This is a genomic window from Streptomyces sp. NPDC050617, from assembly GCF_040654795.1.
Taxonomy (GTDB): domain Bacteria; phylum Actinomycetota; class Actinomycetes; order Streptomycetales; family Streptomycetaceae; genus Streptomyces.
In genome coordinates this window covers 57672-173014 of record NZ_JBFAIS010000013.1, presented here as the reverse complement: position 1 = coordinate 173014, position 115343 = coordinate 57672, and the positions used below count along the sequence as shown (strand labels likewise).

Here is a 115343-nt window from a genome sequence, read left to right as displayed (position 1 = left end):
GGCGATCGAGGTGACCCGGCGCCGCTGGTAGACGTACTGGCCCGGCAGGGAGCTGGGGACGGCGACCATCCCGGCGTAGAGGCAGCCGAGGAAGGCGGCGGTGAAGTGCAGCCCTTCCGGGTAGAGCAGCAGGACGCGGTCCCCGGCGGCGCAGTGGGTCTGGAGCCAGGCGGCGACCTTGCGGGTCTCGGCGTCCAGTGCGGCGTACGACCAGGTGTCGTCCTCGGGGGCGCTGCCGTCCAGGCTCTTCACAAAGGTGAGGGCCGTCCGCCGTCCGTCGGCCGCCACGTTTTCCCGTACGAGTCCGGTCACGCTCGAAGCCTGTTCCAGCGCAGTACTCATAACGCCCCCTCAGAAATTCACGGCGCCCGAAAGGCCGTTGCCGAAAATAAGGTCGCGCGAAATCGCGACCCGACACCATCGTGAACCAAGACAAATGAGCAGAAAAAGACTTTCAGTTGCGGCCGCGAAATGAACAGCGACCCGCAATCCTCCCCGTGGCGCGTGGCACGCGCGGTCCCCCGTCCGTCAAAACTCAAGGCTGCCGCGTTCGCCGTGCGAACCGTGCGGCCGCCTACCCCGTTGTCGCCGCCCGTCGACGCCTCGACGGACGAGCATGGAATCGACAGTAGACAAGTGATCGATTTGGAGTCAATGGCCGCTATAAACGGAGGAGGAAAGTCCGCCCGAACGGCAGAAGACGCGCAACCGACCGAATCGTGATTCACCGAGGTCGATTACGGTATGCCGAACCCGGCCCGCGTACGAATGCGTACACGGGCCGGGTTCGGCCGTGCCTGAACGGGCCCTCAGTCGCCCGGAAGCGGAACCACGTCCTTGGCCGCCAGCCGGCCGTGCGCGAAACACACCCGGTAGGCGTGCGTCGGGTCCGGCTCCCGCGACATCCGGTAGTAGCGGCACGTGGAGTCGTGCGGCATCGGCTTCACGTCGCGGCGCGGGGGCACGTCGGTCTGGAGCGACGGCAGCAGATCCTCCGCCTCCGACCGCCGCTGCCCGACGCGCAGCCGCTCGTAGCTCGCCGAGTCCAGCACGGACTGCTCCGTCTGGATGTAGGAGAAGGCCCCCATCAGGGCGGCCAGCACCGCGGCGACCACCAGCGGCACGAAGATCACCTGCTTCAGGCCGCGGCGGGCCCGGCGCTGCGCGTGCCGGCGCTGGAACGCGGACTCCGACGCGGCCTCGCCCCCGCTCTCCTCCCCCTGCGGCTGCGCCGCGCCCGCCGCGTGCGGCAGCCGCGCCGTCACCTCGAAGCCGCCCTCGTACGGCCCGGTGCGCAGCGTCCCGCCCGCGAGCCGGACCCGCTCGCGCAGCCCCACCAGCCCGTTCTTCCCCGAGGGGAGCCCGGTGTGCCGCGCCGAGGAGGCGTCCGGCCGCGCCGGGGGCGGGTCGTTGACGACCCGTACCTCGGTGGCGTCCGCCAGATGCGCGATCCGCACCGAGACGGCCGCGCCCGGCGCGTGCTTGGCGGCGTTGGTCAGCGACTCCTGGACCACCCGGTACAGGGCGCGGTCCACCATGAACGCGAGCTGCACCTGCTCGCCCTCCTCGGTGAGGGCGACGGTCAGGCCGGAGGCGGTCGCGCGCTCCACCAGATCCGTGACGGACTCGCGCGCCGGGGCCTTGGGCGCCGTCTCGGCGTCCTCGCGCAGCACCCCGATGACGTCGTGCAGGCTCTCGGTGACGCTCGCGGCGGCGGCCCGCAGCTCCCCGGCCGCCTTGCGGTGGCGCTCGTCGAGGTCGGGGGCCATCTCCAGGGCCCCGGCGCGCAGCGCCAGCAGGCTCAGTTCGTGCCCGAGGGAGTCGTGCATGTCGCCGGCGATCCGCGAGCGCTCCCGCAGCCGGGTGCGGTCCGCGACGATCTGCTGCTCGCGCTCCATGCGCTCGGCCAGCTCCCAGCCGGCGCGCGTGAGATCGGCGTACTGGCGGCGGTAGCGGCCGGCCATCCAGGGCAGCAGCACGTTGAGCCCGAGGGTGACGGCCATCGTGAACCAGGTCCACAGGTTCTCGCCGCTCGCCGCCACGGCCGCCAGCCCGGCCGCCGCGATCACCGCGATGCCGACGAGCGCGGGCCGCTCCTGGCGCATCCTGCGGCCCACGAGATAGCCCATGACGAGCATGGCCACGCAGAAGGAGGAGTTGAAGAGGTTCAGCGTCACGCAGAGGCTGAGCGCGACGGTGATGTAGAGGGAGAGCAGCGGCAGCACGCGGGAGAGCAGCATGGCGAGGGCCAGGGCGGGCATCCCCGCGTACACGGCCAGCGCCGGCGCGGGCAGCCGGATCAGGTCGTAGGCCACGGGCACGCACAGGCAGACCCACAGCACGAGGTCCGCGAGGCGCTCGCGGCGGCTCAGCCCGGCAAGGGCCGAGGAGACCTCGTGGCGCCGGCGGTTCACCTGATCAACGAGCTGCCCCATCACCCTGCCCAAACTACAAGCCCGCCCGCCGCACCGGCACTGACGAAAGACATGATCAAGGGCGCCGCCCGGCGGCTCGGCACCGTGCCGCCGGGCCTGGTCCGGGGACCGCCTCAGCCCTGGGACGCCACCAGTTTCCGCAGCCGCCCGAGGTGCTCCAGGCTCGCGAGGACGTCCTTGGTCTGCACGCCGAAGTCGATGAGGCAGGCGATCTCGTCCACGCCGATCTCCCCGATGCGCGCGGCGACCTCGGCGGCGTGCTCGACGGAGCCGAACAGCCCGCCCTGGTGGAAGTACCGCTCGAAGGACTGCGCCGCGAGGAAGTCCACGTCCTCCGGCGGCAGCGTGCTCAGATCCACCGAGTCGCCGACGACGGAACGGGCGCTCAGGTGCAGCGAGCTCTTGAGGTACTCGGTCAGGGGCTGCCGGGCCTGTTCCTTGACGGCGGCGACGTCCTCGCCGACGAGGGTGTGCACCATCAGCGCCACATGGCCCGGCCAGCCGTCGTGCTCGGCGGCGGCGACCCGGCGGTACTCCCGGATCTTCTCCGCGAGGATGTCCAGGTCCTGCACCAGCAGATGGGTGAGCACGCCGGCCTTGAGCCGCCCGGCCTCCTGGAAGGTCTCGACGCTGCCGCCGCTGGTCAGCCAGACCGGCAGCTCCCGCTGCACGGGCGGCGGGAAGGCCCGTACGTCCACCGGCCGCCCGAGCCCGTCGACGCCCGGCACGCTGCCGCCCTGCCAGAGCGTGCGCACCTCCCCCACCCGGTCGGAGACGATCCGCTTGCGCTCGTCGTAGACGTCCGGGCGCAGCGCGAAGTCCACGGAGTTCCAGCCGGAGGCGAAGGCCACGCCCACCCGGCCGCCGGAGAGGTTGTCGACGACGGACCACTCCTCGGCGATCCGGGCGGGGTGGTGCAGCGGCGCCACCACGCTGCCCGCCCGGATGGCGACCCGCTCGGTCACCGAGGCGACGGCCGCGCCCAGCACGGAGGGGTTGGGGTACATCCCGCCGAAGGGATGGAAGTGCCGCTCCGGGGTCCAGACCGCCGAGAAACCGTGCTCGTCGGCGAACTTGGCCCCTTCGAGAAGAAGTTCGTAACGCCCCTTGTCGCCGGGCTCGGTGCTGTCGTTGGCGAAATAGAACAGGCTGAGATCCACCGTACGTTCCCCGCTTTCGCGTGCCCCCGTCAGGGCACAGTGAATTCCTTCGAATGCGCCGCCCGGTCCTGCCGGACGGCGCCGCTCCACACGGCGCGTTTCGGTGCGCTCCGGGCTGCGCGCGCGGCACGCGGCACGCGGCTCCGCCGGGCATTCAACTGACCGATCCGATCGGTTGAACACTCATTCTTCGTACGGGCCGCCCCGGGCGGTGCCCACCGTACGCGCGGCGCGGTTCAGCTCGCCAGCACGGCCTTCATCACCGATCCGTCCGCGACCGCCGACAGCGCCGCGGCGTGCTCCTCCAGCGGATAGGAGGTGACCAGGGACCGGAGGTCGAAGCGCGCGGTGAGCGCCGGCAGCAGCTTCACGTACTCGACGAGATGCGCCCCGGTGAACGCCCAGGAGCCGATGACGTCGAGCTGCCGATGCACGATCTGATGCGGGTTGATCAAGGTGTCCCCCGCGTCCGTGTACTGGCCGATGACGAGGTACGAGCCGCCCCTGCGCGCCAGGCGCAGCCCCTGGCCGACGGCGGCGGGCACGCCCGCGCACTCGATGACGAGGTCCGCGCCGTCGCCGCCGGCCGCCTCGCGCACCCGCGCCAGCACCTGTTCGGGGTCGGCCGCGCCCGCGATGTCGAGGTGGATGTCGCCGATGCCCGCAGCGGCCGCCGCCCGGAGCCGGCCGGCCGGGCCGCCGACGATGACGACCTTCGCCGCGCCGGACAGCTGGGCGAGCGCCGCGGCGGCGAGGCCGACCGGGCCGCTGCCCTGCACGACGACGACCTCGCCGACCCGCACGGGGCGCCGCTCGTACAGGGCGTGCACGACGGTGGGGCCCGCGCAGGCCAGCGACATCGCGGCGAGCGGGTCCACCCCTTCGGCCGGTTTCACGACCGTGGTGCCCTGCTGGAGCACGATGTGGTCGGCCCAGGCGCCGGAGAGGGCCGGGCCCTGCTCGACGGAGCGGTTGACCCCGTACGTACGGCGGTTCTCGCAGAGCGTGGGCTCGCGGTGCAGCCGGCAGGGCACGCAGCTGCCGCAGGCGATCGAGGACGCCCACATCACAGTGTCGCCGGGGCGCAGTTCGGCGCCCGTGGCGTCCCGCGCGGCGCCCGCTCCCAGCTCCCGCACGACGCCGATGCCCTCGTGGCCGAGGACCAGCGGGGTGGGGATCGCCAGGTGGCCTTGTTGCAGGTGCAGGTCGGTGCCGCAGATCCCGCCGTACGTGCACGCGACGACCATGCCGCCGTCCGGGGCGGCCGGGAGGTCGAACGTGCGCAGGGCCAGGGGGCTGCCGAAGCTCTCCAGGACGACCGCGCGGCCGGTGCGGGCGCTCATGCCGCCACCGCCTCAAGGCCGTCGAGGAAGGGGGTCTCCCGGGTGCGCAGCGGCTCCGTGTCCCGGCACACCACGTACTCGGGGCGCGGTTCGCCGGTCCAACTCGGGAGGTTCGCCACGTCGTTGTAGGTGGTGATGAGGAGCCGGCGGGGGAACGGGGACATGTTGGGGGCGGAGCCGTGCACGATCTCCGGCGAGAAGAAGACGAGCGTTCCCGCGGGGCCCTTGGGGCTGACCATGCCGCGCTCGGCGACGAGGCCGGCCAACTGCTCCTTGGTGAGGGCGATGTCGTCCGGGTCGAGGTGCTGGTCGGACCTGACGGCGGTGTCCCGGCTGTCGCGTACGAGGCCGGAGCGGTGCGAGCCGGGCAGGTAGATGACCGGGCCGTTGAACTCGTCGACGTCGTCGAGGAATATCCCGACGTTGACCTGGCGGGGCGCGGGCAGATTGTCGGCGACGCGCCAGGCGACGTAGTCCTGGTGCCAGGACCATTTCTCGCCGCCGAACGCGGGCTTGGCGTTTATCTTGAACTGGTAGATGTAGACCTGCTCCGTGAGCAGTTGCTTGACCGGCGCCAGGAGGCGGGGGTCGCGGACGAGCGAGGCGAACTCGGGCTGGCGGTGGTGGGAGGCGTAGACGGCGCGTACGTCGTCGCCGTTGTCCTCGGCGATCCGCTGGGGTCCCGGAATCCCGCAGTCTCGGGTGAACGCGGCGCGCAGGCGCTCGATCTCGCCGTGGTCCAGCGCGGATTCGACGGTGAGGAAACCGTCCTCGTGGTAGCGGTCGACTTGTTCCTGGTTCAGGCGCATTCTTTCTTCTCCAGATGTCCGGTCCAGATGGCCAGGGGGAGACTGCCGGCGGCTATACGGCCGGCGCGTCGCCGCGCAGCAGGCCGGAGCCCGCGGGTACGTCCGCGGGGTCGCTGCCGAGGTGCACGGCCTTGTTCTCGGCGTCCACGAAGACCACGCGCGGCTCCATCTTCCGGGCCTCTTCGTCCGTCACCCCCGCGTACGCGATGATGATGACGAGGTCGCCGGGGCTGATAAGTCTGGCGGCGGCTCCGTTGATGCCGATGATCCCGGAATTCCGCGGCCCTTCGATGACATAGGTGGAGAGCCGGGCGCCATTGTCGATGTCGACGATGTCCACTTTTTCGCCGGGCAGCAGATCGGCGGCTTCCATCAGGTCGGCGCTTATGGTGAGCGAGCCGACGTAGTGCAGGTCCGCCTGGGTGACGGTCGCCCGATGGATCTTGGACTTCATCATGGTCCGATACATGAGTAATTCACTCCGTAGAATCTGGGATGAAATGCCATCGCGAAGTATCGGCCACACCTGGAGATGGCGTGCACCGGCACTGCCGGATACGCGGGGCTACGGCGGATCTTATTCCGGCCGTGCGCGGATTCGCCAACACGGGCCGCACGCACGGCCGCCGCCGACTCCGGGCCCCACCGCCCCGCGGACCGATGGGAATGGGCGCGTCCAATCCCGGAAGCCGCCGGTGGGACCGGTGGCACGGAGATGATTCCTTCATTCCGCTTGTTCGGGGGCGACGGACCGGGGCGGCCGGTGTGGCGCGGATCTCGCGAACCGGACGCCGGACGTGATCCGCTCCCGGCCGGTGTTCATCGGCGGACGCACGGCGGCGGTGTTCATCTTCCGGGCGGGAATCTTTGACACTGCATAAATGGTCGCCGTAGCGTGCCGTGCGCGCCGATATGACAACTCGTCATCGGCCACGCGTTGCACATGGGGGTAATAGATGCATGGACCGATGATCGAGGCAATCGGAATCGGAAAGAGCTTCGGACAGGTCGCCGCACTCTCATCCGTGGATATTTCGGTGCACGCGGGCACGGTGCACGGACTGCTGGGGCACAATGGCGCCGGAAAGACCACGCTGATCAATATTCTCTGCACGGTGCTGCCGCCGGACCGCGGCACGGCGCGCGTCGCCGGATTCGACGTGGTCGGCCGGAGCCACGAGGTCCGCGGTCGCATCGGGCTCACCGGGCAGTACGCCGCGGTCGACGAGAACCTGTCCGGCACCGACAACCTGATCCTCATCGCCCGGCTGCTCGGCGCGAGCCGCCGCCAGGCACGGGCCCGCGCGCACGAGCTGCTGGAGGTCTTCGACCTCACCAAGGCCGCGCACCGCCCGTCGCGTACGTACTCCGGCGGCATGCGCAGACGGCTGGACCTGGCCACCAGCCTGGTCGGCCGGCCGGACGTGGTCTTCCTGGACGAGCCGACCACCGGGCTCGACCCGAGCAGCCGGCTGGCGCTGTGGGAGGTGGTCGAGGGCATCGTCCGCGAGGGCGCGGCCGTACTGCTGACGACCCAGTACCTCGACGAGGCGGACCGGCTGGCCGGGACGATCACGGTGCTGGCCGACGGCACGGTGGTGGCGTCCGGAACGAGCGCGCGGCTCAAGTCCCAGGTCGGCAGCCGCGCGGTGCACATCGTGCCGGCCGACCCGGCGGACTCCGGCGCCATCATGCTCGCGCTCGGCCGGGCCGGGCTGACGCCCGCTCAGGACGCGGTCACCGGCTCGATCAGCACTCCGGCCGAGACCTCGGCGGAGCTGGCCACCGTCGTCCGCGCCCTGGACCAGGGGCGGTTGGACGTCACGGAGTTCTCCCTGACCGAGCCGACGCTGGACGACGTGTATCTCGCCTTGACCAGTCAGGCCGGCCAGGCCGGTCGGTCCCACCACACCGGCCGGGCCAACCAGCCGACCGCCCTTGCCAACTGACCCCGTACCAGGAGTTGTGATGACTACCCCGGCCATCAGCCCCGCAGCGCCACCGGTGCGGGTGTCCTCCGCGCCCGGCTGGCCGGCCAGCGGCCGCCTCACCCAGATCGGCGTGCTGGCCGGCCGCTCCATACGCGCCTTCGTGAACAACCGGCGGCTGCTGCTGTTCGAGCTGGTCCAGCCGCTGATCCTGCTCCTCATCATGAGCCAGGTGTTCGGCAGCATGTCGAACCCGAAGAACTTCCCGCCGGGCGTCGCGTACATCGACTACCTCCTCCCCGGCATCCTCATCACGACCGCCACCGGCACGGCGACGGGGGCCGGCTACAGCCTGCTGTTCGACATGGAGAACGGCGTGCTGTCCCGGTTCCGCTCGATGCCGATCCGGATGTCCTCGGTGCTGGTGGCCCGCAGCCTGGACTATCTGGTGCGGGTCGCCGCGCAGCTCACGGTGTTGCTGGCGACGGCCCTGCTGCTGCTCGACGCGCACCCGCGCGGCGGTGTGCCGGGGCTCGCGGTGGCGGTGCTGCTGACGCTGTTCGTCACCTGGGCGGTGGTCTGGGGGTTCCTGGCGCTGGGGTCGTGGCTGCGCAACAAGGAGGTCGTCGCGGGGATCGGTCCGCTGGCGATGTTCCCCCTGACCTTCGCGTCGAGCGCGTTCGTGCCGACCCATGTGCTGCCCGGCTGGCTCCAGTTCGTGGCCAAGGCGAACCCGCTGACGTACGTGGTGAACGCGGCCCGACGGGTGGCGCTGGGCTGGCCGATCGGCGACTCCGTGTACGCGGCCGTGGGCGCGACGCTCGCGCTGCTGGTCGTCATGGTGTTCCTGGCGGTGCGCGGCTTCAACCGCACGCCGTCCGACGGCTGACCCGTCCCGTCGCGAGCCGACCCCCGGCACGCGTGGATCAGGCCCACCGGCGCACGTCCTGCCGGTGGGCCGAAGCCGGCAGCCGCGCCCCTATTGCCGCGCGGGCCGGCGGAAGAACTCCACCATGGCCTTGTTGACGGCCGCGGGGTCCTCCAGGTAGCCGTAGTGGCCGCAGTCGGCGATCTCGTCGAAGGTCGCGCCCGGAATGGCGTCGGCGACCTCCCGGCCCAGCTTCGCGGGCGTGATCACATCGTCGGCGAACGCGATGACGTGGCTGGGCACGGTGATCCGCCGGTAGGCGCGCAGCCGGTCCGCGGGCGGCGCGATGTCCATCTGGACGCGCGTGCCCGGCCCGTCCTGGACCACCATCTCGAAGAGGTCGAGCCAGTCCCGCGCCTGCTCGTCGTGTTCCAGGGTGCGCGGGGAGAGGTTCTGCTGGGCCCGTACGACCGCGGCGTAGCGGGGCGGCAGCTCCAGCCCCGAGTCGTACAGCTCGGCCTCCGCGGTGGCGAGCGCGCGGCCCATGGCGTCCACCCGGCCGCGGGTGGCCATCAGCACCGCCTGCCGCACCAAGTCCGGCCGCGAGAGGGCGAGTTCCTGGGCGATGTAGCCGCCCAGCGACGTCCCGACGACGCGGGAGGGTCCGAGGCCGAGGGCTTCGATGAGCCCCGCCGTGTCGGCCACCATGTCGTCGATGGTGAATCCGCCGGCGCATTCGTCGGTCGGCGGGATGCCCCGGTTGTCGAAGGTGATGACCCGGTAGCCGGCGGCGGTCAGCGCGGGCACCTGGTGCAGCCGCCACGCGCGGCCGCCGCCTCCGGTACCCATGATCATCACCACGGGTTCGCCCGCACCGTGGTCCTCGTAATTGATGCGAATTCCGTTGACGGATATCAGTGCCATCGCGACGGATTCCCCCTCACCCCGCGTCAAGCGCCTTGCTGTACGGCGCGAAACTATCAGCTGGGCTCAGGTGTGCCAATGGCGGCGGGGCGCGGTACGGAACGGGGCAGGGCGAACCGGGCCCGGCAGTCGAACAGCCGGGCCCGGCCGGTTGAACGCGGGGCGGTCGGGGTCAGCCCTTCGACCCCGAGTCGCCGAAGATGAATCCGGCGAGATACTGGTGGAGCTCGTCCTTCGACAGGTCACCGCTGTGGTCCGTGTCGAGCTTGTCGAAAGTTCCCTCGATCTGGTCGGCGGGAACTCCCCAGGCGCGGTGGTACCGCTCGAACTCGCTCCGCGACACCTTTCCGTCGCCGTCGGTGTCGAACAGGTTGAAGAGCAGGCCGGCGAAAGGCTCCAGGGCCCGGCGGACCACGGTCGGGTCGGCTTCGGCGTAGAAGTCGACGTATTCCTTCCGGCTGATCTTCTGGTCGCCGCTCTGGTCGAGCTGGTGCTGCAGATCGCGCCAGAGATCGACGCCCGCCTGCCGGAATTCCTCGTGCTGCTTCGAGTTGGCCGTGAGCCCGAAACGACTGGTCAACCGCTGCGTCAGGGCCTCGATTTCCTCGACGCCCACTTCGCCGTTGCCGTCCACGTCAATCAGGTCGAACGCCTTGCTCACCCTGCTGCGCTGGCTCTCTACGTGCTCGCTTGTCATTTCTTTCCGCACCCCGCCTTCTCGTTCCGCGTGCGCCATCCTTGTCGCCGGATACTAGACGCGTTCGGATGGGGTGTTCAACGGCCGGGATTGCCAAGAAACACATTGGCCGATTCTGTCGGCGGACCATTTTCGGAACGGCGTTCCGGCAAATATTGAATGCAATTCCCAGAACGCTTTCGCTGTCCCACCGGTCACACGCGGGGCGGGTCGTCAGTACAGCCCTTCGGGGGCTGAGCTCGTGGTCTGCAGCGGGCTGATATTGGCGACGCCGTCGCAGGGCCATTCCTCGGTGCGGTGCCGCAGCGCCTGGTCGCGCTCCAGGATGTTGGGCAGGAAGAGGTCCTCGTGCAGCACGGTGAGCCGCACCTGGCCGACCGCACCGGGGTCGACGACGGCCGACCAGTCGTCCTTGCGCACGACCGCCATCGTGACCTGCGGGAAGTTCGGCACGTACGAGATCAGTTCACCCTCTCGCTCCACCTCCCAACAGGCCGCGTTGCCAAAGGTGTTGCCGTATGTCATGCCGCAAATCCCGCCATCCAGCGCGGACTTGAAGGCGCGGTACATGTCGGCGCTGATCTGGGTACCGCTCAGCCGGACGCCTTCGAGGGCGGACACCAGGTCGGGGTGGCGCTGACGGAGCGTCTGGAAGAGCGCGGGCGTGGTGTTGAGGTAGTGCACCGGCGCCTGCCGCAGCACGTCGGTGATCTGCTCCAGGAGGTGGGCGGTGTAGTCCCCGACGTCCTGGAGGCGGCCCGAGCGGATGAGCCGCTTGACCCACCGGGGGTCCATGTCGATCGCGTACGCCTGGCCCGCGTGCAGTTCGGAGACCTCCCACACGCCGTGGCCGATCAGATGCGGGCCGGTGGGGGTGGCCTGGAGCCAGGTGCGGCCGGGGGCGAAGCCCTCCCGCACGAACGACCAGCGGCGCCAGACCGCCCGGTGCCGCAGCATGTCCGGGGTGTAGAAGACCCGGCAGGGGGTACCGGTGGTGCCGCCGGTGTCCCAGGCGCGGCCGGTCAGCGGGCGCGGCACGGACCGCGGGACCAGGTCGCCGGGGTCCTGCTCGCGCAGGTTCTCGAGCCGGAACGGGCCGAAGGCCGCGAGCTGGTCGTAGCGGGTGATGTCGCGGGGGTCGAAGTCGAACTGCTGGGCGCGCCGCAGCCAGTACGGGCTGCCGGTCTCCGGGTGGAAGTGGCGCCGGACGACCCGGCGGCACCACTGGTCGAGGTCGGTGTCGAGCCACCCGGCGACCAGGGCGTCGGGATCGTCCGTCAGCTGGGTGGGGGCGGTCACCGAGGTGGCGGTCATGTGCGCACCTGCCCGCCGGTGAGGTCGATGCCCAGGTCGTACGCGGTGGTCAGGGCCTGCTGGATGTGCTCGGGCTGCTCGATGTGGACGACGGGGAAGGGGAAGGCCAGGATGCCCTCCGGGATCGACGGCCCCATCACGAGTCCGAGCTCCACGCCCGCGCTCTTCATCCCGGTGTAGACGTCCACCAGGCTGATCGGGTCGGTGGAGTTGCGCTGGAAGAGGTCGCGGACCTCTTCGGCGCTCGTCAGCGTCTTGGGCTCCAGGCAGGAGAGCAGGGGGAGTTGAGGTGCCGAGAAGGCCATCGCGTCGATGCGCGGGGCCATGAAGTCGCGGAAGTGCCGGCGCAGCGGCGAGTGGACCGCGATGGTGCGGCCCGGCAGCGGCACGACGGTGCCGGGCGGGGCCTCGGCGGCGAGGGCGTTCAGCGCCTCGGCGTGGCCGGCGAGCATGAGGATGCGCTGCTTGCCGTCGGCCGTGGGGCCGAAGTCGCCGGCGAGGTGGATCCCTGCGCGCCCCTCGCCGGGGTGGGCGGGCTGGCCGTCGGCGGTCTCCGCGAAGGCGAGGGCGATGCCCTGGGCGGGTGCGTCGGCGGGGAGTTCGGGGGTGTCCCGGGCGCCCGCCAGCATCTCGAACAGCTCCTGTCTGCTGAGGGCCCCCGCCAGCGCGCTGGCCGTCATCGCGCCGAGGCTGAGGCCGCCGATGGCGGTGGGGCGCAGGCCGAACTGGGCGAGCACGTCGTGCACGCCGATCGCGAGCGCGGCCTCCCGTACCGTGCCGACGCTCTGGCGCTCCTCCTGCGCGGCCGGCAGATCGTCCTCCAGGACCTGACCTACCGTCAACCCCGTCCACTGTGCGACCTGTTCGTACCAGCTGCGTACGACCGGGTACTCGTGGTACAGCTCCAGACCGTGCGGCTCGGTGCCGACGCCGCCGCCGAACAGATAGCCCAAAGTCATTCTCGCCCCCAGCGGGAAGGTAATCAGGAGAAAGACGCGGTACGGCGTCCGTGACAGGCACGGCTCCCCGGCGGGGAATTCCGACCACGACGCGATCGCACCGTAACATCGATTCACTTGCCACCGAAAGGTGCAATTCTCCGCATCGGGAATGTCGCAGCTCGCGCTATCGAGACGATATTGCAGGCTGAAATAATCCGAGGGCGTCTCTTCCTATTACCCGGGCGAGCCGGGCGGGCGAATCCCGTAAAGCGCGGTGCGGGCCCCGGTTCGGCCCGCACCGCTCAGTCGGACTGCACCACAAAGCTCTTCGGGACCCGGGGCGGCCAGGCGCCCACGGTGAGCATACCGATCGAATGGGCGCGGGAGACCAGGGCCACCCGATTCGGCACCTGAAACTGACGCAACATCAGACCGATGCGGTATTCGACGCCCTTGCGGCTGAGGTAGAGGGACGCAGCCAGCTCCACGGTGGAGGTGCCGACGGCGATGCCCTCCAGGATGCACGCGTCGAGCGCGGTGAGCCGCTCGGTGTCGGGCGGGGCCGCCGCGCTCCCGGCCCCGCGCGGCGGCCCCGCCGTGTCCCCGCGCTCCGGCGCCCGTTCGGCCGCGGGGCGACAGGAGCCCCTGCGGTCGCCGGCCTTGGGGAGCGCCGCGGTGGAGCCGACCGCCGTGGAACCGCGTAACGGCGTCAATCCGTACACCCGCCTTCCTCAATGGTGCGTCAGGTGCGTCGATATATCAGCCGGCCGCCGGCCGTATCGCCGGCCGCCGACGCGTTGGGCCGCGCCGGGCCTTTCGCCCGAAGCCGGCGCGTCACCGGTCGAAATGGTCCCTGAGTACGTCGATCACGTCGGCGGGCCGGCTGGTCAGATAGAAGTGACCGCCGGGGAACATCTTGAAGTCGAAGGCCGCGGAGGTGTGCGCCTTCCACTCGCGCACCTCGTCGAGGGGCGCCCTCGGGTCCCGGTCCCCCGCCAGGGCGGTGATCGGGCACTGGAGCAGGGCGTCGGCCTCGCCGCGATAGGTCTCCACGGCGCGGAAGTCGCCGCGGAGCGCGGGCAGCATCATGCGGACCAGTTCCTCGTCCTCGAGCAGGCTCTCGTCCGTGCCGCTCATCTCCCGGACCGCGGCCACGATGCCGTCGTCGCTCCGCAGGTGCAGACGCTCCTCGTGGGGCACGGCGGGTCCGCGCCGGCCGGAGACGAAGAGGTGCTCGATCCCCTGCCCCGCGCCCTCGAACCGCCGGGCCACCTCGAAGGCGACGAGGGCGCCCATGCTGTGGCCGAAGAAGGTCAGCGGCAGCCCGGTCCAGCCGCGGAGCGCCGCGAACACCTCGTCGGCCAGCGTCCGGAGGTCGTCGACGGTCGGCTCCGCCCGGCGGTCCTGCCGTCCCGGATACTGCACGGCCAGCACATCCGTCCGGCCCTGCAATTCTCCCGAGACCGGGAAGTAGAAGGACGCCGAGCCACCCGCGTGCGGGAAGCACACAAGGCGGCTCGTCGCCGCCGGGGAGGGGTGGAAGCGCCTGCACCAAAGGCCGCTGTCCGAGGGTAAGGAAGTCATGTCGCCTGGGTTTTCCCTTCACGGTTCCACAGATCCGAAGGATCTGGGTACGGTGATTCCCACCCTGCCACGCCCCGCTGAATCTCAGCAAGGGCGCAAATCAATTCGAACACTTGCACTTCGAATACCGCTCGGCCATGTGAATTCGCGTGAACCCGCAGGGAAAGGCCGTGATGCGGGCCGGAGAGCGGCGCCTTGAATTTGATTCAGAAACGATCTCCAGCGCGCCGCGACGGATGGCACACAAGCTATCCAAACGGACAAAACAGGCTACGGAGATGTCAAACATGACATGGCCCCCCGGTAAGGGCTCTAGGAATATGCCTAAACATCTCGGCATATCGTTGACCGGTTCAGAGCGCTCCCAAGATGCTGGTGGTCTCGCTCGACGTCGTTGGCCGACGGGCCCGCGAACCGCCAGACGGCCCGCTCCGTCACGACTCCTGCGTGACGAACAGGACGAATGGGGAGTTCGTTGGAATTCTTGCTGCTCGGTCCGCTTTCCGTCCGGCTGAACGCGCGGGAGGTGTACGTATCGGCCCCCAGACAACGCGTCGTCCTGGCGACGTTGCTGCTCAATGTCAACCACGTGGTCTCGGTGGACCGGATCGCGGGCTACGTCTGGGACGGATCCCCACCGCCCAGCGCCGCCGCGACCATACGCACCTACGTCATGCGGCTGCGCCAGGTCCTCGGCGAGCAGGCGTCCGCGCGCATCATCACCCGCGCGCCCGGCTACCTGATCGCACTCGGCGAGGACGAGAGCGACCTCGGCCGCTTCACCGCGCACCGCCACCGCGCGGCCGCCCACGCCGACGTCGGGAACATGGAGGACTCCTGCGCCGAGCTCACCAGGGCGCTGGCCGGCTGGCGCGACGAACCCCTGGTCAACGTGCCGTCCCAGACCTTGCGCGACGTCGAGGGGCGCTACCTCCAGGAGCTGCGGCTCCAGACGACGGAGCTGCGCTTCGACGCCGAGCTGGCGCTCGGCCGGCACGCCGAACTCATCCCGGAACTCTGGCGGTTGGTCAGGGAGAACCCGCTGCGCGAGGCGCTCGTCGGCAAGCTGATGCTCGCCCTCTTCCGCTCCGGACGGCAGTCCGAGTCGCTCGCCCTCTACCAGCGCACCCGGGACCTGCTCGTGGAACAGCTCGGCGCCGAACCCGGCGCCGACCTCCGCGAGGTCCAGCGCCGCATCCTCTCCGCCGACGACCTCCCCGACGAACGGGCCGTCAGGGGGCGGCCCGCCCGGCAGACCGCCTTGGTGACGCGCTCGGCGCCGCCGCCTTCGGCCCGGCCCTGGCACAGCGCGTCACGCCCGAAGCCCGCGGAACTTCCCGCCGTACCGCCCGAACTGACCGCGCGCGACGAACCGCTGGAGCAACTGCGCCGGGCGCTGACGGCCGCCGGCCTCCCGACCGGCTCCGTCGGCACGGCCGTCGTCACCGGCCGCGGCGGCACCGGGAAGAGCGCGCTGGCCCTGCACGCGGCCCACGCGCTGCGGGAGTCCTTCCCCGACGGCCAGCTCTACGCCGAACTCGGCTCCCGCAAAAGGCCGCTGGCCTCCGGAGAGGTGCTGAACCGCTTCCTGGCCGCCCTCGGCGTCCCACGGGCCGACATCCCCGCCGACGAGAACGAGCGGGAGGTGCTCTACCGCTCCCTCACCGCCGGCAGCCGCCTGCTGGTCCTCCTCGACGACGCCGACAGCACGGCGCAGATCCGGCCGCTGGTACCGGGCAGCGGAGGCAGCGGACTGCTGGTGACCAGCCGCCGGCGCCTCGCCGACCTGGAGGGCGCGCACACCGTCACGCTGCCGCCGCTGGACGAGCGCGAGTCGCTGGAGCTGCTGGGCAGGCTCGTCGGGCCCGCCCGGGTCGAGGCCGAGCCGCAGGCCGCGCGTACGGTCGTGGCGATGTGCGCGGGGCTGCCGCTGGCGCTGCGCATCGCGGGCGCCCGCCAGCTGGAGCGCCCGCACTGGAGCCTCGGCGACCTCGCCCAACGGCTCACCGACGCACCGCAGTTGCTCGATGCACTGCGGATCGGCGACCTCGACGTGCGGCCCAGCCTCGACGCGGGCCACACGGAGCTGCCGCGCCGCTCCGCGAACGGCGTCGATCCGGTGGCCGTGTTCACCGCCCTGGGCGCGGTCAACGCCGCGCACACCTCGCGCGGCAGGGTCGCGGCCATGCTGAACTGCTCCGAGGAGAGCGCCGAGGACGCCCTCGACACGCTGGTCGAGGCGCATCTCCTGCACCCTCCCGTCGCCGGGCGCTACCGCCTCGACGCGCTGCTCCAGGCGTACGCGCGGGAACGGGCCCAGGAGTACGAGTCCTTCCGGCATCAGAACGTGTTCCAGGCGACCGGCACGACAGGGCCCCGGGCCGTGTAAGCCGTGTAAGCCGTGTAAGAGGGGCCGCGAGAGGGCGCGGGCCCCGTTCCTCGCGGCTTCCTCGCGACGCGCACATCGACTACTCCGACGACTTCGCACACAGCGACGTCGCATACAGCAGAGGGGAAGGCCGTTTCCATGGCCCACCAGACAGCAGCCACCGGTGAACTGCTCGACTACGTCAGGGAGGTGTCCCTGCGGGACGACACGATCCTGCGGGAGCTGCGCGAGGCCACCGCGGTGCTGCCCGCCGGGCGGGCCATGCAGGTGATGGCCGAGGAGGGGCAGCTGCTGGCCCTCCTCGCCGGGCTGACCGGGGCCCGGTCCGTACTGGAGATCGGGACCTTCACCGGCTACAGCACGCTGTGCCTGGCCCGCGCCCTGCCGGCCGGCGGACGGCTGGTGACCTGCGACATCGACGACCGGTGGCCGGCGTTCGGCGCCGACTACTGGCGGCGCGCCGGCGTCGAGTCGCGGATCGACCTGCGGATCGGCGACGCGAACGACACGCTGGCCAAGCTGCTGGCCGACGAGGGGCCCGGCTCCTTCGACTTCGTCTTCATCGACGCGGACAAGACCAATTACCTTCGCTACTACGAGAGTTCACTGGACCTCGTCCGCAAGGGCGGCCTCATCGTCATCGACAACACGCTCTTCTTCGGGCGCGTCGCCGACCCCGACGCGCAGGACCCGGACACCGAGGGGGTGCGCGACCTGAACCGGCTGCTGCACCACGACGACCGGGTGGAGCTGTCCCTGCTGCCCATGGCCGACGGTATCTCCCTCGCCCGCAAGCTCTGAACGGGCCCCGGCCGTACGGGCGTCGGCGGCGCGCGCACGGCCGGGGCCCCGTATCAGACGAAGAGCGCCGGCGCCTCCAGCCGCAGGGTGGTGGACGCCGGACGGGCCTCGGGCACCAGGTGCAGCCGCTGGAGCCCGTCGGCCCCTGATCCGGCCGCCGCCCCGGCCGCCGCCCCGGACGTCTCCGCGTCGTCGGACAGCCCGGCGGCGCAGGGGCAGGGCTGGTCGTCGAAGCCGGCGAAGCGGTAGGCAATCTCCATCATCCGGTTCCGCTCGGTGGCCCGGAAGTCGGCGACCAGATGCGCTCCGGCCCCGGCCGCCGCGTCGGCCAGCCAGTTCAGCAGCGTCGCCCCGGCCCCGTACGAGACGACCCGGCAGGAGGTGGCGAGCAGCTTGAGGTGCCACATCTCCGGGTGACGCTCCAGCAGGAGCACCCCCACCGCGCCGTGCGGGCCGAACCGGTCGGTGAGGGTGACGACGAGCACTTCGTGGTCCGGGTCGGCGAGCAGGCTCCGCAGCCGGGCGTCCGAGTAGTGCACCCCGGTGGCGTTCATCTGGCTGGTGCGCAGGGTGAGTTCCTCGACCCGCGACAGCTCCTCGCCCGTGGCCCGGCCGATACGCATCACCATGTCGAGGGAGCGCAGAAACTCCTCGTCGGGGCCGGCCGCCTCGGCGCGCTCCGCCTCCCGGCGGAACCCGGCCTGGTACATCGCCCGGCGCCGCCGCGAGTCCACGGTGCTCGTCGCGGGCGTGAACTCGGGCAGGCCCGGCAGGTCGAGCGCCTGCTCGGCCGGGTAGCCGCGGACCTCGGGGAGGTGGAAGGCGACCTCGGCGCGCTCGGCGGGCTGGTCGTCGATGAAGGCGATGGCGGAGTGCGCGAAGTTCAGCCGGTCAGCGATGCGGCGCACCGCGTCAGACTTGGCACCCCAGCCGATCTGCGGCAGCACGAAGTACTCGGCGACGCCGAGGGCCTCCAGCCGGGCCCAGGCGTGGTCGTGGTCGTTCTTGCTGGACACGGACTGGAGGATGCCGCGGGAGTCCAGCTCGATGACGACCTTGCGCACCTCGTCGGCCAGCGCCACCTGCTCGTCCTCCAGCAGGGTGCCCTGCCAGAGGGTGTTGTCCAGGTCCCAGACCAGGCATTTGACGGTCGCGGGCCGGTCGTCGCCGGCGGTGTCGCTCATGGGCTCCCCCTGCGGTTCACGGATGTCGGGCGCGCTCACCGCGGCCTCCCCGACGCGGATACGGGCGGTGCGGGTGCGGGTGCGGTGGGCACGGCGGGCACGGGTGCGGCTGGTGCCGATACGGCCGGTGCCGGTGCCGGCGCGGCCTGTGGGGTGCGGCCCCGCGCGGAGACGGCGTGGTCGGCGAGCAGCACCTGGCACAGCTCGGTGCTGCCCTCGATGATCTCCATCAGCTTCGCGTCCCGGTAGGCGCGGGCCACCGGGTGGCCGTCCCGCGAACCGGCCGAGGCCAGCACCTGGACGGCCGACGAAGCCCCGGCGGCGGCCTGGGCGGAGCTGACGCGCTTGGCCAGGACGGTGGCCACCACCTGGTCCGGGGACCCCTCGTCCCAGCAGCGGCTGGCGTGCTCGCAGACCCTGGTGGCCACCTGTTCCGCCGTGTACAGCTCGGCGAGGTGCCGGGCCACCAACTGGTGCCGGGCTATCGGCTTGCCGAACTGCTCGCGGACGGCGGCGTGCCCGGCGGCGGCGGCCAGGCAGCCGCGCAGGATGCCCACGCACCCCCACGCCACGGACATCCGCCCGTACGCCAGGGCGGTGGTCACCAGGAGCGGCAGCGGCAGCCCGTACCCGCCGAGGACGCTCTCGGCAGGCAGCCGGACCGCGTCGAGCGCGATGTCGGCGTGGCCGGCCGCGCGGCAGCCGAGCGGATCGGCGATCCGCCGCACCTCGACACCGGGCGTGTCGGCGGGTACGAGCACGGCGGCGGCGACATCCCCGTCAGAGCCGTCAGAGCCGTCGGAGCCGTCGGCGTAGCGGCCGAATATCACCAGCACGTCCGCGTAGGAGGCAGCGGTCACCCACTTCTTCCGGCCGTCGATGACAACCGAGTCGCCGTCGCGGCGGATGACGGTGGTCATCGCCGCGAGGTCGCTGCCCGCGTCCGGTTCGCTGAACCCGACCGCCGCGAGCCGGCCGCCGGTCAGCCCCGGGAGCCAGTCGGCCCGCTGCCGCGGCGTGCCGAAGCGCTGGACGGTCCAGGCGGCCATGCCCTGCGAGGTCAGCACGCTCCGCAGGGAGCTGCACAGGCTCCCCACGTGCGCGGTGTACTCGCCGCTGAGCCAGCTGCTCAGGCCCCACCCGCCGTACTCGGCGGGCACTTCGGCGCACAGCCGGCCGGCCGCGCCGAGTTCCCGGAGCAGGTCCACGGGGAGCAGGCCCGAGCGGTCCCATTCACCGGCCCGGTCGCCGACCGCCGCGGTGACCCGGGCCGCCGCCTCGGAGACCACGTCACCCATCGAGGCCCCCGGAGCGCGGCTCCCGCAGCCGGCAGACCAGCGCCGCCATCACGCGCGCGGTACGGAAGTTGTCCATCCGGAGGTCGGCCCCGCGGATCGCCACCCCGTAGGTCTTCTCCAGGTGCACGACCAGTTGCATCGCGAAGAGGGAGGAGAGGCCGCCCGTCCTGAACAGGTCGGTCTCGGGCTGCCATGGCGTGCCGGTATGTCCCTGGAGGAAGTCGAGCAGCTCCTTCTCCACGGCTTCCGGCGTACGGGCCCCGGTGCCGGTGTCCGCGGCCTCGCCGGTCTGGTTGGTCATCGGTTCTCCTCCATGGGGTAAGCGGTGCGAGTGATATAAGCGGCGCGGGTCGCGATGGTGCTGGTCATGGGTACGTGTAGAAGCCCTGCCCCGACTTGCGGCCGTGGCGGCCCTCCGCGACGAGCTTCAGCAGCAGGTCGCAGGGGCGGCAGCCGTCGTCGCCGGTGCGTTCGTACAGGACTTTCAGCGAGTCGACGAGGTTGTCGATGCCGATGAGGTCGGCGGTGCGGAGGGGCCCGGTGGGGTGTCCCAGGCAGCCCTGCATCAGCGCGTCGACGGCTTCGGCGGTGGCGGTGCCCTCCTGTACGACGCGGGCCGCGTCGTTGATCATCGGGTGCAGGACCCTGCTGGTCACGAAGCCGGGGGCGTCCTTGACCACGACGCCGTCGCGGCGCACCGCGGCGAGCAGCGAGGTCACGGCGGCCATCGCCGCGTCGCCGGTCCGGGGGCCGCGGACGACCTCGGCCGTCTTGATCAGGTAGGGCGGGTTCATGAAGTGGGTGCCGACGAGCTCCGCCGGGCGGTCGACGGCGTCGGCGAGCTCGTCGACGGGGATGGACGAGGTGTTGGTGATCAGCAGCGTGCCGGGGCGCACCGCGGCCGAGATCTCGGCCAGGACCTTGGCCTTGAGGTCGGCGCTCTCGGTGATCGCCTCGATGACGGCGGTGGCCCGGCCGGCGGCGTCGGACGTGGCGGCGGTGGTCAGTTCGCCGGGCGCGATGTCCGGCGGCAGGGCGCTCATCAGCTGCGCCAGCCGCAGCTCGTCGCCGATCTTCTCCGGCGCCCGGTCGAGCCGGTCGGGGTCGGTGTCGACGAGGTGGACGGGCAGCCCGTGGCCGAGGGCCAGCGCGGTGATGCCGACCCCCATCACCCCGGCCCCCAGCACGGTCAGCGCGTGGGCCGGCGGGTTCTGGCTCTCCTCGTGCGGCGTGGTGGTCACGCGTCCCTCCTCAGCGGGTGGTTGGTGCGGGCGGCCGGGGCGGCGCCCGAGGTATCCGAGATATCCGCCGTGTCCGTACGAGCCTCCGCGCGAGCCTCTGTACGGGCCTCTGTACGGGCCTCTGTACGGGCCTCTGTACGGGCCTCTGTACGGGCCTCTGTACGGGCCTCTGTACGGGCTGCCTCCGGTTCGTCGGCCGTCGTGCCCGTACGCGTGGCCGGGGCGGCGCCCGCGACCGGTGGAACGACGGTTCGGAGCCAGTCGGCGACGGCCTCGCCGGTGGTCGCGATGTGCTCTTCCATGATCGAGAAGTGGTCGCCTGGCACGTCCACGACCGTGTGCGCGGACGACCAGGAGGAGCGCCAGTCCCCGGCGTCCGGGGACGGTTCGCCGAGCGGGGTGGAGGCGCGTACGAGCAGGACGGGCGCTTCGACGGCCGGGGGCCGCCAGTCGTCGAGGATGCGGAAGTACCCGCCCATCGCGGTGAGCCGGGTTCCGTCCATCGGGGCCGCCCGGTCCTCGCGCGCGAACATCCCGCCCAGCAGGACGTCGTTGAACTGCGTGATGCCCGCGTTGTCGGACAGATAGGTGTCGAGCAGCACCACGGCGGCGGGCCCGGCGCCGAGCCGTTCCAGCGCCGCGGCCGCACCGTGCGCGAGGGTGCCGCCGGAGGACGAGCCGACGAGCACCAGGGGGCTGTCCGGGTGCTCTTGACGGATCGTCAGCGCCTGAAAGTCCAGCAGCGCGGACATGTCCGCGGGCAGCGCCTCGCCCGGTACGAAGCCGGGGGCGTCCAGCGCGCTGACGCCGAACCGGTCCCCCAGCCGCGCGGCGAGGCGCGCGTACTGGTGGGCGCCGCCCAGGGCGACGACCGAGCCGAAGCAGACGACGACGGGGGCGTCGGCGCGCTCGCGCAGGCGGAGCAGCCGGGGGCAGGCCCCGGAGGCGAGGAAGCCGGCCGCGCTGTCGAACTGCGGCCGCAGGGCGGAGGCGTGTTTCAGCAGCGCGAGACCCTCGTCGGTCTTCCCCAGTTCGCACGCCTGCCGGAACAGCAGGCTCACCGGGTCGGCGTCCGGCTCGGGCCCGGCGTCCGGCACGGGTTCGCCGGAGGCCCTTACCGCCGGTGGAGCGTCGGCCCCCACCTCGGGTTCGGCCGCGGCTGCCGCTTCGGACGCGGCGGCCAGCGCCGCCCCGAGCTGCGCCGCCAGCTTGACCGGCGTGCCGCTGTCGAGCACCGCCGAGGGCCGCAGCCGCAGCCCGGTGGCCTCGCCGAGCCGGTTGCGGAGTTCGACGGCGGTCAGCGAGTCGAATCCGAGGGAGAGGAAGGCGGCCGTCTCCGGCACGGCCTCGGCGTCCGCGTGGCCGAGGACGCCGGCCGCGAGGGTGCGTACGACGTCGAGCAGGACGCGCTCGCGCTCTTCGGCCCCGGCTCCGGCGAGCCGCGCGCGGACCGAGTCGGCGGCCGCCTTCCGGGGCCGGGCCCGTACCAGCGAACGCAGCAGCGGCGGCGGGCCGTCGCGGTACGCGGCGAGGTCCAGGTGCACCGGCACGGCCAGCGCGTCGCCGGCGCTCAAGGCGGCGTCGAAGAGCGCCATGCCGTCCTCGTCGGACAGCGCGCGCACCCCGCCGCGAGCCATCCGGTGCAGGTCTGTGCCGGCCAGCTCGGCCGTCAGCCCGCTCTGCCGCTCCCACAGCCCCCAGGCCAGGGAGACGCCCGGCAGTCCGAGCCGCCGCCGCGCCGCCATCAGCGCGTCGAGGGTGGCGTTGGCGGCCGAGTACGCGGACTGGCCGGGGCTGCCCATGACGCCCGCGGCGGAGGAGAACACGGCGAACGCCGACAGCTCGTACCCGCGCGTCAGCTCGTGCAGGTGGTGGACGGCGTCGGTCTTGGGCCGCAGCACGGCGCGCAGCCGCCCCGGTGTCAGGGCTTCGAGGAGCCCGTCGTCGAGGGCTCCCGCGGTGTGCACGACCGCGCGCAGCGGGTGTTCGTCGGGGATCGTCGCCAGCGCGTCGGCCAGTTGCCGACGGTCCGACACATCACAGGCCAGCGCGGTCATTTCGGCCCCCTGCTCGGCCAGTTCGGCGGCGAGCGGGGCCAGGCCGGGGCCTTCCGGGCCGCGTCGGCTGAGTACGAGCAGGCGGCGCACTCCGTGCTCGGCGACGAGATGGCGGGCCAGCACGCCCGCGAGGGCGCCGCCGCCGCTGAGCAGCACGGTCCCGTCGGGCCCGAAGGAGGGCGCGGCCGGTACGGGCGCGGGGGCGTCCTGACGGGCCAGCCGGGGCGCGAGGAGCCGCCCCTCGCGGACGGCCGTCTGCGGTTCGCCGGCCGCGAGCACGGTGGTCAGCTGGGCGGTGGTCCCCTGCGGCCCGTCGGTGTCGAGCAGCAGGAACCGTCCGGGGTGTTCGAGCTGGGCGGAGCGGAGCAGGCCCCAGACGGCGGCGGCGCCGAGGTCCACCGGCTCCTCGCCCGTGTCGGCCGCGCCTCGGGTGAGCACCACGAGGGGCGTGTCCGCGAAGCGGTCGTCGGCCAGCCAGCTCTGGACTCGGGCGAGCACGTCGGCCGCGACCGCGTGCACGGCTTCCGGGCCCGTCACGGCGTCGGCATCGGCGTCCGCGTCGGCGCGGGGCGGGCAGAGCAGCAGCACGGCATCCGGCACGGCGCCCCCGCCGCCCTCTTCCTCCGTGGGCAGCGGCTCGGTGGCGAACTCCGGTGGGAGGAGCCGTTCGTCGCGCGGGCCGAGGATCCCCCAGCGGGCGGGCGGGGGCTCCGCGTCGGGGGCGGCGACCGGGGTCCAGTCGAGGCGGAACAGCGAGTCGGCAGGCGTGCGCAGGGCGGCGGCGGAGGCGGCGCGCAGGGTCAGCGAACCGACCGTGGCGACCGCGTGTCCGGCCGGGTCGGTGATCCGTACCGTCACGGCGTCCGGCCCGTCGGGGCGGAGCGTCACGCGCAGCACCGGTTCGGCGGACGGTTCGATCGCCGCCTGGCTCCAGGAGAACGGCAACGGCACGCCGTCAGTGGGTTGTTGACCGTCCGTCGGCCGGAGTCCGGTCGTCTGGAGGGCGGCGTCGAGCAGCGCCGGGTGTACGCCGAATCCGCCGTTCCCGGCGCCCGTCAGCGTCTCGGGCAGCGCGACCTCGGCGTGGATCTCGTCGCCGTCGCGCCAGGCGGCGCGCAGGCCGCGGAACGCCGGTCCGTACTCGATGCCTTGGGCTTCCAGCAGCTCGTACAGATCGTCCACGTCCAGCGGCGTCGCCCCGGACGGCGGCCATTCGGCCCGTACGGGCAGGGCCGGAGCCGGTCGGGCGCCGAGGGTTCCGTCCGCGTGGCGCGTCCAGGGCTGGTCGGCTCCGGCGTCTTCGGGGCGGGAGTGGAGCGTCACGGGGCGGCGTCCGTCCGCGTCCTCGGGCCCTACCAGCAGCCGGAGCTGTACGGCCCGCTCCGACGCCGGGTCGCCGGGCAGCAGCAGCGGCGCGGCGAGGGTCAGTTCCTCGACCGCGGCGCTGCCGAGCCGCCGTCCGGCGTGCGCGGCCATCTCCAGATAGGCCACGCCGGGCAGCAGGACCGTACCGGCGACGGCGTGGTCGGCGAGCCAGGGGTGGGCGGCGAGGGAGAGCCGGCCGGTGAAGAGGGTGCCCGCCTCGTCCGGGAGGGCGACGGCCGCGCCGAGCAGGGGGTGGCCGCCGTCGGCCTGGCCCGCCGTGGCGGGGTCGCCGCCCGCGGGGGCCGCGTCGAGCCAGTAGCGCCGGCGCTGGAAGGCGTACGTGGGGAGGTCGGCGCGGCCCGCCCCGACCCCGTCGAACAGCGGTTCCCAGGACACCGGCAGGCCGTTCGCCTGCGCCGCGCCCAGGGACAGCAGCAGCCGCCGGAGGCCGCCCTCGGAGCGGCGCAGGGTGTCGAGCACGAGGGCGTCCCGCGCGCCGGCGTCGGCCGCGGTGTCCTCGATGCCGAAGGTCAGCGTGGGGTGCGGGCTGATCTCCAGGAAGGTCCGGTGCCCGGCGTCGAGCAGCGCCCGTACGGCCTCCTGGAAGCGGACGGTGTGCCGCAGGTTGCGGTACCAGTAGTCGGGGCCGAAGGCGTCGGGGCCCGGCGGGGCCGCGTCGACGGTGGAGAGCATCGGGACGGCGGCGGGCCGGGGCGCGATGTCGGCCAGCGCCGTGCGCAGCATGTCCTGTATGGCCTCGACGTCGCCGCAGTGGGAGGCGTGCCCTATGGGCATCCGCCAGGCCATCGCGCCCTCGGCCTCGAGGTCGTCGACGAGTGTGCCGACGGCGTCCTCGGAGCCGGCCACCACCACGACGCGCGGGCCGTTGACGGCCGCGATGGAGACGTCCAGTTGACGTCGCGTCAGGGCTTCGGAGACCTCTTCCGGCGACATCATCACGGTGGCCATCGCGCCGCCCGGCAGGGTGCCGAGCGCCTTGCTGCGCTCCACGGCGACGCGGGCCGCGTCGTCGAGGGACAGCGCGCCCGCCACGCAGGCGGCGGCCGCCTCGCCCTGGCTGTGGCCGATCACGGCGGCGGGCTCGACGCCGTGGGCGCGCCACACGGCGGCCAGCGACACCATCACCGCGAACAGGACCGGCTGGAGCACCTCCACCCGCTCGGGGTCGGGCCCGCCCGGCGCGCCGCGCAGCACCGCGGTGGGCGACCAGTCGAGATGCGGGGCCAGGGCCCGTTCGCAGTCGGCCATCCGGGCGGCGAACACCGGGCTGCTGTCGAGGAGTTCAGCGCCCATGCCGGTCCACTGCGCGCCCGTTCCGGGGAAGACGAAGACCGCTTTGCGGCCGCCCTGCGGCACGGTGCCGCGTACGCCCGCCGCGGGCTCCTCGCCCTGGGAGAGGGCGGCGAGTCCGGCGAGCAGTTCGGCGCGGTCCTCGCCGACCAGGACGGCGCGCTCCGCGAACCGCGACCGGCCGAGGGCCAGCGAGCGGCCGACGTCGAGGAGACGCGGGTCGGGCTCGGCGAGCAGGTGGGCGTGGAGGGCGGCGGCCTGGGCCCGCAGCGCCGGGCCGCTCTTCGCCGACAGCGGCCAGAGCACCGGGCCGGGCGCGGGAGCCGCCGCGCGGGCCGGCGCGGGTTCGGGCACGGATTCCAGGATCAGGTGGGCGTTGGTGCCGCTGGCGCCGAAGGAGGAGACCCCGGCCCGGCGGGGCTCGCCGGTGGCGGGCCAGGGGCGGGCCTCGGTGAGGAGCTCCACGGCACCCTCGGTCCAGTCGACCTGGTCGGTGGGCCGGTCGATGTGCAGGGTCTTGGGCAGCAGGCCGTGCCGCATCGCCAGGACGGTCTTGATGACGCCGCCCACCCCGGCGGCGGCCTGGGTGTGGGTCAGGTTGGACTTCAGCGAGCCGAGCCACAGCGGCCGGTCCGCGGGCCGGCCCCGGCCGTAGACGGCGAGCAGGGCCTGCGCCTCGATGGGGTCGCCCAGCACCGTGCCGGTGCCGTGCGCCTCCACCGCGTCCACCTGGCCGGGGGCGAGCCCGGCGCGGTCCAGCGCCTGCCGGATGACGCGCTCCTGGGCGGGCCCGTTGGGGGCGGTCATGCCGTTGCTGGCGCCGTCCTGGTTGACGGCGGAGCCGCGCACCACGGCCAGTACGGGGTGGCCGTTGCGGCGCGCGTCGGAGAGCCGTTCCAGGAGCAGCAGGCCGACGCCCTCGCCGAAGCCCGCGCCGTCGGCCGCCGCCGAGAACGACTTGCTGCGCCCGTCGGGGGCGAGCCCGCGCTGGCGGCTGAAGCCGATGTACAGGCCGGGGGTGGACATCACGGTCACCCCGCCGGCCAGGGCGAGGGTCGCGTCGCCGGCCCGTAGCGCCTGGCAGGCGAGGTGGACGGCCACGAGGGAGGAGGAGCAGGCGGTGTCGAGGGTCACCGCCGGTCCCTGGAGCCCCAGCGTGTAGGCGACGCGGCCGGAGGCGACGCTGGGGATGCTGCCGGTGCCGAGGAACCCCTCCACCTCGTCGGGGACCGCGCCGAGCCGGGAGCCGTACTCGCTGTAGATGACCCCGGCGTAGACGCCGGTCCGGCTGCCGCGCAGGGTGAGCGGGTCGATCCCGGCGCGTTCCACGGCCTCCCAGGCCGTCTCCAGCAGCAGCCGCTGCTGGGGGTCCATCGCCAGGGCCTCGCGCGGCGAGATGCCGAAGAAGGCGGGGTCGAAGTCGCAGGCGTCGCGGAGGAAGCCGCCCTCCCGGACGTAGAAGGTGCCGGGCGCGTCGGGGTCCGTGTCGTACCGGCCCTCGACGTCCCAGCCGCGGTCCTCGGGGAACGCGGAGACCGCGTCCCGCTCCTTGACCAGCAGCTCCCACAGCTCCTCGGGGGTGCGTACGCCGCCGGGGAAGCGGCAGCCCATCGCCACGACGGCGATGGGCTCGCGGGCCTCGTCACCGAGCCGCCGGCTCGTCTCGCGCAGTCGCTGGTTCTCCTGGAGCGAGGCGCGCAGCGCCTCCACCACCCGGTCCGTGGACATCGTCTTCCCTTCCTGCCCGCGTGGTTCAGTCACGGTCGCCGCCCAGCGCCATCCGTACGAGGTCGTCGACGCCCATGTCCTCGATGGTCCCGGCGCCGTCATCCGGCGGCCGGGGTTCGCCGTCGGCCGGCGCCGGGCCGGAGAGCCCGTCGGCGAGGTTCAGCAGCGCGTCGAGGAGCCCGGCGCGGCGCAGCTCCGACGGCGGGATCGCGGCGAGCCGGTCGCGGATCTCGGCGTCGGTGCGGTCCCCGTCGGCCCGGCCCGCCGGCGCGTCGTCGGGCAGCAGCCGTTCGGCGACGTACGCGGCGACCTCGGCGGGGCTCGGCCGGTCGAAGACCAGGGTCGCCGGGAGCCGGAGTCCGGTGGCCGCGCCCAGCCGGTTGCGCAGTTCGACGGAGGTCAGCGAGTCGAAGCCGAGGTCCTTGAAGGCGCGTTCGGGGTCGACGGCCTCGGCTTCGTGGTGGCCCAGCACGTCCGCGACGCGGCTCCGTACGAGGTCGAGCACCGCCGCGCGCCGCTCCTCGGCGCCGAGCGCTGTGAGCCGCCGGCGCAGGGAGCCCGCGTCGGCGTCGTCCGTACCGGCCGCGCGCCTGCGGACGCCGCCGGGGACGAGCCCGGACAGCAGCGGGGGCACGGGGGCGGTACGGGCGGCGGCGCGCAGCCGGGCGAGGTCGAGCTTGACGGGGACGAGCAGCGGCTCGTCCGAGGCGAGCGCCGCGTCGAAGAGGGCCAGCCCTTCGCCGGTGGAGAGCGCGGCGGTGCCGCCGCGGGCCATCCGCCGCAGGGCGTCGTCGCCGAGGGCGCCGGTCAGGGCGCTGCGTTCGGCCCACAGGCCCCAGGCCAGGGACTGCGCGGGGCGACCGTGGGCCCGGCGCTGCTGGGCGAGGGCGTCGAGGAACGCGTTGGCCGCCGCGTAGTTGCCCTGTCCGGCGTTGCCGACGGTGGCGGACGCGGAGGAGAACAGGACGAACGCCGCGAGGTCCATGCCCTCCGTCAGCTCGTGCAGGTTGAGGGCCGCGTCGACCTTGGGGCGCAGCACGTGGTCCATGCGCTCCGGCGTCAGCGACTCGATGAGCGCGTCGTCGAGGACGCCCGCGGCGTGGACGACGGCGGTGAGCGGATGTTCCTCCGGTACGCCCTTGAGCAGCGCGGCCACCGCGGCGCGGTCCGCCGCGTCGCACGCGGCGACGGCCACCTGAGCGCCCGCTTCCCGGAGTTCGGCCGCCAGGGCGAGCGTCTCGGGGGCGTCCGGGCCGCGCCGCCCCGCCAGCAGCAGGTGCCGTACGCCGCGTTCGGCGACGAGGTGACGGGCCACCAGGGCGCCGAGCACTCCCCCGGCTCCGGTGATGAGGACGGTCTTGTCGCTGTCCCACGCGCCGGGCGTCTTGTCCTCTACGGCCTCCCGTACGAGCCGCGCGGCGAGCAATGTTCCTTCTCGTACGGCGAGTTGGGGTTCATTGGCAGCCAGCGCGGCGGGCAGCCGGGTGGCGACGGCCGCCGGGTCGTCGGTGTCGAGGAGCAGCAGGCGGTCGGGGTGTTCGGACTGCGCGGACCGCAGGAGTCCGCGTACGGCCGCGGCGGCGAGGTCGGTGAGCTGTGCGCCGCGGGCCGTGGCGACCGCGCCCCGGGTGAGCAGGACCAGGCGCGCGCCGTCCCAGCGGGGGTCGGCCAGCCACTCCTGGGTGAGCGGCAGAACGCGGTTGAGGGCGACTCGTACTGACGCCGCGTCGGCCGTGGTCTCCAGGCAGGGGACGACGACCACGGCGGGCGCCGGCATGCCCGCGTTCACCGCCGCGGCGAGCGCCGCGAGGTCGGGGTGGCTGTCCGGGAAGAGGTCCTCGCCGCCGATGACCGCCCAGTGTCCGAGGTGTTCGGCCGGTCCGGCGGCGGGCAGCGGGGTCCACTCGGTGCGGAAGAGGGAGTCGGAGGCGCCCGCGCCCGCTCCGGCGGCGCGGAGCGCGTCGAGGTCGACGGGGCGTACCGCCAGTTCCTCGACGGTGGCGACCGGGCGGCCCTCGGGGTCGGTGGCGTCGATGGACACCGTGCCGTCGGGCCCGTAGCCGAGTCGGACGCGCAGCGTGGTGGCCCCTCCGGCGTGCAGCCGGACGCCGCCCCAGGAGAACGGCAGCCCGACGGCGCCCGCCGATCCGGCCTGCGAGGTCGGCGAGGTCGGTGAGGTCCGCGAACCGTCCGGGGTGGGGCCGTCCGAGGTGGAGCCGTCCGGGACGGAGCCGTCCGGGACAGATCCGTGCGGAGTGGAGCCTTCGCGCGAGCCGAGCCAGAGCCCTTGCAGGGCCGCGTCGAGCAGGGCGGGGTGGAGCCCGTACGAGGGGGCCTGCGGCTGCTGCTCCTCGGGCAGCCGGACCTCGGTGAAGACCTCGGTGCCGCGCCGCCAGGCGGCCCGGAGCCCCTGGAAGGCGGGCCCGTAGCCGTATCCGGAAGCGCCGAAGCGCGTATAGAGGTCGTCCACGGCGATCGGCTCGGCTCCGGCCGGGGGCCAGGCCGCGTCGGCGGCGGCCGGAACGGCGGGCGGTTCGCCGGGCGCGCTGCCGGGCCCCAGGATTCCGGTGGCGTGCGGGGTCCAGTCGCCGGCGGCGGCGTCCTCGCGGCGGGAGAACAGGTCGATGGCGCGGCGGCCCTCGGCGTCGGCGGCGCCCACCCGCAGTTGCAGCCTGAGGATCGCGTCGGGCGGCAGGAACAGCGGTGCCTGGAGGGTGAGTTCCTCGACGACGGGGCAGCCGGCCTCGTCGGCGGCGCGTACGGCCAGTTCCACGAAGGCCGCGCCGGGCAGCAGGATGGTGTCGGAGACGCGGTGGTCGGCGAGCCAGGGGTGGGTGCGCTGCGACAGTCGGCCGCTCAGCACCAGCTCCCCGGAGTCCGCGACCTCGATGGCGGCGCCCAGCAGCGGGTGGCCGGCGCTGTCGAGGCCCGCGGCGGCGATGTCCGCGCGCGCCCCGGCCCCCGGCTGCGGCCAGAAGCGTTCGCGCTGGAAGGGGTAGGTGGGCAGGTCGACGCGGCGGGCCCCGCGGCAGGCGGCGGAGAAGTCGACCGGCAGGCCGCCTTCCCATGCCTCGCCGAGGGCGCGCAGCATGCGGGCGGGGCCGCCGTCGTCGCGGCGCAGGGTGCCGATGGCGCGGGCGTCGCGCCCGGCGGCGTCGGCGGTCTCCTGTACGGCGGCGGTCAGGACGGGGTGCGCGCTGGGTTCCACGAAGAGCCGGAACCCGTCGCCGAGGAGGGCCCGCGTGGTCTTCTCGAACTCGACGGTCCGGCGCAGGTTGCGGTACCAGTACCCGGCGTCCAGCCCGGTCCCGTCCAGCGGCTCTCCGGTCACGGTGGAGTAGAAGGGAACCTCTGCCCGACGCGGCGTCAACCCGTCGAGCTGATCGAGGAGTTCACCCTCCAGGCTTTCGACGTGCGCGGAGTGGGAGGCGTAGTCGACCGGTACGTAGCGGGCGCGCACCTCGCGCTTCGCGGCCTGGGCCATCAGCTCGTCGAGCGCGGCGACGTCGCCGGAGACGACGGTGGAGACGGGCCCGTTCACGGCCGCCACCGACAGCCGGCCGCCCCAGCGCGCGATCCATTCGCGCACCTGGTCGGCGGGGAGCGCCACGGAGGCCATGCCGCCGCCGTCCGACAGGGCGCGCAGGGCCTTGCTCCGCAGCGCCACGACGCGCGCCGCGTCGTCGAGGGACAGCGCCCCGGCGACGCAGGCCGCCGCGATCTCGCCCTGGGAGTGGCCGACGACGGCCCCCGGCTCCACGCCGTACGAGCGCCACAGGCCGGACAGCGACACCATCACCGCGAAGAGCACGGGCTGGACGACGTCGACCCGCTCGAAGGCGGGCGCGTCGCCCTCGGCGCGCAGCACGGCCTTCAGCGACCAGTCCACGTACGGCGCGAGCGCCTGCTCGCACTCGGCGACGAGGTCCGCGAACACCGGCTGGGTTTCGAGCAGTTCGGCGCCCATGCCGACCCATTGGGAGCCCTGTCCGGGGAAGACGAACACGGCGCGGGTGTCGGCGTCCTGGGCCGCGTATCCGGCCGCTGACGCGTCGTCGGCCAGCGCGCGCAGTCCGTGGAGCAGTTCCTCGCGGTCACCGACGAGCGCGGCGCGGTGCTCGAAGGCGGTGCGGCCGTGGAGGGTGAGTCCGATGTCGGCGGGGTCCGTACCGGGGTGCTCGGCGAGGTGCCGGTTCAGCCGCCGGGCCTGCGCCCGCAGCGCTTCGGGGGTACGGGCCGACAGCGGCCAGGCCACCACGGCGCCGCCGCGCGGTTCGGGGCCGTGGGCGGTGGCGGGGCTCGGGTCGGGGCCGTCGGCGGCGGCTCCGTCCCGTGCGGGGCGGCCCGCCGTGGTGGTGCCGGGCTCGGGGCTGTCGGCGGTGGCGGGGCTCGGGTCGGGGCTGTCGACCGTCGCGGGGGCCGGATCCGGGGCCTGTTCCAGGATGGCGTGCACATTGGTGCCGCTCAGCCCGAAGGACGACACTCCGGCGCGCGCCGGGCGGCCGTTCTCGGGCCAGGGGCGGGGTTCGGTGGCGAGGGTCAGGGCGCCGCGCTCCCAGTCGACCTGGGTGGAGGGCCGGTCGATGTGCAGGGTCGGCGGTACCGTGCCGTGCCGCATGGCCAGGACGGTCTTGATGACTCCGGCGACGCCGGAGGCGGCTTGGGTGTGGCCGATGTTGGACTTCAGCGAGCCGACGAGCAACGGCCGGTCGGCGGGCCGGTCCTGACCGTATGTCGCCAGCAGGGCCTGCGCCTCGATGGGGTCGCCCAGCGTGGTGCCGGTGCCGTGCGCCTCGACCACGTCCACGTCGCCGGGCGCGAGCCCGGCGTTGGCGAGGGCGGCCCGGATGACGCGCTGCTGGGAGGGGCCGTTGGGCGCGGACAGGCCGTTGCTCGCGCCGTCCTGGTTGATGGCGCTGCCCCGTACGACGGCCAGCACCGGGTGGCCGTGCCGGCGCGCTTCGGAGAGCCGTTCCAGCAGCAGTACGCCCGCGCCCTCGCCCATGCCCATGCCGTCGGCGGCGTCGGAGAACGCCTTGCACCGGCCGTCGGCGGCGAGTCCGCGCTGGCGGGAGAAGGTGACGATGGCGCCGGGGGTGGCCATCACCGCGACGCCGCCGACGAGCGCGAGGGAGCAGTCCCCGGCGCGCAGGGCCTGGCCCGCGAGGTGGAGGGCGACGAGGGAGGAGGAGCAGGCGGTGTCGACGGTCACCGCGGGCCCTTCGAGGCCGAGGGTGTAGGCGACGCGGCCGGAGACGACGCTGGGCGCGCTGCCGGTGAGGAGGTGCCCTTCGCCTTCCGCGGATCGCGCGACGACGTTCGCGTAGTCGGCGTAGTTGACGCCGGTGAACACGCCGGTGCGGCTGCCGCGCAGCGCTGTCGGGTCGAGTCCGGCGCGTTCGAACGCCTCCCACGTGGTCTCCAGCAGGAGCCGCTGCTGCGGGTCCATGGCGAGGGCTTCGCGCGGTGAGATCCCGAAGAAGGGGGCGTCGAACTCGGCGGCGTCGTGCAGGAATCCGCCGTGCCGGGTGGTTGAGGTGCCGGGCCGGTCGGGGTCGGGGTCGTACAGCTCGTCGAGCGGCCAGCCCCGGTCGGCGGGGAACTCGGAGACGGCGTCGCCGCCTTCGGCGAGGAGCCGCCACAGCTCCTCGGGGGACGCGATGGAGCCGGGAAAGCGGCAGGCCATGGAGACGATGGCGATGGGGTCCTCGTCGGGCGCGACCGGGGGCGCCGGGCTCGGCGAACCCTCCTCCGACGCGCCTCCCTCTCCCAGGAGTTCGGTGCGGATGTGCCGGGCCAGCACGGCGGCTGACGGGTAGTCGAAGATGAGGGAGGAGGGCAGCCGCAGGCCGGTCGCGGCGGTGAGGCGGTTGCGCAGTTCCACGGCGGTGAGCGAGGCGAAGCCCAGTTCCTGGAACGCCTTGCCCGGCCTGATGTCGTCGGGCGAGCCGTGCCCGAGTACGGCGGCGGCGTGCGTGCGTACGAGGTCCAGGAGCGTACGGTCGCGGCCCGCAGCGTCGAGGGCGGCGAGGCGTTCGCGCAGCGCCTGCGCGGCGGGGGCCTCGGCGGGCGCGTCCTCCCGCTGGCGGGCCAGGATGCGGCGGACGTCGGGGACGCCGGTGAGCAGCGGGCTGGGGCGGGCGGAGGTGAAGACGGCGGTGAACCGCTCCCAGTCGACGTCGGCGACGGCGACGGCGGTCTCGTCGTCGTCGAGGGCCTGCTGGAGGGCGGTGACGGCGCGGCCGGGGTCGATTCGCGGCAGGCCGTGCTCCTCCAGGTTGAACAGGTCGGCGTCGGCTCCGGCGACCCGGTCCTGCCAGGGGTTCTCGGCCTGCCAGACGCCCCAGTCCACGGTGGTGGCCCGCAGGCCGCGGGCGCGGCGGTGCTGGGCGAGGGCGCCGAGGTAGGCGTTGCCCGCGGCGTACGCGCCGTGGTCGCCGCTGCCCCAGACGCCGGCGATGGAGGAGAACAGTACGAAGGCGTCCAGCTCCCGGTCGAGGAGCGCGTCGAGGTGGGCGGCGCCGGCGGCCTTGGCGGCGACGATCTGTTCGAAGGCGGACAGCGGCGTGGATCGCAGCGGGGCGAGCGCGATGAACGCCGCGGCGTGCACGACGGCGGTGACCGGGTCGCCCTGGGCGTCGAGCGCGGTCAGCATCGCCTCGACGGCCCCACGGTCCGTCAGGTCACAGCTGGGCAGGGACACGCGGGTGCCGAACTCGGCTAGTTCCGCGGCGAGTTCGGCGGCTCCTGGCGCGTCGGGGCCGCGGCGTCCCGGCAGCACGACGTGTTCGGCGCCGCCGCGGGCCAGCCAGCGGGCGAGGTGCGGGCCGACCGCGCCGGTGCCGCCGGTGAGCAGGACCGTGCCGCGGGGCCGCCACGGCCGTCCCCCGCCCGCGGCCCTGGGGGCGCGGACGAGGCGGCGGGCGAGGAGGCCGGTGGCGCGCAGCGCGAGCTGGTCCTCGCCCGAAGCCGAGCCCGAACCCGAGCCCGAACCCGGACCCGGGCCCGCGGCCCCGGCGAGCACGGCGCCGAGCCGGGCCCGGCCGCGGTCGTCGAGGCGGGGCGGCAGGTCGATGAGGCCGCCCCAGCGCGCGGGGGCCTCCAAGGCGGCCACGAGGCCGGTGCCCCAGACGAGGGCCTGGTCCGGGTCGGTGACGGGGTCGTGCGGGCCGGTCGACACCGCGCCGTGGGTGGCGCACCACAGGGGCGCGGTGAGCTGGAGGTCGCCGAGGGCCTGTACGAGCGCGACGGTCAGGGCCGCGCCGCCGGGCAGCGAGGGGTGTTCGGGATGCGGCCGCCCGTCGGCGGCGAGCAGCGACAGCACCCCCGCCGGGGCGCGTCCGGCGAGGGCCGCCGTCACCTTGGCGGCGAGCGCGTCGCGCCGCACGTCGTCGGCGGTCAGCACGACGGGCAGCACGTCGACGCCGAGCCCGGCCAGGGCCTGGAGGGGGCCCCGCACGCGTTCGTCCTCGTCGTGGCCGGCGGGGAGGACCACGAGCCAGCTGCCCTCGGATGTCCGCACAGGAGGTGAGGGCGGTTCGGGCAGGGGCTGCCATTCGGTGCGGTAGCGCCAGGAGTCGATGGCGGCAGCATCGGTCCGCCGCTGCCGCCAGGCGCGCAGGGCAGGCAGCACCCGGTCGAGGGGTTCGGGATCGACGGCGAGGCGGTCGGCCGTGGCGGCGAGGTCGCCGTCCTCGACCATCCGCCAGAAGTCGGTGTCGGCCGGGTCGCTGCTGCCGGTGCCCCGGCGCGGTTCGGCGCCGTCCTCCGGTTCGAGCCAGTAGCGGCGCGTCTGGAAGGGGTAGCCGGGCAGGCCGACCGTACGCGCGCCGGTGCGGGCGTAGACGGCGGACCAGTCGACGGCGACGCCGGCGACCCACAGTTCGGCGGCCGAGGCGAGCGCCCGGCGCGGTCCGCCCTCGCCGCGCCGCAGGGTCCCGGCGACCACCGCGCCTGCGGCGATGCCCTCTGCGCCTCCCGCGCTCTCGACGGTCTCCTGGATCGCCATGGTCAGCACGGGGTGCGGGGACGATTCGAGGAAGACGTCGAAGCCCTGCCCGGCGAGGGCGCGCACGGCGGTCTCGAAGCGTACGGTCCGCCGCAGGTTGCGGTACCAGTAGCCGGCGTCCATGGCGGTGGTGTCCAGCCAGTCGCCGGTGACGGTGGAGAACAGCGGGATACGGCCGGGCAGCGGCCGCACGGCGGCCAGCTCGGCCAGCAGCCGGTCCTCGATCCGCGCCACCTGCGCCGAGTGCGAGGCGTAGTCCACGGGGACGGCCCTGGCCCGTACGCCCCGCTCCTCGCAGTGGGCGAGGAGTTCGGCCAGCGCCCCGGCCTCTCCGGAGACGACGACGGCGGCGGGTCCGTTGACGGCGGCGACGGACAGCCGCTCGCCCCACGGCTCGATCTCGGCGCGGGCCCGGTCCTGGGGCAGGGAGACGGAGGCCATGCCGCCCTGGCCGGCGAGGGCGCGCAGGGCCCGGCTGCGCAGGGCGACCACTTTCGCGCCGTCGTCGAGGGTGAGGGCGCCGCAGACGACGGCGGCGGCGATCTCGCCCTGGCTGTGGCCGACCACGGCGTCGGGCCGTACGCCCCAGGAGTCCCAGAGGGCGGCCAGCGACACCATCACCGCGAACAGCGCGGGCTGCACCACGTCGACGCGGTCCAGGGACGGTGCGCCGGGCTCCTCGCGCAGGACGGGGAGGAGCCGCCAGTCGGTGTGCGGGGCGAGGGCGGCGGCGCAGGCGTGAACGCGGTCGCGGAACACCTCGTTGGAGTCGAGGAGTTCGCGGGCCATGCCCGGCCACTGGGAGCCCTGGCCCGGGAAAACCAGGGCCGTGCGCCCTTCGACGGTCGGGCCGCCGCCGAGTACGAGGCCGGGCGCGGCGGCGGTGTCGGGGCGGGCGAGGGCGTCGAGCCCGTCGCGGAGCGCGGGGAGGCCGTCGCCGAGCAGCACGGCGCGGTGGTCGAAGGCTGCGCGGGTGGTGGCGAGGGACAGCCCGATGTCGGCGGGTTCCGGGTCGTCAGCGGCGTCGAGGTGGCCGGCGAGCGCGGCGGCCTGGTCGCGGAGGGCGGCGGGGGTGCGGCCGGACAGGATCCAGGGCGTCGTCGGCAGCGGCGCGGCGGGCGTCTCGGAGCCGGGCTCGGGCTCCGCGTCGGCGGCGGGCGCGGGCGCGGGGGCCTCTTCGAGTACGAGGTGGGCGTTGGTGCCGCTCATGCCGAAGGAGGAGACCCCGGCGCGGCGCGGGCGGCCGGTGTCGGGCCACGGCCTGGCGTCGGTGAGCAGTTCCACCGCGCCCGCGGACCAGTCGGCGTGCGGCGTGGGCGTATCGACGTGCAGGGTGCGCGGCAGTACGCCGTGGCGCAGCGCGAGCACCGTCTTGATGACGCTCGCGACGCCCGCCGCGGCCTGGGTGTGCCCGATGTTGGACTTCAGCGATCCGAGCCACAACGGCCGTTCCACCGCCCGGTCCTGACCGTACGTCGCCAGCAGCGCGTCGACTTCGATCGGGTCGCCGAGGGTGGTGCCGGTGCCGTGCGCCTCGACGGCGTCGACGTCGGCGGCGGCGAGCCGGGCGTCGGCGAGCGCGGCCCGGATGACGCGCTGCTGGGAGGGGCCGTTGGGCGCGGTGAGGCCGTTGCTCGCGCCGTCCTGGTTGATGGCGGAGCCACGAAGGACGGCGAGTACGGGATGGCCGTTGGTACGGGCGTCCGCCAGCCGTTCCAGCATCAGCATCCCGACGCCCTCGCCCCAGCCCGTGCCGTCGGCGGCGGCCGCGAAGGGCTTGCAGCGGCCGTCGGGGGCCATGGCGCCCTGCCGGTTGAACTCCACGAACACGGCGGGCAGCGACATCACGCTGACGCCGCCGGCCAGCGCGAGGGAGCACTCCCCTGCGCGCAGGGCGCGGGCGGCGAGGTGCAGGGCGACCAGCGACGCCGAGCAGGCGGTGTCGACCGTGACGGCCGGGCCCTCCAGGCCCAGCGCGTAGGAGACGCGGCCGGACATCACGCTCATCGAGTTGCCGGTCATCAGGAAGCCCTGGACGGCTTCGGACGCGTCGGCGCCGAGGGTCGCGTACCCCTGGTCGATGGCGGCGGCGAACACCCCGGTCCGGCTGCCGCGCAGCGAGAGCGGGTCGATGCCGGCCTGTTCGACGGCTTCCCAGGCGGTCGTCAGCAGCAGCCGCTGCTGGGGGTCCATCGCCACGGCCTCGCGGGGCGAGATCCCGAAGAACTCCGCGTCGAAGTCGGCGGCGCCGTCCAGGAACGCGCCCTGGGCGGGCACGCCGCCCGCCGCGAGGTCGGCGGTCGACCAGCCGCGGTCGGCGGGGAGCCCGGTCACGGTGTCGCGCCCGGCGGCGAGGAGGTCCCACAGGTCGTCGGGGGTGCGGACGCCGCCGGGGAAGCGGCAGCTCATCGAGACGACCGCGATCGGCTCGTGGGCCGCGGACTCGGCGTCCTGGAGCCGCTGCCGCGTGTTCTGGAGGTCGATCGTCACACGGTTGAGGTAGTCGCGGAGCCTCTGATCGCTCACCGGGAACCGCCGCTTTCGTCGTTGATGTCGTCTCTCGGAGCAGGGCAAGCAAGGGGCATAGGGGGAGCGAGGGCCCTGGGGCGCGTACGGGGCCGACGCGTGCGCGCGGGACTCACGAGGGGCTCAGCCGCCGGTCTCATGAGGCGCCCAGGCGCCGGGCTCGCAGCGCCGCTGGTCGCCGGGCTCACGAAGGACCCAGCCGCCAGGCTCATAGCGCCGCCGATCGCCGGGCCCACGAGGGACCCAGCCCCCGGGCTCATAGCGCTGCCGGTCGCCGGGCTCATGACGCGCCCAGCTGCCGGTCGATGTACGCGAAGATCTCGTCGTCCGTCGCCGACTCGATCCGGTCGGCGAGCACCTCGGCGACCGGTTCCGCGCCGGTTTCGGCGTCCGGCGCCAGCCGGGACAGTGTCTGGCGGAGCCGCCGCGCCAGCTCGTCCCGTACGTCCTCGTCCGGCGGCAGGCCGGTCATCAGCGCCTCCAGGCGGTCGAGTTCGGCGAGGACGGCCGCCGCCGGGGACGGCCGCTCGGCGGCCGTCCGCTCGGTCAGGTGGCGGGCCAGCGCCTCCGGCGTGGGGTGGTCGAAGACCAGGGCGGCCGGGAGCCGCAGTCCGGTGGACGACGCCAGCCGGTTGCGGAGCTCGACTCCGGTGAGGGAGTCGAAGCCGATCTCCTTGAAGGGGCGGGCGGGGCGTACCAGGTCCGGCGAGGTGTGGCCGAGCACGGCGGCCGCGCTGCCGCGCACCAGGTCGAGCAGGACGCGGTGCGCCTCGGCCGCGGAGAGCGCGGCGAGCTGCTCCGCCATGGACGCGACGGCGGGCCGGGCCGCCGGGACGGCGGCCGTCGCCCCGCGCGGCGTGCGGACCAGGCCGCGCAGCACGGCGGGGACGGGCTGGGCGCCGCGCAGGGCGGCGGGGTCGATCCTGGCGGCCAGGAGATACGGGTGCGGCGAGCCGAGGGCGGCGTCGAACAGGGCCAGGCCCTCGGCCGTGGTGAGCGCGCCCGCGCCGCCGCCGGCCACGCGCTGGAGCCCGGCGGAGTTCAGCCCGGCCGTCAGCGCGCTGCGCTGTTCCCACAGGCCCCAGCCGATGGACACGCCGGGCAGCCCTGCCGCGCGGCGTTCGGCGGCGAGGGCGTCTAGCGCGGCGTTGGCGGCGGCGTAGTTGCCCTGCCCGGCTCCGCCGAAGAGCGCGGCGCCGGAGGAGAACAGGACGAAGGCGGCGAGGTCCATGTCGCGCGTCAACTCGTGCAGGGTGAGCGCCGCGTCCACCTTCGGCCTTAGTACGGCCGCTAGTTGATGCCCCGTCAGGTTGGCGCTGAGTGCGTCGTCGAGGGTTCCGGCGGCGTGGACGACCCCGGTCAGCGGGTGCGCCTCGGGGATCTCCGCGAGCAGCGCGGCGAGGGCTTCGCGGTCGGCGGCGTCGCAGGCGACGGCCCGCGCGTCGGCCCCCAGGCCGGTCAGCTCCGCCAGCAGCTCGGGCGCCCCCTCGGCGTCCGGGCCCCGGCGGCCGGCCAGCAGCAGACGGCGCACGCCGTGCTCGGTGACCAGGTGCCTGGCCAGGAGCCGGCCCAGGGTCCCGGTGCCGCCGGTGATCAGTACGGTGCCGTCCGGGTCCAGCGGCGCGGGCAGCGTCAGTACGTTCTTGCCGACGCCCCTCGCCTGGCTGAGGAACCGTACGGCCTCGGGGACGCGCCGCATGTCCCAGCCCCGGACCGGGAGCGGGGCCAGCGCCCCCCGCTCGAAGAGGCCGAGGACCTCGGCGAGCATGTCGCCGATGCGCCGCGGCCCGGCCTCCATCAGGTCGAACGCCCGGTAGTGAACGCCTGGATGACGCGCGGCGACCTCGTCGGCGTCGCGGATATCCGTCTTGCCCATCTCCACGAACCGGCCGCCGCGCGGCAGCAGCCGCAGTGACGCGTCCACGAACTCGCGGGCCAGGCTGTCGAGTACGAGGTCCACGCCGCGGCCGTCGGTGGCGGCGAGGAACCGGTCGGCGAACTCGACGGTCCTGGACGACGCGATGTGCTCGTCGTCCAGCCCGCCGGCCCGCAGGACGTCCCACTTGCCGGGACTGGCCGTGCCGTACACCGTCGCCCCGGCGTGCCGGGCGAGCTGCGCCGCCGCCATGCCGACGCCTCCGGCGGCGGCATGGATCAGCACGGACTGTCCGGCCTCCAGACCGCCGAGGTCGAACAGCCCGTAGTAGGCGGTGAGGTACACCACGGGTACGGACGCGGCGCGGGCGAAGGACCAGCCCGCCGGAATCCGGGCGACGGTCCGCCGGTCGGCGACGGCGACGGGCCCGAAGGAACCGCCGAAGATCCCCATCACCCGGTCGCCGGGGGCCAGGTCCCGCACGCCGGGGCCGACCTCCAAGACCGTGCCCGCGCCCTCGCTGCCCAGCGTCTGCTGGTCCGGGTCGAGCCCGAGGGTGACCACGACGTCGTGGAAGTTCAGCCCGGCGGCGCGCACGGCGACACGGACCTCGCCGTCGCCCAGCGGGGCCGCGACCTCGGGGGCGGGGACGGGTGCGAGGTCTTCCAGAGTGCCGGTGCCGGCGGTGCCGATCCGCCAGGCGGGCTCGCCCGGCGGAGGGCTCAGCACCCCGTCGGCACGGTCGGCACGCCCCAGCTGAGGAACCATCAGCTCGTCGCCCCGTACGGCGATTTGCGGCTCTTCTCCGGCGAGAGCGGCAAGGAGCGCGGAGTCGTCCGGTGCGGTGACCGGCCGGTCGAGGTCGATCAGCGCGAAGCGGTCCGGGTGCTCGGTCTGCACGGTGCGCAGCAGCCCCCACAGGGCCGCCTGCGCGAGGTCGGCGGGCCCGTCGCCGCTGCCGGTGCGCACGGCGCACCGGGTGAGCAGCGCCAGCCGCGCCTCGGCCAGCCGCTCATCGGCCAGCCAGCTCCGTACCAGCTCCAGGCAGTCGCGGGCGGTGGCGTGCACCTGGTCGGCCACTTCGGCGAGGTCCGCGGTCGGGCAGGCCGCGACGACGAGGCCGGGGAGCGGGGCCCCCGCGTCGAGGTCGGCGCGCAGAGCGTCGACATCCGGCCAGGACGTGAGCCCGGGGACGGCACCGCCCAGAGCGGCGCAGCCGAGGGGCGGGGACGCGGCCTCGGGGATCGGGGCGGGCGTCTGGTCGGGGGCGGTCGCATGGGGCTCGGCGCCGAGGGCGGGCGACCGGTCGGCAGGCGCATCGGCCGCGCGGCCCGCCGCCGGCGCCCAGTCGAGGTGGAACAGCAGGTCCCTGGCTGCGCTCGTGGCCGCGGGCACCGCGTCCGCCGTCAGGGGCCGGAGCGCCAACTGCCCCACCGTCAGCACCTCTTGGCCGGTCAGGTCGTAGACCGTGAGGCCGATGCCGTCGGGGCCGTCGGCGGTGAGGCGGACTCTGAGGGCGGTGGCGCCGGGTGTGCGGCTGATCACGGAGGTCCAGCTGAACGGCAGCCGGGCCCGGCCGTCCTGGCCGGGCAGCAGCGCCGCCGTCTGGAGGGCCGCGTCCAGCAGGGCCGGGTGCACGGCGCACGCCGCCGCGTCGGCCTGCTGCCGCGCGTCGAGGACGACCTCGGCGAGGACCTCGCCGTCCCGCGACCAGGCGGCGCGAATGCCGCGGAAGGCGGGCCCGTAGCCGTAGCCCGCGTCGGCGAAGCGGTCGTAGAGGTCGTCCACCGGGATGGGCTCGGCGTCGGCCGGGGGCCACATCAGGAGGCCGGGTCCGCTCGGCGCGGCTGTCGAGGCAGGGGCGAGGGCGCCGGTCGCGTACGGGGCCCAGGGCTGGTCCTCGTCCCGGTGCGGCCGGGCGAAAACGCTCAGCGCGCGGCGCCCGTCGTCGCCGGGCTCCGCCACCCGCACCTGGAGCAGGACCGCGCCCTCCTCAGGCAGCGCGAGGGGCGCCTGAAGGGTCAGCTCCTCGACCACGGGGCAGTCGGCCTCGGCGGCGGCGCGGAGGGCGAGTTCCAGCAGCGCCGTCCCGGGGAGCAGGGCGGTGCCGGAGACCCGGTGGTCGGCGAGCCAGGGGTGGGTGCGCAGCGACACCCGGCCGCTCAGCACCAGTTCCCCGGAGTCGGCGGCCTCCAGGGCCGCGCCCAGCAGCGGGTGCCCGGTGGCGCCGAGCCCGGCGGAGGCGACGTCCCAGCTCGTGGTCGGGACGTCGAGCCAGAAGCGTTCGCGTTGGAACGGGTAGGTGGGCAGGTCCACGCGGCGCGCGCCGGGGTACGCGCCGGAGAAGTCCACCGGCAGCCCGCTCGACCACGCCTGACCGAGCGACAGCAGCAGACGCTCCCGGCCGCCCTCATCACGGCGCAGCGTCCCCAGCACCACCGCCTCGACCCCGGCCGCCTCCGCCGACTCCTGCACCCCCACCGCCAGCACCGGATGGGCACTCGGCTCCACGAAGAACCGGAACCCCTCCGCCAACAGCGCCCGCGTCGCCTCCTCGAAACGCACCGTCTGCCGCAGATTGCGGTACCAGTAGCCCGCGTCCAGCGTCGTGGGGTCGACCCATTCCGCATCGACGGTCGAGAAGAACGGCACCTCGCCGGGCAGGGGGACGACGGGGGCCAGTTCCTTCGCCAGCCGCTCCTGGATCTCCTCGACGTGTGCGGAGTGCGAGGCGTAGTCCACCGGTACGCGCCGGGCCCGCACCCCCCGCGCCTCGGCCCGCTCCAGCAGCTCGTCCAGCGCGCCCGCGTCACCCGACACCACGGTGGAAGCGGGACCGTTGACGGCGGCCACGGACAGGGCCCCGTCCCAGTCGGCCAGCCACTCCCCCACTTCCGCCGCAGGCAGGGCTACGGACACCATGCCGCCCCGCCCCGACAAGGCCCGCAGCGCCTTGCTCCGCAGGGCCACCACCCGTGCCGCGTCATCGAGCGACAACACCCCGGCGACGCAGGCGGCAGCGATCTCACCCTGGGAGTGGCCGACCACGGCGGCCGGCTCCACGCCGTAGGAACGCCACACCGCGGCCAGCGACACCATCACCGCGAACAACACCGGCTGCACCACGTCAACCCGCTCCAGTGACGGAGCATCAACCCGTGCCCGTAGAACATCTTCCAAAGACCAGTCCACGAACGGCGACAGAGCCGACTCGCACTCCGCGACCCGGGCCGCGAACACCGGCTCCGCGTCGAGGAGTTCAGCGGCCATCCCCACCCACTGCGAGCCCTGGCCGGGGAAGACGAACACCGCGCGGCCGGCGCCGGAGGCGGAGCCTGTCGCCATGTTCCCCGCGGGGGTCCCTTGCGCCAGGGCGGCCAGCCCTTCGGTCAGGTCGTGCCGTGCGCCGACGACCACCGCGCGGTGCGCGTGCGCGGCGCGCGTCGCGGCGAGTGAGTGTCCGATGTCGAGCGGACTGCCGCCGGCGAGGCCGTCGGCTCCGTTCTCCAGCGCGTCCAGCAGCGCCGCCGCTTGCGCGCGCAGCGCTTCCGGACTCCGCGCCGACAGCGGCCAGGGCACCGGACCGGCCCCTGAAGCCCCGCCGGAGGGCGCTACAGGCGCGGGCTGGGGGGCCTCTTCCAGTACGACGTGCGCATTGGTGCCGCTCACTCCGAACGACGACACCCCCGCCCGGCGCGGGCGGCCGGCGGGTTCTTCCCAGGGGCGGGCTTCGGTCAGCAGCTCGACCGCGCCCGCCGACCAGTCGACCTCCGGCGTCGGCCCGTCCACATGCAGCGTCTTCGGCATCACCGCGTGACGCATCGCCAGCACCGTCTTGATCACGCCGCCCACACCGGCCGCGGCGGAGGCGTGCCCGATGTTGGATTTCAGCGAACCGAGCCTCAACGGCCGTTCTGCCGCGCGGTTCTGACCGTACGTCGCCAGGAGCGCCTGCGCCTCGATCGGGTCACCGAGCCGGGTCCCCGTACCGTGCGCCTCCACCAGGTCCACATCCGCCGCACGCAGCCCCGAGTCCGCCAGCGCCGCACGGATCACCCGCTGCTGCGACGGACCATTGGGAGCCGTCAGCCCATTGCTCGCACCGTCCTGGTTGACCGCGCTCCCCCGCACCACCGCCAGCACCGGATGCCCCGACCGCCGCGCGTCCGACAGCCGTTCCAACAGCAGCATCCCCACGCCCTCGCCGAATCCGGTGCCGTCGGCGGCGGCGGCGAAGGGCTTGCAGCGGCCGTCCGGCGCGAGACCGCCCTGGCGGCTGAACTCGACGAACAGTTCGGGGCTGCACATCACGTTGACGCCGCCGGCCAGCGCCATGGAGCACTCGCCGGAGCGGAGTGCGCGGGCCGCGAGGTGCAGGGTGACCAGCGACGAGGAGCAGGCCGTGTCGATGGTGACGGCGGGGCCTTCGAGCCCGAAGACGTAGGCGAGGCGGCCGGAGACGATGCTGCCGGAGTTGCCCGTGCCGAGGAACCCCTCGACGTCGTCGGGGATGTACGGGAGCAGCCGGGCCGCGTAGTCCTGCTGCATCAGGCCGATGAAGACGCCCGCCGGGGCGCCGCGCAGTGCCGCGGGGTCGATGCCCGCCCGTTCGAAGACCTCCCAGCCGGTCTCCAGCAGCAGCCGCTGCTGGGGGTCCATGGCCAGGGCCTCGCGTGGGGAGATCCCGAAGAACTCGGCGTCGAACTCGGCCGCGTCGTAGAGGAAGCCGCCCTGCCGGGTGATGGAGGTGCCTGTACGGTCCGGGTCGGGGTCGTACAGCTCGTCGAGCGGCCAGCCCCGGTCGGCCGGGAACTCCGAGATGCCGTCCGCGCCCGCGACGACGAGCCGCCACAGGTCCTCGGGCGAGCGCACTCCGCCGGGGAACCGGCAGGCCATGGAGACGATCGCGATCGGGTCGTCCACCGCCGCCACTTCGGCCACCGGCGTTGCCTTGGTGCTGAATTGAGTGCCCGTCAGCTCGGTGAGGAGATGGCGCGCCAGCACCTCGGGGGTGGGGTGGTCGAACACCAGGCTCGCGGGGAGCCGCAGGCCCGTCACGGCGTTGAGCCGGTTGCGCAGTTCCACGGAGGCCAGCGAGTCGAAGCCGAGTTCACGAAAGGCCCGGCCCGCGTCGAGCGCGTCGGGCGACGGGTGGCCGAGGACGGCGGCTGCCTGGGTGCGGACCTGGTCGAGCAGCAGGCGGGTCCGCCCCGCCGCGTCGAGGGCGGCGAGCCGCTGCTGGAACGCACTGCCGTCGGCCGCCTCGCCGCCGGACGCCACGGCCCGCCGGGGCCGTACGGGCACGAGGTGGCGCAGCAGCGGCGGCAGTTCCTCGGTCGCCGCCCTGGCCCGTACGGCGGCGGTGTCGAGCCGCATCAGCACCAGCGCGGCCCGGTCGGCGGTGCGTGCGGCGTCAAAGAGGGCCAGCCCCTGCTCTGTCGTCAGCGGGGGCATGCCGGAGCGGGCCAGGCGGCGCACGTCGGCGTCGGCGAGGTGGCCGGTCAGGGCGGACCGCTGGTCCCACAGGGTCCAGGCGAGGGACTGGGCAGGCAGCCCCGTGGCGCGGCGGCGCTGGGCGAGGGCGTCGAGGAAGGCGTTGGCCGCCGCGTAGTTGGCCTGCCCGGGACCGCCGAAGGTGCCGGCGGCGGAGGAGAAGAGCACGAAGGCCGCAAGATGTTGATGCCGAGTCAGTTCGTGCAGGTTGAGCGCCGCGTCGGCCTTGGGCCGCAGGACGGTGTCCACGCGCTCGGGGGTCAGCGCGGTGACGATCCCGTCGTCCAGCGCGCCCGCCGTGTGCACCACGGCGGTCAGGGGGTGTTCGGCGGGTACGGCCGCGAGCTGCGCGGCGAGCGCTTCGCGATCGGCGGCGTCGCAGGCGGCGACCGTGGCCTCGGCCCCGAGCGCGGCCAGTTCGGCGCGCAGTTCCTCGGCGCCCTCGGCCGCCGGGCCGCTGCGGGAGAGCAGCAGGAGATGCCGGACACCGTGTTCGGCCGCCAGGTGCCGGGCGATGTGCGAGCCGAGCAGCCCGGTGCCGCCGGTGATCAGCACCGTGCCGTCCGGGCCGAGGGCGGCGGGCCCCTCGGACTCGCCCGCCGCTGCCCTGACCAGTCGTGGCGTGAGGAACTGGTCACCGCGCACGGCCAGTTGGGGCTCGCCGGAGGCGAGGGCCGCCGCGAGCGCGGCGGAGTTCTCCGGCGTCTCATCCCCTTCGCCGTCCGCGTCGAGGAGGACGAAGCGGCCGGGGTGCTCGGTCTGGGCCGAGCGCACCAGGCCCCATACGGCGCTGTGCGCGAGGTCCGGTACGTGCTCGTCGTCGGTCACGGCGACCGCGCCCCTGGTGAGGAAGGCGAGGCGCGAGTCCGCGAACCGGTCGTCGGCGAGCCACGTCCGCACGGCCTGGAGCGCCCGGTGCACCGCCGCCCGTACGGCGGCGGGCGTCTCGTCGCCGTTCTCCCCCTCGCCGACGCCGGTGAAGGCGCCCGGCTCCCGGGAGAGCAGGACGACATCCGGCACGGGCGCTCCGGCGTCGAGGGCGGCGATCAGCGGTTCCAGGTCCGTCCAGGCGCTGGGCGGCGGGCCTGCCGGGGCCGGGCGCGTGGGGGCGGCGGGGGCCCATTCGACCTGGAACAGGTTCTCGTGGAAGCCCGCGCGGCCGGTGGCGAGCTGTCCGTCGGCGGCCGGCCTGAGCGCCAGGGACTCGACCGTCGCGACGGGCCGGCCGGTCGGGTCGGCGGCCATGAGCGACACCGCGTCGCGCCCGTCCGGCGCGAGCCGGACCCGCAGGGCGGTGGCGCCCGAGGCATGCAGCGTCACGCCCGTCCAGGAGAACGGCATCCGCCCCTCGGGGTGCTCCCGCGCGCCGGGCGCGCCGGGCAGACCGGTGGCGTGCAGCGCCGCGTCCAGCAGCGCCGGGTGCAGCCCGAAGCGGTCGGCGTCCCGGCGCGGCCCGTCCGGCAGGACCACCTCGGCGAACGTCTCCTCGCCGCGCCGCCAGGCGGCCCGCAGCCCCTGGAACGCCGGCCCGTAGACGAACCCGCCCTCGGCGAAGCGCTCGTACGTGCCCGCCACCGCGACCGGCTCCGCCCCGTCCGGCGGCCAGACGCCGCCCGGCTCGAACCCGTCGAACGCGTCGACGGCCGCCGCCGGCTCCGGGGCCAGGGTGCCGGAGGCGTGGCGCACCCACTCGCCGTCGTCGTCGGCCCCGTCCGGGCGGGCGTGCAGGGACAGCGGGCGGCGGCCCCGTGCGTCGGGGGCGCCGACGGTCAGCCGCAGCACCGCCCCGCCGTGCTCGGGCAGCACCAGCGGCGCTTCCAAGGTCAACTCGTCCACGCGGGCGCAGCCGACCCGGTCGCCCGCCTGCACCGCGAGCTCCAGGAACGCGGTGCCCGGCAGCAGGATCGCGCCCCGCACGGCGTGGTCGGCCAGCCACGGGTGGCTCTGCGCGGACAGCCGCCCGGTGAGGAGCAGGCCGTCGGCGTCGGCCAGGGCGATGACGGCGCCGAGCAGCGGGTGACCGGCCGGGGTGAGGCCCGCCGAGGTCACGTCGGCGACGTCGTCGGCACCGTCCTCCAGCCAGTACCGCTCGCGCTGGAAGGGGTAGGTGGGGAGGTCCACGCGGCGGGGCGCGTGCCCGGCGAACACGGCGTCCCAGTCCACCCGGACGCCGCGCAGGTGCAGTTCGGCCAGCGACTCCATGAGCCGGCGCGGCCCGCCGTCGTCGCGGCGCAGGGTGCCCACGGCCGTGGCGCCGCTCCCCGCGGCGTCGGCGGTCTCCTGCACGCCGACGGTGAGCACGGGGTGGGGGCTGGACTCCAGGAAGACCTGGAAGCCGTCGGCGAGCAGCGCGCGGGTCGCCTCCTCGAAGCGCACCGTCTGCCGCAGATTGCGGTACCAGTAGTCGGCGTCCAATTCGGAGGTGTCCAGCGGCTCACCGGTGACCGTGGAATAGAACGGGATGTCAGCCTGGCGAGGCGTCACATCGGCTAGCTCGGAAAGCAGTTGTTCGTGAAGGTCCTCGACGTGTGCGGAGTGCGAGGCGTAGTCCACCGGTACGCGCCGGGCCCGCACCCCCCGCGCCTCGGCCCGCTCCAACAACTCGTCCAGCGCGCCCGCGTCACCCGACACCACCGTGGAACCCGGGCCATTGACGGCCGCTACGGACAGCCTGCCGTCCCAGTCGGCCAGCCACTCCCCCACCTCACCAGCGGGCAGGGCTACGGACACCATGCCGCCCCGCCCCGACAAGGCACGCAGCGCCTTGCTCCGCAACGCCACCACCCGCGCCGCGTCATCCAACGACAACGCCCCGGCGACGCAGGCGGCAGCGATCTCACCCTGGGAGTGACCGACAACCGCGCCCGGCTCCACGCCGTAGGAACGCCACACCGCAGCCAGCGACACCATCACCGCGAACAACACCGGCTGCACCACGTCAACCCGCTCCAGTGATGGTGCGCCAACCCGTGCCCGTAGAACATCTTCCAAAGACCAGTTCACAAACGGCGACAGAGCCCGCTCACACTCCGCGACCCGCGCCGCGAACACCGGCTCCGTATCGAGCAGTTCGGCGGCCATGCCTGCCCACTGCGAGCCCTGGCCGGGAAAGACGAAGGCCACTTCGCCGCTCGTACCGGCAATTCCCTGTACGAGACCGGGGACGGCGGAACCCGCGGCGAGGGCCGCCAGGCCCTGCCGGAAGTCGGCCGGTTCCGCGCCGATCAGCACGGCTCGGTGCTCGTGCGCGGCCCTTCCCGTCGCCAGGGAGTAGCCCACGTCGGCCACGCGCGCGCCGGCGTCGGCGTCGAGGTGGGCCCCGAGGCGTACGGCCTGGGCGCGGAGGGCTTCGGCGGTGCGGCCGGAGAGCACCCAGGGGAGTACACCCATGCCTTCGCCGCGCGCCTCCTCGTCCGGCGCCTCGGCGGCAGGTGCTTCGGCGGCCGGAGCCTCGGCAGCGGGTGCTTCCTCCAGTACGACGTGCCCGTTGGTGCCGCTCACGCCGAAGGAGGAGACGGCGGCGCGGCGCGGGTGGCCGGTCTTCGGCCAGGGGGCCTCTTCGGTGACCAGCCGTACCGCGCCCGTGGACCAGTCGATCTGGGGCGAGGGGTCCTCGGCGTGGAGGGTCGGCGGCACGACGCCGTGCCGCATGGCGAGCACCGTCTTGATGACGCCGCCGACCCCGGCCGCCGCCTGCGTGTGGCCGATGTTCGACTTCAGCGACCCGAGCAGCAGCGGCTGCCCGTCGGGCCGCCCGCGCCCGTACGTCGCCAGCAGCGCCTGGGCCTCGATCGGGTCGCCCAGCGGCGTTCCGGTGCCGTGCGCCTCGACGACGTCGACCTCGGACGGCGTGAGGCCCGCGTTGTCCAGCGCCTGGCGGATCACGCGCTGCTGGGCAGGGCCGTTGGGCGCGGTGAGCCTGCTGCTCGCGCCGTCCTGGTTGACGGCGGTGCCCCGGACCACGGCCAGCACGGGGTGCCCGTTGCGGCGGGCGTCGGAGAGCCGCTCCAGCAGCAGCATCCCCACACCTTCGCCCCAGCCGGTGCCGTCCGCGCGGGCCGAGAAGGACTTGCAGCGGCCGTCGCGGGCCAGCCCGCCCTGACGGCTCATCTCCACGAACGGCACCGGCGTGGACATCACCATCGCGCCGCCGGCCAGCGCCAGCGTGCAGTCGCCGAGCCGCAGCGCCTGGCAGGCGAAGTGCAGGGCGACGAGGGAGGAGGAGCACGCGGTGTCCACGCTGACGGCCGGGCCCTCCAGCCCGAAGGTGTAGGCGACGCGGCCGGAGGCGACGCTGTCGGAGCTGCCGCTGCCGAGGTAGCCCGCGACGTCGTCGGGGGCATGGCGCAGCCGCACGGCGTAGTCCTGGTACATGACGCCGGCGAAGACCCCGGTGCGGCTGCCGCGCAGCGTGGCCGGGTCGATCCCGGCCCGTTCGAACGACTCCCAGACCGTCTCCAGCAGCAGCCGCTGCTGCGGGTCCATGGCGAGGGCCTCGCGGGGCGAGATGCCGAAGAATCCGGGGTCGAAGCGGCCGACGCCGTCCAGGAAGCCGCCCAGTGACGCGTAGCTGGTGCCGGGGCGCTCCTGCCGGGGGTCGTCGAGCGCCTCCAGGTCCCAGCCGCGGTCGGCGGGGAAGGCGGTGATCGCGTCGGTGCCGGCGGAGACCAGCCGCCACAGGTCCTCGGGGCTCTCGACGCCGCCGGGGTAGCGGCAGCTCATCGCGACGATCGCGATGGGGTCGCGGTCCTTGGCCTCCGCGTCGCTCAGGCGCTGCCTGGTGCGGTGCAGGTCGGCGGTGACCCGCTTGAGGTAGTCGCGCAGCCGGTCGTCATTCACCATCGTGGGTCACCTTGCTCCGCTTGCTGGGCCGGGGTGGGGTCTGGTGCCTGGTCACGTGCCGGGGCCTGGTTCCTGGTCATGGTCCTGAGCCCGGTCCTGGTCCTGAGCCTGGTCCTAGTCCTGGTCCGCTTCATGACGAGCCGAGTTCGTTGTCGATGAGGTCGAAGAGCTCGTCGTCCGTCGCGCCGTCCATCCGGTCCTCGATCGTCGTGCCCTTCCCGGCGCCGTCGCCGTTGCCGTTGCCGTTGCCGTTGCCGTCGTTCTCGCCGTCACCGTTCCGTCCGTTGCTGCCGCCGCCGTTCCCGTACGTGCCGCCGTACGTGCCGCCGTCCGGGTCGAGTCCGCCGAGCAGTTTCCGCAGCCGTTCCGTGAGCGCGGCGCGGGCGGCCCCGTCCAGGTCGCCGCCGTCGAGTACGCGCTCCAGCTGGTCCAGCTCGGGGAGCCCCGGAACCGGGCCGGGTCCGGCGGCAGAGGCGGCATCGGGTACGAACTCGGTGGCGAGGTGTCCGGCGATGGCGGTCGACGTCGGGTAGTCGAACAGCAGCGTCGCCGGGAGGCGGAGGCCGGTGGCGGCGCGGAGCCGGTTGCGCAGTTCGACGGCGGTCAGCGAGTCGAAGCCCAGCTCCAGGAGGCCGCGGCCGGGCTCGACGGCGGCGGCGCCGGTGAAGCCGAGGACCATCGAGGCGTGCGACCGGACCAGTTCGAGCAGGACGCGCTTGCGCTGCGCCTCGTTGAGCCCGCCGAGCCGCTTGCGGAGCGCCGCCGCCGTGTCGGGCCCGCCGCTCTCGGCCTCGCCGCCCGCCGTGCCGCGCCGGGCCGGGGCTCGTACCAGGCCGCTGAGCAGGGCGGGGATGCCCTGGGTGGCGGCCTGGGCGCGTACCGCCCTGGTGTCGAGGCTCAGCGGCAGCAGCACCGGTTCGGCGACCGCGCCCGCCGCGTCGAACAGGGCCAGTCCTTCGGCGGGCGTGAACGCGACGATGCCGCCGCGGGCGATCCGCTGGAGGTCGGCCTCGCTGAGCCCGCCGGTCATGCCGCCGCTGTTGGCCCACAGGCCCCAGGCCAGGGAGGCGCCGGACAGCCCCTGGGCCCGCCGCCGATGGGCGAGGGCGTCGAGGAAGGAGTTGGCGGCCGCGTAGTTGCCCTGGCCCATGCCGCCGAAGACGCCGGCGATCGAGGAGAACAGGACGAACTCCGACAGGTCGTGTCCGGCGGTCAGTTCGTGGAGGTTGAGCGCGGCGTCCACCTTGGGGCGCAGCGCCGTGTCGAGCTGTTCGGGCGTCATGGTGGCGACGACCGAGTCGGCGAGGGCGCCGGCCGCGTGCACCACTCCCGTCAGGGGGTGGCCGGGGTCGATTCCGGCGAGCAGCGCGGCGAGGGCGTCGCGGTCGGCGGCGTCGCACGCGGCGACCTCGGCCTCGGCGCCGAGCGCGGCCAGTTCGGTCAGGAGGTCGGCGGCGCCGTCGGCGGTCGGGCCGGTGCGGCTGGTGAGCAGCAGGTGCCGTACGCCGTGTTCGGTGACGAGGTGGCGGGCGAGGTGGGCGCCGATGGCGCCGGTGCCGCCGGTGATCAGTACGGTGCCCTGCGGGTCCCAGCCGGGGCGGCGTTCGGGCGCGGACAGCGGTACGCGCGCCAGCCGGGCGGCGTGCGCGGCCCCGGCCCGCACGGCGAGCTGCGGTTCGCCCGAGGCCAGGGCTGCGGGAAGGGCGGCCGACGAGTCGTCGTGGCCGTCGACGTCCACGAGCACGAAGCGGTCGGGGTGCTCGGTCTGGGCCGTGCGGACCAGCCCCCACACGGCGGCCTGCGCCAGGTCGCGGACGTCGTCCCCGGCGTTGACGGCTACCGCGCCGGAGGTCACCACGGCGAGCTTGGCGGTGGCGAACCGTTCGTCGGCGAGCCACTCCTGGAGCAGTGCGAGGACGTCGGCCACGGCGGTCCGTACGGCGTGCGCGTCGTCGGCCGCCGACGGCGGGCAGGTCGCCAGTACGAGCCGGGGGACGGTTGTGCCTTCGTCGATCCGGGCCGCGAGTGCGGCGAGGTCCATGGCAGTACGGACCGGAGCACTCTGCCACCAGGGGGCCTCGGCGCCGAGGGCGGTCCAGTCGGCGGTGTCCTCGGCCGCGTCGGTCCGTGGCGGCAGGGGGTGCCACTCGGGGCGGAACAGCTCCTCGTGGTGGCCGCTGCGGGCGGCCTTGACCTGGTCGGCGGAGACGGGCCGCAGGACCAGGGAGCCGGCGGAGAGGACGGGGCGTCCGGCGGTGTCGGCCGCGGCCACGGCCACGGTGTCGCGGCCCGCCGGGGTCAGCCGGAGCCGGAGGGTGTGCGCGCCCGAGGCGTGCAGGCGCACCCCGTTCCAGGAGAACGGCAGCCAGCCCTTGGCGGGGCCTTCGAGCACGTCGAAGACGAGGGAGTGGAGGGCCGCGTCGAGGAGCGCGGGGTGCAGTCCGAACCGTCCCGCGTCCGGCTGCTGCGCGGCGGGCAGGCTCGCCTCGGCGAAGACTTCTTCGCCGCGCCGCCAGGCGGCGCGCAGCCCCTGGAACGCCGGCCCGTAGGCGAACCCGCCCTCGGCGAACCGGGCGTAGAGCCCGTCCACGTCCAGCGGCACGGCGTCGGCCGGGGGCCAGAGCGCGAAGTCCTCGGCGCGGTTCCGCACCGACTCGTCCGGTCCCGACTCGTCCTGTCCCGCCCCGTCCGGTCCCGGCCCGTCCGCTTCGGTCAGCAGGCCACTGGCGTGGCGGGTCCACGGGTCGTCGGGCAGGGCGTCGTCGGGCCGGGCGTGGACGGTGATCGGGCGGGTTCCGGAGCCGTCGGGCGGGCCGACGGCGAGTTGCAGCGCGATGGCGCCGGACTCGGGGAGCAGCAGCGGCGCTTCGAGGGTGAGTTCCTCCACGGCGGCGCAGCCGGACTGGTCGGCGGCGTGGACGGCGAGTTCGAGGAAGGCGGTGGCGGGGAAGAGGACGCCCTCGTACACGCCGTGGTCGGCGAGCCAGGGGTGGCTGCGGACCGAGAGCCTGGTGGTGAACAGGGAGGCGCCGGTGTCGGCGAGCCGGCAGGCCGCGCCGAGCAGCGGGTGTTCGGCGCGGCTCAGACCGGCGGCGGGCAGGTCGGCGGTCGCGGCCGTGGCGGCGAGCCAGTAGGGCAGGCGCTGGAAGGCGTAGGTGGGCAGCGCGGTGGGGCGGGCTCCGCTGCCCGCGAAGACGGCGGGCCAGTCGACGGCGGCGCCGTGGACGTGCAGCCGGGCGAGGGCGGTGGTGAGCGCGGCGGGTTCGGGGCGGTCCTTGCGGAGCAGCGGCACCAGCACCGCGCCGTCGGACGCGTCGGTGAGGCAGTCCTGGCCCATGCCGCTCAGGGCGCCGTCGGCGCCGAGCTCCAGATAGCCGGTGACGCCCTGGCGCTCCAGGTGGCGCATGCCGTCGAGGAACCGGACGGTGCCGCGTACGTGGTCGGCCCAGTACTGCGGGGAGCCGAGCTGTTCGTCGGTGGCCGTGGTTCCGGTGAGGTCGGAGACGATGGGGACGGCCGGTCGCCCGTACTCGATCCGCGCGGCGATGTCGCGGAACTCGGCGAGCATCGGCTCCATGCGCGGGGAGTGGAAGGCGTGGCTGACGCGCAGTCGCTTCGTCTTGCAGCCGAGCGCTTCCGCCTGCGCGGCGATGTCCATGACGATGTGTTCGGTTCCTGAAATCACCGTGGAGGAGGGGCCGTTGACGGCCGCGATGCTGACGTCGTCCTCCCGGCCGGCCAGCAGCGGCAGCAGTTCCGCCTCGGGGAGGGTGAGGGAGACCATCGCGCCGCCGGGCGGCAGCGCGTCCATCAGCCGGCCTCGGGCGGCTACGAGCGCGGCGGCGGCGGGCAGCGTGAGCACCCCGGCGATGTGGGCGGCGGCCAGTTCGCCGACGGAGTGGCCGAGGAGGTGGTCGGGGGTGATGCCCCAGTGCTCGACCAGCCGGTAGAGGGCGACGCCGAGCGCGAAGAGGGCGGGCTGGGTGTAGGCGGTACGGTGCAGCAGCCCGGCGTCGGAGCCGGCCTCGGCGGGTCCTGCGTCAGCAGAACCGGGCGGGGCGGAGCCGGCCGGGGCGGCGTTGATCACGTCGCGGAGCGGGCGGTCGAGCAGCGGGTCGAGTTCCGCGCAGACCGCGTCGAAGGCGTCCGCGAAGACCGGGTGGCGCGCGTACAGTCCGGCGCCCATGCCGGTGCGCTGGCTGCCCTGGCCGGGGAAGAGGAAGGCGGTCTTGCCCGCGCCGCCGGTGACGCCGCGTACCAGGTCGGGCGAGGGTTCCCCGGCGGCGAGCGCGGCCAGGGCGGCGAGCAGCGCGGGGTGGCTGTCGCCGGTGAGGACCGCGCGGTGCTCGAAGGCGCTGCGGTGCGCGGCGAGGGAGTAGCCGAGGTCGGCGGCGTCGGCGGGGTGTGTGCGGGTGTGCTGGAGGAGGCGTCCGGCCTGGGCCCGGAGGGCGTCGGCGCTGCGGCCGGACAGCAGCCAGGGCAGGACGGCGCGCTGCGGGTCCCCGCTCTCGGGCCCGTCGGCGGGGGAATCGGGCGCGGCGGCCGGCTCCGGGGCCGGGACGTGTTCCAGGATGGTGTGCGCGTTGGTGCCGCTGACGCCGAAGGAGGAGACGCCCGCCCGGCGCGGGCGGCCGGTCTCCGGCCACGCGGTGCGCTCGGTCAGCAGGTGTACGGACCCGGCCGACCAGTCCACGTAGGGCGTCGGCTCGTCGACGTGGAGGGTGTGCGGCAGCTCGCCGTGCCGCATGGCGAGCACCATCTTGATGATGCCCGCGACCCCGGCCGCGGCCTGGCTGTGACCGATGTTGGACTTCAGCGAGCCGAGCAGCAACGGCCGTTCCGCGGAATGGTTCTGACCGTATGTCGCCAGGAGCGCCTGTGCCTCGATGGGGTCGCCGAGCTTGGTGCCGGTGCCGTGCGCCTCGACGGCGTCCACGTCGGCGGCGGTCAGCCCCGAGGAGGCCAGGGCCTGGCGGATCACCCGCTGCTGGGAGGGGCCGTTGGGCGCGGTGAGTCCGTTGCTGGCGCCGTCCTGGTTGACGGCGGAGCCGCGCACCAGCGCGAGCACGGGGTGGCCGTTGCGGCGGGCGTCCGAGAGCCGCTCCAGGACCAGCAGTCCGGCGCCCTCGGACCAGGAGGTGCCGTCGGCGGCGGCCGCGAAGGGCTTGCAGCGCCCGTCGGCGGCGAGTACCCGCTGCCTGCTGAACTCGACGAACGCGCCGGGCGTGGACATCACGGTCACGCCCCCGGCGAGGGCCAGCCCGCATTCGCCGGCGCGCAGCGCCTGCGCGGCGAGGTGCACCGCGACCAGCGACGAGGAGCACGCCGTGTCGACGGTGACGGCGGGGCCCTCCAGTCCGAGGCTGTAGGAGATGCGGCCGGAGGCCACGCTTCCGGCGCTGCCGATGCCGAGGTAGCCCTCGGACTCCTCGGAGGGTTCGGCGACCCGCGAGCCGTAGTCGTGGTGGCTGCATCCGACGAAGACGCCGCTCGCGCTGCCCTTGAGGGCCAGCGGGTCGATGCCCGCGCGCTCGACGGCCTCCCAGGAGAGTTCCAGCAGCAGCCGCTGCTGCGGGTCGATGGTCAGGGCCTCGCGCGGGGAGATCCCGAAGAACGCCGGGTCGAAGTGGTCGGCGTCGTGCAGGAAGCCGCCTTCTCGCGCGTAGGTGCTGCCGACCCGGTCCGGGTCGGGGTCGTAGAGCCCTTCGAGGTCCCAGCCCCGGCCGGTGGGGAATCCGGTGATGGCGTCCCCGCCGGAGGCGAGGAGCGTCCACAGTTCCTCGGGGGTGGTGACGCCCCCGGGGAAGCGGCAGCTCATCGCGACGACGGCGACCGGGTCGTCGTCGGCCGCCTCCTCGCGCGGGGCCGCGTGGTCCTCGGCCTCGGCGGCCTCGGGGTCGCCGAACGCGGCGAGCAGTTCGGTCCGCAGGTGTCCGGCCAGTACGGTCGCGGTCGGGTAGTCGAAGGCCAGGGTGACGGAGAGGCGCAGCCCGGTGGCCTCGGCGAGGCGGTTGCGCAGATCGACGGCGGTCAGCGAGTCGAAGCCGATGTCCTTGAAGGCCCGGTCCGGATCGACGGCCTCGGGGCCGGGGTGGCCGAGCACGTCGGCGACCTCGGTCCGTACGAGGTCGAGGAGGGCGCGGTCGCGGTCGGCGGCGGGCAGCTCGGCCAGCCGCCGCGCCTGCGAGTCCGTCCCCCGTTCGCCGGCGCCGGACGGCCGCGCGTCGTCCAGCGCCCTTTGTACGGGCGGGAGTTCGCTGATCGCGGCGCTCGGCCGCAGCGCGGTGAAGGCCCGTACGAAGCGGTCCCAGGCGAAGTCGGCGATGAGGACGCGGGTGTCGTCGTGGTCCAGGGCCTGCTGGAGGGCGGCGGTGGCCAGTTCGGGGTCCATGGCGGGCAGCCCGTTGCGTACGAGCCGCTCGCCGACGGCCCCGGCGGCGAGGCTGTCCCCGGCCCACAGGCCCCAGGCCACGGAGGTACCGGGCAGGCCCCGGTCGCGACGCTGCTGGGCGAGGGCGTCGAGATAGGAGTTGGCCGCCGCGTAGCTGCCCTGGCCGGTGCCGCCGAGCGTCCCGGCGAGCGAGGAGAACAGCACGAACGCGGACAGGTCCAGGTCGCGGGTGAGCTCGTCGAGGTGGCGGGCGGCGTCCAGCTTGGGGCGCAGGACGCCGGCGGCCCGCTCGGGGGTGATCGTGTCGATCACTCCGTCGTCCAGGACGCCCGCCGCGTGCACGACGGCGCGCAGGGGCTGCCCGTTCGGGACGGCGGCCAGGAGTTCCGCCAGGGAGTCCCGGTCGGCGACGTCGCAGGCGGCCACCGTCACGTCGGCGCCGAGCTGCTCCAGTTCGGCGACGAGGGCTGCGGCGCCGGGGGTGTCGGCGCCGCGGCGGCTGGTGAGCAGAAGGTGCGCGGCGCCGCCGCGAGCGAGGTGGCGCGCGACCTGGGCGCCGAGGCCGCGGGTGCCGCCGGTGATCAGTGTTGTGCCGTCAGGTGTCCATGTGCGGAGGGGGGTTGTGTCGCCGAGTGCGGCGGTGGCGATCCGTCGGCCGAACACTCCGGAGGCGCGGATCGCGAGCTGGTCCTCGCCGTCGCTCTTGGTGTTCGGCCCGGCGCCGTTACCAGAGCCGTTCTCGATTCCGTTCCCTGTGTCACTCTTGATGCCGTTCCCGGCGCCGTTCCCGATGTCGTTCCCGATGTCGTTCCCGATGCCGGACAGGGCTTCGGCCAGCCGGGGCAGGGCCCGGTCGTCCAGGTGCTCGGGGAGGTCGATCAGCCCGGCCCAGCGCTGCGGGTACTCGACCCCGGCGACCCCGCCGAGCCCCCAGACGAGGGCCTGCGCGGCGCTGCGCAGCCGGTCGGACCTGCCGATGGACACCGCACCCCGCGTCGCGCACCAGACGGGCGCGTCGAGCCCCGCGTCGCCGAGCGCCTGGAGCAGGGCCACGGTGAGGACGAGCCCGGTCGGCATCGCGGAGCCCTCGGCGTAGGGCGATTCGTCCAGCGCCAGCAGGGAGAGGACGCCGGCTGGACTTTCGGAGGCCAGGCCGTCCGGGAGCAGTTCGGCGAAGCGGGCCCGGTCGGCGGCGTCGCGGTCCGCCTCGATCAGGACCGGCCGCGCCCCGTGCACGCCGAGGGCCCGCACGCAGGCCGTCGCGGTGGGGCTGTCGGCGGCTCCGGCGGGCACGGCGACCAGCCAGGTGCCGTGGAGGGCGGGCGCGCCCCGCGTCGGCAGGGGCTTCCAGGCGACGCGGTAGCGCCAGCCGTCGATCGTGGAGTGGCCGCGGCGCTCGCGGAGCCAGCCGGAGAGCGCGGGGACGACCCCGGCCAGGGAGGAGCGCAGTTCCGCGTCGTCGACGCGGAGCGTGTCGGCGAGGGCGTCGAGGTCCTCGCGTTCGACGGCGTCCCAGAATCCGCTGTCGAGCGCGGGGGCGGAGCCCGCGTCCCCGGGAGCGGACGCGGCGGCGGTGGCCGTGAACCAGTACTGCTGCTGCTGGAACGCGTAGGTGGGCAGGGGCCGGACGCGAGCACCGGTGCCCGCGAAGACGGCCTCCCAGTCCACTGTCGCGCCGAGGACATGCAGATGGGCGAGGGAGGCGAGGAACTTACTCAGCCCGCCCTCTTCCTGACGTAGCGTCACCACGACGCCGCCGCCCGCTCCAGCGGCCTCGACGGCCTCCTGGAGCCAGACGGCGAGGGCGGGGTGGGCGCTGCACTCGACGAAGACGCCGTGCCCGTCGGCGAGCAGCGCGTCCACGGTCCGCGCGAACTCCACGGGCTGCCGCAGGTTGCGGTACCAGTACTCGGCGTCCATGGCCGTGGTGTCGAGCAGCCCGCCGGTGACCGTGGAGTAGAACGGCACCCGCGAGGGGCGCGGGCGGACCTCGGCGAGGATGGTGAGCAGCTCCTCGCGGATCTCCTCGACCTGTACGGAGTGGCCGGCGAAGTCCACGCCGGGGATCGGCCAGCACAGCACGCCGTCGGCGGAGAGCGCGTCCTGGAGTTCGGCGAGGGCCGCCGGGTCGCCGGAGACCGTCGCGGACGTCGGCCCGTTGACGGCGGCGACGCCGAGCACGCCGTCCCAGGCGGTCAGCCGCTCGCGGACGCGTTCGGCGGGGAGCGGAACGAAGAGCATGCCGCCGCGGCCGGTCAGCGCGCGGAGCGCCTTGCTGCGCAGCGCGACGATCTTCGCCGCGTCGGCCAGGGACAGGGCGCCCGCGACGCAGGCGGCGGCGATCTCACCCTGCGAGTGGCCGATGACGGCATCGGGGACGGCTCCGTACGCGCTCCACAGGTCGGCCAGCGACACCATGACCGCGAACAGCACCGGCTGCACGACATCCACCCGGTCCAGCGGCGGCGCACCCGGCTCGTCCTGGAGGACGTCCATCAGCGACCAGTCGAGGTGCGGGGCGAGGGCCTGTTCGCAGGCGGCGATCCGCTCGGCGAACACCGGGGAGCGGTCCAGGAGTTCGCGTGCCATGCCGGGCCACTGCGAGCCCTGGCCGGGGAAGACGAACACCGTCCGGTCGGACCGGGCCGCCGCGCCGCTGACCACGCCGGGGTCGCGTTCCCCGGCCGCCAGGGCGGCGAGCCCGCCCAGCAGCGCCTCGCGGTCGCTCCCGACGACGGCCGCGCGGTGCTCGAAGGCGGTCCTGGTGGTGGCGAGGGAGTAGCCGGCGTCGTGTGCGGAGATCGCGGGATGGTCCGTCAGGTGGGCGTGCAGGCGCGCGGCTTGGGAGGCCAGCGCCTCGGGGGTACGGCCGGACAGGACCCAGGGGAGGACGGTGTCCGGGGCGGCGGCCCCTACCGAAACCACGGGCTCCGGCTCCGGCTGCGACTGCTGCTCCGGCTGCGACTGCTGCTCCGGCTCCGGCTCCGGCTCCGGCTGCTCCACGATGATGTGCGCGTTGGTGCCGCTGAGGCCGAAGGAGGAGACCCCGGCCCGGCGGGGCCGGCCGGCCTCCGGCCATGGCGCGGCCTCGGTCAGCAGCGAGACGGACCCCGCACCCCAGTCGACGTTGGGGGTCGGCTCGTCGATGTGCAGGGTGCGGGGCAGCACTCCGTGCTCCATCGCGAGGACCATCTTCATGATGCCCGCGACCCCGGCCGCGGCCTGGCTGTGGCCGATGTTGGACTTCAGCGAGCCGAGGAGCAACGGCCGTTCTGCGGGCCGGTCCTGACCGTACGTCGCCAGCAGCGCGTCCGCCTCGATGGGGTCGCCGAGCCGGGTGCCGGTGCCGTGCGCCTCGACGGCGTCCACGTCGGCGGCGGACAGTCCGGCGTCCGTCAGCGCCCCGCGGATGACGCGCTGCTGCGCCAGTCCGCTCGGCGCGGTCAGGCCGTTGCTGGCCCCGTCCTGGTTGACGGCGGAGCCGCGCACCACGGCGAGTACCGGATGACCGTTTCGGCGGGCGTCCGAGAGCCGTTCCAGGACCAGCAGGCCGACGCCCTCGGCCATGCCGAAGCCGTCCGCCGAGGCGGCGAAGGACTTGCAGCGGCCGTCCTCGGCGAGGCCGCGCTGGCGGCTGAACCCGGTGAACGACAGGGGCGTGCCGATGACGGTCGCGCCGCCCGCCAGGGCCAGCGTGCACTCGCCCGCGCGCAGCGCGCGGGCCGCGAGGTGCACGGCGACCAGCGACGAGGAGCAGGCGGTGTCCACGGTGATCGCGGGCCCCTGGAGCCCCAGCTGGTAGGCGACCCGGCCGGACAGGACGCTGGTGGAGATGCCCGCGATGAACAGGCCCTCCAGCTCGTCGGGCACGTCGCGCATGCTGCCGCCGTAGCCCTGGTACGAGGCGCCCGCGAAGATGCCCGTGCGGGTGCCGTGCAGGGTGGCGGGGTCGATGCCCGCGCGCTCGACGGCCTCCCAGGAGGTCTCCAGGAGCAGCCGCTGCTGGGGGTCCATGGCCAGGGCCTCGCGCGGGGAGATCCCGAAGAACGCCGGGTCGAACCGCCCGGCGTCATGGACGAAGCCGCCCGCCGCCGCGTAGCTCTTGCCGGGCCGGTCGGGGTCGGCGTCGTACAGGTCGTCCAGGTCCCAGCCGCGGTCGGCGGGCAGTTCGGTGACGGCGTCCCGCCCCTCCGCCACCAGGCGCCACAGGTCCTCGGGGGTCCGTACGCCGCCGGGGTAGCGGCAGCTCATGGCGACGATGGCGATCGGGTCGTCGTCCACCGGGGCGGCCGGTACGGACAGGGCCGACGCGCCTGCCTGTGTCCCCTCCGCAGCGCTCCCCGCACTCTCCTCTCCCAGGAGCAGCGTCCCCAGGTGGCGGGCCAGGGCGGTGGCCGAGGAGTAGTCGAAGACGACGGTGACGGGCAGCTTGAGGCCCGTGGCGGCGTTGAGCCTGTTGCGCATGTCGACGGCCGTCAGCGAGTCGAAGCCCAGTTCGCGGAAGGCGCGGCCCGGCGTGACGGCGTCCGGCGAGTCGTGGCCGAGGACGCCGGCCGCGTGCGTACGGACCAGGTCGGCCAGCGTACGGTTCCGCTCGGCCGGCGACTGCGCGCGCAGTCTGCTCCGCAGCGCGGCGGTGGCCCCGCCCTCATCGGGCGCAGACTCCTGTTGATCGCCCGTCAGCACGGCTCGTACGTCAGGGAGTTCGCTGATGAGCGGGCTGGGCCTGGCCGAGGTGAAGACGGGGGAGAAGCGGTCCCAGTCCACGTCGGCGACGAGCACCACGGTCTCGTCGTGGTCCAGTACCTGCTGGAGCCCGGTGATGGCCACCGGGGGCGGCATGAAGAGGATGCCGTGGCCGCGCAGCTCCTCCTCGACGAGGTTGGCGGCCATGCCGCCGCCGTCCTCGGGGCTCCAGATGCCCCACACCACGGAGGTCGCGGCCAGGTCGCGGGCCCGGCGGCGCTCGGCCAGCCCGTCGAGGTAGGCGTTGGCGGCGGCGTACGCGCCGTGGATGGCGCTGCCCCACACCCCTGAGATCGAGGAGAACAGCACGAACGCGTCGAGCGGACCGCCGCCACCGTCGCAGTCGTCGCTGCCGCTGTCGCTGCCGTCGTTGCTGCCACTGCCGCCACTGCCGCCGCCGTCGAAGAGCAGGTCGAGGTTGCGGGCCCCGCCGACCTTGGCGTACAGCGTCTCGGCGAACTCGTCCAGGTCGGTGTCGGGCAGCGGCACCAGCGACCCGCCGCCCGCGGCGTGCAGGACGGTGCGGATCTCGCAGCCGTCCCGCTCCAGTCCCTCCTTCAGGGAGCGCAGCGCGTCCAGGTCGGCGACGTCGCAGGAGGCGAGAGTGGTACGGGCGCCGAGGCCGGTCAGCTCCTCGGACAGTGCGGCGGCGCCGGGCGCGTCGGGGCCGCCCCGGCTGACCAGCACGATGTGCTCCGCGCCGCGCCGGGCCAGCCAGCGGGCGATCTGGGCGCCGATGCCGCCCGTGCCGCCGGTGATCAGGGTGGTGCCGCGGGGCCGCCAGTCGCGGGGCGCGGGGGCGTCGCCGAGCGGGGCCCGTACGAGGCGGCGGCCGTGGCAGCCGGACGCGCGCACCGCCACCTGGTCCTCGTCGCCGAGGCCGCCGGCCAATGTGCGGCACAGCATGGCGGCGGTGGCGGCGTCCAGGGTCTCCGGGAGGTCGACGAGGCCGCCCCAGCGGCGCGGGTACTCCAGGGCGGCCACCCGGCCGAGGCCCCAGAGCAGGTTCGCGGCGGCGCTGACCGGCCCGTCGTCGGGGCCGGTCGCGACGGCGCCGCGGGTGGCCCACCACAGGGGCGCGTCGACGCCCACGTCGCCGAGCGCCTGCACCAGGGCCAGGTTCAGGGCGGTGCCCATGGGGACGGTGGTGTAGGCGGGGTGGGGGCTCTCGTCCAGGCCCAGCAGGGACAGCACTCCGGCGACCGGGACCTCCAGCGCGTCCACGGTTTCGGCCAGCCGCGCGGCGAGGGTCGCCCGGTCGGCGTCCGCCTCGGTGAGGAGGAGGCGCACGGCGGCGGCCCCGGCCTCCTCCACGGCACGGACACAGTCGGCCGAGCGCGTGCCCTCCGCGCCTCCCACGCTTTCGGCGTCCGCGCCCTCCGCCTCCGCGCTCTCCGCCTCCGTAGCCGACGACAGGACCAGCCAGGTACCGGACGGCGCGGCGGGCACGCCCTCGGGCAGGGCCCGCCAGTCCAGCCGGTACCGCCAGGAGTCCACCACGGACCGTTCCTGACGCCGCGTCCGCCAGTCGGTCAGAGCGGGCAGTACGACGCTCAGCGGATCGGTCGGGGCGACGCCGATGGTCGAGGTCAGCCGGTCGAGGTCGCCGCCGCCGATCGCTTCCCAGAACCCGTCCTGGTCCGTTCCGCCGGCTGCGCCCGTGCCGCTGCTCCGCACGCCGCCGGGGCCTCCGTCGGGGTCCTGGAGCCAGTACGGCTTGCGCTGGAAGGCGTACGTCGGCAGGGCCACGTGCCCGCTGCCGGCGCCGGAACCGGTGCCCGCGAATACGCGCCGCCAGTCGGGCGACAGCCCGTTGGCCCACGCCTCCCCCAGCGCGAGCAGCATCCGGTCCGGGCCGCCGTCGTCCCGCCGCAGCGTGCCGAGCGCGACGGCGGGCCCCTGCCCGGAGTCGGCGACGCCCGCGGCGTCGGCGGTCTCCTGCACGCCGAAGGTGAGGACGGGGTGCGCGCTGGGCTCCACGAAGAACCGGAATCCGGCGTCGAGCAGGGCGCGCGTCACCTTCTCGAACTCGACGGTCTGCCGCAGATTGCGGTACCAGTACTCGGCGTCGAGGGCGCTGGTGTCCAGCAGGTCCCCGGTGACGGTGGAGTAGAACGGCACGCCGGACTGTCGTGGCGTCAGCTCAGCGAGATCAGAAAGGAGTTGTTCGTGAATGTTCTCGACATGTGCGGAGTGCGAGGCGTAGTCCACCGGTACGCGCCGGGCCCGCACCTCCCGCGCCTCGGCCCGCTCCAACAACTCGTCCAGCGCGCCCGCGTCACCCGACACCACCGTGGAACCAGGGCCATTGACGGCGGCTACGGACAGCCGGCCGTCCCAGTCGGCCAGCCACTCCCCCACCTCACCAGCGGGCAACGCTACGGACACCATGCCGCCACGCCCCGACAAGGCACGCAGCGCCTTGCTCCGCAACGCCACCACGCGCGCCGCATCATCCAACGACAACGCACCCGCCACGCACGCGGCAGCGATCTCACCCTGAGAATGACCGACAACCGCGCCCGGCTCGATGCCGTACGAACGCCACACCGCTGCCAGCGACACCATCACCGCGAACAACACCGGCTGCACCACGTCAACCCGCTCCAGTGACGGAGCGTCAGCCCGTGCCCGTAGAACATCCTCCAAAGACCAGTCCACGAACGGCGACAGAGCCCGCCCACACTCCGCGACCCGATCCGCGAACACCGGATCTTCGTCGAGGAGTTCAGCCGCCATCCCCACCCACTGCGAGCCCTGACCGGGGAAGACGAAGACTGTGCGGCCCGTCGCCTCGACGCCTGCTTGGACCAGGTGCGGCGCGGGTGAGCCGTCGGCCAGGGAGCGCACCCCGGCGGTGAGGGCGTCGAGGTCCGCGCCCACGACGACGGCCCGGTGCTTGAGGGCCGCGCGGGTCACGGCGAGGGCGCGGCCGATCCCGTCGGGCGGGAGCGGCGCGGTGCCGTCCAGGTGGTTCAGCAGGCGTCGCGCCTGGTCGCGCAGGGCTTCTTCGCTGCGGGCGGAGAGCACCCACGGGAGGTTCGAGGGTACGGGCGCGGGGTCGCCCGGGGCGACATCGGCCGTCTCGGGCGCGGCCGGTTCCGGCGCCTGTTCCAGGATCAGGTGGGCGTTGGTACCGCTGACGCCGAACGCGGAGACGCCCGCCCGCCTCGGACGTCCGGTCTCCGGCCACGGCTCCGCCCGCGTGAGCACGCGGACCGCGCCGGCCGTCCAGTCGACCATGGGCGTCGGCTCGTCGGCGTGCAGGGTCGGGGGCAGTTCGCCGTGGGCCATGGCCAGTACGGTCTTGATCACACCGCCCACACCGGCGGCGGCGGAGGTGTGCCCGATGTTGGACTTCAGCGACCCGAGCCACAACGGCCGTTCCGCCGACCGCTCCTGACCGTACGTCGCCAGGAGCGCCCGCGCCTCGATCGGGTCGCCCAGCCGGGTGCCGGTGCCGTGCGCCTCCACCGCGTCGACGTCGGCGGCGCTCAGTCCGGCGTCCGCGAGCGCGGCCCGGATCACCTGCCGCTGGGCGGGGCCGCTGGGCGCGGTGAGGCCGTTGCTCGCGCCGTCCTGGTTGACGGCGGAGCCGCGGACCACGGCCAGCACGGGGTGCCCGTTGCGGCGCGCGTCGGAGAGCCGCTCCAGCAGCAGCACTCCCGCGCCCTCGGACCAGCCGGTGCCGTCCGCGCCCGCGCCGAACGCCTTGCAGCGGCCGTCCGCGGACAGCGCCCGCTGCCGGCTGAAGGCGACGAAGGCGTCGGGCGTGGCCATCACCGCCACGCCGCCCGCCAGGGCGAGCGAGCAGTCGCCCGCCCGCAGGGCCCGGATCGCCAGGTGGAGGGCGACCAGGGAGGAGGAGCAGGCGGTGTCCACGCTCACCGCGGGCCCTTCGAGGCCCAGGGTGTAGGCGACACGCCCGGAGACGACGCTGCTCGCCGTTCCGGTGTCCAACAGGCCCTGGACTTCCGGCAGCTGACGGGAGGTCGCGCCGTAGTCGTTGCCCATCGCGCCGAGGAAGACGCCGGTCGGCGTCCCGCGCAGCGAGGTCGGGTCGACCCCGGCCCGTTCCACGGTCTCCCAGGCGGTCTCCAGGATCAGCCGCTGCTGCGGGTCCATGGCCAGGGCCTCGCGCGGCGAGATGCCGAAGAACTCGGCGTCGAACTCGGCGGCGTCGTGGAGGAACCCGCCGTGCCGGGTGTAGGAGGTGCCGGGCCGGTCGGGGTCGGGGTCGTACAGGGCGTCGGTGTCCCAGCCGCGGTTGACCGGCCACCGGGTGATGGCGTCGCCGCCGCCGGCCACGAGTTCCCAGAGCCGCTCGGGCGTGTCGGCTCCGCCCGGGTAGCGGCATCCCATGGCGACGACGGCGATCGGCTCGTGCCGGGCCTCCTCCGCGTCCCGCAACCGCCGCTTGGCCTCGCCGAGGTCGGCGGTGGCGCGCCTGAGGTAGTCGAGCAGCTTCTTGTCGTCCAGTTTCCGGGCGTCGGACATCGGTGTCAGCTCTCTCTCAGCTCTCTCAGGCCATGCCGAAGTTGTCGTCGAGCAGTGCGAACAGTTCGTCGGCCGAGGCCGTGGCGGTGGCGTCCGCCGTCGCCGTCTCGTCGGCCGGGTGGCCGGCGGCGGACTCCGGCGGGCGGCCTCCGGGGCCTTCGAGGCCGCCGGGTCCGGCGGCCGGGCCGACGCGTCGCGTCCAGTCGCGCAGCAGGTCGTTCAGCCGGTCGCCGATCCCTTCGGTGCCGGGTGCGCCCGGCGTCAGGGCGGCGAGCTTCGCGGCCAGGTCGTCCAGCTCGGTCAGGCGGTCCGGCGCGGGGGCGGCGACGGCGTCCAGTTCGTCGTGGAGGTGGTCGGCGAGCGCGGCGGGGGTGGGGTGTTCGAAGACGACCGTCGGGGGGATGGCCAGCCCGGTGGCCGTGCACAGCTGGTTGCGGAACCGCATCGCGAGCATCGAGTCGAAGCCCACTTCGGAGAAGGCGCGGTCCGGCGGTACGCCGCCGGCGCCCGGGTGGCCGAGTACGGCGGCGGCGTGCCGCGTGACCAGGTCGAGGACCGCCTGGCGGCGTCCCGGCCCGTCCAGCGACGCCAGCCGTGCCGCGAGCCGGGCGGCGGGCGACTCCTCCTCGTCGGCCGCCGAGGCGTGCTCGGGCGCGGGGTCGTCCGCCCCTGGCCCCGCTCCGGGCCCCGCCGCGGGGTCCGTTGCAGGGTCCGTCGTACGGTCGGCCGGCGAGGGACCCGTCGTACGGCCGTCCCGCGGTTCCGTGACGGCGAGCGTGCCGCTGCGGCCCGGCGTGGGCAGCCAGTAGCGGTCCCGCTGGAACGGGTAGGTCGGCAGCGGTACGGGCCGGGCGTCGGCGTCCTCGGGCAGCAGCGCGGCCCGGTCGACCGGGGCGCCCGCCGCCCACGCCTCCGCGGAGGAAGCCAGCAGCCGGTCCCGGCCGCCGTCGTCGCGCCGCAGCGTGCCCACTGCCGTCACCGCCCGGCCTGCCTCTTCGGCGACGCTCTCGGCCCCGGCGAGCAGCACCGGGTGCGGGCTCGCCTCGATGAGCAGGTCGTGCCCGGCGGCCAGCAGGGAGCGGACGGCCCCCGCGAAATCGACGGTCTCGCGCAGGTTCCGGTACCAGTAGTCGGCGTTCAGCAGCGTGCCCTCGACGGGCCCGCCGGTGACCGCGGAGTACATCGGCACGACGCAGCTCCGCGGGCGGACCCCGGCCAGCGCGGTCAGCAACTCGTCCTTGATCTCCGCTACTTGGGCGGAGTGCGCGGCGTAGTCGACGGGGATGCGGCGGGCCCGCAGGCCGTCCCGTTCGCACGCGGTCAGCAGCGCGGCGAGAGCGTCCGGTTCGCCCGCGACGACCACGGCGTCCGGGCCGTTCACCGCGGCGACGCAGCTCCCGCCGCCCTCCGCGAGCAGGCCGCGTACGCGTTCCTCGGACGCGGCGACGGACACCATGCCGCCCCGGCCGGCGAGGCGTGACAGCGCCTTGCTGCGGAGCGCCACCACCATGGCGGCGTCCTGGAGGGAGAGCGCGCCCGCGACGCAGGCGGCGGCGATCTCGCCCTGGCTGTGTCCCACCACGGCGTCCGGCCGGACGCCGATGGCGCGCCAATAGTCGGCCAGCGCCACCATCACGGCGAACAGCGTGGGCTGCACGACATCGACGCGGTCGAGTGACGGGGCGTCAGGGTCGTTGCGCAGCACCTGTGTCAGCGACCAGTCCGTATAGGGGGCCAGGGCTTGCGCGCACCGTTCGATGGATCGCGTGAACGCCGGTTCGCGGTCGAGGAGTCGCGCGGCCATACCGGCCCACTGGGATCCCTGCCCGGGGAAGACGAAGGCCGTCCGGCCGTCCCTGGAGCGGCCCCGCACCGCGCCGGGCGCGGGCGCCCCCTCGGCGAGTGCGCCGAGCCACTCCAGCAGTTCGTCTCGTCCGGCGCCGACGGTCGCCGCCCGGCAGGTGAAGGCCGTACGGGACGTGGCGAGCGCTCGGGCGAGATCGGCGGGCCGCAGGTCCGGGTCGGCCTGCACCCGGTCCAGCAGCTGCCGCGCCTGCCGGCGCAGCGCTCCGGGGGTGCGGGCGGAGAGCAACCACGGGACGGCGGGCGGTGCGGGCTGCTCGGCGACACGCGAGGCCGGGGCGGGCTCGCGGTGCGGAACCGGTGCGGCGTCGGGTGCCTGTTCCAGCACGGCGTGCGCGTTGGTGCCGCTCATTCCGAACGCGGAGACTCCGGCCCTGCGCGGCTCGTCCCCGGCGGCCTCCCACGGGCGGGACTCGGAGAGCAGCCGGACCGCGCCCGCGGACCAGTCGACGCGGCTCGACGCCTCCTCGGCGTGCAGCGTCCGCGGGAGGACGGCGTGCCGCAGGGCCATGACGGTCTTGATGACCCCGGCGACGCCCGCCGCGGCCTGGGTGTGGCCGATGTTGGACTTCAGCGATCCGAGCCACAACGGCCGTTCCGTCGGGCGGTCCTGACCGTACGTCGCCAGCAGCGCCTGCGCCTCGATCGGGTCGCCGAGGGTCGTGCCCGTACCGTGCGCCTCGACCAGGTCGATCTGCGGGCCGGTCAGTCCGGCGCCCGCGAGCGCCGCGTTGATGGCCCGCTGCTGCGCGGGGCCGCTCGGCGCGGTCAGGCCGTTGCTCGCGCCGTCCTGGTTCACGGCCGTGCCGCGTACGAGCGCCAGTACCGGATGGCCCAGGCGCCGCGCGTCGGACAGCCGCTCGACGAGCAGCACGCCGACGCCCTCGCCCCAGCCCGTGCCGTTGGCGGACTGGGCGAAGGACCGGCAGCGGCCGTCGGGCGACAGGCCCTGCTGGCGGCTGAACTCCACGAAGACGTCCGGGCTCGCCATCACCGCGGCCCCGCCGACCAGCGCGAACGAGCAGTCCCCGGACCGCAGCGCCTGCCCAGCGAGGTGGAGCGCGACCAGGGAGGACGAGCAGGCCGTCTCCACCGTCACGGCCGGCCCCTCCAGGCCCAGGATGTACGAGATCCGGCCCGACGCCACGCTGGTGACGGTGCCGCTGAGCAGGTGCCCTTCGACGTCGGCCGCCGGGTCCCGGGGCCCCGTCCCGTACCCCTGGGACGCCACGCCGACGTAGACGCCGCCCTGGTCGCCGCGGACGGAGGCCGGGTCGATCCCGGCCCGTTCCAGCGCCTCCCAGCCGGTCTCCAGCAGCAGCCGCTGCTGCGGGTCCATGGCGAGGGCCTCACGCGGCGAGACCCCGAAGAACTCGGCGTCGAACTCGCCCGCGCCGTCGAGGAATCCGCCGCCCGCGGCATAGAACGTGCCCTGCCGGTCGGGGTCCGGGTCGTACAGCTCGGCCAGCGGCCAGCCGCGGTCGGCCGGGAGGTCGCCGATGGCGTCGACGCCGTCGGCGACCAGGCGCCACAGGTCCTCGGGCGAGCGGACGCCGCCTGGGAAGCGGCAGGCCATCGAGACGATGGCGAGCGGTTCGCCGGCCGGGGCGGCCGGTGCGGATTCCAAGGGGGGCGGTGGCGCGGCGCCGGTCAGTTCGGCGAGCAGGTGGTCGCCGAGCGCGGTGGCCGTCGGGTGGTCGAAGACCGTGGTCAGCGGCAGGGGCAGGCCCGTGGCGGCGATCAGCCGGTTGCGCAGTTCGACGGCGGTCAGCGAGTCGAAGCCCGCTTCGCGGAACGGCCGGTCGGCCGCGATGGAGCCGGTCGAGTCGTGGCCGAGCACCTCGGCCGCCTCGGCGCAGACGAGTTCGCGCAGCCGGTGGACGCGCTCGGGCTCCGGGAGCTCCGCCAGTTCCCGCCGCCACGCGTCGCCGGCGTCCGGTGCGGAAGCCTCCTCGGCGTGGTCGGGGGCGGGCGCGGCCTCCGGCAGCCTGCGCAGCAGCGCGCTGTCGCGGGCCGACAGGAACGTGGGGGCGAAGCTCTGCCAGTCCATGTCGGCGACGACCAGTTCGCTCTCGCCGAGCGTCAGCGCCCGCTGGAGCGCGGCGAGCGCCGCCGCCGGCTCCAGTGGCACCAGGCCGTGACGGCGCAGCTGCCGGCCCACCTCGCCGTGGGCCATGCCCGCGCCGGACCAGGGGCCCCAGGCGACGGAGGTCGCCGCGAGCCCTCGGGCGCGGCGCGCGGCGGCGAGGGCGTCGAGGTGGGCGTTGGCCGCCGCGTAGGCGGCCTGGCCGCCGCTGCCCCAGGTCGCGGAGATCGAGGAGAAGAGGACGAAGGCGTCCAGCGACGGGCCGTCGAAGAGCGCGTCCAGGTGGTCTGCGCCGAGCGTTTTGGCGGCGGTCTCCCGGGCCACGTCGTCGAGGGTGCAGTGCTCGATCGGGGTGTCGGAGGTGAGCCCGGCCGTGTGCACGACGGCCCGTACGGTCTCGTCCTCGGCCCGCAGCCCCTCCAGTACCCGCGCCAGTTCGGTGCGGTCGGCGACGTCGCAGGCCAGGACGGTGGTACGGGCGCCGAGCGCCGACAGTTCGGCGGTGAGTTCGGCCGCCCCCGGCGACTGGGGGCCGCGCCGGCTGAGCAGTACGAGGTGTTCGGCCCCGTCCGCCGCCAGCTTCCGCGCCACGTGCGCGCCGAGGCCGCCCGTACCGCCGGTGATCAGCACGGTGCCGCGCGGCTGCCAGGGCTCGGGGGCGGGACCGGCGGGGACGGGCGCCCGGTCGAGGCGGCGCCCGAAGAGCCCGGCAGCGCGGACGGCCACCTGGTCCTCGCCGTCCGCCCCGGCCAGTACGGAGCACAGCCCGCTCAGCGCCGCGTCGTCCAGCGCGCCGGGCAGGTCGACCAAGCCGCCCCAACGGTGCGGCAGTTCGAGCGCGGCGACCCGCCCGAGGCCCCACAGTTCGGCTTGCACGGGGTCGACGGGGGCGGGGGCGTCCGACGCCGGGACATCGGACGCCAGGGGGTCCGGCGTCGGGGCCTCCGACGCCAGGACATCGGACGCCAGGGCATCGGACGCCGGGGCCTCCGACGCCGGAGCATCTGACGCCGAGGCATCCGGCACCGGGCCATCGGACGCCGGGGCCTCCGTCGGCCCCACGGCCCCGCTCGTGACGCACCACAGCGGCGCGTCCAGTCCGCGGTCGCCCAGGGCCTGGATGAGCAGCAGGGTTGCGGCCAGGGCGGCGCTCGGTGCGGCGGGGGACGGCTCCGGTCCGCGGCGGTCGGCGGCCGTGAAGGCGAGCAGCGACAGTACGCCCGCGATGCCGGTGACATCCGGCGGCAGCAGGTCGGCCAGTTCCGCGCGCCCCGTTCCGGCCGCGACCGGCAGGACCGCGACCTCCGCGCCGTGCCGGGCGAGGGCCCGCTCGCAGGCGCGGGCGCGCTCGGCGCCGTCCGGCCCGCTGACCACCGGGGTGACGAGCAGCCAAGTGCCGGAGAGGTGCGGGGCGGGCGGCGCGCCGAGCGGCTGCCAGCCGACGCGGTAGCGCAGGCGGTCGGCGGCGGCGTCGGCCGCGCGCCGTGCCCGCCGGGACGCCAGTGCCCGCGGCACGTCCTCCAGCGCGAGCGCGGCGCCCTCGTCCAGGCCCAGTTCGGCGGCGAAGGCCCGTACCCCGTCGGGGCGGTCGAGCAGATCCCACAGACCGTCAGCCGCCGTGTCCGCAGCGGCGGGTACGGGCTCGGGCCAGAAGCGCTTGCGCTGGAAGGCGTAGGTGGGCAGGCTCACGCGGCGTACGTCCGTGCCGCGCCAGCCGGTCGACCAGTCGACCGGTACGCCGCGCACGTGCAGCCCCGCCAGCGCGGCTCGCACGGCGGCGGCCTCGGGCCGCCCCTCCCGCAGCATCGGCAGCGTCTCGCAGCCGTCGGCGTCCTCCAGGCAGCCGTGCAGCATGCCGGAGAGCACCCCGCCCGGCCCCAGCTCCAGGAACGTCGTCGCGCCTTCGGCCCGCAGCCTGCGGGCGCCGTCGAGGAACCGTACGGTGCCGCGGACGTGCCGGACCCAGTAGTCGGGGGAGCACAGTTCGTCGGCGGAGGCCGGTGCGCCGGTCAGGTTCGAGACCACCGCGATCCGGGGCGCGGAGTAGGTCAGCCCCTCCGCCACGCGCCGGAACTCGTCGAGCATCCCGTCCATCCGCGCGGAGTGGAAGGCGTGGCTGACGGCCAGTCGCTTGGTGCGGCGGCCACGGGAGCGGAACTCCTCGGCGAGCCGCAGCACCGCTTCCGCGTCGCCGGACACCACGGTGGAGCCGGGCCCGTTGACAGCGGCGATATCCGCTGACACAACGCCTGGTGAAAGGCAGTCAGCAAGTACCTCCCGTACTTCCGACTCCTCCGCCTCGACCGCCGCCATCGCCCCGCCCTCGGGCAGCGCGTCCATCAGCCGGCCGCGAGCGGCGACCAGCTTGCACGCGTCGCGCAGGTCCAGGACGCCCGCGGCATGGGCGGCGGCCACCTCGCCGATCGAATGGCCCAGCAGCAGATCGGGCCGTACGCCCCAATGCCGTACGAGCCGGAACAGCGCGGTCTCCAGGGCGAACAGCGCGGGCTGGGTGAAGCGGGTCCGCTCCAGCAGCTCCGCCTCATGCGTGCCCGCCTCGGCGAACAGGACGTCGCGCAGCGGCACTTCGAGGTGCGGGTCCAGTTCGGTCAGTACCTCGTCGAGGGCGTCGGCGAAGAACGGTTCGTCGCGGTAGAGCTGCGCTCCGGCGCCCGCGCGCTGACTGCCCTGGCCGGGGAAGAGGAAGGCCGTGCGGCCGGGCAGGCCCGCCGCGCCCGTGACCACCGAGGCCGGGCGGCGGCCGTCGGCGAACGCCCGCAGCGCCCGCAGCGCGGACTCCGCGTCCGTACCGAGGACCGCGGCGCGGTGCTCCAGCGCGGCCCGGCCGGAGACGAGCGAATAGGCGACGTCCGCCAGGCCGGCATCCAGGCCGGCATCCGGGCCACCATCCGGGCCACCATCCGGGCCGCCGTTCGGGCCGCCGTTCGGGCCGCCGTTCGGGCGGTCGGCGAGAGGGGCGAGGCGGGTATGGAGCCGGTCCGCCTGGGCCCGGAGCGCCGGCGGGGTCGCGGCGGAGAGCAGCAGCGGTACGGGCAGGGGCCGGGCGGGCTCGGGGCCGCCACCGCCGGGAGCACTGCCGCCCGTGCCCTCCGGGTCGCCCGTGCCCTCCGTGAAGCCCATGCCCTCCGTGAAGCCCATGCCCTCCGGGTTGCCCTCCGGGTTGCCCTCTGGGTTGTCCGTGTCGCCCGTACTCCCCGTACCGCCCGTGCCCTGCGGAGCCTGCTCCAGGACCACGTGGACGTTGGTGCCGCTGATGCCGAAGGAGGACACGCCCGCGCGGCGCGTACCGCCGTGCTCGGGCCAGGGCGTCCGCTCGGCGAGCAGCCGGAGCCCGCCCGCCGACCAGTCGACGTGCGGGTTGGGCTCGCCGAGGTGCAGCGTGCCCGGCAGCTCGCCGTTGCGGATGGCCAGCACCATCTTCATGACGCCCGCGACGCCCGCCGCCGCCTGCGTGTGCCCGATGTTGGACTTGACGGAGCCGAGCCACAGCGGGCGGTCGGCGGTCCGGTGCGCGCCGTAGACGGCTTGCAGCGCCTGCGCCTCGATGGGGTCGCCGAGCCGGGTCCCGGTGCCGTGCGCCTCGACGGCGTCGATCTCCTCGGGCCGCAGCCCGGCGTCGGCGAGGGCGGCGCGGATGACGTTCTGCTGGGCGGGCCCGCTGGGCGCGCTGAGCCCGTTGCTGGCCCCGTCCTGGTTCACGGCGGTGCCGCTGACCAGCGCGAGTACGGGGTGGCCATGGCGGCGGGCCGCCGACAGCCGCTCCAGCAGCAGCACGCCCGCGCCCTCGCCCCAGCCGGTGCCGTCGGCGTCCGCGGAGAACGCCTTGCACCGCCCGTCGGGCGCGAGTCCGCGCTGGCGGCTGAACTCCACGAAGAGCTTGGGCGTGCTCATCACGGTGACGCCGCCCGCGAGCGCCTGCTCGCAGTCGCCGCGGCGCAGGGCCTGCACGGCGAGGTGGAGGGCGACGAGGGAGGACGAGCACGCCGTGTCGAGGGTGAGCGCGGGCCCTTCGAGGCCGAGGGCGTAGGAGACCCGGCCGGAGAGCACGCTGGCGGTGTTGCCGGTGAGGAAGTGCCCCTCGGACGCGCCGGGCGACCCCTCCAACCGCGCCAGGTAATCCTGGCCGTTGGTGCCGAAGAACACCCCGACCTGACGGCCCCTCAGTGAGTTTGGGTCCTGCCCGGCCGCCTCGATCGCCTCCCAGGAGGTCTCCAGGAGTAGCCGCTGCTGCGGGTCCATGGCGAGGGCCTCGCGCGGCGAGATGCCGAAGAACTCGGCGTCGAAGCCGCTGACATCGGCGATGAACGCGCCCTGGTCGCTGTAGGTGGTTCCGGGGTGGTCGGGGTCGGGGTCGTACAGGCCCTCGGTGTCCCAGCCCCGGTCCAGCGGCCAGGCCCCCACCGCGTCGACCCCGTCGGCCAGCAACTTCCAGAATTCTTGCGGCTGTTCGACTCCTCCGGGAAACCGGCAGCCCATGCCGACGATGGCGATGGGGTCTTCGCCGTGCTGGGGGCGTCCCTGCTGCACGGTTTCGACCACGGCCGCCGTCCCGGAGCCGACAGCGGCTACGGCCGCGCCCGACTCCCCCAGCGCGGTCAGTTCGCTGATGAGCCGTTCGGCGAGCGCACCCGGTGTGGGGTGGTCGAACACCACGGTGGCGGGCAGCTTGAGGCCGGTCGCGCCGCCGAGCCGGTTGCGCAGTTCCACCGCGGTCAAGGAGTCGAGGCCCAGCGCGGCGAACGCCTCGGCGGGCCGCACCGCGTCGGCCGTCTTGTGCCGCAGAACAGCGGCTGTGTGAGTGCGTACCAGGTCAGTGGCGTACTGGATACGGTCCTCAGCACTCGCCAGCGCGGCCAGCCCGGCGCGAACGCTGTTGCCGTCCGCACCGTCACGGTCCCCCGGCGCGGCGCCTCGGCCCGCCTCGTCCGGCGAGCCCACCGAACCCACAGCGCCCGCCGCCCTCGGGCCCGGCAGCTCGGCCAGCAGCGCGCGGGACCGCAGCCCCGTCCCTTCGGCGAACCGCCGCCAGTCGACGTCGGCCACCAGGACGAGCCCGTCGTTCTCCGCCACAGCGCGGTCGATCGCGGTGACGGCGGACTCGGGGTCCATCACCGGCATGCCGAAGTCCCGCAGCCGGGAGGCGACTTCGTCGTCGAGCATCCCCTCCACGGCCCACGCGCCCCAGGCGATGGAGGTTCCGGGCAGGCCGTCGGCGCGGCGGAGGGCGACCAGGGCGTCCATCGCGGCGTTCGCGGCGGCGTAGTTACCCTGTCCGGCATTGCCGACGACGCCCATGACCGAAGAGAAGACGACGAAGGCGGCGAGGTCGAGGTGGGCGGTGACCTCGTGCAGGTACTGAGCGGCCGTCAGCTTGGCCCGCAGCGAGACGGCGAGCCGGGCGGGGGTCAGCGCGTCGAGCAGCCCGTCGTCCAGTACGCCCGCCGCGTGGAAGACGCCGGTGAGCGGGGACTCGGCCGGGATGCCGGCGACCAGCGCGGCCAGCGCCTCCCGGTCGGCGATGTCGCAGGCGGCGATGTCCACTGTCGCGCCCAGCTCCGCGAGCTCCGCGCGCAGCCCCTCCGCTCCGGGGGCGTCGGCGCCGCGCCGGCTGACGAGGAGGAGCCGTTCGGCGCCCTGCGCCGCGAGCCTGCGGGCGGTGTACGAGCCGACGCCGCCGGTACCGCCGGTCACCAGGACCGTTCCGCCCCGCTCCCAGCGCCCGCCGGTCGCGTACGGGCGCTGGGGCGCGGCCAGCAGCCGTCGCCCGAGCACTCCGGTGGAACGCACCGCCACCTGCTCCTCGTCGGCCGCCGCACCGGCCAGCACCGCGCACAGGCGGAGGGCGGCCCGCTCGTCGAGCGCCGCAGGCACATCGACGAGCCCGCCCCAGCGCTGGGGATGTTCCAGCGCCACCGTGCGACCGAGTGCGGCGACGGCCGCGTGCGCGGGCGTACCGGGCCGTTCGGCCCTGCCGACGACCGCCGCCCCCTGGGTCAGCAGCCACAGCGGGGCGTCGATCCCGGCGTCCCCGAGCGCCTGGGACAGGGCGAGAGTGATCGCCAACGCTCCAGTGAGTTCAGGGTGTTCGGGGTGCGGTCGCTCCTCCCAGGCGAGGAGGGAGAGCACTCCGGCCACCGGCTGCCCCTCGTCGGCCACGGCCGCTTCCGCCAGCGCGGCGGACAGTTCCTCGCGCGTAGCCCCCGGACCGGCGGCGGCGACGAGGGTCAGGTCGACGCCGGCGCCGGCGAGGGCGTCGAGGACTCCGGCCACGGCATCGTGCGCGGGGGCACCGGGAGTGCCGGGGGCTTCTGGGACTACCGCCAGCCAGCGGCCGGAGAGCGGGGCGCCGGGCGAGACCGGCACCGGCACCGGGCGCCAGCCGACGTGGTAGCGCCAGGAGTCCGCGCGCCGCTCGTGTGTCTGCACGGAACGCCAGGCGGACAGGGCCGGAAGCACCTCGCCCAGGGCTTCGAGACCGACCCCGAGCGTCTTGGACAGCTGAGCGTGATCCTGCCGCTCCAGCCTCTCGAAGAGGTCTTCGGCGGGCGCAGAAGAATCAGAGGAGGAGGGGGAAGGAGACGACGAGGTCAACCAGAAGCGTTCGCGTTGGAACGGGTAGGTGGGCAGGTCCACGCGGCGCGCGCCGGGGTACGCGCCGGAGAAGTCCACCGGCAGCCCGCTCGCCCACGCCTGACCGAGCGACAGCAACAGACGCTCCCGGCCGCCGTCATCACGGCGCAGCGACCCCAGCACCACCGCCTCGACCCCGGCCGCCTCCGCCGACTCCTGCACCCCCACCGCCAGCACCGGATGAGCACTCGGCTCCACGAAGAACCGGAACCCCTCCGCCAACAGCGCCCGCGTCGCCTCCTCGAAACGCACCGTCTGCCGCAGATTCCGATACCAGTAGTCGGCGTCCAATTCGGAGGTGTCCAGCGGCTCACCGGTGACTGTCGAATAGAACGGCACATTCGCCTGTCGTGGCGTCAATTCCGCGAGTGCGGAAAGCAGTTGTTCGTGAATGTCCTCTACGTGAGAAGAATGCGAGGCATAGTCCACCGGTACGCGCCGGGCCCGCACCTCCCGCGCCTCGGCCCGCTCCAACAACTCGTCCAACGCGCCCGCGTCACCCGACACCACGGTAGAAGCAGGGCCATTGACTGCGGCGACTGAAAGCTTGCCGTCCCAGTCGCTCAGCCACTCCCCCACTTCCGCCGCCGGAAGGGCCACGGACACCATTCCGCCACGCCCCGACAAGGCGCGCAGCGCCTTGCTCCGCAACGCCACCACCCGCGCCGCGTCATCCAACGACAACGCACCCGCCACGCACGCGGCAGCGATCTCACCCTGAGAATGACCGACAACCGCACCCGGCTCGATGCCGTACGAACGCCACACCGCTGCCAGCGACACCATCACCGCGAACAACACCGGCTGCACCACGTCAACCCGCTCCAATGACGGAGCGTCAACCCGTGCCCGTAGAACATCTTCCAAAGACCAGTCGACAAACGGCGACAGAGCCCGCCCACACTCCGCGACCCGAGCCGCGAACACCGGTTCCGTGTCGAGGAGTTCGGCGGCCATCCCCACCCACTGCGAGCCCTGGCCGGGGAAGACGAAGGCCACTTCGCCGCTCGTACCGGCAGTTCCCTGTACGAGGCCGGGGGCGCCGGAACCCGTGGCCAGGGCGTTCAGGGTCTGCCGGAAGTCGTGGGCGTCCGTGCCGACGCCGACCAGTACCGCGCGGTACTGGTGGGCCGCCCTCCCCGTCGCCAGGGAGTAGCCGACATCCGCGGGGCTCGGCCCGGCCGGGGCGTCGAGCAGCCGGTGCGCCTGGTCGCGCAGGGCCTGCTCGCTCTTGGCGGAGAGCGTCCATGCCAGAGCCGTCGAGCCGGGCGCGGGCACGGCCTCACCGGGCACGGCCTCATCGGGTGCCGAGGGCGCCTCTTCGAGGATGACGTGCGCGTTGGTGCCGCTCACTCCGAACGACGACACCCCCGCCCGCCGTGGGCCATCGCCCGCATCCCACGGGCGGGACTCCGTCAGCAGTTCCACCGCGCCCGCCGACCAGTCCACCTCCGGCGTCGGACCGTCCACATGCAGCGTCTTCGGCATCACCGCGTGACGCATCGCCAGCACCGCTTTGATGACACCGCCCACACCGGCCGCCGCCTGCGTGTGACCGATGTTCGACTTGAGCGACCCGAGCCTCAACGGCCGCTCGGCCGCGCGGTTCTGACCGTACGTCGCCAGGAGCGCCTGCGCCTCGATCGGGTCACCGAGCCGGGTCCCCGTACCGTGCGCCTCCACCAGGTCCACATCCGCCGCACGCAGCCCCGAGTCCGCCAGCGCCGCACGGATCACCCGCTGCTGCGACGGACCATTGGGAGCCGTCAGCCCATTGCTCGCACCGTCCTGATTGACCGCGCTCCCCCGCACCACCGCCAGCACCGGATGCCCCAACCGCCGCGCGTCCGACAGCCGTTCCAGCAGCAGCATCCCCACGCCCTCGGCGAGGCCGAATCCGTCGGCGTTCGCCGCGAACGCCTTGCAGCGGCCGTCCGGCGCGAGACCGCCCTGGCGGCTGAACTCTACGAACATGCCCACGGTCGACATCACCGTCGCGCCGCCGGCCAGGGCCATGGAGCACTCGCCGGAGCGGATGGCGCGCGCCGCGAGGTGCAGGGCCACCAGCGACGAGGAGCAGGCCGTGTCGACGGTGATCGCGGCGCCCTCCAGGCCGAGGGTGTAGGCGAGTCGGCCGGACGCGACGCTTCCGGTGTTGCCGGTGAGCAGGTGCCCGCCGACCTCGTCGGCGTCCTGGAGGCGCGGCCCGTAGTCCATGGTCATCGCGCCGACGAACACCCCCGTCCGGCTTCCGCGCAGCGACGTCGGGTCGATACCGGCCCGTTCGAAGACCTCCCAGCTCGTCTCCAGCAGCAGCCGCTGCTGCGGGTCCATGGCCAGGGCCTCGCGCGGCGAGATCCCGAAGAACCGCGCGTCGAACTCGGCCGCGTCGTGCAGGAAGCCCGCTTCCCGCTGGTAGTAGCGGCCGGGCCGGCCCGGTTCGGGGTCGTAGTGGGCGGCGGTGTCCCAGTCCCGGTCTGTCGGGAAGGGCGTGACGGCGTCGGCGCCGTCGGACACCAGCTGCCACAGTTCGTCGGGGGTGCGGGCGCCGCCGGGGTAGCGGCACCCCATGCCCACGATCACGACGGGGTCGTCGTCGGCGGCGGCCGTGAGAGGCGCGCCGCCTGCCGCCTCGGCGTCGGCGTCGGGCTCGTCATCCGCCAGTTCCGCGCGGAGCGCCTCGGCGAGGGTCCCCGGTGTCGGGTGGTCGAAGACCGCGGTGGCCGGTATCCGCAGCCCGGTGACCGCGCTCAGCCGGTTGCGCAGCTCCACGGCCGTGACGGAGTCGAAGCCGAGGTCGAGGAACGGCTGGTCCGCCGGTACGGGGCCGGGCCGGCCCAGGAGCCCGGCGACCTCGCGGGCGACGAGCTTCAGCAGCGCCGTCCGCTGCCCCGCCGCCGGAAGCACGGCCAGCTCGGCACGGAGCGCGCCCCCTGGAGTGTCGACGGTCGCCTCCCTGCGGTGCGCCTCCAGCCCCTCCGCCCCGGCCGACGCTGCCGATTCCGATTCCGCGTCCGACCCCGATCCCGATCCCACTTCGAGGAGGTGCGGGGGAAGTTCGGCGGGCCGGGCGTCGTGGCCTTCGTACACCGCCTGCCAGTCGGGCTCCGCTCCCTGTGCGCACAGCTCGCCCAGCGAGGTCAGGAACCGCCTGCGGTCCCCTTGATCGCGCCGGAGCGTCCCCATGACGTGCGCCTCGGCGCCGCTCTCCTCGGCGCTGTCCTGCATGGCGGAGGTGAGGACGGTGTGCGGGCTGACCTCCAGCAGCGTGCCGTAGCCGTCGGCGAGCAGGGCGCGGGTGGCCGACGCGAAGCTGACGCGGCTACGCAGGTTGCGGCACCAGTAGTCGGCGTCGAGGACCGGGTCCTCCAGCAGGCCGCCGGTCAGCGCGGAGTAGTAGGGGATCCGGGCGGGGCGGGGCCGGATGGGCGCGAGGTCCGTACGCATCCGGGGGAGGATCTCGTCGATGTGCGCGGAGTGGGCGGCGAGCCCCACCGCGACCTTCCGGGCGTGCACTCCGGCCCGCGCGAGGTCGGTGAGCAGTTCCTCGGCCGCGTCGGCGTCTCCCGAGACGATCACGGAGCGGGGGCCATTGACCGCGGCGACGACCAGCCGGCCGGGCCACCGCTCCAGCCTCGGGGCCAGCTCCTCCGCGGCCGCCATGACGGAGACCATCTCGCCCCGCCCGGCCAGCGTCGCCTGGGCCTGGCTCCAGAGGGCGACGACCCGCGCGGCGTCGTCCAGGGACAGCGCGTCGGCGACGGCGGCCGAGGTGATCTCGCCGACGCTGTGGCCCAGTACGGCGCCGGGCTCCACTCCGTACGCGCGCCAGAGTTCCGTCAGCGACAGCGTCATGGCGAACAGCACGGGCTGCACGACGTCCGCGCGGGCGAGGCTCGGCGAGCCGGGCGCGCCGCGCAGCAGGTCGATCAGGGACCAGTCGGTGAAGGCTTCCAGCGCCTGGGCGCAGTCGTCCATGCGGCGTCGGAAGGGCGGGGAGGTCTCCAGCAGCCGGGCGGCCATGCCGGGCCATTGGGCGCCCTGGCCGGGGTAGACGAATGCCACCCTGCCGGCGCTGGCCCCGGCACCGCTATAAGCCGTGCTCCCGCTTCTGCCTCCGTTCCCGCTTCCGCTCTCGGCCTCGACGAGTCCGGGCGCGGAACGGCCGTCGGCGAGCGCCTCCAGGAGGTCCAGGAATCCGCTCCGGTCCTCCGCGACCAGCGCTGCGCGCCGTCTCCCGGCGAGCGCGGAACCGGCGAGGGCGAGCCCGACATCGGCCGGGCGCCAGTCCTCCTGGCGGCGGAGGTGCTCACGCAGGCGCCGTGCCCGGTCCGCCAGCGGCTCCCGGCCGCTGCCGCTCAGCATCCACAACAGGGGCGAGCCGGAACCGGTTCCATGCACCATCGCGCCTCAGGGCTCCTTCGCGGCGAGTCGGGCCATAAGTTCGGTGCTCTCAGCGGTTGCTCCAGAGCGCGCCGGAGCGCGCCCGTCGTCTGCGGACCGATCAACGTCCTTCGGCAGCCGCTACGGGACGTGCAGTTGAGATCTTGCCGGGCCGGCGTAGCAGCCCGATATCGCAAGGCGCGACAGCGGATGACGGCGTCAGCGGGGCGTGCGAGGCCGTGTGCACGTCAGATGCACGTCCGATGCACGTCCGACGTCGGCAGGCGGTGCGAACGGCCGGTGCCGGCGGGCGGCGCGAGGAGGGCAGTGTGAGCGGCCGCCGCTCGGGTACGCGCCCCCAGTGCCGCGAGAGAGGTGATCACCGGGTGCGGCCGGGGTACGGATCCACCGACCGTACGCACCCTACGCACGGCACACACAGCACACACGGGTCGCACGGCACGCTCGGGTCGCGTTGGCCTCACGGGTCGGCCCGGTCCTCGGGGCCCCCGCCCGGTGACGGTCCTCGCCCGGTACGTGCTGCCCGAACCCGCGTCCCGCACGACTAGAACAGGAACGGAGTTCACGATGAAGCGCATCATCGCGACCGCGGCGACAGCCGGACTGCTGCTGCTCACACCGGTCGGCAGCGCCAACGCGCAACCCGCCGCGCCCGGCGGCGGCGTGCTGGGGCCGGACGGCTACAAGAGCCTCCACCTCGGGCAGTCCGAGGGCGCGGCGGAGCAGACCGGCCTGCTGGTGGACAAGAAGGGAGGCGGTGGCTGCTCCGTCTACCACCTGCGCCCCGCCGAGGGGAAGCCGAACCCCGGCGGCGGCGTGTTCATCGAGTCCCGCAAGGGCGTGGCGATGATCACCGGCACGGACCGGATCCACACGCCCGAGGGCGTCACCATGGGCACCGGTCTGGACCGGGTCAAGGCGGCCTATCCCCGGCTGAAGAAGGTCGACGACTGGATCTTCGAGACGCCGGTCCCCGGCGCGAAGCACGGCCAGCGCTACCGCATCGCCTTCGACGACCGGGACCAGGTGTCCGACTTCGCGCTGGAGGCCGCGGACCGGGGCCGCTGCAACAGCTGAGACCGCGACACGGGTGACCCGGCCGACGCCGTTGTCGGCCGGGTCACGCATGTGACGGCCTCAGCCCGCCCGGCGACGGAAAAACGACGGCAGAGGACCCTCGGCTCGACAGTGGACCCGCGGTTCGGCAGAGGACCCTCGGCTCGGCAGAGGACCCGCGGTGCGACGCGTATCAAGGCCGCGGCCCAAGGAGCTCAGGGGCCCAAGGCACTCGGGGGCTCAAGGAGCTCAGGAGGCTAAGAGGGCTCGGGCTCAGGGCGGCCGGACGCTCATTGCCGAATGCCGGCCCGGAGAATCCGAGAAGCGCGTGCCGTCCTGCGGCGGTCGCGCTCCACGGCGGTTTCCGCATTGCGTCCGTGCGGAGTTCGCCGGGGGAATGCCGGGGCCGGTGGAGAAAACGCCTGACGGCTGGAGCATGAGCCTCCGTCTCCGAGTCGGCCCACAGATTGTTGTGGTTCAGGCCGACGCAGATGAGCTTGAGCAGGGCCCGGACACCTGTCAAGAACTATGTGGTCCAGGTCACATATTCGTGACACGGCGCCACACGTCGAATCCGGAGAGCCTCTCCGCAGAGGTCTAGACATGATGCTCGCGCCCTTGTTAAGTTCACATCCCATTGATCGCTACGTATACCAACTACGTTGCCGAGAGCATCTGTTAGTCACGCTCTCCGCACTCCGCCGGAACCCTGGCCGGGGGCCGCGCCACTAGGCGCGACCTCGCTCAGCGGCCGCCCATTCCCAGCGCGTCGAATCCGAATCCCGGCCCCCCGCGACCGATCCGGGCTTTCTTCCTGATGAGGCATCAGACATGGGTTTGCCTGACTCCGCAGTAACACCCTTAGCCGGCACCCGGCACACACGCCGAGGCGGCGTCCAAATCGTGCAGCACACACCGACGCAGCCGAGGGGATTGCCGATGAACAACGCACGGACTTCGGCTGAATCCCGTCCGCACCCGCCTGAATCCCGTACGCGCCCGCCCCGCCGCCCGGCGGCGGCCACCCGCCGACGGCGAACGACCGGCGTTTCGCCACCTGGGCTCCGGAATCGTCCGGGACACCGAAATCGCCGGAATCACCTGGGCGAACGCCCTTTAGGATTCACCCGCCCCGATACCAGACCCCGTACATGAGCGACGGCGCCCGGCACAGGGACGAGGTGCTGCTGCGGGCCGCGTTCATCGTCTCCAGCGGCGGCGACTGGATCTTCCGGTTCGCACTGCCGGCCCTGGTGCTCCAGCTGACGGGTTCGGCGATCTCGACGGCGCTCACCTACGCGGTCGAGTTCGTTCCCTACGTGGTCATCGGCCTGTTCAGCGGGGTCGTCGCCGACCGTACGGACCGGCGGCAGCTCATGATCCGCTGCGACGCGGTCTCCGCGGTGATCGTCACCGGGGTCGGTGCCCTGTGTCTGGCCCACGCGTCGGTCGGCCCGGTGCTCGCGGCGGCCTTCCTGCTGGGCTGTGTTCGGCCGTTTTCGTTCCCCGCCTTCCAGGGGTTCCTCACCGACCGGGTGGCGCCGGGGCGGCGGGCCGCCATGAACGCCTGGATCCAGGGGGCGGACGGCACGCTCAGCATGCTCGGCCCCATCGCGGGCGTGGCGGTCGTCGCGCTGCTGGGGCCGACGGTGGCGAGCCTCGCGAACGCGGTCTCGTTCATGCTGTCCGCCGCGCTGATCAGCGGCACGGCGGTCCTCGCGGCCGGCCGGCGCCGGCGTGCGCCGCTGGGCGCGACATGCCGTTCCCTGGGCGCGGACTCCCTCGCGGGGCTGCGCCTGGTCATGAAGAACAAGGGGTTGCTGTGGGCCACGGTGCTGCTGACGCTGTCCAACTTCACCTTCCCCGCGGTCACGGCCAACCTGATCTACATCGTGGCCGGTCCGGACGGCCGGCTCTCGGCGTCGCTCGCGGTGGTCTCCGCGGCGCAGGGGCTCGGCGCGGTGCTGGGCGCCGCGGTCACGCCGGCCCTGCTCCGGAGGTTCTCGGCGGGCGCGCTCATGCAGAGCGCGATGGGCGCGATGGCCGTCGCGCTGCTGCTGCCCGCCGTCCGGATCGATGTCGGCGCGCTGACCGTGGCCTGGTTTCTCGCCGGGGCCTCCACGTCGCTTTTCATCGTCCCGTGGCGGACTTACCGTCAGGGCGCGGTCGACGCGCGGTTCTTGGGCAGGGTCGTCGGGCTGCAGCGTGCCGTGCCCTTCGCGGCCGTGCCGGTGGGCGCGGTGAGCGGCGGCCTGCTGCTCACCGAGTTCGGCGCCCCGGCGCTGTTCGCGGCCGCGGCCGCCGTTCAGCTCCTGGTATGGCTCGGTACCAGGTTCTCCCCGCTGGGCAGGGCGAGTTCGCCGACTGCCCGCGATACCCGAGAGGTCGCCGGTCCGATCGTCGGGCGCTCCGCCCCGGCCCCCCGCCGTATCTCCCCGCCGCGCGAAACCGAGCGGGTCGCGGTCGTCGACTCCGGGGATCCGGAATGACTCCGCCGCGAATTTCCCCAACTTTGACCCGAATTTTGACCCGGCCCGCGCCTCGAACCCTGGCCAGGCCCTTGCCCCGAACCTCAAACCCCGCCTCGCCCCAAACCCCGATCCGAACCGTGCCTCAAATCCGACCCGAATCTTGACCCAAACCCTGCCTATGCCGCCCGCGGCCGAATGGCACAGAATCCGATGCAGCCGGGCCCGGACTCGATCTCCGCAGCCGTCCTGGTGTCCGCCGGGCCCGTAACAGGCCGGGCACCAGCATTCCAGCAGAGCTACCGCGCGGTATCGAAGAGCCATTGAACCGGGTTCGTCCATGAAAACCGGCCGCTAGACCGGCCGCTTGGAAGACACGTTCACGACGTGATCGTCACGTGAGAGGGTGTGAATGCCCATATGCCACCGATTTTCAAGGACAGCGGGACCGTCCTGACGCGGCGGGAGCAGTTCGCGGAGTCGGGTTACCTCGTTCTCCCCGGTCTGCTGCCGCAGTCGCTACGGGATCGCCTCACCGTCGAGGTGGACCACTGGGTGGACGACGGTCTGCGCGCTCGCTCCATTGACGCCTGTGTCAACCCCTCCCCCGACGGTTTATTGCCGGTGCTGGAGTTGGAGCTTCCCGCGCACGGCGAACTCCTGGCCTATGAGCCGTTGATGCGGGTGCTGCGGGAACTCATAGGAACCTCATTCGTCTTCCATCATCTGCACAGCGACCGGCACAATCCCGGAATGGCCGGAAAGCCCTGGCACCACGACTATGAACCCAACGACGACGGGGACCCCGGGCTGCTGATGGTGCACACGCTGCACTACATCGGCGGCCTGGACGGGACGATCGGCAACCTCACGCTCCTGCCCGGCTCCCACCGCGAACCCCGCGGCAAGGCCGCGCTCGCCCACCTAGGCACCGCCGAACTGCCCGGCGAGATCGAGATCGACAGCCTGCCGCCGGGCTCGACCGTGCTCGTCAACTCGGCGCTGCTGCACGCCCGCAGGCCCATCACCGGATCCGACGAGGCGGCCCGCCCCCGCTACTTCGTCGACGCGTCATACTGCCAGACCGGAGCCCGGTGGCGGCCCGTGAAGCCTTACTGGCGAGGCATGCTCGCCAAGGCGCGGGACCTCGGCCTCGACGGCGGCCGGTGGCCCGAGCTGTTCGCGGAACGGCACTTCACCGAGTACGCCGACTCGCTGTGAGGACGATGAGGTCCATGGGAACCATGAGCACCATGAGCGCCTTGAGGACCTTGAGGAGGGGCACCCATCATGCAGGTCGTCAGTTCAGTCACCTTCGACGAGGTGCAGCGGGAATTCCGGCGGGAGCACCCCGTCGCACGGCAGCACCGGGGGAACACCAATCAGGACACGGAGAACTGCCTGGAGCTGGCCGACAAGGCGTTCGGCACCTGGTCCGAGGTCCGGCTGTGCCGCGCCGACGTCCTCGACGTGATGCTGCCCTGGCACCTCAGCGAGGGCGGCGCGTACGAGCTGGTGCCGCGCACCGGGCTCACCATCGGCCAGGCCGTGCGGCTCATCCGGGCGCGTGAGGCGGAGTGGTCCGAGGGCAACCCGGTGTGCACGGCGAAGATCGACCTCTTCCGGGACTCCGCGTTCACCTCGCTCTACCTCAGTACCCACCCGGTACCGCATGACCACTACGCGGACGTGCGCGTCGGCGACGGCTTCATCCACCTCGACGGGCTGCACCGCATGGTCGCCTGGGAACTGGCCCAGCGGCTGCCGGCCCGCGAGGAACTGACCGCCTTCATCGCCGGTGACATCTCCTCGCATGCCACAACCGGAGGCCAACGAACATGACCCGTGCCCTTCGATCCACCGCATCGCTGTCCGACCTGCTCATACGCAACGCCGCGGTCTACCCGGACCGCCCCGCCCTGAGCGACGGCGAGCGCACCTTCGACTACCGGGCGCTCGACGTCGTGGCAGGCCATGTGGCGGCCCGGCTGAGCGGTCTGGGCGTCGGCCGCGGCGACCGGGTAGCGCTGTTCGGGGCCAGGGACGCCAGGATGTGCGCCCTGCTGTACGGGGTGCTGCGCTCGGGGGCCGCCGCGGTGCTGGTCGACGCGGGGTGGAGCGCGGCCGACGCCCGCAGGCGGCTGGACGCCGTCGAGGCGCGCTGCGCGCTGACCACGACCGCGGAGATCGTGGCGCCCGAGCCGTACGGGACCGAGGTGCTCGACGTCGACGCGCTGGCCGTGTCCGCACCCGTGGAGTCGCCCGACGCCGCGCGCTGCCGGCCGGCCGACGTGGCGTATCTGTCGTTCACCTCGGGGTCGCGCGGGGAGCCGAAGGCCGTCGCGGTCACCCACGCCAACACGGTGCACTACGCGCAGTCGCTCCGTGACCGGCTGGGGCTCACCGACGCGGACGCCCCGTGCGTCGCCCACGTCACCACGCTGGCGGCCGACCTCGGCCACACCGCCTGGCTGCTCGCGCTCGCGACCGCCGGTTCGGTGCACGTCGTGCCCGACGACCGGGCGCGCGACCCGGAGTCGTTCTGGGCCGCGCTGCGCGAAGCGGGCGTGACGATGCTCAAGACGACGCCGTCGCACCTGACGGCGCTGCTGGCCGGGCGGCCGTCCGACAGCCCGGCCCTGGACACCGTGCTGCTCGGCGGCGAGCCGCTGCCGCGCTCGCTCGCCGCGGGCCTGCTCCGGCAGCGGGTCGCGGTGCGGGTCGCCAACCACTACGGCCCGACCGAGACGACGGTCGGCGCCACGTGCTTCCTCGCCTCGTCGGCGGCCGAACTGCCCGCGGACGAACCGACGGCGCCCATCGGCACCGCGATCGGCGAGGCGGAGCTCCGGCTGGTCCCCGACGGCCCGGAGGGCGAACTCCACATCGGCGGGCGGGGCGTCAGCGCGGGGTACTTCGGCCGGCCGGAGGAAACCGCGCGCAGCTTCATCCAGCACGACGGCGCGTGGGTGTACCGGACGGGCGACGTGTGCCGCCGCCGCCCGGACGGGAACCTCGTCTTCGTCGGCCGGTCCGACCGGCAGGTGAAGGTCCGCGGCTTCCGCGTGGACCCCGTCGAGATCGAGCACGCCATCGAGCGGTTCCCCGGCATCACCCAGTCCGCGGTGATCGTCCGCGATACGCCGGCGGGCAGTCAGCTGCTGGCGGCGGTGGGGCTGGCCGACGGGCGCGGCGAGGGCGAGACGATCGACGCGCTCGGCTCGTACCTTCGCGACCGGCTGCCGGGCTACTCGGTGCCGCAGCCGATCCTCGCGGTGCCGCACTTCCCGTACGGGGCCAACGGAAAGCTCGACCGGGAGCGCCTCGGCGCACTCGTGTCCGGCCTCATCGCCTCCCGGGCGCGCGGCGCGGGCCACGAGCGGGCCGCCGAACCCCCGGAGGCCGACGGGCCCGACCGGGCGGCCGAGCCGCTGGCCCGTGCCATAGCGGAGCTGTGGGCGGACGCCCTCGGTCTGCCCGTCGTCGACGCGCACGCCGACGTGCTGAGCCTGGGCGGGGACTCGATCCTCGCGATGCGCACGATCGCGTTCCTGCGCCGGCGCGGCCACCGCGTCGCGTTCGAGGACTTCTACGAGCACCCGGCCCCGGCGCTCCTGGCGGCGGCCGCCCTCGCCACCCCCGAGCACCCGGCGCCGCGGACCGGCACGGCCGCCGCCGAGCGGCGTGAGCTCGCGCCCGCGCAGCGGTGGCTGTTCCGTCAGCCGGTGGACGAGCCGCGGCACTGGAACCAGTCCGTCGTCCTGCGCTGCGGCGTACGGGTCGACGCCCCGGCCCTCGCGGCGGCCCTCACGGCCGTGCTCGGCCGCCATCCGGCGCTGCGTCAGCCGGTCGGCCCGGACGGTCCGGGAGAGCCGCGGGAGGCGGCCGACCTGGACGTGGTGTCCCACTCCACGATCCGGCCGGCGGACTCGGTCGCCGAGACGGTGGGCGGCGTCTGCACGGAGCTGCACCGCAGCCTGGACCCGGAGGCCGGGCGGCTGCTGCGGGTGCATCTCTTCGCGGGCGGGCCCGGCGTGGACGACCGGCTCGCGGTGATCGCGCACCATCTCGCCGTCGACGGGCTGTCCTGGCGCATCCTGCTCGACGACCTCGCCGCCGCCTACCGGGCGGAGCTGTCCGGCGGCCCGGCCGAACTGCCGCCGACGGCCGACTTCTACGAGTGGGCCGCCGCGTCGCCGTCCGCCGGCGCCGCCGTGCGCGGCGCGGTCGCCCCGCTGCTGCCCGTGGACGACCCGGCCGGCGACCCGGAACCGGCGACGCTCACCTGGACGCTCGACGAGCGGGCGACCGAGCGGCTGGTGGCGCGGCACGGGCGCGCGCAACGGCTCGAAGCGGTCCTGCTGTCGGCGTTCGCGGACGCCATGTCCGCCTGGAGCGGCCGGCCCGCCCTCGGGGTGGAGGTGGAGACGCACGGGCGGGAGACCGGCGGCGACGCCGGGCGGTATCTGGACACGGTCGGCTGGTTCACCGCCGTGAAGTGGGTGGCCCTCGACGCCCCGGGCGCCGGGGGCGGGCCGGACGGGGCGGATCGGGTACCGGAGGTCGAGCGCCGGCTGCGGGAGGCCGAGCAGCTGCCGATGGACGTCGACGGCATCCGCCCCGAGGCCGCCTTCAACTTCCTCGGTACGTTCCGGCTGCCCGACGAGCCGTCCCTGGCCTGGTCGGTCGCGGACGAGCAGGCCGGTTCGGCGCGCTGTACGACCGGGGACACGCTCTACCGCGTCCGCCTCACGGCCCGCGTCGTCGAGGGCAGGCTGGTCGCGGACCTGGTGTACGCGTGGCCGCGGCTGTCCCATGAGAACGCGGACCGGGTCTTCGCCGCCTTCGCCCGCGACGTGGCCGCGGCGGCGGACGCCGCCGCTCCCCCGCACGCCAGGGCGGCCGTCTCGACCTCCGGGCAGCTGCTGCACAACGGCGTCCCGGCGCCCCGCGGCCGCTGGCGGGTGCTGCGCGAGCCGGTCCGCGTGCTGCTGACCGGGGCCACCGGCTATCTCGGCGGCCACCTGCTCACCGAGCTGGCCGGGCGGGGCGCCCGCGTCACCTGCCTGGTGCGCGGCGACGGCGACGCCGACGCGGCCCGCAGGCTCGGCGGCGCCGACGCGGTCGCCGGCGACATCGACCGGGAGGGGCTGGGCCTGTCCCCCGCCGGTCTCGCCCGCGCCCGCGAGGCCCAGGTCGTGGTGCACGCCGCGGCCGACACCCGCCTGGTGGCCTCGCCCACCGAGCTGGAGCGGACGAACAATCTCGCGGTCCGGCGGCTGCTGGCGTGGATCGACGCCGAGGCCCCCGCGGCCCGCTTCCACCACGTGTCCACGCTCGCCGTGTCCGGGGGCGTCGACGGTCCCGTACGCCGGTTCAGCGAGGCCGATCTGAGGATCGGTCAGAACTTCCGCACGCCGTACGAGAGGGCGAAGTTCCGGGCCGAGGAGACCGTACGCGCCTGGGCCGCGACGGGCCGTCAGGCGTACGTGCACCGCAGCGGCCACATAGCGGCGCACAGCGGTACGGGCGCGTTCCAGCGCAATGTCCAGGACAACCGGATCTACCAGACCGTCCGCGGCTATGTACTGGCCGGGGCGGCGCCGAGCCGGCCGTCGACGACCTTCGAGTTCTCCCATGTGGACACGGTGGCGGCGGGGATCGCGGCGATCGCGGCCCATCCGTACACCGCGCCGGGCGTCTACCACGTCGAGACCCCGCACACGGTGGCCCACGACGACCTGGTGGCGTGGATGATCGAGCACGGCTATCCGATCAGCCTGACGGACGACGATACGTTCGCGGCGGCGCTGGCCCGCGCCGAGCGCGACGATCCGACGACGGCCCGGCTGGCGTCGACCTGGTTCCAGCTCGGGGACCGCAATGTGGCCGTGGACAGCGCGTGGACGACGTCCGTGCTCGACCGGCTCGGCGTACGGTTCGCCGAGCCGAGCCCGCGGTGGTGGTCGGCGGCCCTGTCCTGGGCGGCCGCCGCCGGATTCCTCCCGACGCCGGTCCTCTCCCCCAGCTGACCGATGACCGCCGACGACCCGATGACCGCCGACCCGACCACCGGTAACCCGACCACCGCTCACCCGATCACCGCCTACCCGACCACCGGCAACCCTTCGACCGCACCCGTCCCAACAGAAGGTGGATCCATGTCCCAGCTGTCCCCCATGCTCAAGCAGGCAACTCCCGTCGTGGCCACGCGGGGTGAGGGGATGTATCTCTTCGACGCCGACGACCGGCGCTATCTCGACTTCACCTCCGGGGTCGGCGTCACCAACACGGGCCACTGCCATCCCCGGGTCGTCGAGGCCGTGCAGCGGCAGGCGGGCCGGCTGATCCACGGCCAGTACACGACGGTGCTGCACGACCAGTTGCTGACGCTCAGCGAGCGCCTCGGCGAGGTGCTGCCGCCCGGTCTGGACTCGCTGTTCTACATGAGCTCCGGCAGCGAGGCGGTGGAGGCGGCGCTGCGGCTCGCCCGGCACGCCACCGGCCGGCAGAACGTGATCGTCTTCGAGGGCTCGTTCCACGGCCGCACCATGGGCGCGGCGGCGATGACGACGGCGGGGCACCGCTTCCGCGCCGGGATCGGCCCGGTGATGCCGGGCGTCGCGGTGGCCCCGTTCCCGGACGCCTTCCGGCTCGGACTGAGCGAGGAGGACGCCGTCGAGCACGCCTTGCGCGGGCTGGACCGGGTGCTGGCCACGGTCAGCGCGCCCGAGGAGACGGCCGCGATGTTCATCGAGCCGGTGCTGGGCGAGGGCGGCTATGTGCCCGCGCCCGCGGGCTTTCTGACGGGGCTTCGGGAGCGTGCGGACCGGCACGGGATCCTGCTGGTCTTCGACGAGATCCAGACCGGTTTCGGCCGGACCGGGAAGTTCTGGGCCCATCAGTACAGCGACGGCCTCGTGCCGGACATCCTGACCACGGCCAAGGGCCTGGCGAGCGGCTTCCCGCTCTCCGCGATCGCCGCGCCGGCCGCGCTGATGGCCAAGGCGCGGCCGGGGTCGCAGGGCGGTACGTACGGCGGCAACGCCGTGGCGTGCGCCGCGGCCCTCGCGACGCTCGACGTCATCCGCGACGAGCGGCTGGTGGCCAACGCCGCCGAGCAGGGGCGGCGGCTGGCGGACGGGCTGCGGCGGGTCGCGGCCGACTCCCCGGCCATCGCGGACGTGCGCGCGCTGGGGCTGATGGCCGGCAGCGAGTTCTGCCGTCCGGACGGCTCCCCCGATGCCGCCGCCGCGCAGCGCGCCCAGCGCGCCGCCTCCGACCTCGGCCTTCTGCTACTGCCCTGCGGCGTCCACGGCAACGTCATCCGGATGATTCCGGCGCTCGTGGTCACCGCCGAGCAGATCGACGAGGCCCTGAGCCTCTGGGCCAAGGCCGTCTCGTCGTCCGCCGGGACCGCGGGATGACCGGCCGCGGGATGACCGATCGCGGGGTGACCGATCGCGGGGTGCGGAGCACCCGCACCGTGAGCGGCAGCCCTGTGAACGACCGCAAGTCCGCACGACTCCCGAAGGGAATGATCGCACCATGACCGGAACCACGATCGGCGACATCGGCTGGACCAGTGAGTATCTGGAGTCCGCACGCGATGTGTGGTCGCTGTCGGTCGGCGACCCGGACCGGCGGCTGCTGGAGGCCGACGCGCTGGCCGAGCGCTGGGGCGCGGGCGAGCGGGCGCATACGGCCGTGCGCTCGTTCATCGGCCGGAGTCTGGACGCCGTGGGCTTCGTGAACGTCCGCAACATCCTGTCGCCGGACGCGTCGGACGCGGACCTCATCACCCAGCTGTCGTTCGTGCTCCGGGACGTGGCCGGGGCCATCCCGCAGAACGCCCAGGGCGACCTGTGGACCATCCTGCGCGACCGCGAGGGCGACGGCGCGACCGAACTGGGCTTCCACTGCGACACCTGTGATCTGCTGGTACTGCTGTGCCTCCAGCCGGCGGCGGACGGCGGCGGCAACACCAAGCTGGCCAGCGCCCGGCACGTCCACGACATCATCGAGCGGGAGCGTCCGGACGTGCTCGCCCTCCTCAAGGAGGAGTGGACCTTCGACCGCACCGGCCGCGCGGGGCAGCAGATCCTCACCACCCCCATCCTGTTCACCCAGGACGACGGGACGATCGGCTGCTACTACCAGACCCGGACCGTACGGGCGTCCGCGGACCTCGACGCCGAGCACTTGGCGGCGCTGGCGTACCTGGACGAGGTGCTGTACCGCCCGGAGATCGCCTTCGGGATGCGGCTGGACGCGGGCGATCTGCTGATGATCCGTAACAGCCGTGTGCTGCACGGCCGTTCGCCCTATGTCGACGTCCCCGGTCCCCAGTCCCGGCGGATCCTGCGCGCTTGGATGAACGAACGGTGACCGGCGAGGGAAGGATCGCCGTCGTCACGGGCGGCGGCAGCGGACTCGGCCGGGCGAGCGCGCTGGCCCTGCTCGACCAGGGCTGGTCGGTGGCGCTGGCGGGCCGCCGCAAGGACGTGCTGGAGGAGACCGCCGCGAGTTCGGGCGCCGGGCCGGACCGGGTGATCGCCGTCCCCACGGACATCAGGTATCCGGGCGAGGTCGCGGCGCTGTTCCAGACCGTACGGACCCGGTTCGGCCGGCTGGACCTGCTGTTCAACAACGCGGGCGCGGCCGTGCCGCGCCGGCCCGTGGCGGACGTGGACTTCGAGGACTGGGGCCGGGTGATGGACACCACGGTCACCGGTACGTTCCTCTGCGCGCAGGAGGCGTTCCGCGTGATGCGGGACCAGTCGCCGCAGGGCGGACGCATCATCAACAACGGTGCGCCGTCCGCGCATTCGCCCCGCCCGAACGCCATCGCCTACACCACCGCCAAGCACGCGGTCCTCGGGCTGACCCGTGCCCTGTCGCTGGACGGCCGGCAGTACGGCATCGCCTGCGGGCAGATCGACGTCGGCAACGTCACGCCGGTGGACGGCAGCCCGCAGCCGGCCGCGATGCAGGGCGACGGGACGATGGCCGTGGAGGCGACGATCCCGGTGGAGCGCTTCACCGAGTCGCTGCTGCTGATGGCGTCGATGCCGCTCGACACCAACGTGCAGTTCCTCACGGTGCTGCCCACGACCATGCCCTTCGTCGGGAGAGGGTGAGGGGATGCGATGCTGATCAGCGCTCGTTCCTTCGACGAGTACCGTGCGATGTTCGCGCTGTCGGACGACGATCTCGCGCTGCGCGTACTGGACTGCCCCGGCGGTTCCGCGAGCTTCACGGCCCTGGCCGGGGAGCGCGGCGCCGACGCCGTCGCGGTGGACCCCCAATACGGCTCCCAAAAAGCCGAGTTGGGGCTGCTGGTGGAGCGGGAGATCGCGCACAAGCACGCGTTCATGACGGAGAACGCGTCGGACTTCGTCTGGGACTGGTTCGGCGACGCCCAGCGCTATACGCGGCTGCGCACCGAGGCCGCGCGCACCTTCGCGGCCGACCTCCGCGCCCGCCCGGACCGCTATGTCGAAGGGTCACTGCCCGACCTGCCGTTCCCCGACCGCTCCTTCGACCTCGTGCTCAGCTCCCATCTCCTGTTCTCCTACGGGGCCCAGCTCGACGAGGCGTTCCACCTGAGTTCGCTGATCGAGCTGGCGCGCGTGGCCCGGCGGCAGGTGCGCCTGTTCCCGCTGGTGCACCACACCAGCGACCTGCGCTACGAGCCGCTGGACCGGCTGCGCGAGGCGCTGGACGGCTACGGCGTCTCGTCGCGGATCGACCGGGTGGACTACGCGTTCCAGCCCGGCGGTGACGAGATGCTCGTCCTGGAGTGCGCCGACCGGGGCGCGCTGCCCACGGCCAGGGAGGGGACGGACGCCCACGACCCGGTGCGGTGGCGGCATCTGGGCGACGCGGGCGGTGCGCCGACGGCAGGCGCGCAGCACCGATGATCCCGGCCGGCCGCCCTGCCCCGGGCCTTCCCGGGCAGGGCGGCCGGCCCGGACTTCTCAGCTACGGGCCGCCAGCACCCGCGCGCCCGGCGCGCACCGCTCCTTGAGCGCGTCGAGCTCGCGGGACGGCAGCCGCCGGGACGCGCCGCGCCGCCCGTTGTCGAGCAGCGCGTCCCCGGCGTCCAGCCACTCCGGGAGCGGTTCGACGCCGATGAACTCCGCGAGCCGCGTCAGCTCCCGGCGGGGAGCGTCGAGCAGTTCCTCGTAGGCGAGCCGCATCCGCATATCGGCGGGCACCTCGGCGAGATGCGCCTCCCCCTGGGCCACCAGCTCCGACCACAGCGCGCCGAACCCTTCGAGCGGCAGGTCGCGGTCGCGTACGAGCGCGGGGTCGAAGCGGTGGCCGAGCAGCGCCGACATCTCGGGCGGCAGCTTCCGTACGTCGTCCTCGGTCAGGTCCTTCAGGTCCCGCACCCCCGCCCGGTCCCTGAGCTCCCGCAGCAGGAAGATCATCCGGAACCCCGTGTGGCGGCTCATCGACAGCGCGCAGTCGGGCCCGTCCCGGAACAGGTGCACGAACCGCGCCCGCGGAAACGCGGCCCGCAGCCGCGGCACCAGGTGCGTCGAGAACCCGGAGCGCTCGACCACCGCACCCCGCCCGAACCGCGCGCACAACGTCTCGAACAGCGCCTCGTAGTGCCGGGCCGCGCTTCTGCCGGGCCAACAGGTGACCTCCTCTTCGAGCGCGTCGAACAGCCCGTCGGGGTCGTCGGTGAGGTGCGGCAGCACCATCAGCGAGAGCGCGGGAATCCCGGTGGTCTCCACCCCGAACCGCCCCGGCTCGCGGAGATAGACGAACTCCGGCAACGGCACGCCGCTGCGGGTCATGGCGTCGAAGATCCGGTTGGGCTCGGCGAGCAGCCGCCAGAACCCCCTGCCGTCGAGCTCCCCCGCGGGCAGCCCGTCCGAACCCACCGAGGCCATCAGCTCGTTGAGGCTGAGCACGTCCGGATGCGCGTTCACGATGTGCGAGAGCGCGGTCGACCCGCTGCGTCCCGTACCGACGACGAAGGTCAGAGTACGCATAGCCGTTCCCCTTCCAGGACAGCCGGGCGCCACCGTCCACCAGGCGATCACCCGCGCCCATCCTTACCCACGGTGACGCGACCGACCCGGCCCGTATCGGCCGCCCTGGGAGGAGGGTCAGCGGCCCCACCGCCGAGGCCCTGCCACTGAAGCTCCCGAAGCCCCCGGAGCCCCCGAAAACAGCGAAGGGCCGCATCGGATTTCTCCGATACGACCCTTTGACCTGCGACTCTTTCGAGTCGGGACGACAGGATTTGAACCTGCGACCCCTTGACCCCCAGTCAAGTGCGCTACCAAGCTGCGCCACGTCCCGATGCTCGTCCGGCCCCGGCTGCTGCCTGGCCGACCGCGCATGAGAACGATACCGCACTTCGGCGGGTGGTCGCTCCCACCTGCTGACCTGTGGGTCTGCGGGCGGGGTGGGGCGGGCGCGGGGGCGGATGAGTAGGTGTACTCATGTGCGCTCGTCACCGGTCGGACACGCTACGCGCATGAGCACTCCATCGATCCAGCGGCCGACGACGGCCGCGTTCTTCGTTCAGGCCGCGATCTCGTTCGGGCTGTCCCTGACCGCGTTGGCGGTCGGCATCGCGAAGCTGCCCGTGGGGGCGTGGGAGCGGGCGTTTCTGGCGCTGGGGCTGATCTTCGTCGTGTCGTCGGCCTTCACCCTGGCGAAGTGCGTGCGGGACCGGCAGGAGGTCGAGGAGGTGACCAATCGGGTGGACAAGGCCCGGATCGACAAGCTGCTCGTCGAGCAGGACGTGTTCAAGCCCGGCGGCGTCTGAGCGCGCCGGGCTCCGGGGGCGTCCGCTCAGGCTTCGGTCGCCCCCGCCGCCAGGCCGGGGTGGGCGTCGGCGATCTTGCGGGGTGCGACCTGGCGCCAGGAGTCGACGAGGACGGCCCGCAGCTCGTCGGTGTCCTCCAGGGCCGCGAGCCGCACTCGCATGAAGTCGTAGTTGTCGTCGTGCCCCGGTCGCAGGAAGAACTTCTCCGGCTCCGCCGCGATCAGCTCCGTGCGCTCCTCCTTCGGGCACTTCACGCCCATGGAGGTGTCGTCGTCCGCGAGGGAGGCGAAGATCTTGCCGCCGACGCGGAAGGTGGGCAGGCCCCAGGCGAGTTTCTCTTGTGTTTCGGGGAGCGAGAGCGCGATGGCGCGGACATCCTCGGCGGTGGGCATGAGGGCCTCTCCGTTCAGCCGTTCGTGGCGACACCGGGGCGCGCCGTCGGGCGGCGTGCCGGTCCGGCCTGGATCAGTACGGTACGAACGACCGTAGCGCCCGGCACTGACAACGGCGCGGGCACGAAGGCGGAGGCCAGGGCTCCGGTGGACGCCCCGTGGCCGGAGGCTCCGCCGCGGCTCCGGCCATGGGCGTCCGCCGCGCTCAGGACGTCCGCGCTCCGGTTCCGATGATCTTGTGACGCGGTGTTGACCAAGGAGCGGGGCGGGAGGCAACCTGCCGAGGTCCCACCCCTGACCCGCACGATCCCCGCGCCCCAGGAGGACAGTTGGCCACCGCCGATCCCACGGATGCCCCCGGACCCGCCGCACTCTCCCGGCGCAGGTTCCTCCAGGCGGCGGCCGGCACCGCCGCAGCGGCGGGTGCGGTCGTGGCCGTCCCCTCGGAGGCGCTGGCCGCCGGGACGTCCGCCGCGACGCCCGCGGGCACAGCCCCGGCCACGCTCTCGTTCACCGCCGCCACGAACGGCTCCGGCACCCTCTCCCCCGCGGGCGACCGCCTCGTCGTCGAGGTGCAGAACATCCTGTGGTCGATCCCTCGTGACACGTCGGGAGGGGCGGGAGAGGCGAAAGGCCGGAAGGGGCACGAGCCCGGTGAGGCCGTGCAGCTCACCCAGCCCGATCTGGAGCCGACGCGTCCGGTCTTCTCGCCGGACGGGCGGTCGCTCGCCGTCTGCGCGTACCGGGGCGGCGGTTTCCACATCTGGACGCTGCGCCCCGACGGCAGCGGGCTCCGGCAGCTCACCGACGGGCCGTGGGACGACCGCGGCCCGTCCTGGTCGCCCGACGGCACCCGGATCGCGTTCTCCTCCGAGCGGGCCGGCGACCCGGTGGCGGGCAGCCCGTACCGCATCTGGGTGGCGGATGTGCGGACCGGGGCACTGCGGCAGATCACGGGGCTCGCGGGGCAGGACGGTCCCCTCCAGGACGGCGCGTGGGAGGACTTCGACCCGTCCTGGTCGCCGGACGGCGCGCGGCTGCTGTTCGTACGGGGCAAGGCCGGCGGGTCCGCGCTGGAGGCCCGTACGGTCGCGTCCGTGGCGGCCGACGGCGGGGGCGCGGTCAAGGCCGAGCGCACGGAGAGCGGGGACGTGCAGGTGATGACCCCGGCGCTGTCCGCGACGGGGCGGCTCGCCTACCTGCGGACCGCCGAAGCGGCCGCGTCGGGGCGCGGGACCTGCACCCTCGTCGTGGACGGCGAGGCGGTGCCGGTGCACGGCGATGTGGCTCCGGTGCCGGTGCGCTGGGTGTCGCGGGACGAGGTGCTGCTGACGGTGGACGGGCAGTTCCGGCTTGTCCGGCCGGAGAAGCCGGAGGGGGCCGGGACGGCGATCCCCTTCAAGGGGACCCTGTCCGTGGACCGGCCCCGCTACCGCGTCAAGCGCTACGACTTCGACGGCTACGGGGTCCGCCCGGTGCGCTCCGTGCATCTGCCCGCGCTGTCCCCGGACGCCCGGCAGGTGGCGTTCGCGGCCCTCAACTCGCTCTGGGTGGCCGATGTTTCGGGCGGCAGGCCGCGCCGGATCGTACGGGCCGACCCGACCCGGTACGTACTGGAGCCGTCCTGGACGGCCGACGGCAAGGCGCTCGTCTACGCGGACGACCATGACGGGCTGCTGGCCGTGCGCCGCCGCGACCTCGCCTCCGGGAAGGAGACCGTGCTCGCCGAGGGCGGCCGGGTGCACCCGCGGCTCTCGCCCGACGGGAAGCGGCTCGCCGCCGTCGACATGTCGGGCAATCTGGTCGTGCGCGAGCTGGCGAGCGGTGCGGAGAAGGTGCTGGCCGCCCCGATGGGCGGCGGCGGGCTGCCCGGCAGACCGAGCTGGTCCCCCGACGGCCGGTATATCGCCCTGTGCGACCGCAACCGGCTCAACCAGCGATTCCGTGAGGGCTACAACCTCATTCGGATCGTGGACGCGGCGACCGGGAAGGACCGGCTGCACGCCGCGGCCCCGCACGTCTCGATCTCCGACCGCTACGACTCGGGACCCGTGTGGTCCCCCGACGGCCGCTCGATGGCGCTGATCATCGAGTCCGCGCTGTGGGTGCTGCCGGTACGGCCCGACGGCGCGCCGGCCGGCGCGCCCCGGCGGCTCACCGACGAGGCCGCCGACCATCCGTCCTGGTCCGGGGATTCGCGTTCGCTGATGTACCTGTCGGCCGGCCGGCTGCGGCTGCTGGACGTGGCGGACGGCTCGGCGCGCACGGTCCGCGTCCCGCTGGACTACCGGCGGCCCCGGCCCGCCGACACCGTCGTGCACGCCGGGAAGTTCTGGGACGCCACGGGCGAGGCGGTCCGCGAGAACGTCGACGTGGTGGTCCGGAACGGGCGGATCGCCGCCGTCGAACCGCACCGGGCGGGCCGGCGCGGCAAGCACACGGTCGACGCGTCGGAGCGCACCGTCATCCCCGGCCTGTGGGACTCGCACACCCACCCGTGGCAGAGCACCTACGGCGGGCGGCAGACGGCGCTGCAGCTCGCGTACGGCATCACGACGGCGGTCGCGCTCGGCGGGTTCGCGTACGAGGAGGCGCGGGTCCGCGAGGCGGTGTCGGCGGGCGTGCTGGCCGGGCCGCGGCTGCTGGCGACCGGGGAGCTGCTGGACGGGTCGCGCGTCGCGTACAGCATGGGCCGCGCCCACCGCACACGGGACGGGCTGCGCCGGTCCCTGGACCGGGCGTCCGCTCTGGACTGGGACTTCGTCAAAACCTATGTGCGCGCGCCCTCTTGGGTGATGAAGGAAGCCGCGGAGTTCGCCCACGAGGAGCTGGGGGTGCGCAGCGGCAGCCACCTGTGCACGCCGGGCATCCAGGTCGGGCAGGACCTGACGACCCATCTCCAGGCCACGCAGCGGCTGGAGTTCGGCCACGCGGTGACCGCGACCGGACATGCCTACGAGGACCTGGCCGACATCTATACGGCCACGGACTTCCATATGGTGGCGACGATCTTCACGTCCACGCCGCTGATCGGCGCGCAGCCGTCACTGGCCGAGGACCCCCGGGTCACAGCGATGATGCCGCCGTGGGACGCCGCGCTCGTCAAGCAGACGGCCCAAACACCGCCCACCGAAGAGCAGTTGACGTTCGCGCAGCGGGAGATCGACGTCTACCGGCGGGTGCTGGCGGGCGGCGGGCTCGTCGCGCTCGGCACCGACTCGCCGCTGGTGCCGGTCGGGCTCTCGCTCCACCTGGGGCTGCGGGCGCTGCACCGCTGCGGCCTGAGCGCCGCTCAGGCGCTGCGCATGGCGACGATCCTGCCCGCCCGCGTCTACGGCGCGGACCGCGACCTGGGGACCCTGGAGGTCGGCAAGCTCGCCGACCTGGCGGTGGTGGACGGTGACCCGTTCACCGACTTCGACTCGCTCGTACGGACGGAGTCGGTGCTGCGCGGCGGAGTGCCGTACGAGCAGCGGGAGCTGGTGGGCGCGTACGAGGCGACGGGCGCGGCGACGAAGCGGGCGGCGGCGCGCCACGACGACGAGGGGTGGCTGGCGGTCGGCCGTCAGCTGCGCCGCGACTCGTGCTGCGACATGGACGGCTGAGCTCCGGGTGGGCTCCCCGGTCGGGGAGCCCACCCACAGGCCGACGGGGGGAAGGTCGGCTTCCGCCTTCTTGTCAACCCCGGCGAGCGGCGGGATCCTGAGGCGCGTGCACTGCGAACGGCTGTCCCTCCCGCCCGCCGATCACGTCCTCTCCCCGCGCACGGGGTGGACCCGCGCGCACTGGGAGGCGATGGCCGACCACCTCCTCGACGCGCTCGAACCGTACGCCACGCCGCGCCGCGCGCAGTACCGGCTGCCGGGCCGGACGAGCTGCTCCGGTGAGCTGTCGGACGGTCTGGAGGGGTTCGCCCGCTCCTTCCTCCTCGCGGCGTTCCGGCTGGCCGGCAGCGGCGCCGGCCCCGGCGGCGCGGGCAAGGGAGAGGATTCGGCGGCCGAGCGGCTCGCGGAGCGGTACGCGGCCGGGCTCGCCGCCGGTACGGACCCGGCGAGCGGCGAGGCGTGGCCCGCGCTCACCGGCCGCTCGCAGCAGCTGGTCGAGGCCGCGTCGATCGCGGTCGGGCTGGCCGAGTCGCGGCCGTGGATCTGGGACCGGCTGGACGGCAGGGTCCAGGAGCGGATCGCCGACTGGCTCGGCGGTTTCGCGGGTCAGCCTGTCCACGACAACAACTGGCAGCTCTTCAAGGTGGTCGCCACGCAGTTCCTGGCCTCGGTCGGGGCGCCGCACGCACGGGCCGACATCGAGGACGGCCTGGACCGCATCGAGGACTGGTATCTCGGCGACGGCTGGTACAGCGACGGCGACGGCCGGAACTTCGACTACTACATCGGGTGGGCGATGCACTTCTACCCGCTGCTGTGGTCGCGGATGGCGGGCGCCGACGACGGCGGGCGGACCGCGGTCTACCAGGAGCGGCTGGCCCGGTTCCTCGCCTCCTATCCGCACTTCTTCGGCGGCGACGGCGCCCCCGTCCACCAGGGCCGCTCCCTCACCTACCGGTTCGCGTCCGTGGCCCCGGTGTGGATGGGCGCGCTGGCGGACTGCACGCCGCTGGCGCCGGGCCTGACCCGCCGTCTGGCCTCGGGCGCGCTGCGGCACTTCGCCGAGCACGGCGTCCCCGACGGCCGCGGGCTGCTCACCCTCGGCTGGTACGGGCCCCATCTGCCCGCCACCCAGGCGTACTCCGGCCCGGCGTCGCCCTACTGGGCCTCGAAGGGCTTCCTCGGCCTGCTGCTGCCGCCCGGCCACCCCGTCTGGACCGACCGCGAACTCCCTTTGCCCGTAGAGGAGTCGGACCAGTACACGGCGCTGCCCGCGCCGGGGTGGCTGCTGCACGGCACCCGGAGCGACGGCATCGTCCGGCTCCTCAACCACGGCAGCGACCACTGGCGGCCGGACGACGAGCACGGCGCGTACGGTGACGATCCGCACTACGCCAAGCTCTCCTACTCCTCCGCCACCGCCCCCGAGACCGCGCCGCACGCCTGGGCGCACGCCGTCGACAGCCACATCGCGCTCGTCAGCGCGGCCGGCGTCCCTTCCCGGCGCCGCCGCATCCACCCCCTGAGCTGTGCGGGCCGCACCGCGTCGTCCTGGCACACGGCGGAGCTGCCCGGCGACTCCCGCGCCCACCGCATCGAGACGGCGACGCTGCCGCACGGCTCCTGGGAGATCCGGGTGCACCGGGTCGACGCCCCGCCCGGCGCCGGGGTCCGCGAGGGCGGGTACGCGGTGGCCGGCGGCGAACCGCCGAGGACGGAGTCGGGGGCGGGGCCGGAGCCGGGGGCGGGGTGGGCCCTGGCCCGTACGGCCGACGGCCTGGTCAGCGCCGTGGTGGCCCTGCACGGCTGGTCGGGCTCCGGGGTCCACCACGAGGCCGGGGCCAATGCCTTCGGGCCGCACTCCGCCACGCCGTACCTCACCTTTCCCGACCATCCGGGCGGCCGTACGGTCCATGTCACGCTCGTCGTGCTGACGCGGGACGGCGTGGATCCGCGGGCCCTGCGGGACGCGGTCTCCGTGACGGTGACGGGCGATCAGGTGGCCGTCGAGCTGCCCGACCTGCCGCCCGCCTCCCCCGACGGCGCGGCCGACGGCGTACCGGGCGGCGCACCGGGTTGCGTATCGGGCGGTACCTTCGAATTTCCCGGTTTGTCCCCGTCCGGCGGCCCCGTCCTCTTGTCGTGACCGCCGCCATACCGCAGCGTTGGCCTGTGAACCGTGTGGCCGACGGGCAGCGCGGGACGGGTAGAGCCGCTGGGTGAGGAGAAGGATGAGCCAGGCACCGCACACGCCGGTCCCTCCGGGCGAGGACGCCCCGTACTACGAGGACGTCTCGCCGGGCGCCGGGGCCCTGCCGCCCCGCGCGTGGTCGGCGGCCACCGACGCGGCGCGGCTGCGGCTCGGCGGGAAGTGGCGGTTCCGGCTGTCGCCGTCCGCGACGGCCGCCGACGACGACTTCGCACGGCCCGGTTTCGACGCCGCGCGCTGGGACGAGCTGCCCGTGCCCGCGCACTGGCCGCTGCACGGCTACGGCGCGCCCGCCTATACGAACACCGGCTACCCCTTCCCCGTCGACCCGCCCCGCCTGCCGGACGAGAACCCGACCGGGGACTACCGGCGCCTCTTCGACCTGCCCGAGGAGTGGCCCGCCGGCGAGGACGCCGTGCTGCGCTTCGAGGGCGTGGAGTCGTGTGCGCGGGTGTGGCTGAACGGGCAGGAGCTCGGCCACTTCAAGGGGAGCCGGCTGCCGCACGAGTTCGCCGTCGGCGCTCTGCTGCGGGCGCGCGGCAATGTGCTGGCGGTGCGGGTGCACCAGTGGTCGTCGGGGAGCTATCTGGAGGACCAGGACCAGTGGTGGCTGCCCGGCATCTTCCGCGAGGTGACGCTGGAGCGGCGGCCCGAGGGCGCGGTCCGGGACTTCTTCGTGCACGCCTCGTACGACCACATCAGCGGCGCGGGGACGCTGCGGGTGGAGTGCGAGCCGCAAGGCCGGGTGCTGGTGCCGGAGTTGGGGATCGACATGGCCACGGGCGAGTGGACGACCCTGGCCGTCGAGCCGTGGACCGCCGAGACGCCCCGGCTCTACGCCGGGGAGCTGGTGACGGCGGGCGAGCGGATTCCGCTGCGCGTGGGCTTCCGTACGGTCGTGGTGGAGGACGGCGTGCTGAAGGTCAACGGCTGCCGGGTGCTGTTCCGGGGCGTCAACCGGCACGAGTTCCATCCGGAGTCGGGCCGGGCCCTGGATCCGGAGACGATGCGCCGCGACGTGCTGCTGATGAAGCGTCACAACATCAACGCCGTCCGCACCAGCCACTATCCGCCGCACCCGGCCTTCCTCGGACTCTGCGACGAGCTGGGGCTGTGGGTCGTGGACGAGTGCGATCTGGAGACGCACGGCTTCCACGCCCTGGGGTGGCGCGGCAACCCGGTGGACGACGAGCGGTGGACCCCGGCGCTGCTGGACCGCGCGGCCCGGATGGTGGAGCGGGACAAGAACCACCCGTCGGTGGTGATGTGGTCGCTGGGCAACGAGAGCGGCTCGGGGTCCGGCCTGTCCGCGATGGCGCGCTGGATCCGCGACCGCGACCCGTCGCGCCCGCTGCACTACGAGGGCGACCCGTCCTGCCGGGACACGGATGTCTATTCGCTGATGTACGCCGATCACGCCGAGGTCGACCGGATCGGGCGTCGCGACGAAGAGCCTTATGGGGACGCGGAGTTGGACGCCAGGCGTCGGGGGCTGCCGTTCATCCTGTGCGAGTACGCGCACGCGATGGGCAACGGGCCGGGCGGCCTGTCGGAGTATCAGCGCCTGTTCGAGGCGCATGAGCGGTGCCAGGGCGGATTCGTGTGGGAGTGGATCGACCACGGCATCGCCCGCCGCACGCCGGACGGGCAGCGGTACTTCGCGTACGGCGGTGACTTCGGCGAGGAGCTGCACGACGGCAATTTCTGCTGCGACGGGCTGCTGTTCCCGGACCGTACTCCGTCGCCCGGCCTCGTGGAGCTGAAGAAGGTCGTCGAGCCGGTGCGGATCGAGGCCGGTCCGGGCGGCGCCGGCACCGTACGGATTACCAACGGGCACGACTTCGCCGGCCTGTCCCATCTGGCGTTCCCCTGGACGTACGAGGTGGAGGGCGAAGCCGTCGCCGAAGGGCGGCTTGACGTGCCGTCACTGTCGCCCGGCGAGAGCACGGAGCTGAAACTGCCCGCCCCTCCGCCCTCACCGCTCGCGGGCGAGGCGTGGTGGACCGTACGGGCGGTGCTGGCCGAATCCGCCGCATGGGCGGACGCCGGGCACGAGGTGGCGTGGGGTCAACTGCCGGGTGACAGAAGGCCGTTGGAGGGCGGCGAACCCGAGAGGGGTGCAGGGATCATCGCGCCCCGGTCCGGCGCGGCGGGGACGCTCGTGCTGGGGCCCGGCGTCTTCGACGCCGCCACCGGGGCGCTCCGCGCGCTGGGCGGCTTCCGCGTCGAGGGCCCCCGCCTCGACGTGTGGCGCGCACCGACGGACAACGACGAGGGCGCGCCCTGGCAGAGCGAGGTCCGGCAGGGGCCGCTGTGGCGGCGGATCGGGCTGCACCGGATGCGTCACCGGGTGGACGAGGTGCGCGCCCGCGGCGACGCCCTGGTCGTACGGGCGCGGCTCGCCCCGGCCGCGAGCGGGCTCGGGCTGCGGACGGAGTACCGCTGGACATCGGACGGCGAGCGGCTGGCCCTGGCGGTGACGGTGGTGCCGGAGGGCGACTGGCCGTGCCCCCTGCCCCGGCTCGGGGTGCGCCTCGACGTCCCCGGGGAGCTCGGCGAGGCGCAGTGGTTCGGCGGCGGGCCGGGCGAGGCGTATCCGGACACGCGGGCCGCGTCGCGTATCGGCAGGTACGCGATGCCGGTGGACGCGATGCAGACCCCGTATGTGCGTCCGCAGGAGAACGGCGCGCGGGCGGACGTGCGGTGGGCGCGGCTCGGCCGCCGGGACGGCGCGGGGCTGCGGATCGAGGGCGCTCCCGCCTTCTGGTTCACCGCGCGGCGCTGGACGGGCGAGCAGCTCGACGCGGCGGCGCACACCCCCGACCTGACGCCGGGCGAGACGGTCCGGATCCATCTCGACCACGGCCAGCACGGGATCGGCACCCAGGCGTGCGGGCCGGGGGTGCTGCCGGAGCACTGGCTGCGGGCGGGGCCGGCGTCGTTCTCGTTCGCCTTCTCGGCGGCCGGCCCCGCCCCGTCCGCGCCCGCCGTTACTTCTTGATCTCGAAGGACTGCCCGTAGACCTTCCACTTGAGCGGCGGCTCCAGGCCGAGGTTGCCGGCGTCGAGGAAGACGCGCTGCTCGGTGTCGACGCGGCTGGTGTCGCTGTGCGCCTCCTCGCTCTGCATGGCCTTCTTGCGGGCGTCGAGGAAGGCGCTGATGTACTTCTTCTCGTCGCCGCCCTGCGCCGGGGTCTTGGCCTTGGACATGGCGGTCTTGCGGATGCCGCCGAAGCTGTACTTGTCGTCGCCGGGGCCGTGCATGACGATCGCGTCGTAGTAGGCGAACTGGCCCAGCGTGCCCAGGCCGTCGGCCTTGCCCTGCTTGACGGCCGGGTTGAAGTAGACGCGGTCGCGCTCGGACTCCTGCGCCTGCTGGAACACCTTGTCCTTGGCGGCCTTGTCCCACGCCTTCTCGAACGGTGTGCCGAGGCCGGCGTGCGAGTCGCTGCCGTTGACCTTGCGCAGGGCGGGCAGGTACTTGGCGAGGGGGTTGTCGGGCTTGTTCTTGGTGTACAGCTCGACGAGTTCGAGCATGTCGCCGGTGCCCGAGGTGAAGCCGATGATGCCGCCGGTGTAGCCGCGGCCGTCCTCGATGTCCTCCAGGTACTTGTAGTACTCGCGCCATTCGAGGCCGGAGTTCTCGGCGCTGGCGACCAGCTGCATCGCGATCTCCTTCTTCTTCGGATCGTCGAGCCCGGTCGCCTTGACGGCGGGCGCGGCGGCGCTCGTACGGGCCGCTGTCGCGTGCGTGGCCTCGGTCGCCTGGCCGACGCCGGCCAGGGCGAGCGAGGCGGGGAGCGCGATGGCCAGCCCTATCAGGGCGGTACGGACGGTCTTCGACTTCGGGGTGCGCGCGGGCATGCGGTGACTCCGTTCCCGTGTGGCTGTTAGGAAGCTTTCCTAACCATTGATAGCGGGCACGTCACACCGGCCACAAGAGGTAGGACGTGAACTCCCGGCCACGGCCGCCCGCGAGACCCCGACATGTCCCGACCGCCCCGCAACTGTCCCGCTGGTCCCGGGACATGACCGCTTGCCCCACGGCGGCGACAGCCGCCCCCACCGTGGGAGACGGTCGCCGCATCGACCCTGACCTGCGCTTTCGGTCAGTACAGGGTGCCCAGCGACTTCGGGTCGTAGGGGGTGAGCTCGCCGGTGCGGCCGCTCAGGATCTTCGCGGCCCAGTCCGGGTCGCCCAGCAGGGCGCGGCCGACCGCCACGATGTCGAACTCGTCGCGCTCCATCCGGTCCAGGAGCCGGCCGATGTCCGCGACGTCGCTCAGCCCGCCCCGGTGCGCGGACCCGAACTCGGTGCCCAGGCCGACCGACCCGACGCCGATGGCGGCCTTTCCGGAGAGCTTCCTGGCCCAGCCCGCGAGGTTGAGGTCCGAGCCCTCGAACTCCGGCAGCCAGTAGCGGCGCGTGGAGCAGTGGAAGGCGTCGACGCCCGCCTCGGCGAGAGGGGCGAGAACGGCCTCCAGCTCCTGCGGCGTCTCGGCGATCCGGGCCTCGTAGGCGCCCAGCTTCCACTGCGACATGCGGAAGACGATGGGGAATTCCGGCGAGACGGCCGCGCGGCAGGCGGCCGCGATCTCGGCGGCGAAGCGGCTCCGGGAGGCGTGGTCGCCGCCGTAGGCGTCGCCGCGCCGGTTCGTACGGTCCCAGAGGAACTGGTCGATGAGGTAGCCGTGCGCGCCGTGCAGTTCGATGCCGTCGAAGCCGCGGGCCTCGGCCGCCGCCGCTCCGGCGGCGAAGGCCGCGACCACGTCGTCGATGTCCGCCGACGTCATCGTCCGGCCCGGCGCCGACTCGTCCAGGGGAACCCCCGAGGGGCCGATCCGCGGGGCCTCGGGCACCGGGGGCGCGCCGGCCGTGCGCGCCATGCCCACGTGCCACAGCTGCGGCACGATCGCCGCGCCCGCCCGGTGCACCGCGTCCGCCACCGCCGCCCAGCCGGCCAGCGCGTCCTCGCCATGGAACCGGGGCACGCGGTCGCTGGTCCCCGCCGCGTCATGGCCGACGTACGTGCCCTCGGTGATGATGAGCCCCACCCCGCCGGCCGCCCGGCGCGCGTAGTACGCGGCCACATCCGCGCCCGGCACGCCACCGGGCGAGAACCGGCGGGTCATCGGCGCCATCGCGAGCCTGTTGCGGAGGGCGAGACTCCCCAGGGAGAAAGGCCGGACGAGCACCTTCGCGGCCCGCTCGGCCGCCCTTCCGGCATTTTCAGCGTTCCCGGCGTTCCCGGCGTTCCCGGTACTTTCGGTGCTTTCGGTGCTTTCGGTGCTTTCGGCACTGCTGGGTATCACGGATTCCACCTTCGGTGATCAAGTGAACAGGCTTGAAGCAACGCGGTTCACTCCGGTCGAACCGGTCACCCGCCCCACTGATTCCCGTGCTTCCCGGCCCCGTCCACGGCGCTGCGGAGGACCGGATGCACCTCGGCCCACCCGCCGGGCTGCCATCGCGCCGACGGACCAGGGATCATGCCTACTCGTACACGTCCTCATGACCTCATGAAGGGAGGCAGGCCATGAGCACCCCTCACAGGCGCCGGAAGTGGCCGGTCGTCGTAGTCGTCGTCCTGGCCGTCGTAGCGGTCGCGCGCTGCGGCCACGGCTCCGACTCCGACGGTTCGTCCGGGTCACAGTCCTCCGCGCCCAAGGCGACCGGGTCGCCGACGCCCGACGCGACCGGCGGCACCGCGCAGCCGAAGGACGACCAGGACCCCACGCGGTACGGGCCGCAGGTCGTCGCCTACGCCAAGAAGGCGGGCGTCAACCCGCGACTCCTGATGGCCATCCTGTACGTCGAGTCGTACAAACCGCACGACCCGGAGCTGGAACGGGCCTGGCAGCGCATCAAGAAGGACTCGGCGTTCGGCATCGCGAACATGCACAAGGCCGCCTTCGACGAGGCCAAGCGGGGCCGCGACTTCGCGAACCGGAACTGGGACGACCTGCCCGGCAACCCCCGCCTCGCCATTGAGGCGGCGGCCTGGCACCTGCACGACCTCGCGGCGCAGCTGCCCGCCCAGCGCTCCGGCGGGCACACCAAGGACGAACTGCTGGCGCTGGGCTACAACGCCGGGGCGGGCAACATGTCCGCGTTCGCCCACGGCGCGAAGCCGGGCCCGGCGGCCCAGTCCTACCTGGACCGCCTGCACCAGAACTGGGACAAGGCGGGAGAGGCCGTGAAGCGCCCCGGCTGAGCCGGCCCGGCACGGGTCGGGGGCCTGCGGGGGCGCGTACGGACGTACGCCCGACGGCGCGTAAGGGGCCCGCGCACGGGCGTGCGCACGGGACGCGCGCCGGCGCGGGCACGCCCCCGCCCGCCGCGTCGCTACGCCTGGAGCACGGCCTCCTCGGCCGGCCCCGACAGGTCCGGCCGCCCCGCCCGGTCCACGCCCGCGAGCAGCGGCCAGCCGCCCGCCGGAGCCACCGCCACCGCCCGCCACCACGGATCGACCGGCAGCGGCGAGGCGGGCTCGAAGGGCTGGCCGGGGCGCGGGGTGGCGACCGTCGCGCCGGCCCGCTCGGCGGCGGCGACGGTGCCCTCGGCGGGCTCGTGCCACGGGTGCGGGGCGAGGTTGAAGGTGCCCCAGTGGATCGGCAGCATGACGCCGCCCGGCGCGCCGCCGATCTCCAGCGCCTCGCCGGGCGCCCCGGACGAGGCCCCCTGGAGGTCGCGGTGGGCGCGCATGCCCTCCTCGGGCGTCATGTGGATGTCCGGCCACATGTCGCTGTAGGCGCCGATCTGAATCATCGTCGCGTCGAACGGGCCGTACTGCGCGCCGATCTCGGCGAAGCCGGGGAAGTACCCGGTATCGCCGCTGTGGAAGATCCGGTGCTCGGGCCCGGCCACCACCCAGGAGGCCCACAGGGTGTGCTGGGTGTTGCGCAGCCCGCGGCCGCAGAAGTGCCGGGCGGGGGTCGCGGTGAGGGTGAGGCCCGCGATCTTGGCCGATTCCCGCCAGTCCAGCTCGGTGGTGCGCTCGGCCGGTACGCCCCAGTGCTCCAGGTGGGCGCCGATGCCCAGGGGCACGACGAAGTGCGTGCCGGTGCGGGCCAGCGCCCGTACGGAGGGCATGTCCAGGTGGTCGTAGTGGTCGTGGGAGATGACGACCGCGTCCACCCGGCCCAGCTCGCGCAGCGGCACCGGCGCCGGGTGCAGCCGGCGGGGGCCCACGAAGGCGAACGGCGAGCAGCGCTGCCCCCACACCGGGTCGAAGAGCACCCGCCGCCTGTCGATCTCCGCCAGCACGCTGGAATGGCCCATCCAGGTCAGCCGCAGCCCGGAGGCGGGCGGTTCGGCCAGGTCGGCGAGGGTCGTCGGGTGGACCGGCACGTTCCCGGCCGGGGCCCGGCTCGCGCGCTCCTCCTTCTTGAAGTACGTGGGCAGGAACTTGAGCATCGAGCCGGAGGGGGCGATCGAGGCCGCGACCGGGTTGGTGAACACCCCGTCCGCGAAGTTCGGCGACCGCCGGATGCGCGCCATCCGCTCTCCGGACGGGTCGGCCCCGAATGCGGCGGGTCGCAGCGCGTCGAGCGGGGAGGTTTTCGGGCGGGAGCCGGTCACGGCGCCTCCAGAGTGAGGGGGCAGGTCACCCCATTATCTGTACGGTGCGCGCCCGCACGAGGTGATCTTCGTCAGGTCGGCCGCCGCTCCGGACCGGCAGGCGGTCCCGCGGCTCCCGCCCCGCCGTCCGGGTCCGCCCCCCGTGGTACGGGCCCGGACGGCCTCGGCACCTTCAACCGACGGAACCCGCGCGGTTGTTCCGCGCGGGCCGCTCCTTCGACGGATACGTTCAAGCCGAGAGCGAACATCGCGCTCGCGCGTCGGTCACATGCCGCTGACGCGCAACGTGATATTGAGCCGTCCGGTCAGTCCGAGCGCGGGCGGGGCGGTCGCGGGGAAGGTGCGCGGCACACCGTGGTAGGCCAGCCGAGACGGGCCGCCGAACACGAAGAGGTCGCCGCTGCGCAGCTCCACGTCCGTCCAGGGCCGCCCCTTGTCGCCCGTATTGCCGAACCGGAAGACGCACGCGTCGCCGAGGCTCAGCGAGACGACGGCCGCGTCCGACTTCTCGTCGCTGTCGCGGTGCATGCCCATCCGGGCGCCGGGCCCGTAGAAGTTGATCAGCGCGATGTCGTACGGCTCGGGGCCGGCCCCGAGGGCGTCCTTCGCCGCGCGCTGCGCCAGCTCCCGCAGCCAGGCGGGGAAGGGTTTGACGGGCGCTCCGTCGCCGTCGACGACGGTACGGGCGTAGCCGTAGGGGAACCAGTGCCAGCCGAGCCCGACGGTGCGCACCGACATCTCGCCGCCGTTCGGCATCGTCACCGTCCGCAGCCCGGCGGGCGGCCTGGCCCACTCGCGGCACGCGTGCAGCAGCCGCGTCTGCTGGTCGAGATCCAGCCAGCCCGGCAGGTGGGCCGCGCCGGGGGCCGGCTCCGTGACCGGTCGGGGGAAGAGCTCGCCGTCGGCTGTCATGCCTCCATGGTCCTCGACGCTCCCCGGCACGCGCGGCGCGCGGCGGGCGCTTACGGTCGCCCCATGGACTTCAACATCACCGGGGAGGAGGAGGCGCTTCTCCTGCGGGTGGGCGAGCGGCTGGCGGCGGGCGACAGCCCGTCGGAGGACGAGCTGGCCGAGGAGCTGGGGGACGAGGCGCGCGGCCAGTTGCGCTCCTTGGCGGACAAGGGCTGGCTCGTCCTGGACCGGGCGGCCGAGGAGGGGCCGGTGACGGTCCGTGCGCTCACCCCCTTGGCGCAGGCGGCGCTGTCGAACCGGCGGGACGTCGGGGAGTGAGCGGCGCGCGGGGCGCCGGAGGGGGGACGGCACGGGGTTGCGGGGCCCGGCCCGTAGGGCGACCCGCGGTCCAATGGCCCGCCCTGTCGCGCCCGTACCTGTCCGACAGTCGCCTGTCGGCCGGAGCCCGGCGGTTCTAGGGTTGGCATGCCCCGGCCCCCGGCATCGCGCGCCATTGACCTGTCTGCGGACGCCGCCGCCCACGGCCGAGGTGAAGTCATTGGACCAGCAGCCGACAGCGTCGGCATTCCTCGCGCACCCCCGCCTCCTCGCCCGGCCCATGTGCTGGGCCGTCTCCGTACGCCGGGCCGACGGCAGCGCGGACATCGCCGCTGAGCTGCTGCGCGGCGCCCTGTCCGCCCTCGGCGCCGACCGCGGGCTCGCCACCGCTCTGGCCCGTGCCGTCGGCGGTGCCTGCCGGTTCATGGAGGAGCACAGCCCGGAACGGCAGTACCACCTCTCCATCGACATCACCGGCAAGCAGTCCACAGTGACCTGCGCCGATTTCGAGGACGCCGCTCCTTCGCCGACGCGCGCGCGGGCGCGCGTGGACGAGCGCGGCGTCGTCTCCGCGCTCCTGCGCGATCTGACGCGCGCCGCCGCCGGGGTCGAGATCCACGACCTCCAGGTGCGGGGCGCCGCGGGCTCGGGGCTGCTGGTGGCCTTCCAGGCGGTGGCGCCGCCGCCCCGCCAGGAATCCGGCGGGCCGTCCGTACGCGCCGACGGGCCGGCCGAGCCGCCCGCGGACGCCGCCGCGGGGGCCGGGAAGGCGTCCGGGACGACGTCCGGGGCGGAGAACCCCGGCCGTGCGCGCTGGGAGCCCCCGGACAAGGAGTCGTCGCAGCGGAGGTCCGCGCTGCTGCCGGCCGCGCGGATGAACGGCGCGCCGCTGCCGAAAGCCGCACGGTAGCGGCGGAGCGCATCCCCGGGCGGGGCCCGCGCTCCTCCTGTGCCCCGCCGCCGCATCGAGGATGTCACATCGGGCGGCGGCCGGTCCGTCGTACGGGCGAGGACGACAGCCCGTACCACTCACCGGAGGCAGGATCATGGCCCGTATCTCCCTCAACCCGCGCCGTACGCTCAGCTACCGAGCCGTGGCATGGGTCTGCAAGCGCCGGTTCGGCGCGGAAATCGACCCGGTGACGGCGGCGTCGCACAACACCCGGGTGCTGCTCACCACCAGCCGCCTGGAGCAGTCCGTCGCCAAGTGGAACGCGACGGACGCGGGGCTCAAGACGCTGGCCGTGATGGCCGCGGCGGCCCACGTCGGCTGCTCGTGGTGCATGGACTTCGCGTACTGGGAGAACTTCCGGCACGGAATGGACCCCAGGAAGCTGCGCGATGTCCCCGTCTGGCGCGACAGCGCGGTCTACACCCCGCAGGAGCGGGACGTCATGGAGTACGCCGAGGCGATGACGTCCACGCCGCCGACCGTCGACGACGCGCTGTTCGACCGGCTCCGCCGCCATCTCGACGAGCCCCGGCTCGTGGAACTGACCGCGGTCATCGGGGTGGAGAACCTGCGGGCCCGGGTGAATTCGGCGTTCGGCATCACCAGCCAGGGTTTCAAGGACAGCTGCGACGTCCCGGGCGCGAACCCGGCGCTCCCGGCGGACACGACCGGCCCCGCCGGGAACTGACGAGGACCGACGGGGACTGACGGGAACCGACGGGAGCTGACGGCAACCGACCAGGGCTGACGGGGACTGACGGGGCCGTTGTCAGTGGCTCTTGGTACAACTCTCTTCGCACGCCGTTCCCTCGGTTGCGCACCGTCCGTACGCGTCAGGAGAGCTCTGCCATGTCCGAAGTCGAACACCTCCAAGAGCTGCACGGTCTGCCCGCCTTCGACTTCCCCGGGCCGGACCACCAGGGCGAGCTGCCCGCCGCCGCGAGTGTGGCGTGGCGGATCGCCTCCCTGATATGGGACGACGACGCGGAGCCCTTCGAGGCCCTCTTCGATCGGTTTCTGGCGACGGTGGACACCTCGGCCGTACGGGCGCTGATCATCGGCCCGTGGGGCGAGCCGTACGACAACGACTCCGGCCCCGTCGTCGACCGCCTGGTGGCCGCGCGCGACCGGCTGACCGCCCTGGAGGCCGTCTTCATCGGCGATCTGGAGATGGAGGAGGCGGAGATCTCCTGGATCGAGCAGTCCGATGTGACGCCGGTGCTCACGGCCTACCCCGCGCTGCGCGAGTTCGGGGTGCGGGGCAGCTCCGGCCTGCGCTTCCCGGCCGTGCGCCACGAGCACCTGCGGACGCTCAGCTTCGAGACGGGCGGGCTCCCCGCCGACGTGGTCCGCGGCGTCGGCGCCAGCGATCTGCCGGCGCTGGAATACCTGGAGATGTGGCTGGGCGTCGACGAGTACGGCGGCGACTACCGGGTCGAGGACCTCGCGCCCCTCCTCGCCGGCGACCGCCTGCCGAACCTGCGTCACCTCGGGCTCCAGAACAGCGACCTGCAGGACGCGATCGCCGCCGCCGTCGCCGCCGCGCCCGTCGTCGCCCGGCTGGAGTCGCTGGACCTGTCGATGGGGGTGCTCACGGACGAGGGCGCGCTGGCGCTGCTCGAAGGCCAGTCCCTCGCCCACCTCAAGTGGCTCGACCTGCACCACAACTACATCGGGGAGGAGATGGGGCAGCGGCTGCGGGACGCGCTGGAGCCGTCCGGCGTGGAGCTCGACCTCTCGGACGATGACGCCGACGAGTACGAGTGGGAAGACGGCAGGATCATGCGCTACACCGCCGTCGCCGAATGAGCGGGCCCCTCCCCCGCTTCGCGGTCGTCGGCAATCCGGACAACCGGCGGGTCGCGCTCTTCACGGCGGCCGTACGGGCGGCGGGGCTGCCCGCGCCCCGTGTCCTGCCGTGGCGCGAGGTGCTGCGGGAGGGGGCGCGGTTCGCGCCGGGCGAGACGGTGCGCATCGACTCGCCCGGCGAGGACGCCGAGGTGGAGCGGCTGCTGCGCGGCGTCTCGGACCCGACCCGGCTCGAAGGCACCGCCCGGTGGTACGCGCGGTTCACCGACGCCGTCCGCCGGGTCGCGGCGGTCGCGGACACGGCCGGGGCGACGCTGCTCAGCTCTCCGCGGGACATCGCCGTCCTCTTCGACAAGCGGCTGTGCCACGGGGTGCTGAGCGCGGCGGGGGTGCCGGTGCCGATGTCGCCGACGTCCGGCGGCGCCGCCGGGCCGGTACGGGGCTGGGCGGACGTACGAGCCCGGCTCGCGTCCGCCGGGCTGCGGCGCGCCTTCGTGAAGCCGGCGCACGGTTCGTCGGCGTCCGGGGTGCTGGCCGTCGAGATGGCGGGCCCCGGCCGGGTGCGCGCCACCACCTCGGTGGAGCGCACCCCCGACGGCCGGCTCTACAACTCCCTGCGGGTGCGCCGCTACGGCACCGAGGCCGAGGTCGCCGCGGTGGTCGACGCCCTGGCGCCGGACGGCCTGCACATCGAGCGCTGGCTGCCGAAGGCGTCCCAGCGCGGGCGCGCGGCGGATCTGCGGGTGGTCGTGGTCGGCGGGCGCGCCACCCACGCGGTGGTGCGGACCAGCCGGTCCCCCATGACCAACCTCCATCTCGGCGGGGCGCGCGGCGATCTGGCCGCCGCCCGCGCCGCCGCCGAGGCGGCGGGCGCCGACTGGCCCGAGGTACTCGGCGTCTGCGAGCGGGCGGCGGCCTGCTTCCCCGGCACGCTGTGCGTCGGCGTGGATCTGCTGCCCGGCAGCGGCTGGCGGCGGTTCGCGGTGGGCGAGGTCAACGCCTTCGGCGATCTGCTGCCGGGGCTGAACGGCCTCGCGGGGAGCGGCGCCGAGTCCCTGGACACGTACGGCGCACAGGTCGCCGCGGTGATGGGCCTCCACAGCCCCATAGTTGACGGGCTCTCAGTTGACGGCCCATCAATTGACGCGCCATCAGCCACGGGCCTCGACTCATGCGCCGAGCGCCCCGGCCCGGCCCCGCACGCCGAGCCGACTCAGCACATCCAGCACAATCCGCACCAGGAGCACCATGCCCACGCCGCCGTCAGCCTCCCCGCCGAACCGGGCGCCCGCCCCTGAAACCGGCGCGCCCGGTCCGGCGCTGCCCGTGAACCCCGACATGAACGAGGTCGTGGGCAGCCACGACCTGCTGTTCGTGACGCTCGACACGCTGCGCTACGACGTGGCCGCCGAGCTGGCGGCCGACGGGCGGATACCGCACCTCGCCCGCCACCTGCCGGGCGGGCGCTGGGAGGAGCGGCACGCCCCG

General features: G+C 74.1%; 51 protein-coding genes and 1 tRNA gene (2 of these 52 cut by a window edge). 24 read left to right on the top strand and 28 right to left on the bottom strand.

Features of this window, described 5'->3' with window-relative positions; all coding sequences use genetic code 11:
* From AB0I49_RS19360 to panD, 6 genes are all read right to left on the bottom strand, one after another.
* Nucleotides 1–342 carry the 5' portion of a fatty acyl-AMP ligase gene (locus tag AB0I49_RS19360; RefSeq protein WP_363228203.1) on the bottom strand. 1431 nt of this gene lie to the left of the window's left edge, so 342 of the gene's 1773 nt are visible here — the first part of the coding sequence; it begins with the start codon at nucleotides 340–342; its stop codon lies beyond the left edge, outside the window.
* A 467-nt stretch (nucleotides 343–809) separates the two neighbouring features.
* The gene (locus AB0I49_RS19355) at nucleotides 810–2435 is read right to left on the bottom strand and encodes a histidine kinase (protein WP_363228227.1); all 1626 of its coding nucleotides are present in this window, start codon (nucleotides 2433–2435) and stop codon (nucleotides 810–812) included.
* Nucleotides 2436–2548: 113 nt separating this feature from the next.
* On the bottom strand, nucleotides 2549–3595 hold the full coding sequence (locus tag AB0I49_RS19350; protein WP_363228202.1) for a MupA/Atu3671 family FMN-dependent luciferase-like monooxygenase: 1047 nt from the start codon (nucleotides 3593–3595) through the stop codon (nucleotides 2549–2551).
* A 236-nt stretch (nucleotides 3596–3831) separates the two neighbouring features.
* The gene (locus tag AB0I49_RS19345) at nucleotides 3832–4938 is read right to left on the bottom strand and encodes an alcohol dehydrogenase catalytic domain-containing protein (protein WP_363228201.1); all 1107 of its coding nucleotides are present in this window, start codon (nucleotides 4936–4938) and stop codon (nucleotides 3832–3834) included.
* Nucleotides 4935–5747, bottom strand: coding sequence for a phytanoyl-CoA dioxygenase family protein (locus AB0I49_RS19340; RefSeq protein WP_363228200.1), 813 nt, complete (start codon nucleotides 5745–5747; stop codon nucleotides 4935–4937). The genes AB0I49_RS19345 and AB0I49_RS19340 overlap by 4 nt, the downstream gene beginning before the upstream one ends.
* A 52-nt stretch (nucleotides 5748–5799) precedes the next feature.
* Nucleotides 5800–6216, bottom strand: coding sequence for an aspartate 1-decarboxylase (gene panD, locus AB0I49_RS19335; RefSeq protein ID WP_363228199.1), 417 nt, complete (start codon nucleotides 6214–6216; stop codon nucleotides 5800–5802).
* A gap of 556 nt (nucleotides 6217–6772) precedes the next feature.
* On the opposite strand from panD, the gene AB0I49_RS19330 reads away from it, so the two are divergent.
* Together AB0I49_RS19330 and AB0I49_RS19325 are read left to right on the top strand one after the other, a co-directional pair.
* Entirely contained in the window at nucleotides 6773–7696 is a 924-nt protein-coding gene (locus AB0I49_RS19330) for an ATP-binding cassette domain-containing protein (RefSeq protein WP_363228198.1), read from the top strand.
* A gap of 19 nt (nucleotides 7697–7715) precedes the next feature.
* Complete coding sequence (locus tag AB0I49_RS19325) at nucleotides 7716–8564, top strand: ABC transporter permease (RefSeq protein WP_363228197.1); 849 nt, start codon at nucleotides 7716–7718, stop codon at nucleotides 8562–8564.
* A 90-nt stretch (nucleotides 8565–8654) separates the two neighbouring features.
* Here AB0I49_RS19325 and AB0I49_RS19320 read toward each other — a convergent pair whose 3' ends face one another.
* The 6 genes from AB0I49_RS19320 to AB0I49_RS19295 all read right to left on the bottom strand — a co-directional run bounded on the left by AB0I49_RS19320 (nucleotide 8655) and on the right by AB0I49_RS19295 (nucleotide 14003).
* Nucleotides 8655–9467 (bottom strand): alpha/beta hydrolase, encoded by an 813-nt coding sequence (locus tag AB0I49_RS19320; protein WP_363228196.1) that lies wholly within the window; start codon nucleotides 9465–9467, stop codon nucleotides 8655–8657.
* Nucleotides 9468–9639: 172 nt separating this feature from the next.
* Entirely contained in the window at nucleotides 9640–10164 is a 525-nt protein-coding gene (locus AB0I49_RS19315; protein WP_363228195.1) for an EF-hand domain-containing protein, read from the bottom strand.
* Nucleotides 10165–10377: 213 nt separating this feature from the next.
* Entirely contained in the window at nucleotides 10378–11478 is a 1101-nt protein-coding gene (locus AB0I49_RS19310; protein ID WP_363228194.1) for an arylcarboxylate reductase, read from the bottom strand.
* The gene (locus AB0I49_RS19305) at nucleotides 11475–12437 is read right to left on the bottom strand and encodes an ACP S-malonyltransferase (protein WP_363228193.1); all 963 of its coding nucleotides are present in this window, start codon (nucleotides 12435–12437) and stop codon (nucleotides 11475–11477) included. The genes AB0I49_RS19310 and AB0I49_RS19305 overlap by 4 nt, the downstream gene beginning before the upstream one ends.
* Nucleotides 12438–12721: 284 nt before the next feature.
* Complete coding sequence (locus AB0I49_RS19300; protein WP_363228192.1) at nucleotides 12722–13141, bottom strand: LuxR C-terminal-related transcriptional regulator; 420 nt, start codon at nucleotides 13139–13141, stop codon at nucleotides 12722–12724.
* 112 nt (nucleotides 13142–13253) lie between these two features.
* Nucleotides 13254–14003 carry an alpha/beta fold hydrolase gene (locus AB0I49_RS19295; RefSeq protein ID WP_363228191.1) on the bottom strand — a complete coding sequence of 250 codons (750 nt, stop codon included), beginning with the start codon at nucleotides 14001–14003 and terminating at the stop codon, nucleotides 13254–13256.
* A gap of 475 nt (nucleotides 14004–14478) precedes the next feature.
* Between AB0I49_RS19295 and AB0I49_RS19290 the strand changes: the two genes are divergently transcribed.
* Nucleotides 14479–16392 carry a BTAD domain-containing putative transcriptional regulator gene (locus AB0I49_RS19290; RefSeq protein ID WP_363228190.1) on the top strand — a complete coding sequence of 638 codons (1914 nt, stop codon included), beginning with the start codon at nucleotides 14479–14481 and terminating at the stop codon, nucleotides 16390–16392.
* Between the two features lie 138 nt (nucleotides 16393–16530).
* Nucleotides 16531–17193: a class I SAM-dependent methyltransferase gene (locus tag AB0I49_RS19285; protein ID WP_363228189.1), complete on the top strand. Its 663-nt coding sequence runs from the start codon at nucleotides 16531–16533 to the stop codon at nucleotides 17191–17193.
* A 53-nt stretch (nucleotides 17194–17246) separates the two neighbouring features.
* Here AB0I49_RS19285 and AB0I49_RS19280 read toward each other — a convergent pair whose 3' ends face one another.
* The 9 genes from AB0I49_RS19280 to AB0I49_RS19240 form a co-directional block, all read right to left on the bottom strand.
* Nucleotides 17247–18377: an HAD-IIIC family phosphatase gene (locus AB0I49_RS19280; protein WP_363228188.1), complete on the bottom strand. Its 1131-nt coding sequence runs from the start codon at nucleotides 18375–18377 to the stop codon at nucleotides 17247–17249.
* Nucleotides 18378–18412: 35 nt separating this feature from the next.
* Complete coding sequence (locus AB0I49_RS19275) at nucleotides 18413–19675, bottom strand: acyl-CoA dehydrogenase family protein (protein WP_363228187.1); 1263 nt, start codon at nucleotides 19673–19675, stop codon at nucleotides 18413–18415.
* A complete protein-coding gene (locus AB0I49_RS19270; RefSeq protein ID WP_363228186.1) occupies nucleotides 19668–19976 on the bottom strand; it encodes an acyl carrier protein in 309 nt (102 codons plus the stop codon). Before AB0I49_RS19270 ends, AB0I49_RS19275 begins: the two co-directional genes overlap by 8 nt.
* A gap of 64 nt (nucleotides 19977–20040) precedes the next feature.
* Entirely contained in the window at nucleotides 20041–20916 is an 876-nt protein-coding gene (locus AB0I49_RS19265) for a 3-hydroxyacyl-CoA dehydrogenase family protein (protein ID WP_363228185.1), read from the bottom strand.
* Nucleotides 20913–27377 (bottom strand): type I polyketide synthase, encoded by a 6465-nt coding sequence (locus tag AB0I49_RS19260; protein WP_363228226.1) that lies wholly within the window; start codon nucleotides 27375–27377, stop codon nucleotides 20913–20915. The genes AB0I49_RS19265 and AB0I49_RS19260 overlap by 4 nt, the downstream gene beginning before the upstream one ends.
* A gap of 25 nt (nucleotides 27378–27402) precedes the next feature.
* A complete protein-coding gene (locus AB0I49_RS19255; protein WP_363228184.1) occupies nucleotides 27403–37911 on the bottom strand; it encodes a type I polyketide synthase in 10509 nt (3502 codons plus the stop codon).
* Nucleotides 37912–38191: 280 nt separating this feature from the next.
* On the bottom strand, nucleotides 38192–50122 hold the full coding sequence (locus tag AB0I49_RS19250) for an SDR family NAD(P)-dependent oxidoreductase (RefSeq protein ID WP_363228183.1): 11931 nt from the start codon (nucleotides 50120–50122) through the stop codon (nucleotides 38192–38194).
* Nucleotides 50123–50252: 130 nt separating this feature from the next.
* Nucleotides 50253–65756 (bottom strand): type I polyketide synthase, encoded by a 15504-nt coding sequence (locus AB0I49_RS19245; RefSeq protein WP_363228182.1) that lies wholly within the window; start codon nucleotides 65754–65756, stop codon nucleotides 50253–50255.
* Nucleotides 65757–65781: 25 nt separating this feature from the next.
* The gene (locus AB0I49_RS19240; protein ID WP_363228181.1) at nucleotides 65782–80760 is read right to left on the bottom strand and encodes a type I polyketide synthase; all 14979 of its coding nucleotides are present in this window, start codon (nucleotides 80758–80760) and stop codon (nucleotides 65782–65784) included.
* A 567-nt stretch (nucleotides 80761–81327) separates the two neighbouring features.
* Between AB0I49_RS19240 and AB0I49_RS19235 the strand changes: the two genes are divergently transcribed.
* The 9 genes from AB0I49_RS19235 (at nucleotide 81328) to AB0I49_RS19195 (ending at nucleotide 94207) form a co-directional block, all read left to right on the top strand.
* Nucleotides 81328–81837 carry a hypothetical protein gene (locus AB0I49_RS19235; RefSeq protein WP_363228180.1) on the top strand — a complete coding sequence of 170 codons (510 nt, stop codon included), beginning with the start codon at nucleotides 81328–81330 and terminating at the stop codon, nucleotides 81835–81837.
* Between the two features lie 1130 nt (nucleotides 81838–82967).
* A complete protein-coding gene (locus tag AB0I49_RS19230) occupies nucleotides 82968–84305 on the top strand; it encodes an MFS transporter (RefSeq protein WP_363228179.1) in 1338 nt (445 codons plus the stop codon).
* A gap of 399 nt (nucleotides 84306–84704) precedes the next feature.
* Nucleotides 84705–85505, top strand: coding sequence for a phytanoyl-CoA dioxygenase (locus tag AB0I49_RS19225; RefSeq protein WP_363228178.1), 801 nt, complete (start codon nucleotides 84705–84707; stop codon nucleotides 85503–85505).
* A gap of 69 nt (nucleotides 85506–85574) precedes the next feature.
* Nucleotides 85575–86126 carry a DUF6309 family protein gene (locus AB0I49_RS19220; protein ID WP_363228177.1) on the top strand — a complete coding sequence of 184 codons (552 nt, stop codon included), beginning with the start codon at nucleotides 85575–85577 and terminating at the stop codon, nucleotides 86124–86126.
* Nucleotides 86123–90316 (top strand): AMP-binding protein, encoded by a 4194-nt coding sequence (locus AB0I49_RS19215; RefSeq protein WP_363228176.1) that lies wholly within the window; start codon nucleotides 86123–86125, stop codon nucleotides 90314–90316. Before AB0I49_RS19220 ends, AB0I49_RS19215 begins: the two co-directional genes overlap by 4 nt.
* A 129-nt stretch (nucleotides 90317–90445) precedes the next feature.
* A complete protein-coding gene (locus tag AB0I49_RS19210; protein WP_363228175.1) occupies nucleotides 90446–91711 on the top strand; it encodes an aminotransferase class III-fold pyridoxal phosphate-dependent enzyme in 1266 nt (421 codons plus the stop codon).
* Nucleotides 91712–91832: 121 nt separating this feature from the next.
* A complete protein-coding gene (locus AB0I49_RS19205) occupies nucleotides 91833–92672 on the top strand; it encodes a TauD/TfdA family dioxygenase (RefSeq protein ID WP_363228174.1) in 840 nt (279 codons plus the stop codon).
* Nucleotides 92654–93424, top strand: coding sequence for an SDR family oxidoreductase (locus AB0I49_RS19200; RefSeq protein WP_363228173.1), 771 nt, complete (start codon nucleotides 92654–92656; stop codon nucleotides 93422–93424). The genes AB0I49_RS19205 and AB0I49_RS19200 overlap by 19 nt, the downstream gene beginning before the upstream one ends.
* A 9-nt stretch (nucleotides 93425–93433) precedes the next feature.
* Nucleotides 93434–94207, top strand: a complete 774-nt coding sequence (locus AB0I49_RS19195) for a class I SAM-dependent methyltransferase (RefSeq protein WP_363228172.1) — start codon at nucleotides 93434–93436, stop codon at nucleotides 94205–94207.
* 57 nt (nucleotides 94208–94264) lie between these two features.
* Here the strand turns inward: AB0I49_RS19195 and AB0I49_RS19190 are convergent, their stop codons facing one another.
* Both AB0I49_RS19190 and AB0I49_RS19185 read right to left on the bottom strand, forming a co-directional pair.
* On the bottom strand, nucleotides 94265–95293 hold the full coding sequence (locus AB0I49_RS19190; protein ID WP_363228171.1) for a sulfotransferase: 1029 nt from the start codon (nucleotides 95291–95293) through the stop codon (nucleotides 94265–94267).
* Nucleotides 95294–95532: 239 nt separating this feature from the next.
* Nucleotides 95533–95606 (bottom strand) — tRNA-Pro (locus AB0I49_RS19185).
* Nucleotides 95607–95784: 178 nt separating this feature from the next.
* Here AB0I49_RS19185 and AB0I49_RS19180 point away from each other — a divergent pair.
* Nucleotides 95785–96078, top strand: a complete 294-nt coding sequence (locus AB0I49_RS19180) for a YiaA/YiaB family inner membrane protein (protein WP_363228170.1) — start codon at nucleotides 95785–95787, stop codon at nucleotides 96076–96078.
* Between the two features lie 26 nt (nucleotides 96079–96104).
* On the opposite strand, the gene AB0I49_RS19175 is transcribed toward AB0I49_RS19180, so the two are convergent.
* A complete protein-coding gene (locus tag AB0I49_RS19175; protein WP_363228169.1) occupies nucleotides 96105–96470 on the bottom strand; it encodes an MmcQ/YjbR family DNA-binding protein in 366 nt (121 codons plus the stop codon).
* Between the two features lie 329 nt (nucleotides 96471–96799).
* On the opposite strand from AB0I49_RS19175, the gene AB0I49_RS19170 reads away from it, so the two are divergent.
* The 3 genes from AB0I49_RS19170 to AB0I49_RS19160 all read left to right on the top strand — a co-directional run bounded on the left by AB0I49_RS19170 (nucleotide 96800) and on the right by AB0I49_RS19160 (nucleotide 105285).
* Nucleotides 96800–100075 (top strand): amidohydrolase family protein, encoded by a 3276-nt coding sequence (locus AB0I49_RS19170; RefSeq protein ID WP_363228168.1) that lies wholly within the window; start codon nucleotides 96800–96802, stop codon nucleotides 100073–100075.
* A 106-nt stretch (nucleotides 100076–100181) separates the two neighbouring features.
* Nucleotides 100182–102221 (top strand): DUF2264 domain-containing protein, encoded by a 2040-nt coding sequence (locus tag AB0I49_RS19165; protein WP_363228167.1) that lies wholly within the window; start codon nucleotides 100182–100184, stop codon nucleotides 102219–102221.
* Between the two features lie 85 nt (nucleotides 102222–102306).
* Nucleotides 102307–105285, top strand: coding sequence for a glycoside hydrolase family 2 TIM barrel-domain containing protein (locus AB0I49_RS19160; RefSeq protein WP_363228166.1), 2979 nt, complete (start codon nucleotides 102307–102309; stop codon nucleotides 105283–105285).
* Here the strand turns inward: AB0I49_RS19160 and AB0I49_RS19155 are convergent.
* The gene (locus AB0I49_RS19155; RefSeq protein WP_363228165.1) at nucleotides 105275–106147 is read right to left on the bottom strand and encodes a chitosanase; all 873 of its coding nucleotides are present in this window, start codon (nucleotides 106145–106147) and stop codon (nucleotides 105275–105277) included. The two genes, AB0I49_RS19160 and AB0I49_RS19155, sit on opposite strands and share 11 nt — an antisense overlap.
* A gap of 245 nt (nucleotides 106148–106392) precedes the next feature.
* Nucleotides 106393–107478 carry an NADH:flavin oxidoreductase gene (locus AB0I49_RS19150; protein WP_363228164.1) on the bottom strand — a complete coding sequence of 362 codons (1086 nt, stop codon included), beginning with the start codon at nucleotides 107476–107478 and terminating at the stop codon, nucleotides 106393–106395.
* Between the two features lie 341 nt (nucleotides 107479–107819).
* Between AB0I49_RS19150 and AB0I49_RS19145 the strand changes: the two genes are divergently transcribed.
* A complete protein-coding gene (locus tag AB0I49_RS19145) occupies nucleotides 107820–108497 on the top strand; it encodes a transglycosylase SLT domain-containing protein (protein ID WP_363228163.1) in 678 nt (225 codons plus the stop codon).
* A gap of 131 nt (nucleotides 108498–108628) precedes the next feature.
* Here the strand turns inward: AB0I49_RS19145 and AB0I49_RS19140 are convergent, their stop codons facing one another.
* Nucleotides 108629–109864 (bottom strand): MBL fold metallo-hydrolase, encoded by a 1236-nt coding sequence (locus AB0I49_RS19140; RefSeq protein ID WP_363228162.1) that lies wholly within the window; start codon nucleotides 109862–109864, stop codon nucleotides 108629–108631.
* Nucleotides 109865–110128: 264 nt separating this feature from the next.
* Nucleotides 110129–110776 (bottom strand): alpha-ketoglutarate-dependent dioxygenase AlkB, encoded by a 648-nt coding sequence (locus AB0I49_RS19135; protein ID WP_363228161.1) that lies wholly within the window; start codon nucleotides 110774–110776, stop codon nucleotides 110129–110131.
* Nucleotides 110777–110839: 63 nt separating this feature from the next.
* On the opposite strand from AB0I49_RS19135, the gene AB0I49_RS19130 reads away from it, so the two are divergent.
* The 6 genes from AB0I49_RS19130 to AB0I49_RS19105 form a co-directional block, all read left to right on the top strand.
* Complete coding sequence (locus AB0I49_RS19130; RefSeq protein ID WP_363228160.1) at nucleotides 110840–111094, top strand: hypothetical protein; 255 nt, start codon at nucleotides 110840–110842, stop codon at nucleotides 111092–111094.
* Between the two features lie 220 nt (nucleotides 111095–111314).
* Nucleotides 111315–112004, top strand: a complete 690-nt coding sequence (locus AB0I49_RS19125; RefSeq protein ID WP_363228159.1) for a hypothetical protein — start codon at nucleotides 111315–111317, stop codon at nucleotides 112002–112004.
* A gap of 136 nt (nucleotides 112005–112140) precedes the next feature.
* On the top strand, nucleotides 112141–112734 hold the full coding sequence (locus tag AB0I49_RS19120) for a carboxymuconolactone decarboxylase family protein (protein ID WP_363228158.1): 594 nt from the start codon (nucleotides 112141–112143) through the stop codon (nucleotides 112732–112734).
* 161 nt (nucleotides 112735–112895) lie between these two features.
* Nucleotides 112896–113855, top strand: a complete 960-nt coding sequence (locus AB0I49_RS19115; protein WP_363228157.1) for an STM4015 family protein — start codon at nucleotides 112896–112898, stop codon at nucleotides 113853–113855.
* A complete protein-coding gene (locus AB0I49_RS19110) occupies nucleotides 113852–115153 on the top strand; it encodes an STM4014 family protein (RefSeq protein WP_363228156.1) in 1302 nt (433 codons plus the stop codon). The genes AB0I49_RS19115 and AB0I49_RS19110 overlap by 4 nt, the downstream gene beginning before the upstream one ends.
* Nucleotides 115154–115193: 40 nt before the next feature.
* Nucleotides 115194–115343: the beginning of an STM4013/SEN3800 family hydrolase gene (locus tag AB0I49_RS19105; RefSeq protein WP_363228155.1), read on the top strand. Its footprint extends 672 nt past the window's final position; only the first 150 of its 822 coding nucleotides appear in the window; it begins with the start codon at nucleotides 115194–115196; its stop codon lies beyond the right edge, outside the window.

What these genes read in the sequence shown, in the direction of transcription:
- AB0I49_RS19215 (WP_363228176.1), top strand. Translation starts at nt 86,123, where the DNA reads ATGACCCGTGCCCTTCGATCCACCGCATCGCTGTCCGACCTGCTCATA.
- AB0I49_RS19210 (WP_363228175.1), top strand. Translation starts at nt 90,446, where the DNA reads ATGTCCCAGCTGTCCCCCATGCTCAAGCAGGCAACTCCCGTCGTGGCC.
- AB0I49_RS19310 (WP_363228194.1), bottom strand. Translation starts at nt 11,478, where the DNA reads ATGACCGCCACCTCGGTGACCGCCCCCACCCAGCTGACGGACGATCCC.
- AB0I49_RS19190 (WP_363228171.1), bottom strand. Translation starts at nt 95,293, where the DNA reads ATGCGTACTCTGACCTTCGTCGTCGGTACGGGACGCAGCGGGTCGACC.
- AB0I49_RS19280 (WP_363228188.1), bottom strand. Translation starts at nt 18,377, where the DNA reads ATGAGCGACACCGCCGGCGACGACCGGCCCGCGACCGTCAAATGCCTG.
- AB0I49_RS19175 (WP_363228169.1), bottom strand. Translation starts at nt 96,470, where the DNA reads ATGCCCACCGCCGAGGATGTCCGCGCCATCGCGCTCTCGCTCCCCGAA.
- panD (WP_363228199.1), bottom strand. Translation starts at nt 6,216, where the DNA reads ATGTATCGGACCATGATGAAGTCCAAGATCCATCGGGCGACCGTCACC.
- AB0I49_RS19120 (WP_363228158.1), top strand. Translation starts at nt 112,141, where the DNA reads ATGGCCCGTATCTCCCTCAACCCGCGCCGTACGCTCAGCTACCGAGCC.
- AB0I49_RS19225 (WP_363228178.1), top strand. Translation starts at nt 84,705, where the DNA reads ATGCCACCGATTTTCAAGGACAGCGGGACCGTCCTGACGCGGCGGGAG.
- AB0I49_RS19135 (WP_363228161.1), bottom strand. Translation starts at nt 110,776, where the DNA reads ATGACAGCCGACGGCGAGCTCTTCCCCCGACCGGTCACGGAGCCGGCC.
- AB0I49_RS19260 (WP_363228226.1), bottom strand. Translation starts at nt 27,377, where the DNA reads ATGTCCACGGACCGGGTGGTGGAGGCGCTGCGCGCCTCGCTCCAGGAG.
- AB0I49_RS19230 (WP_363228179.1), top strand. Translation starts at nt 82,968, where the DNA reads ATGAGCGACGGCGCCCGGCACAGGGACGAGGTGCTGCTGCGGGCCGCG.
- AB0I49_RS19355 (WP_363228227.1), bottom strand. Translation starts at nt 2,435, where the DNA reads ATGGGGCAGCTCGTTGATCAGGTGAACCGCCGGCGCCACGAGGTCTCC.
- AB0I49_RS19145 (WP_363228163.1), top strand. Translation starts at nt 107,820, where the DNA reads ATGAGCACCCCTCACAGGCGCCGGAAGTGGCCGGTCGTCGTAGTCGTC.
- AB0I49_RS19195 (WP_363228172.1), top strand. Translation starts at nt 93,434, where the DNA reads ATGCTGATCAGCGCTCGTTCCTTCGACGAGTACCGTGCGATGTTCGCG.
- AB0I49_RS19295 (WP_363228191.1), bottom strand. Translation starts at nt 14,003, where the DNA reads ATGACTTCCTTACCCTCGGACAGCGGCCTTTGGTGCAGGCGCTTCCAC.
- AB0I49_RS19205 (WP_363228174.1), top strand. Translation starts at nt 91,833, where the DNA reads ATGACCGGAACCACGATCGGCGACATCGGCTGGACCAGTGAGTATCTG.
- AB0I49_RS19270 (WP_363228186.1), bottom strand. Translation starts at nt 19,976, where the DNA reads ATGACCAACCAGACCGGCGAGGCCGCGGACACCGGCACCGGGGCCCGT.
- AB0I49_RS19315 (WP_363228195.1), bottom strand. Translation starts at nt 10,164, where the DNA reads ATGACAAGCGAGCACGTAGAGAGCCAGCGCAGCAGGGTGAGCAAGGCG.
- AB0I49_RS19235 (WP_363228180.1), top strand. Translation starts at nt 81,328, where the DNA reads ATGAAGCGCATCATCGCGACCGCGGCGACAGCCGGACTGCTGCTGCTC.
- AB0I49_RS19320 (WP_363228196.1), bottom strand. Translation starts at nt 9,467, where the DNA reads ATGGCACTGATATCCGTCAACGGAATTCGCATCAATTACGAGGACCAC.
- AB0I49_RS19305 (WP_363228193.1), bottom strand. Translation starts at nt 12,437, where the DNA reads ATGACTTTGGGCTATCTGTTCGGCGGCGGCGTCGGCACCGAGCCGCAC.
- AB0I49_RS19130 (WP_363228160.1), top strand. Translation starts at nt 110,840, where the DNA reads ATGGACTTCAACATCACCGGGGAGGAGGAGGCGCTTCTCCTGCGGGTG.
- AB0I49_RS19340 (WP_363228200.1), bottom strand. Translation starts at nt 5,747, where the DNA reads ATGCGCCTGAACCAGGAACAAGTCGACCGCTACCACGAGGACGGTTTC.
- AB0I49_RS19245 (WP_363228182.1), bottom strand. Translation starts at nt 65,756, where the DNA reads ATGTCCGACGCCCGGAAACTGGACGACAAGAAGCTGCTCGACTACCTC.
- AB0I49_RS19285 (WP_363228189.1), top strand. Translation starts at nt 16,531, where the DNA reads ATGGCCCACCAGACAGCAGCCACCGGTGAACTGCTCGACTACGTCAGG.
- AB0I49_RS19160 (WP_363228166.1), top strand. Translation starts at nt 102,307, where the DNA reads ATGAGCCAGGCACCGCACACGCCGGTCCCTCCGGGCGAGGACGCCCCG.
- AB0I49_RS19250 (WP_363228183.1), bottom strand. Translation starts at nt 50,122, where the DNA reads ATGGTGAATGACGACCGGCTGCGCGACTACCTCAAGCGGGTCACCGCC.
- AB0I49_RS19155 (WP_363228165.1), bottom strand. Translation starts at nt 106,147, where the DNA reads ATGCCCGCGCGCACCCCGAAGTCGAAGACCGTCCGTACCGCCCTGATA.
- AB0I49_RS19275 (WP_363228187.1), bottom strand. Translation starts at nt 19,675, where the DNA reads ATGGGTGACGTGGTCTCCGAGGCGGCGGCCCGGGTCACCGCGGCGGTC.
- AB0I49_RS19220 (WP_363228177.1), top strand. Translation starts at nt 85,575, where the DNA reads ATGCAGGTCGTCAGTTCAGTCACCTTCGACGAGGTGCAGCGGGAATTC.
- AB0I49_RS19325 (WP_363228197.1), top strand. Translation starts at nt 7,716, where the DNA reads ATGACTACCCCGGCCATCAGCCCCGCAGCGCCACCGGTGCGGGTGTCC.
- AB0I49_RS19240 (WP_363228181.1), bottom strand. Translation starts at nt 80,760, where the DNA reads ATGGTGCATGGAACCGGTTCCGGCTCGCCCCTGTTGTGGATGCTGAGC.
- AB0I49_RS19110 (WP_363228156.1), top strand. Translation starts at nt 113,852, where the DNA reads ATGAGCGGGCCCCTCCCCCGCTTCGCGGTCGTCGGCAATCCGGACAAC.
- AB0I49_RS19345 (WP_363228201.1), bottom strand. Translation starts at nt 4,938, where the DNA reads ATGAGCGCCCGCACCGGCCGCGCGGTCGTCCTGGAGAGCTTCGGCAGC.
- AB0I49_RS19115 (WP_363228157.1), top strand. Translation starts at nt 112,896, where the DNA reads ATGTCCGAAGTCGAACACCTCCAAGAGCTGCACGGTCTGCCCGCCTTC.
- AB0I49_RS19180 (WP_363228170.1), top strand. Translation starts at nt 95,785, where the DNA reads ATGAGCACTCCATCGATCCAGCGGCCGACGACGGCCGCGTTCTTCGTT.